The 107,444-nt window shown below is 68.7% G+C and carries 107 protein-coding genes, 1 other RNA gene and 1 pseudogene (1 of these 109 only partly in view); 48 read left to right on the top strand and 61 right to left on the bottom strand.

What is annotated here, in order from left to right:
- Positions 1–99: 99 nt before the first annotated feature.
- The 7 genes from rpsP to CEF10_RS08075 all read right to left on the bottom strand — a co-directional run bounded on the left by rpsP (position 100) and on the right by CEF10_RS08075 (position 4,815).
- Positions 100–468 carry a 30S ribosomal protein S16 gene (gene rpsP / locus CEF10_RS08105; RefSeq protein ID WP_101067623.1) on the bottom strand — a complete coding sequence of 123 codons (369 nt, stop codon included), beginning with the start codon at positions 466–468 and terminating at the stop codon, positions 100–102.
- 52 nt (positions 469–520) lie between these two features.
- Positions 521–817, bottom strand: a complete 297-nt coding sequence (locus tag CEF10_RS08100; RefSeq protein WP_101067622.1) for a chorismate mutase — start codon at positions 815–817, stop codon at positions 521–523.
- Entirely contained in the window at positions 810–1,415 is a 606-nt protein-coding gene (locus tag CEF10_RS08095; protein WP_101067621.1) for a GNAT family N-acetyltransferase, read from the bottom strand. Before CEF10_RS08095 ends, CEF10_RS08100 begins: the two co-directional genes overlap by 8 nt.
- A 78-nt stretch (positions 1,416–1,493) precedes the next feature.
- Positions 1,494–3,020 (bottom strand): signal recognition particle protein, encoded by a 1,527-nt coding sequence (ffh, locus tag CEF10_RS08090; RefSeq protein ID WP_101067620.1) that lies wholly within the window; start codon positions 3,018–3,020, stop codon positions 1,494–1,496.
- Between the two features lie 220 nt (positions 3,021–3,240).
- Entirely contained in the window at positions 3,241–3,714 is a 474-nt protein-coding gene (locus CEF10_RS08085; RefSeq protein WP_101067619.1) for a hypothetical protein, read from the bottom strand.
- A gap of 79 nt (positions 3,715–3,793) precedes the next feature.
- Positions 3,794–4,378: an FMN-dependent NADH-azoreductase gene (locus CEF10_RS08080; RefSeq protein ID WP_101067618.1), complete on the bottom strand. Its 585-nt coding sequence runs from the start codon at positions 4,376–4,378 to the stop codon at positions 3,794–3,796.
- 152 nt (positions 4,379–4,530) lie between these two features.
- Positions 4,531–4,815 (bottom strand): acylphosphatase, encoded by a 285-nt coding sequence (locus tag CEF10_RS08075; protein WP_101067617.1) that lies wholly within the window; start codon positions 4,813–4,815, stop codon positions 4,531–4,533.
- Between the two features lie 156 nt (positions 4,816–4,971).
- Here CEF10_RS08075 and CEF10_RS08070 point away from each other — a divergent pair, with 156 nt between their 5' ends.
- Complete coding sequence (locus CEF10_RS08070; RefSeq protein ID WP_101067616.1) at positions 4,972–5,853, top strand: LysR family transcriptional regulator; 882 nt, start codon at positions 4,972–4,974, stop codon at positions 5,851–5,853.
- 10 nt (positions 5,854–5,863) lie between these two features.
- On the opposite strand, the gene CEF10_RS08065 is transcribed toward CEF10_RS08070, so the two are convergent.
- Positions 5,864–6,217: an ArsR/SmtB family transcription factor gene (locus tag CEF10_RS08065; RefSeq protein WP_101067641.1), complete on the bottom strand. Its 354-nt coding sequence runs from the start codon at positions 6,215–6,217 to the stop codon at positions 5,864–5,866.
- Positions 6,218–6,446: 229 nt separating this feature from the next.
- Here CEF10_RS08065 and CEF10_RS08060 point away from each other — a divergent pair, with 229 nt between their 5' ends.
- The 5 genes from CEF10_RS08060 to CEF10_RS08040 all read left to right on the top strand — a co-directional run bounded on the left by CEF10_RS08060 (position 6,447) and on the right by CEF10_RS08040 (position 9,071).
- Positions 6,447–6,818: an AtpZ/AtpI family protein gene (locus tag CEF10_RS08060; RefSeq protein ID WP_101067615.1), complete on the top strand. Its 372-nt coding sequence runs from the start codon at positions 6,447–6,449 to the stop codon at positions 6,816–6,818.
- Positions 6,808–7,566 (top strand): F0F1 ATP synthase subunit A, encoded by a 759-nt coding sequence (locus CEF10_RS08055; RefSeq protein ID WP_101067614.1) that lies wholly within the window; start codon positions 6,808–6,810, stop codon positions 7,564–7,566. The genes CEF10_RS08060 and CEF10_RS08055 overlap by 11 nt, the downstream gene beginning before the upstream one ends.
- A gap of 53 nt (positions 7,567–7,619) precedes the next feature.
- Positions 7,620–7,856 (top strand): F0F1 ATP synthase subunit C, encoded by a 237-nt coding sequence (locus tag CEF10_RS08050; RefSeq protein WP_101067613.1) that lies wholly within the window; start codon positions 7,620–7,622, stop codon positions 7,854–7,856.
- A gap of 88 nt (positions 7,857–7,944) precedes the next feature.
- Positions 7,945–8,508: a F0F1 ATP synthase subunit B' gene (locus CEF10_RS08045; protein WP_101067612.1), complete on the top strand. Its 564-nt coding sequence runs from the start codon at positions 7,945–7,947 to the stop codon at positions 8,506–8,508.
- Between the two features lie 5 nt (positions 8,509–8,513).
- A complete protein-coding gene (locus CEF10_RS08040) occupies positions 8,514–9,071 on the top strand; it encodes a F0F1 ATP synthase subunit B (protein ID WP_101067611.1) in 558 nt (185 codons plus the stop codon).
- A gap of 97 nt (positions 9,072–9,168) precedes the next feature.
- Here the strand turns inward: CEF10_RS08040 and hemF are convergent, their stop codons facing one another.
- The 5 genes from hemF to CEF10_RS08015 all read right to left on the bottom strand — a co-directional run bounded on the left by hemF (position 9,169) and on the right by CEF10_RS08015 (position 12,867).
- Positions 9,169–10,065 (bottom strand): oxygen-dependent coproporphyrinogen oxidase, encoded by an 897-nt coding sequence (gene hemF / locus CEF10_RS08035; protein ID WP_408638434.1) that lies wholly within the window; start codon positions 10,063–10,065, stop codon positions 9,169–9,171.
- A 46-nt stretch (positions 10,066–10,111) separates the two neighbouring features.
- The gene (locus CEF10_RS08030) at positions 10,112–10,912 is read right to left on the bottom strand and encodes an SDR family NAD(P)-dependent oxidoreductase (protein WP_101067609.1); all 801 of its coding nucleotides are present in this window, start codon (positions 10,910–10,912) and stop codon (positions 10,112–10,114) included.
- 61 nt (positions 10,913–10,973) lie between these two features.
- The gene (locus CEF10_RS08025; RefSeq protein ID WP_101067608.1) at positions 10,974–11,981 is read right to left on the bottom strand and encodes a class I SAM-dependent methyltransferase; all 1,008 of its coding nucleotides are present in this window, start codon (positions 11,979–11,981) and stop codon (positions 10,974–10,976) included.
- A gap of 7 nt (positions 11,982–11,988) precedes the next feature.
- On the bottom strand, positions 11,989–12,327 hold the full coding sequence (gene clpS / locus CEF10_RS08020; protein ID WP_101067607.1) for an ATP-dependent Clp protease adapter ClpS: 339 nt from the start codon (positions 12,325–12,327) through the stop codon (positions 11,989–11,991).
- Between the two features lie 180 nt (positions 12,328–12,507).
- Positions 12,508–12,867, bottom strand: coding sequence for a hypothetical protein (locus CEF10_RS08015; RefSeq protein ID WP_101067606.1), 360 nt, complete (start codon positions 12,865–12,867; stop codon positions 12,508–12,510).
- Between the two features lie 459 nt (positions 12,868–13,326).
- On the opposite strand from CEF10_RS08015, the gene CEF10_RS08010 reads away from it, so the two are divergent.
- Positions 13,327–14,712 carry a D-alanyl-D-alanine carboxypeptidase family protein gene (locus CEF10_RS08010; protein WP_101067640.1) on the top strand — a complete coding sequence of 462 codons (1,386 nt, stop codon included), beginning with the start codon at positions 13,327–13,329 and terminating at the stop codon, positions 14,710–14,712.
- Between the two features lie 16 nt (positions 14,713–14,728).
- Here CEF10_RS08010 and ccoS read toward each other — a convergent pair whose 3' ends face one another.
- From ccoS to CEF10_RS07985, 5 genes are all read right to left on the bottom strand, one after another.
- On the bottom strand, positions 14,729–14,887 hold the full coding sequence (gene ccoS, locus CEF10_RS08005; RefSeq protein ID WP_101067605.1) for a cbb3-type cytochrome oxidase assembly protein CcoS: 159 nt from the start codon (positions 14,885–14,887) through the stop codon (positions 14,729–14,731).
- 4 nt (positions 14,888–14,891) lie between these two features.
- Positions 14,892–17,084, bottom strand: coding sequence for a heavy metal translocating P-type ATPase (locus CEF10_RS08000; protein WP_101067604.1), 2,193 nt, complete (start codon positions 17,082–17,084; stop codon positions 14,892–14,894).
- A gap of 6 nt (positions 17,085–17,090) precedes the next feature.
- Positions 17,091–17,546, bottom strand: coding sequence for a FixH family protein (locus CEF10_RS07995; RefSeq protein ID WP_198586162.1), 456 nt, complete (start codon positions 17,544–17,546; stop codon positions 17,091–17,093).
- Positions 17,546–19,027, bottom strand: coding sequence for a cytochrome c oxidase accessory protein CcoG (ccoG, locus tag CEF10_RS07990; RefSeq protein WP_101067638.1), 1,482 nt, complete (start codon positions 19,025–19,027; stop codon positions 17,546–17,548). Before ccoG ends, CEF10_RS07995 begins: the two co-directional genes overlap by 1 nt.
- Before the next feature lie 119 nt (positions 19,028–19,146).
- Positions 19,147–20,031 carry a LysR family transcriptional regulator gene (locus CEF10_RS07985; RefSeq protein ID WP_101067603.1) on the bottom strand — a complete coding sequence of 295 codons (885 nt, stop codon included), beginning with the start codon at positions 20,029–20,031 and terminating at the stop codon, positions 19,147–19,149.
- 124 nt (positions 20,032–20,155) lie between these two features.
- Here CEF10_RS07985 and CEF10_RS17330 point away from each other — a divergent pair, with 124 nt between their 5' ends.
- Complete coding sequence (locus tag CEF10_RS17330; RefSeq protein WP_269801316.1) at positions 20,156–20,284, top strand: hypothetical protein; 129 nt, start codon at positions 20,156–20,158, stop codon at positions 20,282–20,284.
- 229 nt (positions 20,285–20,513) lie between these two features.
- Here CEF10_RS17330 and ccoP read toward each other — a convergent pair whose 3' ends face one another.
- The 4 genes from ccoP to ccoN are packed head-to-tail and all read right to left on the bottom strand — an operon-like array spanning position 20,514 to position 23,948.
- A complete protein-coding gene (ccoP, locus tag CEF10_RS07980; RefSeq protein WP_101067602.1) occupies positions 20,514–21,383 on the bottom strand; it encodes a cytochrome-c oxidase, cbb3-type subunit III in 870 nt (289 codons plus the stop codon).
- Between the two features lie 5 nt (positions 21,384–21,388).
- Positions 21,389–21,589 carry a cbb3-type cytochrome oxidase subunit 3 gene (locus tag CEF10_RS07975; RefSeq protein WP_101067601.1) on the bottom strand — a complete coding sequence of 67 codons (201 nt, stop codon included), beginning with the start codon at positions 21,587–21,589 and terminating at the stop codon, positions 21,389–21,391.
- A gap of 18 nt (positions 21,590–21,607) precedes the next feature.
- Positions 21,608–22,333, bottom strand: a complete 726-nt coding sequence (gene ccoO / locus CEF10_RS07970; RefSeq protein WP_101067600.1) for a cytochrome-c oxidase, cbb3-type subunit II — start codon at positions 22,331–22,333, stop codon at positions 21,608–21,610.
- Positions 22,334–22,346: 13 nt separating this feature from the next.
- Complete coding sequence (gene ccoN / locus CEF10_RS07965) at positions 22,347–23,948, bottom strand: cytochrome-c oxidase, cbb3-type subunit I (protein ID WP_101067599.1); 1,602 nt, start codon at positions 23,946–23,948, stop codon at positions 22,347–22,349.
- Positions 23,949–24,149: 201 nt separating this feature from the next.
- Here ccoN and CEF10_RS07960 point away from each other — a divergent pair, with 201 nt between their 5' ends.
- Both CEF10_RS07960 and CEF10_RS07955 read left to right on the top strand, forming a co-directional pair.
- Positions 24,150–24,989 (top strand): universal stress protein, encoded by an 840-nt coding sequence (locus tag CEF10_RS07960; RefSeq protein WP_101067598.1) that lies wholly within the window; start codon positions 24,150–24,152, stop codon positions 24,987–24,989.
- Between the two features lie 341 nt (positions 24,990–25,330).
- Positions 25,331–27,148 (top strand): sensor histidine kinase, encoded by a 1,818-nt coding sequence (locus CEF10_RS07955; RefSeq protein ID WP_101067597.1) that lies wholly within the window; start codon positions 25,331–25,333, stop codon positions 27,146–27,148.
- A gap of 19 nt (positions 27,149–27,167) precedes the next feature.
- Here the strand turns inward: CEF10_RS07955 and fnrL are convergent, their stop codons facing one another.
- Positions 27,168–27,914: a transcriptional regulator FnrL gene (fnrL, locus tag CEF10_RS07950; protein ID WP_101067596.1), complete on the bottom strand. Its 747-nt coding sequence runs from the start codon at positions 27,912–27,914 to the stop codon at positions 27,168–27,170.
- Between the two features lie 68 nt (positions 27,915–27,982).
- Between fnrL and hemN the strand changes: the two genes are divergently transcribed.
- Complete coding sequence (gene hemN / locus CEF10_RS07945; RefSeq protein ID WP_101067595.1) at positions 27,983–29,338, top strand: oxygen-independent coproporphyrinogen III oxidase; 1,356 nt, start codon at positions 27,983–27,985, stop codon at positions 29,336–29,338.
- Between the two features lie 12 nt (positions 29,339–29,350).
- A complete protein-coding gene (locus tag CEF10_RS07940) occupies positions 29,351–30,271 on the top strand; it encodes an endonuclease/exonuclease/phosphatase family protein (protein WP_101067594.1) in 921 nt (306 codons plus the stop codon).
- 18 nt (positions 30,272–30,289) lie between these two features.
- Here CEF10_RS07940 and CEF10_RS07935 read toward each other — a convergent pair whose 3' ends face one another.
- The 6 genes and pseudogenes from CEF10_RS07935 to CEF10_RS17175 all read right to left on the bottom strand — a co-directional run.
- On the bottom strand, positions 30,290–31,879 hold the full coding sequence (locus CEF10_RS07935) for an ABC transporter ATP-binding protein (protein ID WP_101067593.1): 1,590 nt from the start codon (positions 31,877–31,879) through the stop codon (positions 30,290–30,292).
- On the bottom strand, positions 31,876–32,982 hold the full coding sequence (locus CEF10_RS07930; RefSeq protein WP_101067592.1) for an ABC transporter permease: 1,107 nt from the start codon (positions 32,980–32,982) through the stop codon (positions 31,876–31,878). Before CEF10_RS07930 ends, CEF10_RS07935 begins: the two co-directional genes overlap by 4 nt.
- A 4-nt stretch (positions 32,983–32,986) precedes the next feature.
- On the bottom strand, positions 32,987–34,075 hold the full coding sequence (locus CEF10_RS07925) for a microcin C ABC transporter permease YejB (RefSeq protein ID WP_101067591.1): 1,089 nt from the start codon (positions 34,073–34,075) through the stop codon (positions 32,987–32,989).
- A gap of 80 nt (positions 34,076–34,155) precedes the next feature.
- Positions 34,156–36,090, bottom strand: a complete 1,935-nt coding sequence (locus CEF10_RS07920) for an extracellular solute-binding protein (RefSeq protein WP_101067590.1) — start codon at positions 36,088–36,090, stop codon at positions 34,156–34,158.
- A gap of 175 nt (positions 36,091–36,265) precedes the next feature.
- The gene (locus CEF10_RS17180) at positions 36,266–37,144 is read right to left on the bottom strand and encodes a c-type cytochrome (protein ID WP_232796441.1); all 879 of its coding nucleotides are present in this window, start codon (positions 37,142–37,144) and stop codon (positions 36,266–36,268) included.
- A gap of 126 nt (positions 37,145–37,270) precedes the next feature.
- Positions 37,271–37,789: pseudogene (locus tag CEF10_RS17175) on the bottom strand (c-type cytochrome); the annotation flags it as partial.
- Between the two features lie 121 nt (positions 37,790–37,910).
- Here CEF10_RS17175 and CEF10_RS07905 point away from each other — a divergent pair.
- Both CEF10_RS07905 and CEF10_RS07900 read left to right on the top strand, forming a co-directional pair.
- The gene (locus CEF10_RS07905) at positions 37,911–38,744 is read left to right on the top strand and encodes a prephenate dehydratase (protein WP_101067589.1); all 834 of its coding nucleotides are present in this window, start codon (positions 37,911–37,913) and stop codon (positions 38,742–38,744) included.
- Positions 38,745–38,947: 203 nt separating this feature from the next.
- Positions 38,948–39,214 (top strand): hypothetical protein, encoded by a 267-nt coding sequence (locus CEF10_RS07900; protein ID WP_101067588.1) that lies wholly within the window; start codon positions 38,948–38,950, stop codon positions 39,212–39,214.
- A gap of 72 nt (positions 39,215–39,286) precedes the next feature.
- On the opposite strand, the gene CEF10_RS07895 is transcribed toward CEF10_RS07900, so the two are convergent.
- Together CEF10_RS07895 and nudC are read right to left on the bottom strand one after the other, a co-directional pair.
- Positions 39,287–39,754, bottom strand: coding sequence for an SRPBCC family protein (locus CEF10_RS07895; RefSeq protein ID WP_101067587.1), 468 nt, complete (start codon positions 39,752–39,754; stop codon positions 39,287–39,289).
- A 39-nt stretch (positions 39,755–39,793) separates the two neighbouring features.
- Positions 39,794–40,762 (bottom strand): NAD(+) diphosphatase, encoded by a 969-nt coding sequence (nudC, locus tag CEF10_RS07890; RefSeq protein ID WP_101067586.1) that lies wholly within the window; start codon positions 40,760–40,762, stop codon positions 39,794–39,796.
- A 212-nt stretch (positions 40,763–40,974) separates the two neighbouring features.
- On the opposite strand from nudC, the gene CEF10_RS07885 reads away from it, so the two are divergent.
- The 5 genes from CEF10_RS07885 (at position 40,975) to recR (ending at position 46,117) form a co-directional block, all read left to right on the top strand.
- Complete coding sequence (locus CEF10_RS07885) at positions 40,975–42,870, top strand: bifunctional 2',3'-cyclic-nucleotide 2'-phosphodiesterase/3'-nucleotidase (protein WP_157932976.1); 1,896 nt, start codon at positions 40,975–40,977, stop codon at positions 42,868–42,870.
- A gap of 51 nt (positions 42,871–42,921) precedes the next feature.
- Positions 42,922–43,018: signal recognition particle sRNA small type (gene ffs, locus CEF10_RS07880), an RNA gene on the top strand.
- A 210-nt stretch (positions 43,019–43,228) separates the two neighbouring features.
- Positions 43,229–45,010, top strand: a complete 1,782-nt coding sequence (locus tag CEF10_RS07875; protein ID WP_101067584.1) for a DNA polymerase III subunit gamma/tau — start codon at positions 43,229–43,231, stop codon at positions 45,008–45,010.
- Positions 45,011–45,102: 92 nt separating this feature from the next.
- Positions 45,103–45,447 (top strand): YbaB/EbfC family nucleoid-associated protein, encoded by a 345-nt coding sequence (locus CEF10_RS07870; RefSeq protein ID WP_101067583.1) that lies wholly within the window; start codon positions 45,103–45,105, stop codon positions 45,445–45,447.
- A gap of 76 nt (positions 45,448–45,523) precedes the next feature.
- The gene (recR, locus tag CEF10_RS07865; RefSeq protein WP_101067636.1) at positions 45,524–46,117 is read left to right on the top strand and encodes a recombination mediator RecR; all 594 of its coding nucleotides are present in this window, start codon (positions 45,524–45,526) and stop codon (positions 46,115–46,117) included.
- A gap of 4 nt (positions 46,118–46,121) precedes the next feature.
- On the opposite strand, the gene CEF10_RS07860 is transcribed toward recR, so the two are convergent.
- Both CEF10_RS07860 and rpsU read right to left on the bottom strand, forming a co-directional pair.
- Positions 46,122–47,252, bottom strand: coding sequence for an NAD(P)/FAD-dependent oxidoreductase (locus tag CEF10_RS07860; protein ID WP_101067582.1), 1,131 nt, complete (start codon positions 47,250–47,252; stop codon positions 46,122–46,124).
- A 106-nt stretch (positions 47,253–47,358) separates the two neighbouring features.
- Positions 47,359–47,565 carry a 30S ribosomal protein S21 gene (rpsU, locus tag CEF10_RS07855; protein WP_005614280.1) on the bottom strand — a complete coding sequence of 69 codons (207 nt, stop codon included), beginning with the start codon at positions 47,563–47,565 and terminating at the stop codon, positions 47,359–47,361.
- A 108-nt stretch (positions 47,566–47,673) separates the two neighbouring features.
- On the opposite strand from rpsU, the gene CEF10_RS07850 reads away from it, so the two are divergent.
- The 4 genes from CEF10_RS07850 (at position 47,674) to CEF10_RS07835 (ending at position 51,244) form a co-directional block, all read left to right on the top strand.
- The gene (locus CEF10_RS07850) at positions 47,674–48,369 is read left to right on the top strand and encodes a COQ9 family protein (protein ID WP_101067581.1); all 696 of its coding nucleotides are present in this window, start codon (positions 47,674–47,676) and stop codon (positions 48,367–48,369) included.
- A 10-nt stretch (positions 48,370–48,379) separates the two neighbouring features.
- Positions 48,380–49,372 (top strand): NAD(P)H-quinone oxidoreductase, encoded by a 993-nt coding sequence (locus CEF10_RS07845; RefSeq protein WP_101067580.1) that lies wholly within the window; start codon positions 48,380–48,382, stop codon positions 49,370–49,372.
- 142 nt (positions 49,373–49,514) lie between these two features.
- Positions 49,515–50,690, top strand: coding sequence for an exo-alpha-sialidase (locus tag CEF10_RS07840; RefSeq protein ID WP_157932975.1), 1,176 nt, complete (start codon positions 49,515–49,517; stop codon positions 50,688–50,690).
- On the top strand, positions 50,687–51,244 hold the full coding sequence (locus CEF10_RS07835) for a hypothetical protein (protein WP_101067578.1): 558 nt from the start codon (positions 50,687–50,689) through the stop codon (positions 51,242–51,244). Before CEF10_RS07840 ends, CEF10_RS07835 begins: the two co-directional genes overlap by 4 nt.
- 13 nt (positions 51,245–51,257) lie before the next feature.
- Here CEF10_RS07835 and CEF10_RS07830 read toward each other — a convergent pair whose 3' ends face one another.
- Complete coding sequence (locus CEF10_RS07830) at positions 51,258–51,914, bottom strand: ribonuclease T2 (protein ID WP_232796439.1); 657 nt, start codon at positions 51,912–51,914, stop codon at positions 51,258–51,260.
- A 131-nt stretch (positions 51,915–52,045) separates the two neighbouring features.
- On the opposite strand from CEF10_RS07830, the gene CEF10_RS07825 reads away from it, so the two are divergent.
- From CEF10_RS07825 to CEF10_RS07815, 3 genes are read left to right on the top strand one after another with little or no spacing between them, the layout of a single operon-like run.
- Complete coding sequence (locus CEF10_RS07825) at positions 52,046–52,819, top strand: DUF1013 domain-containing protein (RefSeq protein ID WP_101067576.1); 774 nt, start codon at positions 52,046–52,048, stop codon at positions 52,817–52,819.
- A gap of 33 nt (positions 52,820–52,852) precedes the next feature.
- Complete coding sequence (locus CEF10_RS07820; RefSeq protein ID WP_101067575.1) at positions 52,853–53,533, top strand: hypothetical protein; 681 nt, start codon at positions 52,853–52,855, stop codon at positions 53,531–53,533.
- Positions 53,534–53,588: 55 nt separating this feature from the next.
- Entirely contained in the window at positions 53,589–54,260 is a 672-nt protein-coding gene (locus CEF10_RS07815; protein ID WP_101067574.1) for a hypothetical protein, read from the top strand.
- Between the two features lie 42 nt (positions 54,261–54,302).
- Here CEF10_RS07815 and CEF10_RS07810 read toward each other — a convergent pair whose 3' ends face one another.
- Positions 54,303–55,337: a succinylglutamate desuccinylase/aspartoacylase family protein gene (locus CEF10_RS07810; RefSeq protein WP_101067635.1), complete on the bottom strand. Its 1,035-nt coding sequence runs from the start codon at positions 55,335–55,337 to the stop codon at positions 54,303–54,305.
- Positions 55,338–55,625: 288 nt separating this feature from the next.
- On the opposite strand from CEF10_RS07810, the gene CEF10_RS07805 reads away from it, so the two are divergent.
- Positions 55,626–56,750 carry a hypothetical protein gene (locus CEF10_RS07805; RefSeq protein ID WP_101067573.1) on the top strand — a complete coding sequence of 375 codons (1,125 nt, stop codon included), beginning with the start codon at positions 55,626–55,628 and terminating at the stop codon, positions 56,748–56,750.
- Positions 56,751–56,808: 58 nt separating this feature from the next.
- On the opposite strand, the gene CEF10_RS07800 is transcribed toward CEF10_RS07805, so the two are convergent.
- A complete protein-coding gene (locus CEF10_RS07800; RefSeq protein ID WP_101067572.1) occupies positions 56,809–57,462 on the bottom strand; it encodes a peroxiredoxin in 654 nt (217 codons plus the stop codon).
- Between the two features lie 184 nt (positions 57,463–57,646).
- Here CEF10_RS07800 and CEF10_RS07795 point away from each other — a divergent pair, with 184 nt between their 5' ends.
- Genes CEF10_RS07795 through CEF10_RS07780 form a run of 4 tightly spaced genes read left to right on the top strand, consistent with a single transcriptional unit; the run spans position 57,647 to position 61,803 of the window.
- Positions 57,647–59,089 carry an aldehyde dehydrogenase family protein gene (locus tag CEF10_RS07795; RefSeq protein WP_101067634.1) on the top strand — a complete coding sequence of 481 codons (1,443 nt, stop codon included), beginning with the start codon at positions 57,647–57,649 and terminating at the stop codon, positions 59,087–59,089.
- A 1-nt stretch (position 59,090) separates the two neighbouring features.
- Positions 59,091–59,858: a glycosyltransferase family 25 protein gene (locus tag CEF10_RS07790; protein ID WP_101067571.1), complete on the top strand. Its 768-nt coding sequence runs from the start codon at positions 59,091–59,093 to the stop codon at positions 59,856–59,858.
- Complete coding sequence (locus tag CEF10_RS07785; protein ID WP_101067570.1) at positions 59,855–60,703, top strand: alpha-1,2-fucosyltransferase; 849 nt, start codon at positions 59,855–59,857, stop codon at positions 60,701–60,703. The genes CEF10_RS07790 and CEF10_RS07785 overlap by 4 nt, the downstream gene beginning before the upstream one ends.
- Before the next feature lie 50 nt (positions 60,704–60,753).
- On the top strand, positions 60,754–61,803 hold the full coding sequence (locus tag CEF10_RS07780) for a serine/threonine protein kinase (protein WP_101067569.1): 1,050 nt from the start codon (positions 60,754–60,756) through the stop codon (positions 61,801–61,803).
- On the opposite strand, the gene CEF10_RS07775 is transcribed toward CEF10_RS07780, so the two are convergent.
- The 10 genes from CEF10_RS07775 to CEF10_RS07730 form a co-directional block, all read right to left on the bottom strand.
- A complete protein-coding gene (locus tag CEF10_RS07775) occupies positions 61,800–62,444 on the bottom strand; it encodes a pseudouridine synthase (protein WP_101067568.1) in 645 nt (214 codons plus the stop codon). The two genes, CEF10_RS07780 and CEF10_RS07775, sit on opposite strands and share 4 nt — an antisense overlap.
- Positions 62,445–62,597: 153 nt before the next feature.
- A complete protein-coding gene (locus CEF10_RS07770) occupies positions 62,598–65,045 on the bottom strand; it encodes a GcvT family protein (protein ID WP_101067567.1) in 2,448 nt (815 codons plus the stop codon).
- Between the two features lie 108 nt (positions 65,046–65,153).
- Entirely contained in the window at positions 65,154–66,050 is an 897-nt protein-coding gene (locus CEF10_RS07765) for a homocysteine S-methyltransferase family protein (RefSeq protein WP_101067566.1), read from the bottom strand.
- On the bottom strand, positions 66,047–66,505 hold the full coding sequence (locus tag CEF10_RS07760) for a pyridoxamine 5'-phosphate oxidase family protein (RefSeq protein ID WP_101067565.1): 459 nt from the start codon (positions 66,503–66,505) through the stop codon (positions 66,047–66,049). Before CEF10_RS07760 ends, CEF10_RS07765 begins: the two co-directional genes overlap by 4 nt.
- Positions 66,502–67,590, bottom strand: coding sequence for an alcohol dehydrogenase catalytic domain-containing protein (locus CEF10_RS07755; RefSeq protein WP_101067564.1), 1,089 nt, complete (start codon positions 67,588–67,590; stop codon positions 66,502–66,504). Before CEF10_RS07755 ends, CEF10_RS07760 begins: the two co-directional genes overlap by 4 nt.
- Entirely contained in the window at positions 67,587–70,031 is a 2,445-nt protein-coding gene (locus CEF10_RS07750) for a GcvT family protein (RefSeq protein ID WP_101067563.1), read from the bottom strand. The genes CEF10_RS07755 and CEF10_RS07750 overlap by 4 nt, the downstream gene beginning before the upstream one ends.
- 13 nt (positions 70,032–70,044) lie before the next feature.
- Complete coding sequence (locus CEF10_RS07745; protein WP_101067562.1) at positions 70,045–70,425, bottom strand: GFA family protein; 381 nt, start codon at positions 70,423–70,425, stop codon at positions 70,045–70,047.
- A gap of 13 nt (positions 70,426–70,438) precedes the next feature.
- Complete coding sequence (locus CEF10_RS07740) at positions 70,439–71,011, bottom strand: helix-turn-helix domain-containing protein (protein ID WP_101067561.1); 573 nt, start codon at positions 71,009–71,011, stop codon at positions 70,439–70,441.
- A 110-nt stretch (positions 71,012–71,121) separates the two neighbouring features.
- The gene (locus CEF10_RS07735) at positions 71,122–71,583 is read right to left on the bottom strand and encodes a GAF domain-containing protein (RefSeq protein WP_101067560.1); all 462 of its coding nucleotides are present in this window, start codon (positions 71,581–71,583) and stop codon (positions 71,122–71,124) included.
- An 82-nt stretch (positions 71,584–71,665) separates the two neighbouring features.
- Positions 71,666–72,838: a thiolase family protein gene (locus CEF10_RS07730; protein ID WP_101067559.1), complete on the bottom strand. Its 1,173-nt coding sequence runs from the start codon at positions 72,836–72,838 to the stop codon at positions 71,666–71,668.
- A gap of 97 nt (positions 72,839–72,935) precedes the next feature.
- Between CEF10_RS07730 and CEF10_RS07725 the strand changes: the two genes are divergently transcribed.
- From CEF10_RS07725 to CEF10_RS07715, 3 genes are all read left to right on the top strand, one after another.
- A complete protein-coding gene (locus CEF10_RS07725; RefSeq protein ID WP_101067558.1) occupies positions 72,936–73,274 on the top strand; it encodes an STAS domain-containing protein in 339 nt (112 codons plus the stop codon).
- An 8-nt stretch (positions 73,275–73,282) separates the two neighbouring features.
- Positions 73,283–73,771, top strand: a complete 489-nt coding sequence (locus tag CEF10_RS07720; RefSeq protein WP_101067557.1) for an ATP-binding protein — start codon at positions 73,283–73,285, stop codon at positions 73,769–73,771.
- 238 nt (positions 73,772–74,009) lie between these two features.
- On the top strand, positions 74,010–75,584 hold the full coding sequence (locus tag CEF10_RS07715; protein ID WP_101067556.1) for a gamma-glutamyltransferase family protein: 1,575 nt from the start codon (positions 74,010–74,012) through the stop codon (positions 75,582–75,584).
- A 20-nt stretch (positions 75,585–75,604) separates the two neighbouring features.
- Here the strand turns inward: CEF10_RS07715 and hspQ are convergent, their stop codons facing one another.
- Positions 75,605–75,931, bottom strand: a complete 327-nt coding sequence (gene hspQ / locus CEF10_RS07710) for a heat shock protein HspQ (RefSeq protein ID WP_101067555.1) — start codon at positions 75,929–75,931, stop codon at positions 75,605–75,607.
- A gap of 85 nt (positions 75,932–76,016) precedes the next feature.
- Between hspQ and CEF10_RS07705 the strand changes: the two genes are divergently transcribed.
- Together CEF10_RS07705 and CEF10_RS07700 are read left to right on the top strand one after the other, a co-directional pair.
- A complete protein-coding gene (locus CEF10_RS07705; protein ID WP_101067554.1) occupies positions 76,017–76,898 on the top strand; it encodes an AEC family transporter in 882 nt (293 codons plus the stop codon).
- 90 nt (positions 76,899–76,988) lie between these two features.
- Positions 76,989–77,591 carry a transglycosylase SLT domain-containing protein gene (locus CEF10_RS07700; protein WP_101067553.1) on the top strand — a complete coding sequence of 201 codons (603 nt, stop codon included), beginning with the start codon at positions 76,989–76,991 and terminating at the stop codon, positions 77,589–77,591.
- A 21-nt stretch (positions 77,592–77,612) separates the two neighbouring features.
- On the opposite strand, the gene CEF10_RS07695 is transcribed toward CEF10_RS07700, so the two are convergent.
- From CEF10_RS07695 to CEF10_RS07680, 4 genes are all read right to left on the bottom strand, one after another.
- On the bottom strand, positions 77,613–78,233 hold the full coding sequence (locus CEF10_RS07695) for a LolA family protein (protein ID WP_101067552.1): 621 nt from the start codon (positions 78,231–78,233) through the stop codon (positions 77,613–77,615).
- 246 nt (positions 78,234–78,479) lie between these two features.
- Positions 78,480–81,356 carry a DNA translocase FtsK gene (locus tag CEF10_RS07690; protein WP_101067551.1) on the bottom strand — a complete coding sequence of 959 codons (2,877 nt, stop codon included), beginning with the start codon at positions 81,354–81,356 and terminating at the stop codon, positions 78,480–78,482.
- Positions 81,357–81,375: 19 nt separating this feature from the next.
- Positions 81,376–82,554 (bottom strand): aminotransferase class I/II-fold pyridoxal phosphate-dependent enzyme, encoded by a 1,179-nt coding sequence (locus CEF10_RS07685; RefSeq protein WP_101067550.1) that lies wholly within the window; start codon positions 82,552–82,554, stop codon positions 81,376–81,378.
- Between the two features lie 156 nt (positions 82,555–82,710).
- Positions 82,711–84,039 carry an amidase gene (locus CEF10_RS07680; RefSeq protein ID WP_101067549.1) on the bottom strand — a complete coding sequence of 443 codons (1,329 nt, stop codon included), beginning with the start codon at positions 84,037–84,039 and terminating at the stop codon, positions 82,711–82,713.
- Between the two features lie 89 nt (positions 84,040–84,128).
- On the opposite strand from CEF10_RS07680, the gene CEF10_RS07675 reads away from it, so the two are divergent.
- Positions 84,129–85,349, top strand: coding sequence for an FAD-dependent monooxygenase (locus tag CEF10_RS07675; RefSeq protein WP_101067548.1), 1,221 nt, complete (start codon positions 84,129–84,131; stop codon positions 85,347–85,349).
- An 18-nt stretch (positions 85,350–85,367) separates the two neighbouring features.
- On the opposite strand, the gene CEF10_RS07670 is transcribed toward CEF10_RS07675, so the two are convergent.
- The 5 genes from CEF10_RS07670 to CEF10_RS07650 all read right to left on the bottom strand — a co-directional run bounded on the left by CEF10_RS07670 (position 85,368) and on the right by CEF10_RS07650 (position 88,877).
- The gene (locus CEF10_RS07670; RefSeq protein WP_108723457.1) at positions 85,368–85,523 is read right to left on the bottom strand and encodes a Trm112 family protein; all 156 of its coding nucleotides are present in this window, start codon (positions 85,521–85,523) and stop codon (positions 85,368–85,370) included.
- A gap of 38 nt (positions 85,524–85,561) precedes the next feature.
- Complete coding sequence (locus CEF10_RS07665) at positions 85,562–86,206, bottom strand: LON peptidase substrate-binding domain-containing protein (RefSeq protein ID WP_101067546.1); 645 nt, start codon at positions 86,204–86,206, stop codon at positions 85,562–85,564.
- Positions 86,207–86,232: 26 nt separating this feature from the next.
- Positions 86,233–87,150, bottom strand: a complete 918-nt coding sequence (trxA, locus tag CEF10_RS07660) for a thioredoxin (protein ID WP_101067545.1) — start codon at positions 87,148–87,150, stop codon at positions 86,233–86,235.
- 56 nt (positions 87,151–87,206) lie between these two features.
- The gene (locus CEF10_RS07655) at positions 87,207–87,995 is read right to left on the bottom strand and encodes an exodeoxyribonuclease III (RefSeq protein ID WP_101067544.1); all 789 of its coding nucleotides are present in this window, start codon (positions 87,993–87,995) and stop codon (positions 87,207–87,209) included.
- Between the two features lie 195 nt (positions 87,996–88,190).
- On the bottom strand, positions 88,191–88,877 hold the full coding sequence (locus CEF10_RS07650; protein WP_101067543.1) for a response regulator transcription factor: 687 nt from the start codon (positions 88,875–88,877) through the stop codon (positions 88,191–88,193).
- A 164-nt stretch (positions 88,878–89,041) separates the two neighbouring features.
- Here CEF10_RS07650 and ribA point away from each other — a divergent pair, with 164 nt between their 5' ends.
- The 3 genes from ribA (at position 89,042) to CEF10_RS07635 (ending at position 91,774) form a co-directional block, all read left to right on the top strand.
- Positions 89,042–90,133, top strand: coding sequence for a GTP cyclohydrolase II (ribA, locus tag CEF10_RS07645; RefSeq protein WP_101067542.1), 1,092 nt, complete (start codon positions 89,042–89,044; stop codon positions 90,131–90,133).
- 186 nt (positions 90,134–90,319) lie between these two features.
- A complete protein-coding gene (gene rlmN, locus CEF10_RS07640) occupies positions 90,320–91,495 on the top strand; it encodes a 23S rRNA (adenine(2503)-C(2))-methyltransferase RlmN (protein WP_101067541.1) in 1,176 nt (391 codons plus the stop codon).
- Between the two features lie 87 nt (positions 91,496–91,582).
- Positions 91,583–91,774 (top strand): hypothetical protein, encoded by a 192-nt coding sequence (locus tag CEF10_RS07635; protein ID WP_101067540.1) that lies wholly within the window; start codon positions 91,583–91,585, stop codon positions 91,772–91,774.
- Between the two features lie 37 nt (positions 91,775–91,811).
- Here the strand turns inward: CEF10_RS07635 and CEF10_RS07630 are convergent, their stop codons facing one another.
- Positions 91,812–92,309, bottom strand: coding sequence for a YHS domain-containing (seleno)protein (locus CEF10_RS07630; protein WP_232796437.1), 498 nt, complete (start codon positions 92,307–92,309; stop codon positions 91,812–91,814).
- Positions 92,310–92,443: 134 nt separating this feature from the next.
- Positions 92,444–93,265, bottom strand: a complete 822-nt coding sequence (locus CEF10_RS07625) for an LOG family protein (protein ID WP_101067539.1) — start codon at positions 93,263–93,265, stop codon at positions 92,444–92,446.
- 276 nt (positions 93,266–93,541) lie between these two features.
- Between CEF10_RS07625 and dapD the strand changes: the two genes are divergently transcribed.
- The 3 genes from dapD to CEF10_RS07610 all read left to right on the top strand — a co-directional run bounded on the left by dapD (position 93,542) and on the right by CEF10_RS07610 (position 96,277).
- Entirely contained in the window at positions 93,542–94,369 is an 828-nt protein-coding gene (gene dapD / locus CEF10_RS07620; protein ID WP_101067538.1) for a 2,3,4,5-tetrahydropyridine-2,6-dicarboxylate N-succinyltransferase, read from the top strand.
- Between the two features lie 100 nt (positions 94,370–94,469).
- A complete protein-coding gene (locus CEF10_RS07615; protein WP_101067537.1) occupies positions 94,470–95,951 on the top strand; it encodes an FAD/NAD(P)-binding protein in 1,482 nt (493 codons plus the stop codon).
- Complete coding sequence (locus tag CEF10_RS07610) at positions 95,948–96,277, top strand: hypothetical protein (RefSeq protein ID WP_101067536.1); 330 nt, start codon at positions 95,948–95,950, stop codon at positions 96,275–96,277. The genes CEF10_RS07615 and CEF10_RS07610 overlap by 4 nt, the downstream gene beginning before the upstream one ends.
- Positions 96,278–96,287: 10 nt before the next feature.
- Here CEF10_RS07610 and CEF10_RS07605 read toward each other — a convergent pair whose 3' ends face one another.
- On the bottom strand, positions 96,288–97,397 hold the full coding sequence (locus CEF10_RS07605; protein ID WP_101067535.1) for a Hint domain-containing protein: 1,110 nt from the start codon (positions 97,395–97,397) through the stop codon (positions 96,288–96,290).
- A gap of 321 nt (positions 97,398–97,718) precedes the next feature.
- On the opposite strand from CEF10_RS07605, the gene dapE reads away from it, so the two are divergent.
- The 5 genes from dapE (at position 97,719) to CEF10_RS07580 (ending at position 103,734) form a co-directional block, all read left to right on the top strand.
- Positions 97,719–98,873 (top strand): succinyl-diaminopimelate desuccinylase, encoded by a 1,155-nt coding sequence (dapE, locus tag CEF10_RS07600; RefSeq protein WP_101067632.1) that lies wholly within the window; start codon positions 97,719–97,721, stop codon positions 98,871–98,873.
- Positions 98,870–99,292 (top strand): GNAT family N-acetyltransferase, encoded by a 423-nt coding sequence (locus CEF10_RS07595; RefSeq protein ID WP_101067534.1) that lies wholly within the window; start codon positions 98,870–98,872, stop codon positions 99,290–99,292. Before dapE ends, CEF10_RS07595 begins: the two co-directional genes overlap by 4 nt.
- A gap of 23 nt (positions 99,293–99,315) precedes the next feature.
- Entirely contained in the window at positions 99,316–99,948 is a 633-nt protein-coding gene (locus tag CEF10_RS07590; RefSeq protein WP_101067631.1) for a TIGR04282 family arsenosugar biosynthesis glycosyltransferase, read from the top strand.
- A complete protein-coding gene (gene rnr / locus CEF10_RS07585; protein ID WP_101067533.1) occupies positions 99,945–102,227 on the top strand; it encodes a ribonuclease R in 2,283 nt (760 codons plus the stop codon). Before CEF10_RS07590 ends, rnr begins: the two co-directional genes overlap by 4 nt.
- Before the next feature lie 160 nt (positions 102,228–102,387).
- Entirely contained in the window at positions 102,388–103,734 is a 1,347-nt protein-coding gene (locus CEF10_RS07580; protein ID WP_101067532.1) for a lytic murein transglycosylase, read from the top strand.
- A 22-nt stretch (positions 103,735–103,756) separates the two neighbouring features.
- Here CEF10_RS07580 and CEF10_RS07575 read toward each other — a convergent pair whose 3' ends face one another.
- Positions 103,757–105,790 carry an NADH:flavin oxidoreductase gene (locus tag CEF10_RS07575; protein ID WP_101067531.1) on the bottom strand — a complete coding sequence of 678 codons (2,034 nt, stop codon included), beginning with the start codon at positions 105,788–105,790 and terminating at the stop codon, positions 103,757–103,759.
- A 180-nt stretch (positions 105,791–105,970) separates the two neighbouring features.
- Positions 105,971–107,444 carry the 3' portion of an error-prone DNA polymerase gene (locus CEF10_RS07570; RefSeq protein ID WP_101067530.1) on the bottom strand. 1,403 nt of this gene lie beyond the right edge of the window, so the window shows 1,474 of its 2,877 coding nt (coding positions 1,404–2,877); the start codon falls outside the window, past its right edge — the gene reads right to left on this strand; the stop codon is at positions 105,971–105,973.

Genomic DNA, 107,444 nt, shown 5'->3' with positions numbered 1-107,444 from the left:
TCACGCGCGCCCCCCGGGCGCCGGCCGCGCCGCGCGGCCGGCAGCGCCCGCCGGCGCGGCGTCCACTCGGGCGAGCATGGACATCCCGGCGCCTCCGGTTCAGTCCTCGCCGGCGGTCTCTGCGGAGGCGGCCGCGGCCTTCTCGGCCTTCTCGGCGGCGCGTTCCTGCGCCTTCTTGCCCGGCGTGCCCTTGTTGGGGTTGTTGCGCTGGGTCTTTTCGCGCAGGCCGGCGGCCTCGAGCATCCGCGCGATCCGCTCGGTGGGCTGCGCGCCCTGGTCCAGCCAGTACTGCACGCGCTCGGTGTTCATCTTCACGCGGTCCTCGCTGTCCTTGGGCAGCAGCGGGTTGTAGGTGCCGAGGCGCTCGATGAAGCGGCCGTCGCGGGGCATGCGCCCGTCGGCGGCGACGATCCGGTAGAAGGGGCGTTTCTTGGAGCCGCCGCGAGCGAGGCGGATTTTCATGGCCATTGTCGTTTCTCCTTTTTCGAATGGCGTGGGACGGTGCGTGGTGTCACGCAGCCTACGAGTGATGCCGTTTGTGGTGCTGAATGACCTCGGCGATGATGAAGTTCAGGAACTTCTTGGCGAACTCGGGGTCCAGGTCGGCCCGGTCCGCCAGGTCTTCGAGCCGCGCGATCTGGGCCGCCTCGCGGTCCGGATCGGACGGGGGAAGGTCGTGTTCGGCCTTGAGCCGGCCGACCGCCTGGGTGTGCTTGAAGCGCTCGCCCAGTGTATAGACGAGGATCGCGTCGAGCCGGTCGATGCTCTCGCGGTGCTCACTGAGCAACTGGGCGGCGCGGGCGGCGTGATCAGTCAACGGGAAACCCCTTCGGCCTGAAAAGCGGATCGCAGTAGTGGCTGATCTCCAGCTCGATGCCGTCGCGGAGCTGGCCGGATTTCAACTGCTCCGGCGCGGGGTGGCGGTAGACCGCGTCGTGGCCGTCGATGCTCTGGGCCTGCTTGTCCTTGACGCAGCCAAGCCGTTCGGCCAGCCGGATGGAATCGAGATCCTTGGGGTCAAGATAGCTGACCGCGCTTTCCCAGCCGAGCGTATCGTAAAGGTAGCCACGCACGGCGTGCGTGGCCTCCAGCGCATAGCCGTGGCCGGCCTTCTCGGGCCAGATGATCCAGGCGATCTCGCGCTCCGGCCAGGCGGCGGGGAACCAGCCGCCGGCCATGCCGTAGGTTTCGTCGGTGTCCTTGTCGTGGATCATCCACATGCCGAAGCCGCGGATATGCCAGTGACCGATCTCGGCGGCGTAGAGCATCCAGGTCTCGTACTTGTTCAGCGGCCCGCCCATGAACCGCGAGCGGTATGAGGCGAAGGTCGCCTTGAAGTTGGGATAGTCCTCGGGCTCGGGGCCCCGCAGGCGCAGGCGTCGCGTTTCGAGGACGGGGATGTTGCGGGCGGGCATGTCAGGCGGCCTCCGGTGCAAGCCGCGGGGCCAGGGGCCCCCGGCGGGAATATTTCGGGCAGGATGACCCCATGTCGATCACTTCTTCTTGCGGCCCAGTCCCGACAGGCCGGACGGGATCTGCGATCCGCCGCCCAGGCCCGGCAGGCCGCCGCCGGGCGCCTTGCCGGCGCCGGCGCCCATCTGCTTGGCCGCCTGCTCCAGCGCCTTGGGATCCATTTGCGACGGGTCCATGCCGGCGGGCATGCCGCCGCCCTTGCCGAACATGCCGGCCATGGCCTGCTTGAGCATGCCGCCCTTGCCCTGCTTGCCCATCTTCTTCATCACGTCGGCCATCTGCCGGTGCATCTTGAGCAGCTTGTTGAGGTCGCTGACCTCCTGCCCCGCGCCCTTGGCGATGCGCTTCTTGCGGCTGGCCTGCAGGATCTTGGGGTTCGCGCGCTCCTTCTTCGTCATCGACTGGATCAGCGCGATCTGGTGGGTGATGACACGGTCGTCGAAGCCCGCCTCCTGCACCTGCTTGGCCATCTTGCCCATGCCGGGCATCATGCCCATGAGCCCTTCCATGCCGCCCATCTTCTGCATCTGCTCGAGCTGCATGCGCAGGTCGTTCATGTTGAACTGACCCTTGGTCATGCGCCGCATCATGCGCTCGGCCTGCTCGGCCTCGATCGTCTCCTGCGCCTTCTCGACCAGCGCCACGATGTCGCCCATCCCGAGGATCCGGCCGGCGATGCGCTCGGGCTCGAAGGTTTCCAGCGCGTCCATCTTCTCGCCCAGGCCGACGAACTTGATGGGCTTGCCGGTGATCGCGCGCATCGACAGCGCCGCGCCGCCGCGGCCGTCGCCGTCCATCCGGGTCAGCACGACGCCGGTCACGCCGATCTTGTCGTCGAATTCCTGCGCGACGTTCACGGCGTCCTGCCCTGTGAGCCCGTCGACCACCAGCAGCGTTTCACGCGGCTGCACCGCGTCGCGCACCTCCGCCGCCTGCCGGATCAGTTCCTGGTCGATGTGCAGGCGGCCCGCGGTATCGAGCATGTAGACGTCGTAGCCGCCGAGGCTGGCCTGTGTCCTGGCGCGCTTGGCGATGGTCACCGGGTCCTCGCCCTTCACGATGGGCAGGGTGTCCACGCCGATCTGTGTGCCCAGCACCTGCAACTGTTCCATCGCCGCGGGGCGGTTCACGTCGAGCGAGGCCATCAGCACGCGCTTGCCATCACGGTCCTTGAGGCGCTTGGCCAGCTTGGCGGTGGTCGTCGTCTTGCCCGACCCCTGCAGGCCCACCATAAGCACCGGCGCCGGCGCGTTGTCGATCTTCAGCTCGCCCGGCTCGCCCTCGCCCGAGAGCGTCTCGACCAGCGCGTCGTGGACGATCTTGACCACCTGCTGGCCCGGCGTCACGGACTTCGTCACGGCCTGGCCGGTGGCCTCCTTCTGGACCTTCTTGACGAAATCGCGGGCCACGGGCAGCGACACGTCGGCCTCCAGCAGGGCGGTGCGTACCTCGCGCAGGGCGGTGCGCACGTCCTCCTCGCTCAGCGACCCCTGCTTGGTCAGCCGGTCGAGGACGCCGGAAAGACGCTCGGAGAGGTTTTCGAACATTCGGTCGGCCTCCTTCGTGCCGGTCGTTCGCCATCCTGCCCCACAGATGGGGCCGCCCGTTCAAACCACAAGCGCCCCGGAAGCGCCTCAAACGCCGCGCGCCCCCACGGGCGCAACGCGCTGGTGGGGGGCGATCCCGGGCCATGTGCCCATGGGACCGGAAGCGTGGTCGGACTTCCGGAAGAATTTGGATGCCAACTAGCCAGCCGCCGCGGCGGAGTCAAGCCTCGGTCGAGACGCCCAGCCAGCCGTTGACCAGCTCCGCGAGCCGCTCGGCACGCTCCCCGCTGGCATAGCTTTTCAGGAACGGCTTGGTCTCGTCGCCGAACCGCAGGACCATCCGGTGCGTCCGGTTGCTGCCGCCGTGGTCGGTCTCGACCTCCGCGCCTCGCAGGTCGTCCAGCGCATGTTCTTCCTGGCCGTACCCGAAGATGGTGCGCCGGCGGATCGTGACGGTGCCCGCCTGCCGGTCGAGAACCATCTGGGTGCGACGCACGAATCCCCAGAAGAACGGCAGCATGAACAGCCCGCCCGCGACGATCATGCCGATGCCGAAGCCGGTCAACGCGGTCTCGGTGATCACCTTGATGCCACCCCACACGGGCACCAGCAGGAACCCCAGCAGGATCACCGCGATCAGCCACGGCTTGTTGTCGACGACAAGCAGGTCGTCGGTATGATGCGTCACCTTCATGGCGACCGTTCTGCACGGGCGTGTGCCGGGTGTCAAAGCCCGGTGCGGGGCGGCCCGGGCCACCCGGGCCGCCCGCCGGTCAGGCGGCAAGTTCGTCGATGCGCGCCCCGGCGCGGGCCATCGCGGCCGCCTCGTCCACCATCAGCGCGTCGGCGGCGACGAAGCTGACATCCTCGATCCCCATGAACCCGAGGATGTGGCGAAGGTAGCCCGTCGCGTGGTCGATCGGCGCCCCCACCGGCGTGCCGCCCGAGGCCATGGCGACGATGGCGCGCTTGCCGGCCAGAAGCCCCTCCGGCCCCTCGGCAGTGTAGCGGAAGGTCACCCCGGCGCGGGCCACCTGGTCGATCCAGGCCTTCAGCGCGGCGGGCACCCCGAAATTGTAGACCGGCAACCCGATCACGACCGTATCGGCCGCCCGCAACTCCGCGACAAGGGCGTCGGACTCTCCGAGCGCCGCGCGCTGCGCCGCGGTGCGGTCGGCCTCCGGCGTGAAATTGGCCGCAACCCATGCTTCGGTGATCTGGGGCACCGGGCTTTCGGCCAGGTCTCGATGGATCACCCGCGCATCGGGCAGGGCCGCGACGATGCGGGTGGCAAGATCCCGGGTGACGGAGCCCTGGCGGCGGGCCGAGGCATCGATCCTGAGAACGGTCTGGGTCATCTGTGCATCTCCTGCTGGCTGGTCAGACGTATCGCCAGCCAAGATGAGATGTGCACCAAGAAACTCAATAAATTAAATCGAACACCTGTTGCGCCCTGGCGCACATTATCCGCGCACCAAACGCGCGCGCCGAAGCACACGACCACACTGTTTCACAGCCGGATCTCGAAACCCGGCGCCTCATCCACCGCCTCGACAGGATCGAGTTCCACCTGCGTCACGGCGGCGGCGGCCGGCCCCTCGTAGAGCAGGTCGGTCATCTGCTGCACGCGGTCGGAGGGGCCGCGGAACACCGCCTCGACGGCGCCGTCATCGGTGTTGCGCACCCAGCCGCCCAGCCCGAGCCCCTCGGCGGTGGCCTGCGTCCAGGCCCGGAAGGACACGCCCTGCACCTGGCCGGTCACCCGTGCATGCACGGCACTGGTCTGTTCACTCATGGCATCCTCCTTGCTCGTTACCCGGAAAGATAAGCACCGGCGCGTGCGGCTCAAGGCGTTCGCCGCGACACCGCGCCCCGACACGCGAATTGCCCTTGTCTCGGTGCGCCACATTTGCCCAACTGCGCGCATGCCGGAACGGAAGGGGCCGAGGCCATGGAAAACTGGGACGAGGTGCGCACCGCCTACCAGGTGGCGCGCGTGGGCACCGTCAGCGGAGCGGCCGAGGTGCTGGGCGTGCATCACGCCACCGTCATCCGGCACATCGACGCGCTCGAGGACCGGCTCGGCGTCAAGCTGTTCCAGCGTCACGCGCGCGGCTACACCCCGACCGAGGCCGGGCAGGACCTGCTGCGCGTGGCGCAGGCCACCGACGACCAGTTCCATCAGCTCGCCGGGCGCATCCGCGGGCGCGGCAACGCCGTCTCGGGCGAACTCGTGGTCACCTCGATCGCCGGGCTCAGCCACCTGCTGGTCCCGGCCCTGGCCGATTTCCAGGCCGATTACCCCGACATCATCGTGCGTTACCTGACGGGCGACCGGCTGTTTCGCCTCGAATACGGCGAAGCCCATGTCGCCGTGCGCGCCGGTCCTGCGCCCGAGCAACCCGACAACGTCGTGCAACCCTTCCTGACCCGGCGGATCGCGCTTTACGCGAGCGAAGGCTACGCCGCCCGGCACGGCATTCCGGGCGGTCCGGCAGACTACCCCGGCCACCGCTTCGTCGGCACCGACGACCAACAGTCGCGCGCGCCCTTCGCCCGCTGGATGCACGAGAACGTGCCCCGCGACCGTGTCGTGTTCCGCAGCAGCGACGGCCACGCCCGCCGCCGCGCCATCGCCGAGGGGGCGGGCATCGGCTTCGTCGCCACGCTGCAGGCGAACGCGATGGGCGGGCTGGTCGAGGTGCACCCCCCGCGCGAGGAATGGGGCGCGCCGCTCTGGCTGGTCACCCACATGGATCTGCATCGCACCTCGAAGGTGCAGGCATTCCTGTCATTCCTGAAGACACGGGCGAAGGACTGGGAGCCGGGCTGAGCGCGGCGCCCTACTCGGGCGGCGCCGGGCGTTCCTGCGCGGCCGGCCCCAGCTGTTCGGCCAGGAACCGCTCGAAGGCATCCAGGTGGACCGGCTCGAACTGGCCGAACCCCTGCATCCAGACGCTTGCCGCCCGCAGCGCCCCGGGGTCGAGCCTGCACCACTTCACGCGCCCGCGCTGTTCCTGCGTGATCAGCCCCGCACGCGTGAGGATGCCGAGATGCTTGGAAATGGCGGCCAGCGACATGTCGAATGGTTCGGCCACATCCGTCACGGCCATGTCGTCCTCCAGCAGCATCGACAGGATCGCCCGGCGGGTCGGATCGGCAAGTGCCGCGAAAACGGTGTCGAGGGCGTCGGCCATGCCCTGCGCATACGCGCGCCCCGCGCCACGGTCAACCGCGCGGTTGAACATGGGGCGCGGTCGCGTTGGCGCTAACGGCGCCCGCGACAAAAACAGGCGCGCGCCCGGCCGCGCCCGAAAACTGTTATATTTCATATGGTTGCAAGGCCCATCGCGCCGGCCGCGGCGCGCTTGACTCGAACCCCGCCTGCGCATAGCAAAACGGCAACCGTTTCTGGGGGCCAAAGGCGTGACCGATCCCGAAGACGACGATCGTCTCGCGCGGCTGGACGAAAGGATCGCCGCCGCCAAGGCGCAGCACGCCACGGCGGGCAAGGCCCACCAGGAAGAGCATTACAGCCAGGCGCAGCTTGCCTGGCGGATGGTGATCGAACTCGTGGCCGGTCTCTTGATCGGCTTCGGCATGGGGTACGGGCTGGACAGCCTGCTTGGCACGCTGCCGGTGTTCCTCGTGCTGTTCACGTTTCTGGGCTTCGCGGCGGGCATCAAGACGATGATGCGCAGCGCGCAGGAGATCCAGAAGCAGCAGGAAGCGGCCACCGCGGCCGAGGAAGACGCCCCCGGCGACGGGGAAGACGAAAGGGCAAGGAATGGCGACTGAAGCGCAGGGTGCCGAAGGCGGCGGGATGGAATTCCACCCCATGGACCAGTTCATCGTGACGCCCCTGTTCGGGGACGGTCCGGTGGGCATGTTCACGATCACCAACGTCACGCTCTGGATGGCGCTGACCGTGATCGCGGTCGTCGCACTTCTGGTGCTGGGCACCTCGAAGCGCGCGACGGTGCCGGGCCACATGCAATCGGTGGCCGAGCTCGCCTACGGCTTCGTCTACAAGATGGTCGAGGATGTCGCCGGCAAGGACGGCGTCAAGTTCTTCCCCTACATCATGACGCTGTTCCTGTTCATCGTCTTCGCCAACTTCCTCGGGCTCGTTCCGACGGCCTTCACCGTGACCAGCCACATCGCCGTGACCGGCGTGCTTGCGCTGATGGTCTTCCTGACCGTCACCGTTCTGGGCTTCGTCAAGAACGGCGCCAAGTTCCTCGAACTGTTCTGGGTGTCCAGCGCGCCGCTGGCACTGCGCCCGGTGCTGGCCGTGATCGAGCTGATCTCGTACTTCGTGCGGCCCGTCAGCCACTCCGTGCGTCTGATGGGCAACATGATGGCCGGCCATGCCGTGATGAAGGTGTTCGCCGGCTTCAGCCAGGTCGCCGTCATCGCGCCGGTGTCCATCCTGGCCGTCACGGCCATGTACGGGCTCGAGGTGCTCGTGGCCTTCATCCAGGCCTATGTCTTCACCATTCTGACCTGCGTGTACCTGAAGGACGCGCTGCACCCCTCGCACTGAGGCCGGTCGGAACCGCAAACCATCAGCCAGTTCCAACGTAAGGAGAAATCGAAATGGAAGGCGATATCGCACAACTGGGTCAATACATCGGTGCCGGCCTCGCGGGCATCGGTTCGGGTGCCGCGGCCATCGGTGTCGGCCACGTGGCCGGCAACTTCCTGGCAGGCGCGCTGCGCAACCCCTCGGCCGCCGGCGGCCAGACCGCGACCCTTTTCATCGGCATCGCATTCGCCGAAGCGCTCGGGATCTTCTCGTTCCTCGTCGCGCTTCTGCTGATGTTCGCCGTCTGAGCCTTTTCGGAACTTGATCCTTACGGCCGGGCGGGGGCATCATCGCACCCGCCCGGTGTAATCGGAAGTTCCCAAGGAGGACGCCGCAATGGCAGAAGAAACCAACGCCGCGACGGGCGGGGCCGCCGACGCGGCGCGAGGCGCGGCCGACGCGGCCCAGGGCCCGGGCATGCCCCAGCTCGATTTCTCGACCTACGCCAACCAGATCTTCTGGCTGCTGGTCACACTCGTCGTGCTGTACTTCGTGCTGTCGCGCATCGCGCTGCCGCGCATCGCGGCCATCCTGGCCGAGCGCAAGGGCACGATCACCAATGACCTGGCCGCGGCCGAAGACCTGAAGGCCAAGGCAGCCGAGGCCGAGGAGGCCTACAACAAGGCGCTGGCCGACGCCCGGGCCGAGGCGCACAAGATCATCGCCGACGCCAAGGCCGAGATCCAGGCCGATCTGGACGAGGCGACCGAGAAGGCCGATGCCGAGATCGCGGCCAAGGCAGCCGAATCCGAGAAGCGGATCGAGGAGATCCGCGCCAGCGCCATGGAAAGCGTCAAGGAAGTCGCGCGCGACACCGCTCAGGAGGTCGTTTCGGCGCTTGGCTTCAAGGCCGACGAGAAGGCCGTGACCGACGCCGTGGACAAGAGGCTGAAGGGATGACACCGATGCGCACACTCGCAACCCTGACGGCGACGGTCGCCGCCACGCCGGCGCTGGCGGCATCCGGTCCGTTCTTCTCTCTGGAGAACACGGATTTCGTCGTGCTTCTGGCCTTCATCCTGTTCATCGCCGTGCTTGTCTACTTCCGCGTGCCGACGCGTCTGGGCGGGATGCTCGACAAGCGCGCGCAGGGCATCCGGTCCGAGCTCGACGAGGCCCGCGCGCTGCGCGAGGAGGCCCAGAGCCTGCTGGCCAGTTACGAACGCAAGCAGAAGGACGTGCAGGCGCAGTCCGAACGCATCATCGCCCATGCCAAGGAGGAGGCCGCCGCCTCCGCCGAGCAGGCCAAGGAAGACCTCAAGCAGACCATCGCGCGACGGATGCAGGCCGCCGAGGAACAGATCGCCTCGGCCGAGGCGAACGCCGTGAAGGAAGTGCGCGACGAGGCAGTCAATGTCGCCGTGGCCGCGGCGCGCGACGTCATCGCCAAGCAGATGACCGCCACCGAGGGCAACAAGCTTATCGACGCGTCGATCGACGAAGTCGAGTCCAAGCTGCACTGACGCGGCACACGTTCCGCGTCCGTCGTGATACATGACCCCGGGCCGCGCGGCCCGGGGTCATTCATGCTTGCCGGGCCGCCTGCGCGCCGCGCAGGCCTCAGACCCACTTCGCCAAGGGTGGCAGGCTCATCAGAACCGCATTGGCGTCATGGCCGGTGGCCAGGCCGAATTTCGTGCCGCGGTCATAGACGAGGTTGTATTCGGCATAGAGGCCGCGGTGTATGAGCTGCGTGTCGCGGTCCGCGTCCGTCCAGCTCTGCCCCCGCCGTTTCTCGACCAGCGGCAGGAACGCGGGCAGGAACGCCCGGCCGATATCCTGCGTCAGCGCGAAGTCGGCCTCCCAGTCGCCGGTGTTGTGGTCGTCCATGAAGATGCCGCCGACGCCCCGGGCGCGGTGCCGGTGCGGGATATAGAAATACTCGTCCGCCCAGGCCTTCAGCCGCGGGTAGTGCTCGGTCCCGTGCGGGTCGAGGTGCGCCTTCTGCATCGCGTGGAAATGCGCGGTATCATCTTCGTATTCGATGCAGGGGTTCAGGTCGGACCCGCCGCCGAACCACCAGGCGTGCGGTGTCCAGAACATGCGCGTGTTCATGTGAACGGCCGGCACGTGGGGGTTCTGCATGTGCGCCACCAGGCTGATTCCGCTGGCCCAGAAGCTCGGGTCGCTGTCCATCCCCGGCACGCCGCGGGCGGCCATCGCCTGTTGCGCCGCGTCGCCAAGCTGGCCGTAGACCTCGGAGACGTTGACCCCGACCTTCTCGAACACGCGGCCGCCGCGCATCACGCTCATCAGCCCGCCCCCGGCGTCGCTGCCGTCGTCGCTTTGGCGCGTCGTCTCGCTGACCTCGAAGCGCCCTGGTGCCTGCTCCGACAGCGGGCCGGTCGCGTGGTCGTCCTCGACCCGCTCGAAGGCGGCCACGATCTCGTCCCGCAGGGCGCGGAACCAGGCCGCGGCGCGGCGTCTTTCCTCGACAAGCTGCTCGCTCACTCGCATCCTCCCTTGGCTGGCCATCCGCTTGGGCCGCGGGGCGGCACGGCCTTCAATGCGCCGGCGCCGCGACCGGGTCAAGCAGGGTGCGCCCCCCGTCCACCGTCATGATCTGGCCCGTCATGAACCCCGCGCTGTCGCACGACAGGTATTGCACCGCCTCCGCCAGTTCCGTGGGCGAGGCGATGCGCCCCAGCGGCGTGTGCTCCTCTATGTCGGACCGGTAGGAACGGTTGGTCTTGAGCGTGTCCTTGAGGCTGGCGGACATCACCGAGCCAAAGGCGACCGCGTTCACCCGGATCCGCCGGGGGGCCAGCGCGACCGCCAGGCTGCGCGTCATCTGGTCAAGCGCCGCCGACGACACCGAATAGGCCAGGAGATCGGGGTGGGTGCGCCGCGCCGCGATCGAGGACAGGTTGACGATCGTGCCCGCGCACGCCGTCTCGATCCCCTCGGCCTGCTTTATCATCCGCTTCGCGACCAACTGGCTCATGCGCAGGGAGGTGAGCAGGTTCTGCTGAAGCAGCATCTCCACGCCGTCGTCGTTCGGGCTGAGCGGATCTGAGGCGACGACCTGTCGCGAGCCGTTGACCAGGATGTCGACCTGGTCGAAGGCGTCGATGGTCGCGGACAGCAGGTTCGCCTGCGTCAGGTGCTCGCGCAGGTCTCCGGCGAAATAGCGGATGTTGGGGCCATCCACCTTGTCGCCCAGTTCCTTCTCGAGCCGCGCCTCGTCGATGTCCGCGAACATGACGTTGGCGCCCTGGTCCACGAAGTGCCGGCCGATGGCCAGCCCGATCCCGTTCGCGCCACCGGTCACGATGGCGGTCTTGCCGGATATGGAGAAAGGCATCTGTGGGTTCCTCGTGATGCGGCTGAGTTTCGATTCGGCCGACCCCGCAGACTAGGCCAATTCACCCGCGGGTGCGAGAGCGTCCGCGCGACGGACGCACACCCCGCAGGACCTTGAACCGCGAATTGCCGGCCGATTCCGTCGTGCCGGGAAACAGCGCGGTCATGGCGGCCTCATAGGGCAGGTGCCGGTTGGCGACGACCCAGAGCGTGCCGCCGGGCCGCAGCATCCCGGCCGCGGCGGCGATGAAGGTCTTGCCGATTTCGGGATCGGCCCCGCGCTGCTTGTGAAACGGGGGGTTCGTGATCACCGTGTCGAGCGGCGCGTCGGGACGCCAGCGCGTCGCATCCTCCCAATGGAAGCGCGCGCGCGCGTCCAGCACGTTGCGCCGGGCGCAGTCCAGCGCCGCGTGCTCCGCCTCGACCAGATGCAGCACCTCCACCTCCGGGCGGCCCTCCAGCACCCGTGACGAAAGATACCCCCAGCCGGCGCCAAGGTCCGCGATGCGCGCGCCCAGCCGCCTGGGCAGGCTGTCGGCCAGCAACCGCGACGCCGGATCGATCCCGTCGGCCGAGAAGACGCCGGGCCGGGTATGGAAGCCGTCCACGACCGTCCCGGCCTCGTCGGGCAACCAGTCAACGAACGCCCCGGCGTCGGCGGCAAACCAGAACAGCTTGCCATGCGCCTTCGAAACCGGCCCTTCGACATCCACGCGGCGGCGGCAGTCGCGCAGCACCGATTCGATCCCCAGCGTCTTGGGCCCGTCCACGATCACCGGCCCGTCCGTGTCGGCCGCGGCCCGCGCCACCAGCGCCCGCGCCTGATCCTTGGCGCGCGGCAGGCACACGAGCGCCGCAGCATACCGCCCCTCGGGCCGGACGCTGCAGGCATAGCCCAGCGCGGCGAAATGATCGTGATCCGGACGAAAGCCGCTGATCACGTGGCACAGTTCGCGGGGAAGCGGCGACAGATCGGTTTCGGTCGTCGGCGCGAAAACGGCAATGCGCCCGTCCTCGGGCAGCGCAGGACCGCCTTGGCCGAGCGCCTGGGCCAGGCGGGATCCGGTCACGGGCGGATTACTCTTTTTCCATGGTGCATTGCAGCGGGTGCTGGTGTTGCCGGGCGAAATCCATCACCTGCGCAACCTTGGTCTCGGCGATCTCGTGGCTGAACACGCCCACCACCGCGACACCCTTCTTGTGCACGGTCAGCATGATCTCGAAGGCCTGTGCGTGGCTCATGCCGAAGAAACGCTCCAGCACGGCGACGACGAACTCCATCGGCGTATAGTCGTCGTTCAGCATCAGCACCTTGTAGAGCGGGGGCCGCGCCGTTTTCTTCCGCGTCTCGAGAACGACGGAGGAATCCCCGTCGTCGTCGCTGTTACCGGCCAATTTCAATGGACGTTCAATCATGTCTGACAGGCGATCTCGGCGTGGAATTCCTTGAGGCCGTTATATAATCCCGGAGGGGGTGGAGAAAAGGGGGCATCGGACCCCGCGTCGGGAATACACGCAGCCAAGAACGATCGCGGCGGCCGAAAACGAACGGGCACCCCACAGGGTGCCCGTTTGGGATCGTCCGACGTTGCGGCGTCAGGCAATCATGTTCATGGTGTCACGGTCGTTCGGATCCAGACGCGCGATCATGTTCATCGTGTCGCGGTCGTTGGGATCCAGACGCGCGATCATGTTCATCGTGTCGCGGTCGTTCGGGTCCAGACGCGCGATCATGTTCATGGTGTCGCGGTCATTCGGATCCAGACGCGCGATCATGTTCATCGTGTCACGGTCATTCGGATCCAGACGCGCGATCATGTTCATGGTGTCGCGGTCATTCGGATCCAGCCGCGCGATCATGTTCATGGTGTCGCGGTCGTTGGTGTCCAGGTCGCCTGCGAATGCAGGGGCTGTGGTTGCGGCAACAAGTGCCAGAATGCTGAGTGCGGTACGCATGGTGGACCTCCTTTCGGGTGTCACGAGTTTCCTGTTTTCGGGGCGCGGTGCATGGCGTTTGGCGCCCGTCTGCTAATCACATGGAGCGCGCACGCCGCCTTGAAAACAGCAGTCGCCACGACGTGAAAAGCGCGTCACCGGCGCGCAAGCTGCCGTGACCGGGGGGCAATCCGGCGTGCGCGGCCCCGGGCGGCGCGGCGCCACATTCGCGCCACATTGGCCGGTCTTGCGTGCGCCTGCGCGCGCGTCGCAACATATGGGGAAACAACCTTGCCGTTCGCCACAAAATCGTGCAAATTGAGCGCTTTATTGGACGCGATTGATGTGCTACCGTTCGATGTGTAACCGATAAGCCAGCCAAGAAACCGGCGGCACGAGGCAGGAAAAGGCAGGACACCCGTGAAGGTTCGGCGCAGGCACCCGGCCCGTTGGGCTCCGTTCATCATCGCCGCGGTCTGGATGCTGGTGATCGTACCGCTCAGCGCGGGCGCGGCCCCGTATGCCGCGATGGTGATCGATGCGCGCAACGGCAAGGTCCTGCACGCAGAGAACGCCGACACCCGTCTGCACCCCGCATCCCTGACCAAGATGATGACGCTCTACGTGGTCTTCGAGGCCGTGGAGAACGGCGAGATCGACCTCGACACGCCGGTGACCGTTTCCCGCCACGCGGCGAGTGAACCGCCCAGCAAGCTGGGACTGCGCACCGGGCAGAAGATCCGGCTGCGGTATCTCATCCGGGCCGCTGCGGTGAAATCGGCCAATGACGCGGCCACCGCGCTGGCCGAGGCGATCGAGGGTTCGGAGGCCCGCTTCGCCCGGCGGATGAACCGCACGGCCAAGGCCATGGGCATGACCCGCACCCACTTCAAGAACGCCCACGGGCTGACCGAGGACGGCCACCTGTCCACCGCCCGAGACATGACCGTGCTGGGCCGGCACCTGTTCTACGACTACCCCGACTACTACAACCTGTTCTCGCGCATCTCGACGCATGCCGGCGTTCGCAAGGTCTATCACACGAACCGGCGCCTGCTGCGCAGCTACCGCGGGGCGGATGGCATCAAGACGGGCTATACCCGCGCGGCGGGCTTCAACCTCGTGGCCAGCGCGCGGCGCGGCCGCGAACGCGTGATCGCCACCGTCTTCGGCGGGCGCTCCACCCGCACGCGCAACGCCAAGGTGGCCGAGTTGCTCGATCTCGGGTTCCGCAAGGCGGCGACCCGGGTGGCGGTGCACGCCCCCAAGCGCCCGCCCTACATGGGCCAGGTCAACGACGGCACGCCCGGCGGCGTCGGCAAGGTGGTGCGCCTTCCCGCCGCGGCCGCCGTGCGCAAGAGCCTGCGGCCCGTGGCCCGGCCGCGGCCGGACACACCGCCGGTGGCGATCGCCTCCCGCGAGGATATCGACAAGGTCGTAAAACAGGTGGCAAAGGCCGAGGCCGCGCCGGCGGGGGTCACCCCGGTCGCCCGCCCCGAGACCCTGCACCTGGCCAAGGCCGAGCCCGCCGCACCGGCCGACACGGCGGAGCCTGCCACGGGATCGACCGATGGCAGCACGGAGTCGCGCGTGGTCGAACGGGTCTCGACGTCGAGCGGCCGGCACTGGGGCATCAACATCGGGCGCTACCCCAGCCGCTACAAGGCGCGCCGCGTGCTTCTCGCCACGGCGTTGAGCGAAATGAGCACGCTCGACGGGGCACTGCGCAAGGTCACCGAAAGCGAAGGCGGCTTCGATGCCAATTTCATGGGGCTGACGCGGCAGACCGCCGACCTCGCCTGCAGGCGGCTTCAGGCCAAGCAGGTCACGTGCTTCATGATCGGCCCCGGCGACGACGGCGCCTGACGCCACCCGCGCTCGCTCACGGTTTGGGGTGGTCGTCGTATTCGTCGCTCAGGATACGGCGCGCGTCCCCTTCCGGGTCGTCGTACTGGTTGGATTTCACCGTGTAGACGAAAAAGACAAGGCCCAACCCCCCAAGCAGAAGCGAGATCGGGATCAGATAGGCCAGAACGTTCATGGGGTCACCTCAACCTCAGCGCGTTGAGCGACACGGTAATGGAACTGGCGGACATGGCCAAGGCCGCGATCAGCGGCGTGGCCAGCCCCGCCACCGCGAGCGGCACGGCCACGATGTTGTAGACGGTCGCGATGCGGAAATTCTCACGGATGCGCCGGGTCGCGGCGCGCGCCGTATCACAGGCGGCGGCGATGGGCGACAGATCCCCGCCCAGCAGGACGATGTCGCTGGCCACACGCGCGGCATCCAGCGCGGTCGCGGGCGAGATCGAGACATGCGCCGCCGCCAGCGCCGCCGTGTCGTTCAGCCCGTCGCCCACCATCAGCACGCGGCGGCCCGCGTCCGCCATCTGCTGCACGCGCTTGGCCTTGTCCTCGGGCAGCGCCTCGGCCGCCCACTGGTCGATGCCCAGCTTGCCGGCCAGCGCGCGCACCGCCGGGACCGTGTCGCCCGACATAAGCCAGACGTCCTTGCCCGCGTCGCGCAGCGCCGCGACCGACTCGGCCGCACCATCGCGCAACCGGTCGGTGAAGGTGAAGGGCACCGGCGCGGCGTCACCGAGCTTCAGCCAGGCGGTGGTGTCCGCGCGCGCATCGGCCCCCACCCAGGCGGCGCGTCCAAGCCGCACCTCGCGGCCCTGCCAGGTGCCGCGCGTGCCGTAGCCCGGGACCTCGGTCACGTCCTCGACCCGTGCTGCCACGATGCCCGTGGCGCGCGCGGCTTCGGCCAGCGCGCGACTCAGCGGGTGCGACGACCCTTCGGCCAGCGCGCGGGCGACCGATGCGGCCTCCTGCGGGACCTCGTCCAGGTTCGAGAGTTCGGGCGTGCCGGCCGTCAGCGTCCCGGTCTTGTCGAACACCACGGTGTCCACCTGCGCCAGCCGCTCCAGCGCGGTTTCGTGCTTGATGAGCATGCCGCGACGGAACAGCCGGCCCGAGGCGGCCGTCGTCACCGCCGGCACGGCCAGCCCCAGCGCGCAGGGGCAGGTGATGATCAGAACGGCCGCCGCGATATTGAGGGCCGTGCGCATGTCCCACGTGTAAAGATACCAGCCAACGAAGGCGAGCCCGGCCAGGATATGCACGCCCGGCGCATAGAGCTTGGCCGCCGCGTCAGCAAGCGAGGTGTAGCGCGAGCGCCCCGACTCCGCGATCGCGACCAGGTCGGCCATGCGGTGCAGCGAAGTGTCCGCGCCTACCGCCGTGGCCCGGATCGTCAGCGGGCCTGTCAGGTTGACCTCGCCCGCGCTGACCGCCTGCCCCGGCGCGGCGAAGGCCGGCACGGTCTCGCCCGTCAGCAACGAGCGGTCGATCTCCGAGGTTCCCTCGGTGATTTCGCCGTCAACGGGCATGCGCCCGCCGGGCCGCACGCGCACCAAATCACCCAAAGCCAGGTCGGCCGCGGCGACCTCCCGGGTTTCGCCGTCGTCGGTCACGCGCAGGGCGCGCGGCACCTCGAGCGCGGTCAGTTCCTCGGCCGCCGACCGGGCGATCGCGCGCGTCCGGTGATCGAGGTAGCGCCCCGCCAGCAAAAAGAACGTGAGCGCAAGCGCGGCGTCGAAATACGCGTGCCTGCCCGACAGCGCGGTTTCCCACAGCGAGGTGACGATCGCCAGCACGATGGCCAAGGTGATCGGCACGTCCATGTTGAGCTGCCGGTTCGCCAGCGCCGCCCAGGCGTTGCGGAAGAACGGCTGGCCGGAAAAGGCGATGGCCGGCAACGCGATCGCCGCCGAGATCCAGTGGAACAGGTCGCGCGTCGGCCCCTCGGCCCCCGACCAGACCGAGATCGACAGCAGCATGACGTTCATCGCCGCGAAGCCGGCCACGGCCAGCCGCATCAGCAGATCGCGGCCCGCCGTGTCGGTGGCCGTCGCGTTCAGCGTGCCGGCGTCGAGTTCATGCGCCTCGTAGCCCAGCCCCTCGACAAGCTCTTTCATCTCGCGGGCGGTAACGTGGGGCGCGGCCTCGATGCTGGCGCGCTTGAGCGTCAGGTTCACCCGCGCCGAGGTGACATCGGGGTGGGCGTTCAGCGCCTTCTCGATCCTGGTGATGCAGGCCGAACAGTGGATCGTGGGCAGCGAAAGCGCGATCCGCGCGTCCTGTGCCGCGCGGGCGCTTTCTGCCAATCGCTCGGCCGCAGGGGCGGCGGCGCACGCGGGACAGGCTGACGCGGCGGGACGCGAGGCAACGGTCATCGCGGCCTACTCCTTGATCAGTTCCAGCCTCTTGCGGAACTCGGTCCCGTCGGCCGCGGTGGCCACCATCCGCACGTCCCAGTTGCCGTCTCCCAGTTCCAGCGGCGCGACGAAGGCCTCGCCGTCGAAGGTGAGGTCGGGTTCCACGTCCTCGGCGACATGGGTGGCGCGGCCGACCGTCGCTTTGAGCGTCTCCACCCGCGCGGGCAGGCCCGTGTCGTCGGTGATCGACAGCCGCAGCATGCCGTCGCTGTGCCGGGCCTCGACCGTCCAGCCCAGCGCTTCCTGCGCGGCGCGGCGGTCGTCGAACGTCTGGCTGGCGACGTAACTGTTCTTCACCTCCAGACCCGGGAAGGTCTGCACCGCGCTCCAGGCGAGATAGCCGTTGACGGCGATGATGACGCCGAAGGCCGCGGCGAAGCCGATGAACACGTGCCGCCCTGTGATCCGCCGTTCTCCCATCAGTTCGCTCTCCCGTTGAAGAAGGTGTCCTTGTAGGCGCGCTCGCCGCTCGAAATGTCCTCGACCCACAGGCGCACGTCGGTGCGTTCCGCCTTCGCCGGATCGGACCCCGGCGGCGCCTGCAGATAGACGCGCTGGTTGAGCATGCTGTCGGCGGGCACCTTGACCGTCTGGTACGGCGTGCCCTCCAGCTGGATACGGACCGCCGGATGGCCCTTGACCGTCAGCCGGAAGGGGCGCTCCTCGCCGTGCTTGTTGCGCAGGCGCACCTCGTAGGTGTTGCGGATGGTGCCGTCGGCGAGGGTGATGTAGGTGGGATTGCGCACCGCCGCGACCGTCATGTCGATCTCGGGCCGGATGAACAGGGCGACAACCAGCGCCACGCCGACCAGCGCCCAGAGCGCCGTGTAGAGGATCGTGCGCGGGCGCAGGATGTGCTTGATGACCGGCTTGGGCTCTTCGCCGGCACGCTCGCGTTCCTCGTCGGTCAGCGCCATGTAGTCGATCAGCCCGCGCGGCTTGCCGACCTTTTCCATCATCTCGTCGCAGGCGTCGATGCACAGCCCGCAGGTGATGCACTCGAGTTGCTGGCCATCCCGGATGTCGATGCCCATGGGGCAGACGTTCACGCAGGCGTGGCAGTCGATGCAGTCCCCGAGTTCCTCGGCGCCCTCGGCCTTGCGGTGCTTGCCGCGCGGTTCCCCCCGCCATTCGCGGTAGCCGATGGTGATCGTGTCCTCGTCCATCATCGCCGCCTGGATGCGCGGCCATGGGCAGGCGTAGATGCAGATCTGTTCGCGCGCGAAGCCGCCGAAGAAGAAGGTCGTGCCCGTCAGGATCGCGATCGTGGTGTAGGCGATCGGGTGTGCCTGAAGCGTGAAGAGATCCACCAGCAGCGTTGGCGCGTCGGTGAAATAGAACACCCAGGCCCCGCCGGTCGCCACCGCGATCAGCAGCCAGGCCGTCCACTTCGTGACGCGCAGGCGCGCCTTGCGGAAATCCAGTTTCTTTTGCCGGTGCAGGCGCAGGCGGGCGTTGCGGTCCCCCTCGATCCAGCGCTCGACGGCGAGGAACAGGTCGGTCCAGACGGTCTGCGGGCAGGCATAGCCGCACCAGACCCGCCCCAGGGCGGAGGTGAACAGGAACAGGCCCAGCCCCGCCATCACCAGCAGCCCGGCCACGAAATAGAATTCGTGCGGCCAGATCTCGATCCAGAAGAAGAAGAAGCGCCGGCTGCCCAGGTCGAGCAAGACCGCCTGGTCGGGCAGGTTCGGGCCGCGGTCCCAGCGGATCCACGGCGTGATGTAATAGATGCCAAGCGTGATCGCCATGATGATCCACTTGAGCGAGCGGAAATTCCCCGTCACGCGCTTGGGAAAGATCGGCTCGCGCGCGGCGTAAAGGCTTTCGGGGGCCTGGGGTTCGGTGCTTGTCACGGAATCACTCCGGCATCTTCCTGGGTTGCTTCGCGCTTGTCGCATCATGGGTGCCGCGCGGGCCTTGACCTGCATCAAATGTTTAGTCCGAGATGGACCTATTTGTCGCGAGGCCCCGCCACCAGAGGCCCGCAGCGCGGCCTCTCGCCGCAGTTGGCGCGCGGTCAGCCCGGCTGCGCGCGTGCCTCGCGGCGCAGCCAGCCGGTGAAGGCCCGCGCCGGCGGGCGCATCGGGCCAGGGCGGGTGACGACGTAGTACCCGGTATCCGCGTCGTCCTCGAACAGCTTCAGCAGTCGGCCCGCCTCGACGTCGGCGCGCACCCATTCCAGCACGGTGACCGCCACGCCCTGGCCCTCGCGCAGCGCCTCGAGCAGCATGTGCCCCGGCATTTGCGTGAGGCCAGCGGCACGGTCCTTGGTGACCCCGCGCCGGCGCAGCCAGTCACTTGATTCATTGGTTCCGAACTCCTGAAGCCACGGCAGGTCGGTGAGGTCGGCGGGTTCCTCGATCGCTCGATCACCCACCAACCGGGGCGCGGCCACCGCGATCAGCGGCGTCTTGAAAAGCAGGCTCGACTCGAGGCCCGGCCACTGCCCCTGGCCGAAGCGCAGCGCGACGTCCGTGCCGCCCGGCTCCAGGCTCACGAGTTGCGGCGTCGGGTCGATCATCAGGTCCACCTCGGGGTGCGCCTGACGGAAGGGCGCCAGCCGCGGCATCAGCCACTGCGCCGCGAAGGTGGGCGTGCAGGACACATGCACCGGCCGGCCCGCGTCGGCGGCCGAGAGCGCCTCGACCGTCCGCGAGATGGCGCCGAATCCCACGCGCAGCGCCTCGGCGAGCTCGTGCCCCTCCGGCGTAAGCGACAGGCCGCGGCCCGAGCGATCCACCAGGCCAAGCCCCATGTGGTTTTCCAGCGCGCGGATCTGCTGGCTGACGGCAGCATGGCTGACGTTCAGGGCCGCACCGGCGGCACTGGCCGACCCGGTTTCAGCCAGAGCGTCGAACGCCCGAAGGGCGGTCAGGGGGGGCATCGAACGCCAGTCCGTCATGTAAGCCAATCTTACAGTTTCGAATAATTGCTGCCTCGCATCATGTCGCATTTTCGCTGATATTCAAGGGACCACGTCAAACGGGAAAGGAAACGCCATGTTCGAAATATTCGCAAAATCTTTCATGACCGCCAGCCGGACAAACCGTGCCTACCGCTGGGACAGCACCGGGCACTGGCGCGATGACGGCCGGTTCGACACCCGCCGTGCCGCGGAACTGGAAGCCCACACCACCGGACGGCGCCGTGACTGACCCGTACCGGACCGACCGTCATCCGGCACGGCGCTGGCCCCGGCGCAGCCGGCAGTGGTTGCCGGTGGACACACGCGAAAATCGGCGCAAAACGCGCGCCGGTTTGCCAATCGGTCGGGAAAGAGTATAAGTGGCACCGGCCATTCCAGGAAACGCGCGAACAGGACGGAAGGGCCGGTGCCGGACCCGCGGGCGAGAACGCCCGCGGGTATTCTTGTGACCGGTCGGCTTACTGACCGCCGCCCAGCTGGTGAACGTAAGTCGCCACGGCGCGGATCTCGTATTCCTCGAGACGGTCCTGCCAGGGCGGCATGACACCGTAGCGCGAGTTCATCACCGTGTCCTTCACCGCCGCGTAGTCGCCGCCATAGAGCCAGATCGCGTCCGTCAGGTTGGGCGCGCCCATCGACTCCATGCCCTTGCCCTCGGGTCCGTGGCAGGCCGCGCAGTTGATGTCGTAGACCTCGGCGCCCGCCTCGACCAGGGATGCGTCCTTCGGCTCGTACGCTGGCGACATCGACATCACGTAGTTGACGACCTGCTCAATTTGATCCTCGGGCAGGATCTCGCCGAAGGCCGGCATCTCGGAGAACCGCGCGTCAGCGTCGTCCTCGTTGCGGATGCCGTGGCTGATCGTGTAGTGGATGTCCTCGAGCGTGCCGCCCCAGAGCCAGGCATTGTCCAGCAGGTTGGGATACCCCTTGAACCCGGCCGCGCCGGACCCGTGGCACTGCGCGCACCAGGTTTCGAACACGGCCTCGCCCGCCGACCGGCTGTAGGCCATCAATTCCGGATCCTGCGGAATCTTCGACAATTCGGCGTTGACCAGCTTGGCGTTGATCTCGGCGTTGGCCTCCTCGGCGGCCTTGATCTCCTGGGCGACATTGGCGCGGGTCGACCAGCCCTTGTAGCCCGACGTCGCCTCCTCGATCATCGGCCAGGCCGGATAGGCGATGGTGTACCAGATGCCCCAGACGATGGTGGCGTAGAAGATCCACACCCACCAGCGCGGCAACGGGTTGTTGTATTCCTGGATCCCGTCCCACTCGTGCCCGGTGGTGCTGGGCTCCTGCTTTTGTTGCTTGGGTTGCTTTGCCATGTCAGTCACGCCTCCTTGGCGTCTGCCGCGGAGTCGTCGTCATCCGCGGGTTTGTCTTCGTGCCGGAAGGGAATGCCCGCCGGTTCCTCGTACACCTTCCGGGCACCGGGGCGGAGAACCCAGATCACCACCCCGATGAAGAAGGCGAAAAGGAACAGCAGCATCCAGCTGTCGGCGAACTGGCGCAGAAGCGAATAGGTTTCCATGACGCTTCTCCTTTCCCCTTACCGGCTGGCCACGGGCGTGAAGGTCGAGAAATCGACCAGCGTGCCCAGCATCTGCATGTACGCGATCAGCGCGTCGGCCTCGGAAATGCCCGGCTGGCCGTCGAAGTTGCGGGCCTGTGCCTTGGGATACCGCTTGAGAAGCCCCTCGGTGTCCGCGTCGGGATCGGCCTGCGCGACGAAGTCTGCCTTGGCGTTCTCGATCATCTCGTCGGTGTAGGGCACGCCGACGAAGCGATGCGTCTCCAGCAGATCCTCGATGTATTCCGGCTCGATCAGACGGTCCTCGAGGTAGCCGTACTTCGGCATGACCGACTCCGGCACCACCGATTGCGGATCGCGCAGGTGATCGACGTGCCATTCGTCGGAGTAGCGGCCACCGACGCGGGCCAGGTCCGGCCCGGTCCGCTTGGAGCCCCACTGGAACGGGTGGTCGTACTGCGATTCCGCCGCCAGGCTGTAATGGCCGTAGCGCTCCACCTCGTCGCGCATGGGCCTCACCATCTGGCTGTGGCAGACGTAGCAACCCTCGCGGATGTAGATGTCGCGCCCGGTCAGTTCGAGAGGCGAGTAGGGGCGCATGCCCTCCACGTCCTCGATGGTGTTTTCCAGCCAGAACAGCGGGGCGATCTGGACGATGCCGCCGATGGTCACGACGAGGAAGGCGAAGATCGTGAGAAGGGTGATGTTCTTCTCGAGGATCGAGTGCTTGTCGATGATAGACATTGATCGGCCTCCCTTATTCGGCCGGGACCACGGAGTGGCGGCTTTCGACGGCCGGGCTCCGCTTGACGGTCATCCAGAGGTTGTAGCACATGATGAGTGCACCGGCGATGTAGAGCACACCCCCGAAGCCGCGCACCACGTACATCGGGAACTTGGCAGCCACGGTATCGGCGAACGAGTTCACCAGGAAGCCGTTGGCGTCCACCTCGCGCCACATCAGGCCTTCCATGATGCCGGTCACCCACATCGAGGCGGCATAGAGGATGATGCCGATGGTGGCGAGCCAGAAGTGCCAGCTGACCATGCGCAGGCTGTAGAGGCTTTCACGGTTCCACAGGCGCGGCACCAGGAAGTAGAGCGCGCCGAAGGTGATCATGCCGTTCCAGCCCAGCGCGCCGGAGTGCACGTGCCCGATCGTCCAGTCGGTGTAGTGCGACAGCGAGTTGACCGCGCGGATCGACATCATCGGCCCCTCGAAGGTGGACATGCCGTAGAAGCCCACCGAGATCACCATCATGCGGATGATCGGGTCGGTTCGCAGCTTGTCCCAGGCGCCCGACAGCGTCATCAGGCCGTTGATCATCCCGCCCCAAGACGGCATCCAGAGAACGACCGAGAACACCATGCCCAGCGTCGAGGCCCAGTCGGGCAGCGCCGTGTAGTGCAGGTGGTGCGGACCGGCCCAGATGTAGATGAAGATCAGCGCCCAGAAGTGCACGATCGACAGCTTGTAGCTGTAGATCGGCCGCTCGGCCTGCTTGGGCACGAAGTAGTACATCATGCCCAGGAAGCCCGCCGTCAGGAAGAAGCCCACGGCGTTGTGGCCGTACCACCACTGCGTCATCGCGTCCTGCACGCCCGAGAACACCTGCACCGACTTCGAGCCGAACATCGAGACCGGGATCGACAGGTTGTTGACGATGTGCAGCATCGCCACGGTGATGATGAAGCTCAGGTAGAACCAGTTGGCCACGTAGATGTGCCGTTCTTTCCGCTTCACGATCGTGCCAAGGAACACGGCAAGGTAGGCCACCCAGACGATCGTCAGCCACCAGTCGACGTACCACTCGGGCTCGGCGTATTCCTTCGACTGCGTCGCGCCCAGCAGGTAGCCGGTCGCGGCCAGCACGATCACGAGCTGGTAGCCCCAGAAGACGAACCACGCCAGGTTGCCGCCCCACATGCGCGCGGCCGAGGTCCGCTGGACCACGTAGAACGAGGTCGCGATCAGCGCGTTGCCGCCGAAGGCGAAGATCACCGCGGAGGTGTGCAGCGGCCGCAGCCGCCCGAAGTTCATGTAGCCCTGCGCCCAGTCGAAATTGAGATAGGGGAAGGCCAGCTGGAAGGCGATGAAGGTGCCCGCCAGGAACCCGACCACGCCCCAGAAGGCCGTGGCGATCACGCCGGCGCGCACGACGCCGTCCATGTATTCGTTCTGCGGCGCAGGCTGCACCGGCTCGTCGGTGTTGCGCAGCACCCAGATAAAGGCGACCGCGGCGAATACGGCAACCGTCAGCGCATTCACGAGATAGGCCACGTCACGCGCGTAGTTGGCCGCGATCAACGCCAGAAGCGTCGCCACACCCAGCGCGATCAGCTTGAAGTAGTTCGTCATTTTGCGTCCCTTCGTCTGTCGCCGACCGAGTCGCTGCCCGGGCGGACGGTATTAGACTGATCGTGTTAATGCTGAGGTCAGGGGTAAACCGCCTTGATCTGCATCAAAAGAGGGCACGGCGCCAATTGACCCTTGTCAATGCGGGACAGTCTGCCGCATGCCACATCAGACGGCAAAACGACCTGATCGAAGGAACGCGACATGGCCTACAACACACTGTTCTCGGTGCTGACAGACGAGGATCTGACCGACGATGTCATCGCCCACGCGACGGCCCTGGCCGAAACGCAAGACGCGCACCTCGACGTGCTGTGCCTCGGCGTCGACCGCAGCCAGACCGGGTATTACTACGCCGGCGCCAGCGCGGTGGTCCTGCAGGAGACGATCACACGCGCCCACGAGGAAGCCGAAAGCGTCCAGAAACAGGTTCGCAAGCGTCTCGACGGCACCGCCATCCGATGGGCCACCGAAAGCGGGGTTTCGCAATTGGCCGATCTCGGCCGGCACGTGGCGGCGCGCGCGCGATTCTCGGACCTTGTCGTGCTGCCCATTCCCTATGGCGAGGGCCGTGGCGCGGAACTGGAGCCGGTGGCCGAGGCCACGCTTTTCGACGGGCGCACGCCCGCCCTGTTCGTGCCGGCCGGTTGCGCGCCCACGCCGCGGCCGAACCGGATCATGATCGGCTGGAACGAAAGCCTCGAGGCACTTGCAGCCGTGCGCGCGGCAATGCCGATGCTGCAGGAAGCCGATGTCGTCCACGTCGTCATCATCGATCCGCCGACGCATGGCCCCAACCGCTCGGATCCCGGCGGCCTGCTGTCGCAGTTCCTCGCGCGGCACGGCGTGAAGGTGGAAATCGACGTGCTGTCCAAGACGCTGCCGCGGGTCTGCGACGTGCTCAAGCGTCACGCCGGCGACATGGATGCCGATATGATGGTGATGGGCGCCTACGGCCACTCCCGCTTCCGCGAAGCGATCTTCGGCGGCGCCACACGCGACATGCTCGAAGGGGCCGAGATACCGGTGTTCATGGCGCATTGAACACTGCGCGGTGCGCGTTCGCCGCACGCACGGGTTTCCGCGCGGCCTTTGCGACGCGCCCCGGCCCGGGCCAGGGCGCGCCGCATGTCAACGAGCAGCACATCGCGACGACCGCGCAATCGCCACGGTGCGCCGCGGCGGCGCCGGTCGCCCGCCGCCCCGGGCGACCGGCCCTTGTGCCTTGTTTGCAACAACTTCGCACGCTACCGTTCCCGCGGGCGATCTGACGACATCAGGATGCCGTTCTTTCGAAGTGGGAAACGTCCGGTGCAAGACCGAAGAAACCTCGATACGCGCCTCGAATGTGACCGACGGGCCGCTTCGGGTCTTCCGAACAGCGCATGACCTGCCTGACGAACCTGGAATTCACCGTCGGATCCGCCTCTGCCGCCGCACTGTTCGCGGTGTGCGTCATGGTGCTGGTGTCGGTCACCCGCAACACGCGCTTCGCGGGCAAGTCCGCCTTCGTCCTGACGCTGGCGGCGATGCTGTGGTGGCTTTTCACGGTCGCATTCGACCTGGCGTCACAGGGTGAGAGTTGCAAGATCGGCTGGTCGCTGGCCGCGTGGCCCGGGATAACACTGCTTCCGATCGCCTGGGCGTTCTTCGTGTTCGACTACACGATGAACAGGCAACCCGGCCGGCAACCGGTCCGGCAGCTGCTTTACGTCGGCCTGCCGGGCCTTGTCACGCTCATCGCCCTCACGAACAGCCGGACGCACCTGCTTTACGGCACCGACACCCGGCTCGTGACGCAAGGGGGCGACGCCTTCGTCGTTTTCGATCACGGGCCGCTGTTCTTCGCTGTCGCCGCGGGCCTGTACATCTTCGTCACGGGCGCCCTGGGCGTGCTCGCCTACGCCTTTTTCAAGGCAAAACCGGTGATCCGGCCTTTCCTGGCCCTCCTGATCCTGATCACGGCCGCGCCACTGGCCGCCAACGTCGCCTATGTCGGCTGGGGCTTCACCGTTTTCGGGTTCGATCCGACCCCGTTCATGTTCGCCGTCGTGCTCATCATATTCGGCTGGCTGCTTCTGAACAACTCGATGATGGACACCGCGGTCCAGGGGCGGGCGCTGCTGTTCTACGCCACGCGGGATCCGGTGATCATCGTCGATACGGATGCCCGCCTCGCAACCGCGAACCCCGCCGCGCACACCATGTTCGGCCAGCAGATGCCGCCGCCCGGTGAGACGCTCTATCACCTGGAGAAGATCGGCCCGAAACTGAAATCCTTCATGCAAACCGGTGAGTTCGACAGCGCGGACCCCATCCGGCTGAGGGAACGCGTCTTCGAACCGCGCGTTCTGCCGATCGAAAGCCCGATCCGGACCAGGCGGTCGCTTCTGGGCTGGTCTGTCTCGATGGTCGACATCACCGAAAGGGAACTCTCGGCCGAGGCCTTGTCCGAGGCACTGGCGCGGGCGGAGGCGGCCAACCACGCGAAATCCCAGTTTCTCGCCATGATCAGCCACGAATTGCGCACCCCCATGACCTCCGTGAAAGGCGGGCTGGAACTGGCGTTGCACGGGGCCGCGGGCGAGGTGAGCGAGCCGCTCCGTGACGTTCTGACCATCGCGCAAAGAAACAGCCGCAGGCTGCTGAAACTCGTGGACGACGTTCTCGATCTCCAGAAACTCGACCTGAATACGATCAAGCTGGAGCTGCAGGATCTGGATGCCGACGCATTCCTGCGGGACATCATAGAGGAATACGAGAGTTACGCCGCGAATGCCAAGGTCACGCTGGCCAACACGTCGGACGGCGTAAACCGCCAGCTCCACGCCGACCCTTACCGGCTCAAACAGGTCGTCGGAAACGTGATTTCAAATGCGGTCAAGTTCTCCCCCGAGGGCGGGCGTGTCGAATGCGCGACGCGGTTGATTGGCGCGAAACTGCGAATCTCGATCCGGGACAGCGGCATCGGCATCGCCGAGGAAAACGAGGACAAGGTCTTTGGGCGGTTCAATCAGGTCGAGGGAAGTTCCGCCACGGCCTCGGGCGGTTCCGGTCTGGGCATGCATATCGCCAAGATGCTGATCGAGCGCATGGGCGGCGCCATTTCATACGAAAGCGAGGTCGGCGTGGGCACCACGTTCCGAATCGACGTGCCCCTTTCCTCTCGGAGAACCGCGGCGCACGCGCCACTGGACGCCTGAGGCTCGGGCCCCCGCGCGATCAGGCCAGCATGCCACCGTCGGTGTCGTCGCCGGCCTCTTCCATCAACCGGGTGAAATCCGGGACCGTGACGTGGCGCTTGCCCTCGAGCTGGATCACCCCGTCCTTCTTGAGCGCCGACATCTGGCGGCTGACGGTTTCCAGCGTGAGCCCGAGGTAATCGGCCATCGCCTCGCGCGTCAGCGGCAGGTCGAACACCATCGGCCCGTCCGACCCCGCCAGCTTGAGCGAGGCGTCACGCCGCGCGATGATCGACAGCAGCGACGCGATCTTCTCGCGCGCGGTCTTGCGGCCAAGCACGAGCATCCACTCGCGGGCCGCGTCCAGTTCGTCCAGCGTCATTTCCAGAAGACGCTGGGCGATGTGGGGCGTGCGGCCCATCATTTCCTCGAAGGGCTTCTTGCGGAAACAGCACATCACCAGATCCGTGGTCGCCACCACGTCGTAGGCCGCGCCGTCGCGTCCGGGGCGCCCCACGAAATCGCTGGGCAGCAACAGGCCCACCATCTGGGTGCGCCCATCCTCCATCGTCTGGGTCAACGTCGCGATCCCGCTGACCACCGAACCGACGAAATCCATCTTGTCGCCGGACCAGATGACCGTCTGCCCCGCCTCGAAGTTGCGATAGTATTTCATGTCCTCGAGGCGTTCGAGCTCATCGCTTTCGCAGCGGGCGCACACGGCCCTGTGGCGGATCGGGCAATCGGCACAGTTCTGCGATATCGAGAGGGTGTCCTCGTTGAGCATTCTGGATCACTTCGCGCGCTTGATCTGGGTCAAGGATCATCCGTCCTAGTGCCCTTAAGGCTAAGTGCATGGTAGCCAAAACACAACTGCGAAAGCTGGGTCTCTTTGACGCGAAAGTGCCGCGTTACACCAGCTATCCGACCGCGCCGCATTTCTCCAACGACGTCGGCGCACCCGATTTTTCCCGCTGGATCGGGGCGATTCCCCCCGGCTCGGACATATCGCTTTACGTGCATGTGCCATTTTGTCGCCGGCTGTGCTGGTTCTGTGCCTGCCGGACACAGGGCACCCAGAGCGATGCGCCGGTCCTCGCTTACCTGGAGACCCTGAAAACGGAGCTCCGCATGCTCGCGGGGCACCTGCCCGAAGGGGTGCATCTGTCGCGCCTGCACTGGGGCGGCGGCACGCCCACCCTCTTGAGCCCCGCGATGATCGAGGAGCTGGCCGGCACGATTCGCGAGATCGCGCCGTTCACCGGGGAAACCGAGTTCTCGGTCGAGATCGACCCGAACGAGATCGACGAGGGCCGGCTCGACGCGCTCGCGGCCGCGGGGATGAACCGCGCCTCGATCGGCGTGCAGGATTTCAACGAGGAAATCCAGCAGAGCATCGGGCGCATGCAGGGTTACGAGGTCACCCGTGACACCGTGGAAGCGATCCGCGCCCGCGGGATCAGCAGCCTGAACGCCGACATCCTGTACGGCCTGCCCCACCAGAGCCGGGCGCGGATCACCGAGAGCGTCCAGAAGCTGTTGTCGCTCGAACCCGACCGGGTCTCGCTTTACGGCTACGCCCATGTGCCCTGGATGGCCAAGCGCCAGCAGCTCATCCCGTCGGACGCGCTGCCGACCCCCGAGGAACGGCTCGCACTGTTCGAGACCGCGCGCAAGCTGTTCGTGTGGGACAACTACGCCGAGATCGGGATCGACCACTTCGCCAAGCCCGATGACGGCCTCGCCGTCGCGCTGGACGACGGCCGGCTGCGCCGCAATTTCCAGGGCTACACCGACGACCAGGCTGAGGTTCTCATCGGCGTCGGCGCCTCGTCTATCTCGCGGTTCCCGCAGGGCTACGCGCAGAACGCACCGGCCACCGGCGCGCACACCGCGGCCATCCGCGAGGGGCGATTTTCGACCAGCCGCGGGCACACCTTCAGCGACGAGGACCGCATGCGCGGCCGCATGATCGAGGCGCTGATGTGTGATTTCCGGATCGACGCGGCCGAGATTGCCGAACGTTTCGGCGTCGCGCCGCAGCGGTTGCACAGGATGCTCGACGACGTGGCAGAGCAGTTCGAGGGGCTGCCGCAAGTCTCCGAACGCGGGCTTTGGCTGCCGCCCGAGGCCCGGCCGCTGACACGGATGGTCGCGCGCGCGCTGGATGCCTACGAACTCAGCACGGCCGGGCACAGTTCCGCCATCTGATACGGTCGGGCCGTGCGGATCGGCACCTTCAACCTTCAGAACCTGCGGCTGCGCAGCGCGGGTGGCGTGCCACATCTCGACGGCGCGCGCGACCGCGACACGCCCGAGGAAGCCGACCCCGAGACCGATCTGCGCGACCGGAAGCTGACCGCGCGGATCATTGCACGCATGCGCGCGGACGTGCTGGCCTTGCAGGAGGTGTTCGACGCCGCCACGCTCGATCATTTCCATGACACCCTTCTCGCCGAGGCGCAGGTGCCGCCCTATCCGTGGCGACAGTGTCCGCCGGGCAACGACGGGCGCGGTCTCGACCTCGCGCTGATGAGCCGCGTTGCGCCCCTGTCGGTGACAAGCCACGCCGCGCTGCGCCCGCGCGACCTTGGGCTTGCCGTCCCCGACGGCGTGCCCGCGGACACGCCCGTGTTCCGCCGCGACTGCCTGCAAGCGGAGTTCCCGGGCCTGACGCTGTTCCTGTGCCACTTCAAGGCGCCCTACCCCGACCCGGCCGCCGCCTACCCGGTTCGCCGGCTGGAGGCCGAGGCCGTGCGCCGGCTGATCGAGGCGCGCTTCGCGGGCCCTGCGGCGGCGAACTGGCTGGTCCTCGGGGATCTCAACGACCCCTGGGAGCCCGCCGATCCGCCGGCGACCGCCCCGCTGCTGCCACCCTTTTGCGCCGACCTGATGGCGCGGGTGCCCGAGGGCACCCGCTGGACATACCACGACGCGTGGTCGGGCCATTACGGCCGGCCCGACCGGATGCTGGCAAGCCCGGCGCTGGCCGCGGCGTTCCCCGACGCCGTGCCCGAGATCCTGCGCGAAGGCATGGGACGCGAGGCCGGCAGGTACCGTGGCCGCCACCTGCCGGGCGTCGGACACCACCGCCCCCACGCGAGCGATCACGCCGCCGTCGTCGTGGAATTCGCGGGTCTGTAGGCGCCATGCCGCCGCCCGTCAGGCGGACAGGTCGAGCGCGGCCTCCAGCAGCGTTTTCGCGTAATCGGTCTGCGGGGCCTCGAACAGATCGCGGGCCGTGCCGGCCTCGACGATGTCACCGTCCTTCATCACCACGATCTTGTGGCTCATGGCGCGCACCACGCCCAGGTCATGGCTGATGAACAGGTACGCCAGCCCGTATTTCACCTGAAGCCGCCGAAGCAGGTCCACGATCTGCACCTGAACCGTCATGTCCAGCGCGCTGGTGGGTTCGTCCAGCACGAGCAGCCTGGGCCGCAGGATCATCGCTCGGGCGATCGCGATGCGCTGGCGCTGCCCACCCGAGAACTCGTGCGGATAACGGTCCATCATCGCCGGGTTCAGGTCGACCTCTTCCATCACCTCGGCGACAAGCTCGCGCTCCGACCGGCCATCGGGCTTGCCGTGCACGCCAAGCCCCTCGGCAATGATCTGTTCGCAGGTCATGCGCGGGCTGAGGCTGCCGTAGGGGTCCTGGAAAACGATCTGCATGTCGCGGCGCCGCTTGCGCAGCTTGCGGGTGGACCAGCGGTCAACGTCCTCGCCCGCGAAGGTGATGCGCCCGTCCGACCCGATCAGCCGCATGATCGCCAGCGCCAGCGTCGTCTTGCCCGACCCCGATTCGCCGACAAGTCCCAGCGTCTCGCCCGCCCTGACGGTGATCGAGGCGTCGTTGACCGCCCGGACGTGATCGACGGTCCGCCGCAGGAAGCCCTTCTGGATCGGGAACCAGACGCGCAGGCGTTCGGTCTCGACCAGCGTGGGCGAATCCGCCGGGACCGGGGCCGGGTCCCCGGTCGCCTGCGCGGCCAGAAGCTTGCGGGTGTAGGCATGGGTCGGCTTGGCGAAGATGTGCTCGGTGGCGCCCGATTCGACGATCTCGCCGTCCTTCATCACGCAGACCTTGTCGGCGATGCGCCGCACGATCGACAGGTCGTGCGTGATGAACAGCAGGCCCATGCCCTCCTCGCGCTTGAGCTCGGCCAGAAGCTCCAGGATCTGCGCCTGGATCGTGACGTCCAGCGCGGTGGTGGGCTCGTCCGCTATCAGGATGTCGGGCTTGTTGGCCAGCGCCATGGCGATCATCACCCTCTGGCGCTGCCCCCCCGACAACTGGTGCGGATATGCCTTGAGCCGCTGTTCGGCCTGCGTGATGCCGACCCGCTTGAGCAGCGCGACGATGCGGTCACGCGCCGCGTCGCCCGTGAGGCCCTGGTGCAGTTCCAGTGACTCGCGGATCTGCTTTTCCAGCGTGTGTAGCGGGTTGAGCGATGTCATCGGCTCCTGGAAGATGAAGCTGATGTCGTTGCCCCGCACTTGCCGCAGCGTCTTGTTGGAGGCGCCGATCATCTGCCGCCCGTCGAAGGTGACGCTGCCCGAGACATCGGCGCTCGGACCGAGCAGCGAAACCGTAGACAAAGCCGTCACGGACTTGCCCGAGCCGGATTCGCCCACCAGGGCGACCGTCTCGCCGCGGTTCACCGTGAACGACACGCCGTGAACGGCGGCCACGGTCTGCCCGTCCTGCCGGAAGCTGACCCGCAGGTCCTGAACGTCGAGAAGGCTCATTCGAAGGTCTTCCGGGGATCGAAGGCATCGCGCACGCCCTCGAAGATGAAGACGAGCAGCGACAACATGATGGCGAAGGCGAAGAAGGCGGTGAAGGCCAGCCACGGCGCTTGCAGGTTCTGCTTGGCCTGCAACGTCAGCTCGCCCAGGCTGGGCGCCGACGACGGCAACCCGAAGCCCAGGAAGTCGAGCCCGGCCAGCAGCGAGATCGTGCCGGTGATGACGAAGGGCAGCATGGTCAGCGTGGCCACCATCGCGTTGGGCAGCATGTGGCGGAACATGATGCGGATGTTGGACACGCCCAGCGCCTTTGCGGCGCGCACGTACTCGAGGTTGCGCGCGCGCAGGAACTCGGCCCGCACCACGCCCACCAGTGCCATCCAGCCGAAGAGCACGGTGATGACCACCAGAAGCCAGAAACTGCGCGGCAGGATCGCGAACAGGATGATGATGACATAGATCTGCGGCGTCGCCGCCCAGATCTCGATGATGCGCTGGAAGATCAGATCGAGCTTGCCGCCGAAATAGCCCTGGATCGCGCCGGCGAAGATTCCGATCACGCTCGACAGCGTGGTGACGATCAGCGTGAACAGCACCGACAGGCGGAAGCCGTAGATCACCCGCGCCAGCACGTCGCGCTTGGTGTCGTCGGTGCCCAGCCAGTTGTGTTCATTGGGCGGCAACGGCGCCGCGCCGGGCCGGTCCACCGGCGTGTCGTAGCTGTAGGGGATGGGCGGCCAGAGCGTCCAGCCCGTCTGGATCGCGCTGCCGTCCACCACGCCGTCCTGCGCATCGGCGATGATGCCCGCGGGATCGTCGAAGCATTCCCCGAGCCCGCCCGAGACGATCAGGCACTCGACCTCGGGGTCGCGATAGATCGCCTCGGTGGCGAAGTCGCCGCCGAAGGCCGTTTCCGGGTAGAACTTGAAGATCGGTGCATAAAGCTCGCCGCGGTACTGAACCAGGATCGGACGGTCGTTGGCCACGAACTCGGCCATCAGGGAAATCCCGAAGAGGATGCCGAAGATGATGAGCGACCAGTAGGCCCGCTTGTTCCGGCGGAAGTTGCGCCAGCGGCGCCGGTTGAGCGGCGAAAGCGCCATCGCCTCACCCCTCCCGCTTCTCGAAGTCGATCCGGGGGTCGACCATCACGTACATCAGGTCGCTGAGGATGTTCACCACCAGCCCGACAAGCCCGAACAGGAACAGCGTGCCGAACATCACCGGGTAGTCGCGCCCCACCGCGGCCTCGAAGCCCAGCCGCCCCAGCCCGTCGAGCGAGAAGATCGTCTCGATCAGCACGCTGCCGCCGAAGAAGATGCCGATGAACACCGCCGGGAAGCCCGCGATCACGATCAGCATGGCGTTGCGGAACACGTGGCCATAGAGCACCTTGCGTTCGCCCAGCCCCTTGGCCCGGGCCGTCATGACATAGGCCTTCTTGATCTCGTCGAGGAAGCTGTTCTTGGTCAGCAGTGTCAGTGTCGCGAAGGCCGCGATCGTCGAGGCCAGCACCGGCAGCGTGATGTGCCAGAAGTAATCCACGATCTTGCCGAAGACCGTGAGCTGCTCCCAGTTGTCCGAGGTCAGGCCCCTGAGCGGGAAAAGCTGGAAATAGCTGCCCCCGGCGAACAGCACCAGCAGCATGATGGCGAACAGGAACGAGGGGATCGCGTAGGCGACGATGATCGCCCCGCTTGTCCAGGTGTCGAAGGGCGTGCCGTCATTGACGGCCTTGCGGATGCCGAGCGGAATCGACACGAGATAGGCGATCAGCGTGGACCAAAGCCCGAGGCTGATCGAAACGGGCATCTTTTCAAGCACCAGCTGCGTGACGTCGATCTTGCGGAAATAGCTTTCTCCGAAATCGAAGCGGATGTAGTTCCACATCATGTCGATGAACCGCTCGAGCGGCGGCTTGTTCAGCCCGAACTGTTCCTCCAGTTCCTCGATCAACTCGGGCGGCAACCCGCGCGCGCCGAGGTACTTGTCGCCGCCGCTGTCGCCCATGTCGCGCCCGGCGTCCTCGCCGCCGCCGGCGAAACCGGCGGTCACGTCGCCCTGGCCCTGCATGTTCGCGATGACCTGCTCAACCGGCCCGCCGGGCACGAACTGCACCAGCAGGAAGTTGATGACCATGATCCCGAACAGCGTCGGGATGATCAGGGCCAGGCGGCGAAGGATGTAGGCGCCCATTCAGACGTGCTCCGCCGCTGCGGTGCGCAATCCCCGCGAGCCGCGCGCGCCGCACGCGCGGTATCCTTCCGCCACCGCGATCACAGGGCGCCGGCCTCTTCCAGCGCACGGGCCTCTTCGGCGTCGTACCACCAGAAATCCAGCACGCCGAGGGCGTATGGCGGCAGGGACTCGGGGTGTTCGTACATGTCCCAGTAGGCGACCCAGTTGCTGTCGTTGTACCACACGGGGATCATGAACCTCTCGTAGCGCAGTGCACGGTCCAGCGCCGTGAGCGCGACGTTCTGCGCCTCGCGCGTCTTGGTGTTGAGCGCGGCCTCTATGATCGCATCCACCATCGGGCTGGCCAGCCCGGCGGGGTTGAAAAGGCTGAACTCGGCCTCTTCCGAGCCGTAGCGCTGCATCAGCCCGGTGCCCGCCTCGAGGAAGGCGGCGTAGCTGTCGAAGACCATGTCGTAGTCACGCTCGCGGTTGCGCAGCGTGTATTGCGACGGGTCGATCTTCTCGTAGCTGGCATCGATCCCCATGAGTTGCAGGTTGTTCACGAAGCCTTCCACGACCGCGCCCAACGTGGCCGACGACGATGACGCGATCGGGATGTCCACCGTCAGACGCTCGCCCTGTGCATTGCGCCTCTTGCCGTCGTCGCCAACCTTCCACCCGGCCGCATCCAGCAGGCGCATCGCCTTGCGCAGGTTGCGGCGGTCGTTCTGGCGGTCCGGGTCGGAGCTGTGCGCCCTGACGACCGGTTCGGTCAGCATCTCTTCCGGCACCACGTCGCCCAGCGACTTCAGGAATGCCAGCTCGTCGCCCTCCGGCACGCCCTCGGCCTGAAGGTGGGTGTCCTGCACGAAGGAATGGCGCTGTTCGAACAACCCGTATTGCAGGGACTGGTTGGTCCACTCGAAATTGTAGGCCAGCGCGATCGCCTTGCGCACGCGCGCGTCCTGGAACTTCTCTCGGCCAAGGTTGAAGACGAAGCCCGTGGGCGTGGGCGGGGTGCCGTCGGGCAGTTCATCGAGCGTGACGTGCCCTTCCTTGACGGCCGGGAATTCATACCCCGTCGCCCATTTCTTGGAGTTCGTTTCCGACCGGAAGGTGTATTCGCCGGCCTTGAAGGCCTCGAAGGCCGCGTTGTCGTCGGCGAAGTATTCCACCCGGATGGTGTCGAAGTTGTGCCGCCCCTGGTTGATCGGCAGATGCCAGCCCCAGTAATCCGGGTTGCGCTTGTAGACGATGCGGCGGTTCACCTCGTAATCGTGCAGCTGGTACGGGCCGGACCCGGGCGCCGCATCGAGCCGTGGCTCGTCCAGCCGCGCCCCCGTCTTTTCGAACCAGTGTTCGGGCCAGACGGGCACGCTGCCCACCTGGTCGATCAGTGACCGCCGGGAAATGCCCTTGGTAAAGGTGAATTTGACGGTGTGATCGTCGATCACCTCCGAGGACTTGACCCGACGCTTGACCGCCTGCGCGTAGGAGGGCAGCCCCTGCTCCAGCAGCAGCTCGTGCGAAAAAACCACGTCGTGCGCTGTCACCGGGTGCCCGTCGGCGAAACGCGCCTCCGGGCGCATGTGGAAGATCACCCAGGTCTTGCCCTCGTCGTATTCCAGGCTTTCGGCCAGCAGGCCATACATCTCGCCCACCTGATCGGCCGGCAGCGGGCCGCCGCTGGCCGGCATCTCGCCCAGCAGGCTTTCGTAGACCATCCATGAAAACGTCCCCGCCCGGCCCTTGCGCGAGTAGGGGTTCATCGAATCGAACGTACCCGGGGAATACAGGGAAATCTCCCCGCCCTTCGGTGCATCCGGGTTGACGTAATCGAAGTGCTCGTAGTCCGGGGGGTAACTGAGTTCCCCGAAGAAGTTGTAGCCGTGGGAACGGATCACCTTTTCCTCGGCCGGCACAGCGGTCGCCACGAGCGCCGCGATGGTCAGCCCCGCCAGGGCGGCGTGGACGATCCGCCTTGCGTCAAGGCGCAGGTCCCGGGCTTTGGCGCGGGCGGTGGGTCGGGTCATCTGGCTATCCTCCTGACGACGGACGATCTGGGGCGCCGCCCGCCTGCGGCAAGCTAAAGGAGGGCAGGCGCCGGTTTCAAGCATGCAAAGGCGGGCGCCGCGCGAATTGAACGGCGGGCAAGCGAAGGGCCGCCGCCCCGGCGGGGGCGGCGGCCCTGTCACGCTGCGGCACCGATCACTCGGCGACGCTTTGCATGTAGGCGATGACGGCCGCCCGGTCCTCGGCGTCGCGCAGGCCGGCGAAAGACATCTTGTTGCCGGGCGCGAAATCGCGCGGATTCTCGAGCCACGCGTCCATGCGCTCCGGCGTCCACTTGCCGCCCAGGTCCTCAAGCGCGCTGGAATACCGGAAGTCCTCGACGCTGGCCACATCGCTGCCGACGACGCCGTAGAGATGCGGGCCGACGCCGTTCTGGCCTTCCTCGAGCTTGTGGCAGGCGCGACAGCGGTTGAACACGTTCTTGCCGTCGGCCGGGTCGGCGGCGGCAACCATCGCCGCGATTTCCGACTGCGCCGCACCGCCGGTGTCCGACGCGGCCTCCTCGGTGGACGCACCGTCGGTCATGGCCTCGTCGTCCGCCGCGGCGCCGTCCTCCGCGGCGCCTTGCTCTGCCGCGCCATCATCGCCGGCGGCGTCCTCCTGCGTGGCTTCCCCCCCGGCGGCGCCGTCCTCGTCCGCGGGCTGCGCGTCGGCGGCCGCATCGGCGTCGCTCGACGACGCCGCCGCGATGTCATGCGTGCCGTCCGCGGCGTCCATGTAGGCGATCACCGCGGCCCGATCCTCCGCGTCGGCCAGCCCGGCATAGCCCATGGTGGTCCCGGAGGCGAAGTCCTGCGGGTTCTCCAGCCAGGCGCTCAGACGCTCGGCCGTCCATTCGCCGCCCTTGTCCTTGAGCGCGTTGGAGTACCGGAAGTCCTCGACCGAGGCCACCTTCTCACCCACGACGTCGTAGAGCGAGGGGCCGACACCGTGCTGGCCCTCCTCCAGCTTGTGGCAGGCCTGGCACTGGCGGAACACGCCCTCGCCATCCGCCGGATCCGCGGCGGCGACCATCGCGGCGAAATCCTGTCCACCGCCGTCTGCGTCGGCCGCGGCATCGCCGTCAGCCGGTTCCCCGGCCGTTTCGGATTCCTCTGCGGCCGGCTCCTCCGCGGGCGCTTCCATCTCGACCATGTCGCCATCGGTCTGGTCCAGATAGGCGATCACGTTCACGCGGTCCTCGGGATCGGACAGCCCGGCAAAGCCCATCGTCGTGCCCGGCGCATACCCGCTGGGGTTTTCGAGGAAGGCGTCGAGCTCGGCCACCGTCCAGACATCGGCCGCCTCGGCCAGGCTGCCCGAATACGAGAAATCGGCGACGGCCTGCACCTCGCGGCCGACGACGCCGTAGAGATGCGGGCCGACGCCGTTCTGGCCCTCTTCGACCTGGTGGCAGGCGCGGCACTGGTTGAAGACGTTCGCACCCTTGTCCGGGTCGGCCTCGGCCCAGAGCGCGGCGAGGGACGGGCCTTCGTCGACCTCTTCCTCGGCGGCGGCGTCCTCCTCGCCGGTATCGATCACGTAGGCCTGTTCGTGTTCACCGCCGTGCCCGCCTCCGACGGCGTACAGGGTGTCGGCCGCCCACTTGCCGAGGAGGAATACGAGCAGCGCCCCACAGAAGGCGCCGACGGTCTTTGTCAGTGTCATCGTATCGAACATGAGGCCCGTTTCCCGTTTGCATCCACTCGCGCGGTATCTATCCGCTTCACCTAGCGTGGTGCAAGGTATAGTTTGCGCGACCAAACGCCCGACCGGGCCAGCAAGGGATCGATCCGCAGACATGACCAACCGCATTGCCTTCCAGGGCGAACCGGGCGCGTATTCCCACCAGGCCTGCCACGAAACCCACCCGGAGATGGAGGCGATGCCCTGCCGCACCTTCGAGGACGCGATCGAGGCGGTGCGCGGCGGTGACGCGAACCTTGCCATGCTGCCGGTGGAGAACTCGACCTTCGGCCGCGTCGCAGACATTCACCACCTTCTGCCCGACTCGGGCCTGCACATCGTCGGCGAGGCGTTCGTGCGCGTGCACATCAACCTGCTGGCTGTGCCCGGCACGCGGCTCGGCCAGGTCGAGACCGCGATGAGCCATCGCATGCTTCTGGGCCAATGCCGCGCCTTCCTGAAGGAGCACGGCATCCACCGTCGCCCGGCGGCGGACACCGCCGGGTCGGCCAAGATGGTGGCCGAGGCGGGCGACCCGACCTGCGCCGCGCTGGCCAGCGAGCTGGCCGGCGAGATCTACGGGCTCGAGGTGCTCGCGCGGCACATCGAGGACGAGGGCAACAACCGCACCCGGTTCCTGATCATGTCGCGCACACCTGACCATTCGCGCCGCGGCGACGACGGCATGATGACCAGCTTCGTCTTCCAGGTGCGCAATATCCCCGCTGCGCTCTACAAGGCGATGGGCGGCTTCGCCACGAACGGCGTGAACATGACCAAGCTGGAAAGCTACATGATCGGCGGCTCCTTCAAGGCCACCCAGTTCCATGCCGACATCGAGGGCCACCCCGACGACCCGCCGGTGCGCCGCGCGCTGGAGGAACTGGAATACTTCACCTCGCGGCTGGAAATCCTCGGCGTCTACCCGGCCGACCCGCGGCGGCACTGACCGCGCGCGCCGGGCGGTCTCCCTTCACCGGTCATCACCGGGCGATCACGCCGCCGCGGGTGGCGGTGAGCGGGTTTTCACGTCGCGGCGACAGGCGGTTACAAGCACGGCGGCGCGCCCCAAATGGTGTCTCACAAGGGGCGACGGACCACAGCCCGCCCCCGGACCCGAAACACCAGACGGACGCCAAAAGGAGAGACACCATGCGCACCGCACTCAGCATCTTCGCCATCATCGCCACCACCGCCACCGCATCGCTGGCCGCCCCCGCCGCCGAGCGGATCGCCGGCGACCTCGACGTCAACGACCGCAAGACCATGAACCAGATCGCCGGTGACCTCGACGTCAACGACCGCAAGACCATGAACCAGATCGCCGGTGACCTCGACGTCAACGATCGCAAGACCATGAACCAGATCGCGGGCGACCTGGACGTCAACGACCGCAAGGATCTGCCGATCCTCGGCTGACCGGGCGACAGCGGCCTGAACGCAAAAAAGGCGGGCGTTCCGAAACCGGAGCGCCCGCCTTGCTTTCCGGGTTCAGGCCTTCTTCTGGTAACGCGTCTCGACCCCCGCTGCGAATTCCGCCACCCGGTCACGGAACTGCTGGGTCAGCCTTGTCCTGGCCAGCTTCATCGATTGTTCGAGCAGCCGCGCCGAAATGGTTCTCGGTTTCGTCTCGATCTCGATGCTCAGGCGGGTGCGATTTCGCGACAGCGCCATCAGGTCGATTTTTCCCGCGCCCTCCAGCGCGGCCGACTGCGAGGCGAGGAACATCCAGTTGGGGGGATCGAATTCCTTGAGCGTAAGCTCCACGTCGCGCTGTTTTCCGCGCAGCTTGAACGACGTCTGCCACTGCATCCCCGGCCCGGGCGTCTTCAGCTTGTCGATGCGCTGCACCTCTGCGCCCCGGCGCAGGGCCGCCCGTTCGAAATAGTCGAAATCGGACAGCGCGGCGAACAGGAAGTCAACCGGCACCGCCACGTCTTCCCGCGTGGAAAACTTCATCAGCCTGCCTCGTTTGCTCTGCTACGCGGTATTGTCGCGTCAATCGAGCGTGTCCGCAAGCCAGTTGCGCAGCAGAAAATGCGCGATCGCGCCCTCGCGGGCCGCCTTGAGCATCGGGTGCGTTCCGGCCAGCGAGGCCAGAACCTGCTCGCGCGAAACCCACATCGCATCCTCGAGTTCCTCCGGGTCGAGCGTGATCTCGCGCGACAGCGCCTCCCCGTGGCAGCCGATCATGAGCGACGAGGGAAACGCCCAGGGTTGGCTGGCCAGGTAACGCACCCTCCCCACGTCGATGCCCGCCTCCTCCATGACCTCGCGACGCACCGCTGCCTCGGGCGTCTCACCGGGTTCCACGAAGCCGGCCAGCAGGGAATACATGCCTTCGGGCCACGGCGGCGAGCGACCGAGCAGAACCGCGTTGCCCCGGGTGATCAGCATGATGACAACCGGGTCCGTGCGGGGGAAGTGACGGCCGCCGCAGGCATCGCAAAGGCGCTGCCAACCGGCCTCGACCATCCGGCTTTCGGCCCCGCAACGCGCACAGAACCGGTGGCTGGAATGCCAGCCCAGGATCGCCTTGGCCGTCGCCGCAAGCTCGGCATCGCGTGCATCGAGGCCGGTCATGATGTGGCGCAAGTCCACGAACGCGGTGTCCGGGGGCAATTCGGGGTGGCGTTGTTCGCTCGGGTCGGCGAAACGGCGCAGCAGCGCCGGGTCGAGTCCCTCGGGTTCCCAGGCCGAGATGTCGTGGGCGAAACACAGCGTGCCGTCCGCCTCGCGGCCCAGCAAGACCGGCGCGCCGGCCAGTTGCCGCGCGACGGGATGCTCCATCGGCAGCCGGGCCACGCGGCCCCGGTTCGCACCGGCGGCCAGCAGCTTTCCGCGCCACACGAGAAGGGTCTTCGCACCACCGCTGACGGCGACCTGCAGGGCGTCCGGATCACCCCGCAATTCGGCGGCCCGGTCCAGCCCCGATCCTCCGAATGTCACAGCTTCGGCCTGCCGCATCCGTTCCACCCCTGTTGCCTGCGCGATGCCGTGCCACGGCCCGGGGCAGGTTACAAGCCGCCGGCCGGCAGCCAGGCATCTGGATTGCGTCACGATTTTTCTTGCAACTCAAACGCGAATGGATATTCATTTCATTAGGATGATTTCTGATCGGGCTGAAATCCGGTCCTGTTCACGTTTTTCGGCGACCACGCATTCAGAGACCAAAGAGATTGACCCTCCCTGGCGTTTCAAACGACATTCTCACCGGCACGACGCTGACCGTGCGCCTTCTCGAGACGACGGATGTCCACGCCAACCTTCTGCCCTACGACTACTACGCCGACCGGGCGGACGCGCCGGGCGCCCTGACACGGCTGGCCACGCTGATCGCCGCCGCGCGCGACGAGGCGCCGAACTGCCTGCTTTTCGACAACGGCGATTTCCTGCAGGGCGCGCCGATCGGCGACCTGCCCGCCGACCCGGATGCGGGCTGGACGGGCCCGCACCCCGCGATCACAGCGATGAACGCGCTGGGCTACGACGCCGCCGGGCTGGGCAACCACGAGTTCAACTTCGGGCTGGAGCCGCTGGAAAACGCGCTGGCCGACGCGGCGTTCCCGGTGACCTGCGCCAACGCGCTGACCCGGCGCGGCGCGACCGCGGGTGACGACGAAACCATGGTGGCGCCCTTCCTCCTGCTCGACCGCCGCGTCACGGACGACGCGGGCGAGGCCCACGAGTTGCGCATCGGCGTGGTCGCGGTGGTCCCCCCGCAGATCACCACCTGGGACAGCCACCACCTGTCGGGCCGCGTGACGAGCCGCGACATGGTCGATGCCGTGCGCGCCCGGCTGCCACAGATGCGCGCGGCCGGCGCGCAACTTGTCGTGGCGCTGGCGCATACCGGGATCGGCGACGGGAAAACCCGTGACAGCGCCGAGCACGCGGCGCTGCAACTGGCCGGCCTGCCCGGCATCGATGCAGTAATGGGCGGCCACAGCCATGAGGTCTTCCCGTCCGAGACCGCCCCGGTGGCAGCGGGCGTGGATGCGGCCGCGGGCACGCTGCACGGGACACCGGCGGTGCTTGCAGGTTTCGGCGGACGGCACCTGGGCGTGATCGACCTTCGGCTGCGGCGCAACCACCGCGGCTGGCAAGTCGCCGGGCACCGCAGCGAGGTCCGCCCGACCCGGCCCGCCGCGGCAACGCGGCCCGTGCCCAGCGACCGCGCCGTCACGCGGGTTCTCGCGCCGGCGCACCGGCGCACGCTGCAACTGATGCGACGGCCGCTGGGTGAAACGCAGGCTCCGCTGCACACGTTTCTCACCCGCGTCACCGACTGCGCCGCCACGCGGCTCGTCACACGGGCGAAACGCGCGGCCCTGGAACACGCCCTCCGCGGCACCCCCGAGGCGGCCCTGCCGGTGCTGTCGGTTTCAACTGCCTTCCGTGCAGGCGGGCGGGCCGGGCCGCGACACTTCACCGACATCCCGGCCGGCCCCCTCAGCCGACGGCACGTCGCGGACCTCTACGAGTTCCCCAACACGCTCTGCGGGCTGCGCGTGACCGGCGCGGACCTTCGCGACTGGCTCGAGCGATCCGCCAGCGGCTTCGCCATGGTCGCGCAGGGGCGCGCGGACCAGCCGCTTTTCGATCCGGCCTTCCCGGGGCACACCTTCGACGTCGTCGACGGGCTGACCTACCGCCTCGACCTGTCGCAACCGGCGAGATACGACGTGCACGGTCGCCTCGTGGCGCCGCGCGCCCGGCGCATTCGCGACCTGCGGTTCAACGGGCGGCCACTTCGGGGCGACGCGGAATTCGTCGTGGCGACGAACAGTTACCGGGCGGCCGGCGGCGGGCCCTATCCCGCGTGGCCCGGGCGGGCCTTTCTTCACAGGGGCCGGACACTGATCCGCGATCACCTGGCCGACTACATCCGCGCGGCCGGGACAATCCGCGCGCCGGACCCGCCCGCCTGGTCCTTCGCGCCCATGCCCGGGGCGAGTGTGGTTTTCGACACCGGCCCGGGCATTCGCGGCCACGCCGAAGAGCTTCGCAGGCTGTCCCTGGAAGACCTTGGCGACACCGAAAACGGGTTCGCCCGCCTTCGTCTCCGGCTTTGATGCCTTTCGCCGCCCTTGCGAATCCAGCCGCGACCGACTATCTGCGCCGATGAGAGGTTGGCGCGGGCAAGCGCCTTGCCAACCCGGTCAGGTCCGGAAGGAAGCAGCCGTAGCGAGCCCCGCTTGGGTCGCTGTCCAACCTCTCACCCTTTCCCGGAACATGCACGACGCAGCGTGGCGGCGATTCCTCCGGGTGTTTCGGTGTGAACGCGCCGCGCACCGCGTTCACCTGCCTTGCCTCGGCCTTCGCACGGCCTGATGCCCAGCCCATACCGCCGACGCGGGCACGGCCGACCCGCTGGACGCGCCCGCGGGCCGGGCCTAGTCTGCCCCCAGACGCGAATCCGAAGGCCCCACAATGAGCGACCCCCACGACAGCGGCTACCAGGTACTCGCCCGCAAGTACCGGCCCGAGACATTCGCCGACCTCGTGGGCCAGGACGCGATGGTGCGCACGCTCAAGAACGCGTTCAAGGCCGACCGCATCGCGCAGGCCTTCATGATGACGGGCATCCGCGGCACCGGCAAGACGACGACCGCGCGCATCATCGCCAAGGGCATGAACTGCGTCGGCGCCGACGGCGCGGGCGGCCCGACCACCACGCCGTGCGGGCAATGCGAACACTGCGTCGCGATCAGCGAGGGCCGCCACGTCGACGTGATCGAGATGGACGCGGCCTCGAACACCGGCGTGGACAACATCCGCGACGCGATCATCAACACGGTCGCCTACGCCCCGGCCAGCGCGCGCTACAAGATCTTCGTCATCGACGAGGTCCACATGTTGTCGAAAAGCGCGTTCAACGCGCTTCTCAAGACGCTGGAGGAACCGCCACCGCACGTGAAGTTCATCTTCGCCACCACCGAGATCCGCAAGGTCCCGGTCACCGTGCTGTCGCGCTGCCAGCGGTTCGACCTGCGCCGCATCGAGCCCGAGGAAATGGTCGGGATGCTGCGGCGTATCGCCGACGCCGAGGACGCGCGGATCACCGACGACGCGCTGGCGCTGATCACCCGCGCGGCCGAAGGCTCGGCACGCGACGCGACCTCGCTGCTCGACCAGGCGATCAGCCACGGGGCGGGCGAAACCGGGGCCGAACAGGTGCGCGCCATGCTGGGCCTCGCCGATCACGGCCGCGTGCTCGACCTGTTCGACATGGTCATGAAGGGCGATGCCCAGGGCGCGCTGGCCGAACTGGCCGCGCAATACGCCGAGGGCGCCGATCCCATGGCCGTCCTGCGCGACCTGTCCGAGATCACGCACTGGATCTCGGTGGTGCAGATCACGCCGGAAGCGGCGGATGACCCCACCATCGCCCCCGACGAACGTGCGCGCGGCCGGCAGATGGCACAGGCGCTGCCGATGCGGGTGCTCACACGGACATGGCAGATGCTGCTCAAGGCGCTCGACGAGGTGGCCGAGGCCCCCAATGCCATGATGGCCGCCGAGATGGCGATCATCCGGCTCACCCATGTGGCCGAGCTGCCGGCGCCCGAGGAACTGGTGCGCCGGTTGCAGGACAGCCCGCCGCCTGGTCCCGGCGGACCGCCCAACGGGGGCGGCGCGGCCGACACCACCTCCTCGGGCGCCGCCGGCGGCCCGGCACCGTCCGGGCAGAGCGGCGCTTCCTCCGAAGGCCCGCCCGGGCCCGGCGCCCCCGGCCCGGCAACGGCGCAGGCCCCGCAGCACGCGGCGGCGCTGGCACAGTATCCCGGTTTCGATCATGTCGTGGAACTGATCCGGGCCAACCGTGACGTGAAACTGCTGGTGGAGGTCGAGACCTGCCTGAGACTGGCGGCCTACCAGCCCGGCCGGATCGAGTTCACGCCGACCGCGGACGCCCCGGCGGATCTCGCGAGCCGTCTTGGCGCGGCGCTGCAGCGCTGGACGGGCGCGCGCTGGGCCGTCACCGTCGTCCCCGACGCGCAGGAACCAACCATCGCCGAGGCGCGCGAGGCGTCCCAGACGGCCCTGAAGGACCAGGCGCGCGACCATCCACTCGTGCAGGCGGTGATCGCCGCCTTCCCGCGTGCCGAGATCACCCGCGTCGAGACGCGCGAAACCCGCACCGCCCAAGCCGAGGCCGACGCCCTGCCGGACGCCGAGGACGACGACTGGGACCCGTTCGAGGAAGAGTGACCGCGGACGCCCCCGCCGCGCCTTGTCGCGGCGGCCGCCCGCCCGTATCTAGGGGGCAAGGCAACCGAAACCTGCGCAAAGCGAGAGAGATCATGTTCAAGGGACTGGGCCAGATGGGCGACATGGGCAAGATGATGAAGGCCGCCCAGGAAATGCAGGAGAAGATGTCCGCCCTGCAGGAGGAGATGCACAACATCATCGTCGAGGGCGAATCCGGCGCCGGCATGGTCAAGGCGACCTGCACCGCCAAGGGCGAGCTCAAGAGCCTCGACATCGACCCGTCGATCTTCAATTCCGAAGACAAGGAAGTGGCGGAGGACCTGATCCTCGCCGCCATCAAGGACGCTCAGGAAAAGGCCAGCGAACGCGCGCAGGAGGAGATGGGCAAGATCACCGAGGGCATGGGCCTGCCCAAAGACATGAAGATGCCGTTCTGACGCGCCCTCTTTCATCTTGCTCCAGATACTCCCGCCGGAGGCACCCGACGGCGCCGCCGGCCCGGACGCCGCAGCCATGAGCGCAAATCGCGACATCGACGCCCTGATCGACATGATGGCCAAGCTCCCGGGCCTGGGCCCCCGCTCGGCCCGCCGTACCGTGCTGCACCTGATCGCAAAGCGCGAACTGCAACTGGCGCCTCTGGCCGAGTTGATGGCCCGCGTGGGGCAGACCGCGCGCGAATGCGCGAACTGCGGCAACATCGGCACATCCGAGATCTGCGACATCTGCGCCGACGAGGGCCGCGCCCAGGGCCAGATCTGCGTGGTCGAGGACGTGGCCGACCTCTGGGCGATGGAACGCGGGCAGGCGTTCAAGGGGCGCTACCATGTACTGGGCGGCACGCTGTCGGCGCTCGACCAGGTGGGCCCGGAGGACCTGCGCATCCCCCAGCTGGTCGACCGCGTGGCCACCGAGGGCGTCACCGAGGTGATCCTGGCGCTGAACGCCACGGTCGACGGGCAGACCACCGCCCATTACATCGCCGACCAGCTGGAAGGGCGCGTCGCGCTCAGTTCGCTGGCACAGGGCGTGCCCATCGGCGGCGAACTCGATTACCTCGACGACGGGACGATCACCGCGGCGCTGGCCGCGCGCAAACAGGTCTGAGAACTCAGGCCCGCGCCCAATCCGGCAGGCCCCGCCCGAGCACGACCTCCGCGCCGAGCCGGCCCAGCTCGTCGCTGCATTTCGCGCCGCGTCCGCAGGCGCCCGCGGCCACGGCGATACGGTCGCCGACCATTTCCAGGTGCGGCCGCCCCGACGGGGTGTAGGCGGTCACGCATGGTTCGATCCGTGTCGCGCGCACGCGCAGACCGGGCATCCGCTGGTGCAGCATGTCTTCCAGCATGCGCCCGGCGGCCGCATCGCCGCCCGACCGGAACCAGTCGCCGATCGCCGCCGAGTCGGGCAGGGTCGGGTCGCCGGGGTTTCCGCCCAGCTTGAGGTAGATCCGCCCATCCGGGTAACGGATCGGCGGCAGCAGGTAGGGATTGGCCGCCGCGCCCGTCAGATAGACCAGCGTTGGCATTTCGGCCAGCCGCGTGGCCTCCTCAGCGTCGATCTCGAAAAAGCAGACGGTGCGGGCAAAGACCTCGAGCGGCACCGCCCCGGGCAAGAGGCCGCCGGTGAAGGCGCCCGCGGCGACGAGCGCGCGATCGGCCGTCACCACGCCCGCGTCCGTGCGCACGGTGACCGCGCCCTGGTCCTCGTGCACCCCGTCCACCGTCGCGCGCAGCATCCTCGCCCCCGCGCGTTCGGCCGCGATCCCCTGGGCTTGCACCAGGCGGCGCGGGCTGACATGGCCCGCCCCCGCCCGCTCGTGCAGGGCCAGCGTCTCGTCGGGGAAATCGAAGAACGGGAAGGCCGCACGCAGCGCGTCTCCGCGCAGTTCGCGGTGCGCGATACCCTCTTGCGCGGCCAGCGCGGCCGTCCGCGCCATGCCCTCTCCCGTCGCCGGCCCGGCGATCAGCGCGCCCGTCTCCGTGAAAAACGCCACCCCGCTGTCGGTCGCGATGCGGGCGTAGCGGGCGATGCTTTCGCGACTGGCGCGGCTCCAGAACGGCACGGGGTCGAGCGCGCGGGTGATCCGCCCCTCGTCGTAGTGACTGGCGAACACGCCGTCGTGCGCGCGCTTGTTGCCGGGTTCGTCCGGGCCGATGGCGACCACCTCGTGCCCCCGGAGCGCCAGGTGGCGGGACGCGGCGGCCCCGATCAGCCCCCGGCCGATCACCGCGATGCGCATGCGACCCTCCCCGTGTCGGAGCAGCCCGGCCCACGGATACGACAAACCCCCGAAGCGTGTCGCCCGGGGGTCGTCAGTGTCCTGGTGCCGAAGGCTGCGTGGATCTTCAGAGAAGACCTTCGCGCTGGGCTTTCTTCCGCGCCAGCTTGCGCGCGCGCCGAATCGCCTCGGCCTTTTCGCGCGCCTTCTTCTCCGAGGGTTTCTCGAAGTGCTGCTTGAGCTTCATCTCGCGGAAAACGCCTTCGCGCTGCAGCTTCTTCTTCAGGGCGCGGAGCGCCTGATCGACATTGTTGTCGCGAACACTAACCTGCATGTGGTGTCACCACCTTCCTGAGTTAAAGTTGCATGATGTTGCAGGAAGCGTTGGTATAGCAAAGGCCGCCGATCCTGTCTAGGGTCGCGGACCGAAAGGAAAGGGGCCATGAGCGATCAGGACATCAGGACGGAAATGCTCGAGGCGGCGAAGATGCACGTGCCATTCGACGGCTGGAGCGACGCGGCCCTCGCTGCCGCGGCGCGCGACGCGGGCGTCGACATCGCGCTGGCGCGCGCCGTGTTCCCGCGGGGCGGCGTGGACCTTGCGCTGGCCTATCACGAAGCGGGCGACCGGGCGATGCTGGACCGGCTGGAGGCCGAGGCCGACACGCTGGCCGCAATGCGGTTCCGCGATCGCATCGCGGCGGCGGTTCGGTTCCGCATCGAGGCCATCGACGACCGCGAACTGGCGCGTCGGGGGGCGACCCTTTTCGCCCTGCCGCAGCATGCGCCCGACGGCGCCCGCGCGATCTGGCGCACCTGCGACCGGATCTGGACGGCGCTGGGCGACACCGCGGACGACGTGAACTGGTACACCAAGCGCGCGACGCTTTCGGGGGTCTATTCGTCGACGCTGCTCTACTGGCTGGGCGACAACAGCCCCGAGTATGCCGCGACATGGGATTTCCTCGATCGCCGGATCGAGGACGTGATGCAGTTCGAGAAGGTCAAGGCGCAGGTGCGCGACAACCGCGTGCTCGGCGGCCTGCTGGCCGGGCCGATGGCCGTTCTGGGCAAGATACGTCCGCCGCGGCGGGGCGTGGCCGACATGCCGGGCCGCCACGGCGGCGACCATCATTGAGGGGGCAAGGATGACCGAAACGATGCGCGCGGTCGAGATCACGCAACCCGGCGGGCCGGAGGTGCTGCAACCGGTCGAGCGCCCGGTGCCGCAGCCGGCCCCCGACCAGGTGGTCATCCGGGTCGCCTACGCAGGCGTGAATCGCCCCGACGCGCTGCAACGCGCGGGCGCCTACGCCCCGCCGCCGGATGCCAGCGACCTGCCGGGGCTGGAGGCCGCGGGCGAGATCGTTGCAGTGGGCGCCACCGTCGCCGACTGGCAGGTCGGCGACCGCGTCTGCGCGCTGCTGCCCGGCGGCGGCTACGCCGAATACGTGGCCACCCCGGCCGCTCACTGCCTGCCCGTGCCGCAGGGCATGCCCCTGCGCGAGGCCGCCTGCCTGCCCGAGACCTTCTTCACCGTCTGGACCAACGTGTTCATGCGCGGCCGCCTTCAGGCCGGCGAACGGTTCCTGGTGCACGGCGGCAGTTCCGGCATTGGCACGACGGCGATCCAGCTTGCCCACATCTTCGGGGCGCGGGTCTACGCCACCGCCGGATCGGACCAGAAGTGCAAGGTCTGCACCGACCTTGGCGCGGATCGCGCGATCAACTACCGCGAGGAGGACTTCGTCGAGGTTCTGCGCGGCGACGGCGGCGCCAACCTGATCCTCGACATGGTGGGCGGCGACTACATCCCCCGCAACGTCAAGGCCCTGGCCGACGACGGGCGGCTGGTTCACATCGCCTTCCTGTCGGGTCCCAAGGCAGAACTGAATTTCGCGCAGGTGATGGCACGGCGGTTGACGATCACCGGCTCCACCCTGCGGCCGCAAGGCGACCTGGCCAAGGCCGAGATCGCCGAGGCGCTGCGCGCCCATGTCTGGCCGCTGCTCGACGCCGGGCGCGTGGCCCCGGTGATGGATTCCGAGTTCGACCTGGCCCAGGCGGCCGCGGCGCACGAGCGGATCGAAAGCAGCGGCCACATCGGCAAGATCGTCCTGAAGGTGCACGGCGGCGACTGACGGCCGCCGGGCCCGGGGTGGCGGATGACAATCGCCCGGGCCGGTGTCATAACCGCGACATACGGCAATCTGACGACGGGGCGAATCGGGTGAAGGGCTTGGGTGTGCGGCATGATCGGCGCGGCGGGCCGGGGTGGCGGCCTTGATCGAGGCGCTGATCGATCCCCTGCTCGCGCAGCTCTCGCCCGTGGTCTGGGGCGGCGCGCTGGCGGTGGTCAGCCTCGGGTTGAGCGCCGTCGCGATCCGGCGTGACAGGCCGTTGGACTGGCGGTTCGCCCTCCCGGTCGAACACCCCGCCGACGGGCCGCCGCTGTTCGAGACGGTGTTCGATCACCGGCCTGCCGAGGGGCAGGCGCATTCCCCCGCGATCGCGGTGAAGGATGACGGCTTCACGCTCGTCTGGTTCGAAGGCTCGGCAGAGGCGCAGGCGGATGTCGACATCCATCACGCCCGATTTTCCCGCGACGCGGGGGGCGGCTGGCATCACGACACGCCCGCACCGCTGATCACGCGCCGCGCGCTCAGCGCCTGTTTCGAGCCGCGCCAGGCGGTGATCACGCTGGGCAACACCATCCAGAACGAAATCGCGCCCGACGCCTTCTACGCCACCGTGGTCTCGGTGGGCGGCTGGGCCATGGCCTCGGTCGCCGACGTGCGCATCGACCCCGATCGCCGCGTCCCGGTGCGGGCGCACAAGCTGAACCTGTCGCCGCTGCTCAACCGCTCGCACCTCGTGAAATCACCGATGGTCGCCTACGCCGACGGCAGCCACGGTCTGCCCGCCTATTTCGAGATGAAGCACGGCTACAGCGAACTGGTCCGCCTCGATGCCGAGGGGCGGGTGCGCGACGTGCGCCGCATCCCGGAGGGGCGCAACGCGATCCAGCCGATGATCGTGCCGCTGGACGAGCGCCACGCCATCGCCTTCCTGCGCAACTTCGGCACCGGGTCGCGCAGGCTGCTGGTCAGCGAAACCGCCGACGGCGGGCGCCACTGGTCGGCCGTCCACGACAGCGACCTGCCCAATCCCGACGCGCCGGTGGCGGCGCTGGCGCTGGGCGGTGACAGGATCCTGATGGCGCTCAACGACGACGCGCAGCGCAGCGACCTGCTGCGGCTCTTGCTTTCGCAGGATCGCGGCCGGAGCTGGCGGCGCATCGCCACGCTGGAGGACGGCGGCGGCGACGCGGACCGCGCGGTGCGTTACCCGATGCTGCGCCGTCTGCGCGACGGCAGCATCGTCCTGGCTTATTCGCAGCGCGGCAAGCACGGCATCCGCGCGCATGTGTTCAACGACGCCTGGGTGAACGCGCAATGACGGGTGTTCTGACAACACTCTGGCTGGCCGTCCTTCTGGCATGGGTCCTGGCCGGGGTGGGCGGGCTGGTGCTGCCCCCGCCGCAGGCGGTGGCGGCGGGCCTTGCCGCGGGGGCCGTGGCCGCCGTGCTGTTCCGTGACACGATCGTGCTGCGGGGGCTGGTTGCGCTGCTGGGCAGTTTCCGCGCCGTGCTGCCGGTGCTGGCGCTGCGGCACCTCGCAGGCATGGCCGGCATCGACATCCTGCCCTTCACGACGGTCGAGCTGGCCGCCTTCCTCGTGGCCTATGTCTTTTTCCTGGCCGCCGCCACCACCGCCCTGCCCGCGAACGTCTACCGGCTGGGCTACGCGCCGTGGCCGGTGGCCGGGATGGTCCTGGCGGTCTGTGCCTATGGCATGGCGCAGGGCAGCCTGTTCATACCCCTCGTGGCCGTGGCCGGGCAGGCCTTCTGGGTCGCGGGGATCGGCAGCAGCAACTGGTTCGACCACGTGCTGCACGCCGCCCTGGTGCCGGTGACCGCCGTGGTGCTGCTGGAACGGCTGCTGTCCCTCTAGAAAAGGTCGCGCCTCAGCGCAGGGGCGCCAGCAAGGCACCCTCCAGCCGGCAATCAGTGACCACGTCGCGACCGCATGGCACCGGCGAAAGCCCGCGTGACAGGCAGATCCGCGCCTCGTGGATCCGCCCGCCCCGGCAGGTGATGGTCACCGCGTCGCGCGCCAGGTCCGGGTTGGCCTTCAGGAACGCGGCCTCGATAACCTGTGCGGGCAGCCTCACCGGGCGATCCAGCTTGCGCAGGACCTCGGGGCGGGTGACGGCGCGGTAGGCCCGCCGCGACAGCGCGAAATACTCCGCCGGCGGCAACCCGCTGCACGTGCCATGTTTCTTCCACTGGTGCCATGCCAGCCCGGCGCTGCCCATGATGTCGGCCATTGCGCGCGTCATCGCGCGCGACGGCGGGCGGCGGGCGCTGTCGCAATAGGCGGGCCAGCCGCGGTGATACTGCGGCCACAGCCCGTGCAGAAGCCAGCCGTGCCCGGTGCCGCGCGCGCAAGCGGGCGCATCGCGGTCATCGCCCTCCAGCGCGCACCAGCTCGGCTGCCAGCTCAGGGCCAGCACGTAATAGTCGAACGCGCCCGGCGTGTCTTGTGCGTCTGCGGGCCGCACGGCCAGAACAAGCAGCAGCGCAAGGGCGAGGGTCAGGCGAGGAAGGGGGGATGACGGCATACTTCGCTCTTTCATTTCCGCGCGGAAGCGACTATATCGCGGCCAAGTTTCCCGACAACGGTAACCCGCACCCGCCAGGGTGCCGCCGATTCAGGCGACGGGAAAGATTTGTTCAAAGGAGGTCACGCGGGATGGCGAAACCGATCATGGCAAAGGCCACGGCCGTCTGGCTGGTGGACAACACGACGATCACGTTCAAGCAGATCGGCGATTTCTGCGGGCTGCACGAACTGGAGGTTCAGGGCATCGCCGACGGCGACGTTGCCGCCGGCGTGAAGGGCTTCGACCCGATCGCCAACAACCAGCTCACCCAGGAAGAGATCGACAGGGCCGAGGCCGATCCGCTGCACAAGCTCCGGCTGAAGCACAACCCCGCCGCCGAGGGCGAGGAAAAACGCCGCGGCCCGCGCTATACCCCCTTGTCCAAGCGGCAGGACCGGCCCAACGCGATCCTGTGGCTGGTGAAGTTCCACCCCGAACTGGCCGACGCCCAGATCGCCCGCCTCGTCGGCACGACCAAGCCCACGATCCAGTCGATCCGCGAGCGCACGCACTGGAACATCGCCAACATGCAGCCCGTCGATCCGGTCGCGCTGGGCCTGTGCAAGCAGTCGGAACTGGACGAGGCAGTGCAGAAGGCCGCTGCCAAGAAGGCCAAGGAGGGCGAGACGATCGGCGACGACGAACGCCGCCGCCTGCTCGATACAGAGCAGAGCCTCGAGATGGAGGCCGAACCCAAGATGCCCACCGCCATCGAGGGGCTGGAAACCTTCAGCCTGGGCGGTGACGATACGGCACAGTCCGGGTCGGGCGACGACGAGGAGGAAATGCCCGACGCCGACAGCTTCTTCAACCTGCCGGACGACGACGAGACCGAGGACGACGACGACACGGGCCGCGGCTGACGCCGTGCCCGCCCGCGACTGCCCGAGGTGCCGATGCCCCCGAGAACGCTGATCGATCGAACGCTGCTCGCGCTGGCGCTGGCCGTGCTCGCGGCCTCGCCCGTGCTGGCATTCCTTGTGCCCGGCTATTTCAGCACCACCTTCGCGGCCGAGGACGGGCCTGTCGAATCCGGCACCGCGCTCATGCTGTTCGCGGCCGGGGCGCTGCTGGCGGCGCGCGCGCCGGGTTTCGCGCGCGCAGGGCGGCGCGGGGCAGCGGCCCTGACGGTTCTTTACGCCGCGCTGTTCGTGTTTGCCGCCGGCGAGGAGATTTCCTGGGGCCAGCGGATCTTCGGCTGGGGCACGCCGGAATTCTTCGCGGCCAACAACTACCAGAAGGAAACGAACCTTCACAATCTGACGATTGGCGGGCACCGGCTGGGCCGGACGCTGTTCGGCAGCGTGCTGACCACGGTTCTGCTGCTCTACCTCGTCGTTCTGCCGCTGCTCTACGGCCGCGTGCGGTTGATCAGGCGGCTGGCCGACGGGCTTGCCGTGCCGGTGCCATGGCCGCATCATGGGCTGCTCGCCGTCGGCGCGAGCGTCGTGGTCGCCGCCATCGACGTGCCGCGCAACTGGGAGGTCTACGAGCTGGTGTTCGCGCTGCTGGCGGCCTCGATATTCCTGCGCCCGCAAAACCGCGCGGCCGAGCCGGACCAAAAGGCGCCCTTGTGACAACTCGGCCCATGGCTTATGCCACCCCGACCCTTGAATGAAAAACCTTCCTCCGATGCCGCGTTTCACCCTCAGCCCCGCCGACACGTTCCTTTTCGGCCTCGCCAATGCGACGCTGCTGTTCACCTTGGGCTACTGGCTGACCGGGATGGGCGAGGCCTACAGGGGCGGTTTCGGCACCGAGGACGGGCCGATCGAATGGGGCACGGCGATCCTGCTTTTCATCGCCGCCCTCGTCCTGCTGCGCAACGCCGTGCGCCTGGGGGCACGGGGCCACGGGTTCGGCGCCGCCCTGACGTGGCTTTACGCGCTCGCCTTCGTGTTCGGCTCGGGCGAGGAGATTTCCTGGGGCCAGCGTGTCTTCGGTTGGGAGTCAGGCGAATTCTTCCGCGAACACAACGCGCAGACCGAAACCAACTTCCACAACCTCGTCGTCGGTGACACGCACCTGGTGAACACGGTCTTCGGCCCGGCGCTCACGCTGGTGATCCTGCTCTACCTCGTCGTCCTGCCGCTGGCCTGCGCGCGACTGGGCTGGCTGCGACGGCTGGCCGACCGGCTGGCCATCCCGCTGCCCGCGCAACGCCACGTCATCCTGACGCTGATCGCCACGCTCGTGATCGGCGTGATCCCGATGGGCGCGAAGTGGGAAAGCTACGAATTCGTGTTCGGGGTGCTGGTGGTGTCGATCTTTCTTGCGCCGCGCAACTCGGAGGCGACCACCTGAGGCGACCATGCCGCCGCCAGACAGCCCGTGTCTTGCCGGCCGTCAGATGATCTCGTCCTCGTCGAACAGCGGCGCGGCCTGCAGGTGCGCATCGACCCCACGCGCGGCCACGTCGCCGCTCGCTGTCTCGGCGACATGGAACAGCGCGTCGCCCTCGTAGACGACCGGCATGTTGGTCCGCCCGATGACGATCCCGCGGGTCTGCGTGGCGACGTCGGTTTCCACCTCGCCGAACGGGTCCGAGATGGCGCCGAGCACGGTGCCGGGTTCGACCGTGTCACCCGTACCCACGTAACCGCGCAGCAGCCCGCCCGCCGGCGCGCGATACCAGTCCGAATCGCGGCACAGCACCGGGGTGTTGCGTGGCTGCGGCACACCCTTGCGCCCGATCATGCCAAGGTGATGCATGACCCGCAGGATGCCGGTGACACCGGCGCGCGCCGCCAGTTCATCGAACCGCAGCGCCTCGCCGCCCTCGTAGAGCAGGACGTCGACGCCGGCCTCCTCGGCCGCCATGCGCAGGGACCCCTCGCGCAACCGCGATTCCATCATCACCGGGGCCCCGAAAACGCGCCCGAGTTCCGACAGCCGGTCGTTGCCCGGGGTCAGCCGAAGCTGCGGCATGTTGGTGCGGTGGATCGCCGCCGAATGCAGGTCGATGCCGAGGTCGGCGCGCGCCACGACCTCCGTCATGAAGATATGCGCCAGACGCGACGCCATGGACCCCTGCGCAAGCCCCGGGAAACAGCGGTTCAGGTCGCGCCGGTCCGGCAGGTAGCGGGCGTGGTTGAGAAATCCGAAGGTGTTGACGATGGGCACCGCCAGCAGGGTGCCGGCAACCGATTTCAGCGGGCGCGCGCGCAGCAGCCGGCGGACGATTTCCACGCCGATGACCTCGTCGCCATGAACGGCCGCGGACACGAACAGGACCGGGCCGGGTTTCCTGCCGTGAACGACATGCACCGAGAGATGCACCGGGGTGTGATCCGACAGCCGGCTGACCGGCACGTCGATCGTCGCCCGCGTGCCCGGCGCAACGGTCTGTCCGCCGATATCGAACGGCTTGCGTCTTGCCATGTTTCGCATCCCCGGAAGTCTTCCGGGCCGGATAGGCGAAAACCGCAAGGCTGTCCATGGCCCCCTCGGGATTGCGATTCCCGCACGCGGGCTCTTAACGAACGGACGTCGAAGCGCCATATTCGTCGCATGCCCGGTGCCGTTCTCCGTCTCGCGGCCGTCCTGATGGCCGCCTGTCTCGCCCCTGCGGTGGCGGCCGCGGGAACGCCCGTGCCCCCTGCATCGCCGGTGTCTCTGTCTCCGCGCCTCCCGGACGGCGCGGAGACGCGGGCATGCCCCGGCGGCGGCGTGCCCTGCACCTGGGAACGCGTGTTCGGCACCAGCGAGGACGACAAGGCCCAGGGCGCCACCGCGCATCCCGACGGCGGCTTTGTCGCGGTGGGCAACTCGCGCTTGCGCAACGGCCACGATTACGACGCTTGGATCCTGCACTTTTCCGACGCCGGCCACCTGCTTTGGAACAGGTCCCTCGGCGGCGCCGGCGCTGACCAGCTCTACGACGTGGCGCGTGGCGCCGACGGCGGGTTCATGGCGGTCGGCCACACCCGGTCGCGGGGCAACGGCGAAAGCGATGCCTGGCTCGTCAAGGTGGCCCTCGACGGCGATCCCGTTTTCGACGGCGCCATCGGCGGCCCCGGCAACGATCGCGCCCGTGCCGTTGCGGCCCTGCCCGGCGGCGGTTTCGCCGTCGCGGGGTTCAGCGCCTCGACGGGCGAAGGGGACCGCGACCTCTGGGTGCTGCGGCTGGATGCGGCGGGCCGGGTCGTCTGGCAACGGACCTACGGCGGCCCCGGCCACGACGCGGCCTACGACGTGGCGGCGCTGGCCAATGGCGACATCGCCGTCGCCGGGGTATCCCGTGGAGGCGCGGCGCATGGTCACGACGCCTGGGTTCTACGCCTCGACCCGCAGGGTGAGATCACCTGGCAGCGCAGGTTCGATTCAGCACGGTTCGAGGCCGCCACCGCGCTGGCGGCCCTGCCCGGCGGCGGCCTGGCCGTGGCCGGGGCCGTCGGCGTCAACGGCACCCTCAGCGACGACCTCTGGATCGCGCGCCTCGACGCTGACGGAACGACCGCGTGGCATGACCGGCTGGGCGGCGCGGGGCGCGACACCCCCTGGGGCCTCGCCCGCGCGGCCGACGGCAGCCTGCTGGTGGCGGCCGTCACCTGGACGGACGACGCGGGCGCCGGCGATCTCTGGCTTCTCGGCATCGATTCCGATGGCGCCGTCGCCTGGGAACGCAGGTTCGGCGGCCGCTACTGGGACAAGCCCACCGGGCTTCTTTCCCTGCCCGACGGCATGCTGATGGTCGGGCACACCTCCAGCCAGGGGTTCGGGTTCGAGGACGGCTGGCTCCTGCGGCTCGACGGCCGCGGGGAGCTCCGGGCGCGGCGCCCCGAGGCCCGTTGAAACGCGAAAGGCCCCGCGCGGCGGCGGGGCCTTGTCATGCGTGATGCGGCCGAAGCCCTCAGGCCGGCGCCTTGGTCCAGCGCAGGTAGGGCAGCTCGGCGTCGAACTCGCCGAATTGTGCCTTCGCATCCGCGTCGCTGACCGACGGCGGGATGATCACGTCCTGCCCGGCGGTCCAGTCCGCGGGCGTCGCAACGCCCTTGCCGTCGGCCATTTGCAGGGCATCCAGCGCGCGCAGCACCTCGGCGAAGTTGCGGCCCACGTTCATCGGGTAGGTCATCGACAGGCGCAGCTTCTTCTGCGGGTCCATGATGAACACGCTGCGCACGGTGGCGCTGTCGGCGGGCGTGCGGCCGTCGGGCAGATAGGCCTCGGCAGGCAGCATGTCGAAGGCCTTGGACACCTCGAGGCCCACGTCGGCAATGATCGGGAACCCGGCCTGGGTGTTGGCGGTCTTCTCGATGTCGCCCTTCCATTTCTTGTGGTCCTCGGCGCTGTCGACCGAAACGCCGATCACCTTGCAGCCGCGCTTGTCCCACTCGGCGGCCAGCTTGGCCACGGCGCCGAACTCGGTCGTGCAGACGGGCGTGAAATCCTTGGGATGCGAGAACAGGATCGCCCAGCTGTCGCCGATCCAGTCATGAAGGTCGAAGGTGCCCTGATCGGTTTCCACGGTCAGGTTCGGAATCGTGTCGTTGATGCGCAGTCCCATGTCTTCGGTCCTTTCCGGGTTGGGTTGGCTCATATTCCGGTGCCGAGATAAAACCTTCTCGGGCGTTTTGCACCCCCTCCCTTGAAGCCCCGTGGGCCGGATGACAATGTGTCGCCTGTCGGGCATGGGCGTGCCGGACCGCCGGCACGCGCCGGGCAGTCTCACGGGCAAGGGAGTTTTGAGCATGATCGAGAAGCGGCAGTTCTACGTCAACGGCGCATGGGTCGACCCGGTGGCACCGTCGGACCACAAGGTGATCGACCCCTCGACCGAGGACCCCTGCGCCGTGATCTCGCTGGGCGGGCAGGCCGACACCGACGCCGCCGTCGCAGCGGCGCGCGCCGCCTTCCCCGGCTGGATGGCCACGCCGCCGGCCGAGCGCCTGGCGCTGCTGGAAAAGCTCTACGGAATCTACAAGGCGCGCGCCGAGGACATGGCGCAGGCCATCAGCCGCGAGATGGGCGCGCCCATCGACCTGTCCCGGCAGGCGCAGGTCGGCGCCGGGCTCGGCAACATGAAGGGGTTCCTGAAGGCCGGCGAGAATTTCGATTTCATCCGCCCGCTGGGCGAGCACGCGCCGAATGACCGAATCATCCTGGAACCGGTGGGCGTGGTGGGCATGATCACGCCGTGGAACTGGCCGATGAACCAGATCACGCTGAAGGTCGGCGCCGCGATGGTCGCCGGCTGCACCATGGTGCTCAAGCCGTCCGAGGAGTCGCCGCTGTCGGCAATGCTGTTCGCCGAGATGATCGACGAGGCCGGCTTCCCGCCGGGCGTGTTCAACCTTGTCAACGGCGACGGCGCGGGCGTGGGCAGCCAGATGTCCGCGCACGGAGACATCGACATGATCTCGTTCACCGGCTCCAGCCGGGCGGGGCGGCTGATCTCGAGGACGGCCGCCGACTCGCTCAAACGCGTAAGCCTCGAACTGGGCGGCAAGGGCGCCAACCTGATCTTCGCGGACGCCGACGAGAAGGCGGTCAAGCGCGGCGTGCTGCACTGCATGAACAACTCCGGGCAGTCCTGCAACGCGCCCACGCGGATGCTGGTGGAACGGTCGATCTACGACGAAACGGTCGAGGCCGCCGCCGAGATGGCCGGCAAGATCGCCGTGGGCCCCAGCAACGAGGAAGGCCGCCACATCGGCCCCGTGGTCAACGAAACCCAGTTCGACAAGATCCAGGACCTCATCCAGACGGGCATCGACGAGGGCGCCCGGCTGGTGGCCGGCGGCACCGGTCGGCCCGAGGGGTTCAACCGCGGCTATTTCGTCAAGCCCACGGTCTTTGCCGATGTCAGCAATGACATGACCATCGCGCGCGAGGAAATCTTCGGCCCGGTCCTGTCGATCATCCCCTTCGACGGCGAGGCCGACGGCATCGAGATCGCCAACGACACGCCCTACGGGCTGACGAACTACGTTCAGACGCAGGACGGCGCGCGCGCCAACCGCGTGGCACGCGCCCTGCGGTCGGGCATGGTCGAGATGAACGGCCAGCCGCGCGGGCTGGGCGCGCCCTTCGGCGGCATGAAGCAATCGGGCCACGGCCGCGAAGGCGGCGCCTGGGGCATCGAGGATTTCCTCGAGGTCAAGGCCGTGTCGGGGTGGACCGAAGGCGCCTGACGTGCGTCTTCACGCGTTCATCCTGCACCTGAGCCGGGCGACGGCGCGGCGCGAGAACGCGCACCGGCTGTTGCAGGACTGCGGCGTGCCGGGCGAGATCTGGCCGGCCGTGGACGGTGCCGCGCTGAGTGCGGAGGAGGCGGCCGAGGAACGCGCGCGCGACCTGTTCGCGCCGCGCTATCCCTTCGTGCTGAAAACGGGTGAGCTGGGCTGCTCGCTCAGCCACAAGCGGATCTGGACCGAAATGCAGGACCGCGATCTCGACGCCGCGCTGATCATCGAGGACGACGCGACGCTCGACCGGCCTAGCTTCGACACCGCGCTTGCGCTGTCAACCGACCACCTGCCGACGCTGGGCTACATCCAGTTGCAGACCCGCCCCCACCGCGGCCCGGCCCGCCACGTCGAGACGCGCGGCGACTGCACTCTCGTCATCCCGCAGGTGCCGGGCCTGCGGACCACGGCGCAGCTCCTCACGCGCGGGGCCGCGGGCCGGCTGCTGGCAGCGGCACCCGGGTTCGACCGGCCCGTGGACACGCTCGTGCAAAGCCACTGGCACACCGGGCTGAGGCCGGGCGCGGTCTTCCCCTCCGGCGTGCGCGATATCGCGGGCGAACTGGACGGTTCCACGATCCAGGGCGACACGCGCCCGGTCTGGCAGAAACTGGGGCGCGAATGCGCGCGCCTGCGTTATCGCGCGGCGGTGAAGCGCTTCGCCCGCGCCAGCCGCGCGCCCCATCCCGCCGGCATGCCACGGGGACACGCATGATCATCGCACGGCTTTTCGGACGCGCGGGCAACCAGTTGTTCCAGTACGCGGCCGGGCGCGCGCTGGCCGATCACCTGGGCGTCGAGCTCGCGCTCGACGACCGCTACGTCACGCTGCTCCACGACTGGGGCAACTGCTTCGAACATTTCGCCAACGCCCGCACCGTGCCGCCGCCCACCCTTCCCCCGGCGAAATTCCAGGCGCCCGTGCGCTACGCCCTCTGGCGCGCCGCTGGCCGGCGGCCGCGATTCCGGCGCGAACGCGAGCTGGGATTCGATCCGGCCTTCTTCGACATCCCCGACGGCAGCTACCTGCACGGCTACTGGCAGTCCGAGAAATATTTCGCCCCCATCGCCGAGCAACTGCGCCGCGATCTCCAGTTCACCACGCCGCTCGACCCGGCCAATGCCGCGATGGCCGAGCGGATCGCGCGCACCGAGCAGCCCGTGGCGGTGCATGTCCGACGCGGCGATTACATCGCCTCGGGCGGGCACGGCACCTGTTCGCCGGCCTACTATCGCGCCGCGGTCGAGGCGATCGCCGCCCGTGTGAACGGGCCGCTGACCTGTTTCGTCTTTTCCAATGACCCGGGCTGGGCGCGCGCCAACCTCGAGCTCGGCGCGGAAACGGTGGTCGTCGACATCAACGACGAAAGCCGCGGCCACTTCGACCTTCACCTGATGTCGCTGTGCGCGCACAACGTGATCGCCAACTCCTCGTTCTCGTGGTGGGGGGCGTGGCTCAACCCGTCGGAGACCAAGCACGTCGTCGCCCCCAGGGCGTGGTTCGGGGACGCGGCGCTGTCCAACCCCGACATATGCCCCGACGCGTGGCTGCGCCTGTGACGCGCCCCCGCCGGGTTTTCCCGGCCGCGCAAAGCGCCTATGACAGCCCCATGGCCACCCTGCCCGACGATATCGCCCAGGCCCCCTTCGTTCCCGAGACGGTGCACAAGCGTGACGTGTTCTCGGAAACCGTTTCCGGCCACCTCGAGGGCGTGGCGGATTTCCCCGTCGTCCTGCGCCGGCTGGACGGCGTGCCGTCTTACGCGCGCCCGCTCGCCTGGGCGCTGGCGCGGCGCGAGATCCGGGGCCTGCGCGCCGTGCAGGAGATCGAGGGCTGCCCTGTTCTCGTGAGGGTGGACCGCACGGGCCTGCTGCGCAGCTGGACGCGCGGCACCCCGCTGCACCTGGCCCGGCCGGAGGATCCCGCATGGTATCGCGACGCGCGCCGCCTGCTGCGCCAGATGCGACGCGCGGGCGTGACGCACAACGACATCGCCAAACCGCAGAACTGGCTGATGACGCCGGAGGGCCGCGCCGCGGTGATCGACTTCCAGCTGGCCTCGGTGCACCGCCGCCGCGGGCGGCTTTTCCGCACCATGGCGCGCGAGGATCTGCGCCACCTTCTCAAGCAGAAGCGCGCCTTCGCGCCTCACCTCCTGACCCCGGCGGAGAAGCGGATGCTCGCGCGCAAGGCGCTGCCGTCGCGCATCTGGATGGCCACCGGCAAGAAACTCTACAACTTCGTCACGCGCCGGCTGATGAACTGGCGCGACAGCGAAGGCACGGGCGACCGGATGACCGCCGAGGCACCCGCGCTGCGCGCCGCGCTCACCGCCCACCCGCGCATCGGCGAGGTCGCCGTCTGCCCCTTCGCCCTGCCCGCCAAGGGCGTGGGCCTTTACGCCTTCGTCGAGACCGGCCTTGCGCCCGGTGAGATCACCGCGCTCGCCCCCGCACCGGGGCCCGAGCTGGTCCAGCCCGTGGCGCGCCTGCCCCGCCACCGCGACGGCAGCGTGCGGCTTGATGCGCTGCACCTCGTGGCGGCCAACCGCCTCGACGAGCTCGCTCAACTGCAGGCGGGCGACCCGGAGCTGGCCGAGGCGCTCGCGCCCATCGTCGCCGGCCGACTGAACCTCACCGACCGCGTGCTGAAATCCTAGAACGGCGGCGGCGCGCGGAACCGCACCCCGGCGCCGCCATCGGGGTGGCGCAGGCGCAGCTCCTCGGAATGCAGCATCAGCCGCGGATGATCCGCCAACGCCCCCTCGGCATAAAGCGGATCGCCGAGTATCGGGTGCCCCAGCGCCAGCATGTGCACCCGCAACTGGTGGCTCCGCCCGGTCTTCGGCATCAGCCTGACCCGCGTCTCGCCGTCGCCGTGGCGCTGCACGCGCCAGTCGGTCACCGCGGCACGGCCCGTCTCGTGACAGACGGTCTGGCGCGGCCGGTTCGGCCAGTCCACGACCAACGGCAGATCCACCGTGCCGGTCCTGGGTTCAAGCCGCCCCGCGACCCGCGCGACATAGGTCTTCTTCGCCTGCCGCTTCTCGAACTGCAGGCCCAGATGCCGCTGCGCGTGCGGCGTGAGCGCGAAGACCATCACCCCCGAGGTGTCCCGGTCCAGCCGGTGCACCAGCAGCGCCTCGGGGTGCACGGCCTGCACGCGCGCCAGCAGGCAGTCGGCAAGATGCGCATCCTTGCCGGGCACCGACAGCAGCCCGGCGGGCTTGTCGACCACCAGAAGCTCGTGGTCGGCGTGCAGCACCTCCGGTGGCGCGTCGGGCGGGGCGTAATCCTCCATGCCGCCCCTCTACACGAGGACGGCGCGCCATGCCACGCCCCCGGCCATTCACCTTGGCCGAAATACTCCCGCCGGAGGCGCCCCGAGGACGCGGCCGCAGGCCGCGGACGAGACATCGCGCGCGCGGCGCAGCCGCGCACCGCCCGGACGGGGTCACGCCTTCATGCGGGCCGCGCGGGGGTCGTGCATCGGCTTCAGGCTGGCCTCGGCCGGAACCCGCCGGCCGGCCACATCGATCTCGTAGGACGAGGCCAACACCTCCTCGGCCGTTTCGCCCGCACAGGGCACGTATCCAAGACCCACGGCGCCCCCCAGGAAATGCCCGTAGTTGCCCGAGGTCAGGTAGCCCACGATCCGGCCGTCGCGGATCAGCGGCTCGTTGTGATAGAGCAGCGGCTCCGGCTCGGTCAGGCGAAACTGCACCATGCGGTGGCGCAGCCCCTCCTCGCGCTTGCGCAGCACCGCGTCGCGGCCGATGAAATCGGGCTTGCCGGTCTTGACGGCAAAGCCGAGGCCGGCCTCGAGAACGTGGTCCTCGCAGGTGATGTCGTGGCCGAAGTGCCGGAAACCCTTCTCGATGCGGCAGCTGTCCATGGCATGCAGGCCGCACGGCTTGAGCCCGTGGTCCGGCCCCGCCGCCATCAGGGTTTCGAAGACGTGCGGGGCCATGTCCGCGCCAACGTAGACCTCCCAGCCCAGCTCGCCGACGTAGCTCACGCGATGCACCCGCGCCAGCCCCATGCCGATCTCGATCTCCCGCGCGGTACCGAAAGGGTTGGCCGCGTTCGAGAAATCCGCGGGCGAAACCGCCTGCATCACCTCCCGCGCACGCGGCCCCATCACCGCCAGCACGCCCTCGGCGGCCGTCACGTCGGTGATCACCGCCCGGGAATCGCCCAGGTGCCGGCGCAGCCATGTCTGGTCGGCCACCCGCGTGGCCGCGGGCGTCACCACCAGATAGGCCGTTTCCGACAGCCGCGTGACCGTCACGTCGGCCTCGATCCCGCCCGCGGGATTGAGGAACTGGGTATAGACGATCCTGCCCGCCGGCACGGCCATGTCACCGCCGCAGACGTGGTCGAGGAAGGCCTCGGCGTCCGGCCCCTCCACGCGGATCTTGCCGAAGCTCGACATGTCGTAAAGCCCCGCACCCTCGCGGATCGCGCGATGCTCGGCCGCGGCGTTGCCGAACCAGTTCTGCCGCACCCACGAATAGCGGTACTCGGGCACCTGCCCGGCGTCGGCGAACCAGTTGGCGCGCTCCCAGCCGGCCGCCTCGCCCATCACCGCGCCGTGCTCCAGCAGCTGCGCGTGCACCGGTGAGCGGCGCACGCCCCGCGCCGTTTCCTTCTGCCGGTAGGGGTAGTGGTCGGCGTAGAGCAGGCCCGGCACCTCGGTCGCGCGGGCGCGCAGGTAGCGCGCGTTGCCCTGGAAGGGCTGCATGCGCGCGATGTCCACGTCGCCCAGGTCGAAAGGGCGCGCGCCCGCGTCCATCCACCTGGCCAGCGCCATGCCCGCACCGCCCGCGGACTGGATGCCGATCGAGTTGAACCCGGCAGCGACCCAGACGTTGTCCATTTCCGGGCACAGCCCGAGGTGGTAGGCGTCGTCGGGCGTAAAGCTCTCGGGCCCGTTGAAGAAGGTGTGGATGCCCGCCTCGGCCAGCATCGGCACGCGGTTTACCGCCTTCTCGAGAATGGGCTCGAAATGGTCCAGGTCCTCGGGCAACTGGTCGAACTCGAAATCGTCGGGGATGCCGTCCATGCCCCAGGGCTTTGCCTCGGGTTCGAAAGCACCCAGAAGGATCTTGCCCGCGTCCTCCTTGTAGTAGGCGCATTCGTCCGGCACCCGCAGCACCGGCAACGCCCCCAGCCCCTCGATGGCTTCCGAGACGATGTAGAAATGCTCGCATGCGTGCAGCGGCACATTGGTGCCGGCCATGCGCCCCACCTCGCGGCCCCACATGCCGGCGCAGTTGACGACGTGATCGGTGGCGACGTGGCCGGCGGTGCCGTCCGCGGCCTGCCACTCCACGCCGGTGGCGCGGCGGCCGTCGCGGGTGATGCCGGTGACCTTCACGCGCTCGCGGATCAGCGCGCCGCTGGCGCGTGCCCCCTTGGCCAGAGCCAGCGCGATGCCGGTGGGGTCGCCCTGCCCATCCTTCGGCAGCCAGACCGCGCCGGTCATGCCGTCAGTGTTAACGTGCGGATACATCCGCGCGACATCGTCGGTGCCGATCTCCTCGACCTCGACGCCGAAGGCGCGCGCCATGGCCGCCTGCCGGTGTATCTCCTCGCGCCGCGATTCGGTCAGCGCCACCATGACGGACCCCACGCGCCGGAACCCCGTGGCGACGCCGGTCTCGTCCTCCAGGCTGCCGTAAAGCTCCTGGCTGTACTTCGCCAGCCGGGTCATGTTGGCCGTGGCCCGAAGTTGCGCGATCAATCCGGCGGCATGCCACGTCGTGCCGCTGGTCAGCTGCTTGCGCTCGAGCAGCACCACGTCCTGCCAGCCCTGCCGCGCCAGGTGATAGGCGACGGAGCAACCGATCACGCCGCCGCCGATGATGACGGCGCGGGCCTTCCGGGGGATATCAGTCATTGGCGACCTCTTGTTTCATGGTGAGCCGTCCGCGGCATTGCCCCCGCCGGCGAAAGGAAACACGTCCAGCGCCCGTGGATATTGCCGCCAAGGAGAGGAAAAGCCGCATCACGCGATCTCGTGCCCGGTCGCGGCAAGGCGCCGCGCCAGTTCGGCAATGTGGTCCGGGCCGACCTCGCAGCAGCCGCCGACGATGGTGGCGCCCTGCGCGACCCAGACCATGGCGAAATCGGCGTAGCGCGCCGGGTCAAGGTCGGTGCGTGCCTCCAGTGCGTCGACGGTGGGCCGGTCTTCAAGGAAGTCTTCGCTGATGCGGGTGAACCCGTTGGCGTAGCCGCCGAACGGTTTGCCGAAGGAGGCGATCACCGGCATCGCGGCGTCCAGCGCCTCGGGCCGCGAACAGTTGACGAGCACCGCGTCTGGCGCGTGGCGTGCCACAAGCGGGGCGAGGTCGGCCACCGGCTCGCCCGAGCGCAGGCGGTGGCCGTTGTCGTCGTCGACCGTGACCGCCAGCCAGACGGGGCGCCCGGCGCGCGCGGTGCCCCCGAGCGCGCCGGCGGCCTGGTCGATCGAGGCGGCCGTCTCGACCAGAAAGAGATCCACCCGGTCGTGCATCAACCCGACCAGCTCGGCGTAAAGGGGCGCGGCGGCGTCGGGCGGCGGGCAGATGTCAGGGCGATAGGACGCCCCCAGCGGCCCCAGAGCGCCGGCGATACGGCCCGATCCGTGGGCGTCGCGTGCCGCCTCGGCCTCGCCCAGCGCGGCGTCCACCAGCGCCTCGAACCGATCTTCGAGGCCCGCCGGCGAAAGGCGGTCGCGATGGATTGCATAGGTGTTGGCGGTGGCGATGGTGGCGCCGGCCGCGAAATAGGCCGCATGCACCGCACGGACCACGCCGGGGGCGTCCATCATCACCTGCGTGGACCACAACGGCGTGGGAGCGCCGCCCGAACGCGCGACGGCCTCCTGCCCGATCGCGCCATCGAGAAGGGTGATGCGGCTCACGGGTATATCTCCGCGAATTTGGCCTTGTAGAGCGCGATCATCTCGTCCTCGGTCACGCCGTCGTCGTAGGGCGGCGTGGTCAGCGGCCTGGCCTCCGTCACCGGCACCTTGACGATCATGTTGATCCGGTGGGCCAGATCCGGCCAGATCGCCGCCCAGCGCGGCTCGAGATCGGCAAAGCCCTCGGTGCCGCGCCGCACGAAGGTGGCACCGCCGCGCAGCCGCACGCCCTTGCGCGCGAAGGGATCGACGAAATTGATCTCCATCTCCGGGCGATGGGTGAGGTTGGTGACCGTCTGCGGCGAACGGATTTCGCCGAAGGCCACGGTTTCGTCGTCGAGCACCACGAAGGTGCCCTTGGGTGAAACGCTCGGGCTGCCGCCCGGTGTCACCGTGGCCACGAACCCCAAGCGGAATGTCTCGATCAGCCGTTGTGCGTTCCCGGGCAGTTTCATTGCTTTCCCTCCTCGTTGTCCGCCGCATCCCACGGCAAGAGCACCAGCTTGCCCGCCGTGTCCTTGGCCTGGAAATCCGCCTGGGCCTGTTCGATCATCGACAACGGGTAGGTCCGGGCGATCCGCGGTCGGATGCGCCCGGCGTTCACCATGGCGATCAACGCGGCGAAGACCTTTGGCGGCTGGTAGGTGCAGCCGTGCAGCGTGATGTCGCGCAGGTAGATCCGGCGCAGGTCCGCCTGCACGATCGGCCCGGCGATGGCGCCGGAAACCGCGTAGTGCCCACCGGGGCGCAGCGCGTCGATCAGTCCCGGCCACGCCGGCCCGGCGACCAGGTCGATCACGGCGTGGAAGGTATCCGCCGGCAGGGTGGCGTCGCGCCGCCAGACCGTCGCAGCGCCCGCCTCGCGCACCGCGGCGGCCTTGTGCGGCGCCGCAAGGCCCGTGACCCGCGCACCCGTCTGCGCGGCAAGTTGCACCGCCGCCAGCCCGACGCCGCCCGAGGCGCCCGTGACAAGCACCTCGGCACCGCTCTCAACCCCCGCGCGGTGCAACAGCCCCGCCGCGGTGCCGAAATTGCAGGGGATCGCCGCGATCTCGGTGTCCGACAGCGGCGCTTGGCTCACATCATGCAGGTCACGTGCCTGAAGCAGGCAGTATTGCGCGAAGGCCCCGTTGTATTCCGAGCCCAGCGCGACAAAACCCACCGGGTTGTCCGCGGTCGGGCGAGGCTGGTTGATCGGGCAGGTCACGCGGCGGCCGATGGCCGGCGACTCGACACCGGGCCCCGCCGCCACCACCCTGCCGCACAGGTCACCGCCCTGAATTAGCGGGAAATCCAACGCCCCGGACCAGCCCCCGGCCTCGACCCCTTCACCTGTCTCGCCCGTGGCCCCCGTCACCTCCGCCGAATACCAGCCCACGCGCGTGTTGATGTCGGTGTTGTTCACGCCCGCCGCCAGCACCTTGACCAGCACTTCGCCGGGCCCGGGCTCCGGCACCGGGATATCCTCGCGCCGTTCCAGCATCTCCGGCCCGCCGTGTCCGGTCAGGCAGACGCCGGACATCACGTCGGGCAGGGTCATGCGCGCAGCCTTTCGTTGCCGGGGTCCCACACCGGACCCTCGGATTGCACCACCGCCGGGCGTCGTTCGCCGTAGATCTCGACCTCCACCTCGGTGCCGGCGACGGCAAGCTCGGCGCGGATCATCGCCAGCGCCAACGAGGCCCCGACCCGGTAGCCCCAGGCACCGGAGGTGACCGTGCCAACGATGGCGCCCCCATGCCGCACCGGCGCCATGCAGGGCGCATCCGCCGCGCCCGCCTCGACCACCAGCGGGACAAGGGCCTTTTCCCTGCCCCGGGCGCGCTCGGCCAGGAGCGCGGCCTTGCCGGGGTAATCCTGCGGCTTGTCGAAATCCACGAAACGCTCCAGTCCCGCCTCGAGCATCGTGTAGTCGGTGGACAGGTCACCCTTCCACGTCCGGTATCCCTTCTCGAGCCGCAGGCTGTTCAGCGCGTACATCCCGAAGGGTCGTGCACCCGCCCCGAGGACCGCCTCATGGATCGCCGGGATGGCGGCGTTTTCGGCATGCACCTCCCATCCCAGTTCCCCGGCGAAACTGACCCGGATCAGGAAGGCCTTCTGGCCGGCCACCTTGGCGTGCTGATGCGACAGCCACGGCAAGGACAGATCGGCATCCGTCAACCCTGACAGGACCGCGCGCGACTGCGGGCCGGTCACCAGAAGCGCGTCGCGCTCCGCCGTGGTCTCGTGCACGGTGACGCCGTCGGGCACCGCGCCCCTGACCAGCGCACCGTCGTGCCACTGCGCCGCGGCGGCGGTGATGAGGATGAAACTGTCCTCGGCCAGCCGAACGCAGGAGAACTCGGTCAGGACACGTCCCCGCGCGTCGGCAACGTAGACGAGGCCGATCCGCCCCACGGCGGGCAGTTTGCCGGTGACGAAACCGCGCAGCCAGTCGTCGGCGCCGGCACCCGAGACCCAAAGCCGGGTGAACCCGGGCAGATCGAGCACGCCGCAACCGTCCCGCACAGCCGCGCATTCCGCGCGGATGCGCGGCTCCCACGGCCCGGAGCGCGCCCAGGTCTGCGTGGCCGCCGCGCCGGTGTCGTCGCCGGGCTGCGCGAACCAGTTGGCGCGCTCCCAGCCGTTGTAGGCCCCCATCACACCGCCCAGTTGCCTGACGCGGTCATGCACCGGCGACAGCTTCCTGTCGCGTCCTGCTGGCCATTCGTGCCACGGAAAATGCATGGCATACTCAAAGCCGTAGACCTCCATCCCCTTGGCGATGCAGTAGGCCCGGTCGGCGTGGTCGGTGAAGCGTCGCGGATCGGTGGCCCACATGTCCCACTCGGTCGCACCCTCCGTCACCCATTCGGCCAGCACCTTGCCGGCGCCGCCTGCCTGCGCGATGCCGAAGGTGAAAACGCAGGCCTCGAAGGCGTTGGGCACGCCCGGCATCGGGCCGATCAGCGGCATCCCGTCCGGGGCATAGGGGATCGGCCCGTTGATGACCTTGCTCACCCCGCCTTGCCCAAGGATCGGCACGCGCGCGACCGCGTCCGAGACATGCCATTCCAGCCGGTCAAGGTCGTCGGGGTAGAGCTGGAAGCTGAAGTCCTCGGGCATCGGGTCGGCGGGGTCCACCCAGTGCGCACGGCAGTCGCGTTCGTAGGGACCGAGGTTCAGGCCGTGCTTTTCCTGACGCAGGTAATAGGAGCTGTCGACGTCGCGCAGCAGCGGCAGCTTGCGGCCCGCATCGCGCGACCATGCCTCGAGTTCGGGGATCTCTTCGGTCAGAAGGTACTGGTGGCTCATGACCATCATCGGCACCGTGCGCCCGCCGTAGGGCTTGAAGCATTCGCCCACCCGCCGGGCGTAGTAGCCGGCGGCGTTCACCACGCAGTCGCACCGGATCTCTCCCTTGGCGGTTTCCACGATCCATTCGTCACCGGCACGGCGCACGCCGAGGGCAGGACAGAACCGGACGATCCGCGCACCCATCCCGCGCGCGCCCTTCGCCAGCGCCTGAGTCAGCTGCGCCGGGTCGATATCGCCGTCGTTCGGGTCGTACAGCGCCCCTTTCAGGTCATGCGTTTCGGTGAAGGGGTGACACGCCCTGATCTCTTCGGGCGTGAGGATTTCCAGATCCATGCCCTGCGCGCGCCCCATGCTCCGGGCGTGCGCGAATTCCTGCATCCGTTCGTCCGAATGCGCCAGCCGGACCGACCCGGTCTGGTGATAGTTCATGGGATAGTCGACCTCGCCGGCCAACCGCGCGTAAAGCTCGGTGGAATAGCGCTGCATGTTCATGACGGACCAGCTGGTCGAGAAGGTTGGCACGTTGCCCGCGGCATGCCACGTCGAACCGGCGGTCAACTCGTTGCGCTCCAGCAGCACGGCATCCCGCCAGCCGGCCTGCGCAAGGTGGTAAAGGCACGAGGCGCCGACCGCCCCTCCGCCGATGATGACGACGCGTGCCGTCGCCGGAATGTCCGTCATTGCCCCCGCTCCACTAGTGTTCGTCCTGCGGCAGACCGTCCGCGATCTCGTAGTAGTCGCCCTTGTCCCCCACCCAGACGTGGCGGGTGAGCCCGAGACCGGTGGGGTCATCCAGCGCGCCAAGGGCAACCCCGATCTCTGGGCCGTCGTCCGCGCGCCAGAAAAGCGTCGACCCGCAGGTGCCGCAGAAACCCCGCGTGGCCTTTTCACTGGCCCGGTACCACGCAAGGCCATCCTCCCGGATCATCCTGACGGCTTCTTTCGGCACGTGGCCGGCGGCGAAGACATGGCCCGACTGCCGGCGGCATTGCTTGCAATGGCAGGCGATCGGGGCGCGCGGCGTCTCGTCCAGCTCGAAGGCCACGGCGCCGCAAAGGCATGATCCCTTGTGCATCGGATTCCTCCCCTCAATACACGGGCGGGGCGATCACCCAGATCGCCACCGCGGGCGCGTCATACGGATTGGCCCAGGCATAGGTCTCGCCGCGCAAGCGGAAACTGTCGCCGGGACCGAGCGTGAAATCATGGTCACCGATGCGCAGGTCGAGCCGGCCCGAGATGATGTAGCCGACCTCCTGCGTGGGCCGCCGCGCGGGCGCGGCCATGCGCGACCCGGGCCGGAAGGTGGAATGGATCACCTCGAAATCATCGGTCAGGTCCGGCGAAAGCAGCTCCTCGATCAGCCCGTCGTCGCGCGACCCCATCGGCCGCCGTGCGCCGGCGCGCACGACATGGCCCTGTTCCTCGGCAGGCGCGCTGGCATGGCCGAACAGCATCGACATCGGCACTCCCAGCGCCTCGGCGATCTGGCGCAGGTCGGAAATCGACGGATCGGAAAGGTCGCGCTCCACCTGGCTGAGCCAGCCCACCGAGCGGCCCAGCCGACCGGCGAGCGCCGAAAGCGTATGGCCCCGTGCCTTGCGCAACGTGCGCAGGTCGGCACCAAGGGTACGGGGCCGGTCCGGGTCGCGATGCAGCATGGCGCACCTCGTGAAATTCTTTGCGCAAATTTCACGCTGCACCGATTCCATGAAATTTGAAAGGGGTTTTTCACGCCGCGGCGCGGCATGGCGCCGCGCTGGGCCGCGAATCAGCCATGCAGGCCGCCGAACACCCGGTCGAGAATCGTCTGAAGCCCCGCCGCGTCGTCGACGCCGAAGGCCGCGGGGCGATCGCTGTCGATGTCGAGCACGCCGATCAGCGCGCCGGCGGCGTCGCGCACCGGCAGCACGATCTCGGAGCGCGTCGAACCGGAACAGGCGATGTGGCCGGGGAAGGCCTCGACGTCGTCGACGCGCTGCACCTCGCCGGTGCGCGCCGCCGCGCCGCAGACCCCGCGCGAAAACGGGATGACGAGACAGCCGTGCCCACCCTGATAGGGCCCGATCTTGAGCAGCTCGGGGCCCACGACGCGGTAAAAGCCCGTCCAGTCGAACCGGTCGTCGGCGTGGTGAAGCTCGCAGGCCACGGTGGCCATGAGCGCGACTTGATCGGTCTCGCCCTCGGTCAGGGCGGCGATGGTCCTGCCGGTGCTGTCGTAATCGATGCGCATGTCGTGTCTCCGGGCCGGGCCCTCCGGCGCCGGGGGCTGTCTGCCGACGGACCCCCGGGGATGTTTCGGGCAACAAGAAGGGTCAGGCGCGCTCGATCGCGATCGCCGTGCCCTCGCCGCCACCGATGCAAATCGCCGCGACCCCGCGCTTGAGCCCACGGGTTTCCAGGGCGTTGAGCAGCGTGACCATGATGCGGGCGCCGCTGGCCCCGATCGGGTGGCCCAGCGCGCAGGCGCCGCCGTTCACGTTGACGATCTCTCGTGGCAGGTTCATCTCCCGCATGAAGGCCATCGGCACCACGGCGAAGGCCTCGTTGACCTCCCAGAGGTCCACGTCCTCCGTCGTCCAGCCGATGCGCTCCAGCAGCTTCCGCGCGGCCGGGACGGGCGCCGTGGTAAACCAGCCCGGGGCCTGCGCGTGGCTCGCGTGGCCAAGGATGCGCGCGCGCACGGTCAGCCCCTGCGCCCCGGCGACATCGTCGGACGCCAGGACCAGCGCCGCCGCCCCGTCCGAGATCGAGCTGGAATTCGCCGGCGTCACGGTGCCGTCCTTGCGGAAGGCCGGCTTGAGATGCGGGATCTTGTCGGGGCGGGCCTTGGCGGGCTGTTCGTCGGCCTCGACCACCGTTTGCCCCTTGCGGGTTGTCAGCGTGACCGGCGCGATCTCTCGCGCGAAGGCGCCGGAGTCCTGCGCGGCGAGCGCCCCTTCGAGCGACCCGATGGCATATTCGTCCTGCGCCTCGCGGGTGAACTGGTATTTCTCGGCACAGTCCTCCGCGAAGGTTCCCATCAGGCGCCCCTTGTCGTAGGCATCCTCGAGCCCGTCGAGGAACATGTGGTCCTTGACCTCGGCGTGGCCGATGCGCGCACCGCCGCGCATGCCGGGCAACAGGTAGGGGGCCATCGACATGCTTTCCATGCCGCCCGCCACGACCGTGCCGACCTGGCCCAGCGCGATCTGGTCGTGAGCGGCCATTGCGGCTTTCATGCCCGAGCCGCACATCTTGTTGAGCGTCGTCGCCGGCACCGATTCGTCGAGCCCCGCGTTGAACCCGGCCTGCCGGGCGGGCGCCTGGCCCTGCCCGGCGGGCAGAACGCAGCCCATCACGAGTTCGTCCACCGTCCCGGCCCCGGCGCCGTCGAGCGCCGCGCGAATCGCCGCACCACCAAGGGTGGCGGCCGGAACACCGTCGAAATCGCCCTGGAAACCGCCCATCGGCGTGCGGGACGCGCCCGCGATGACAACCTGTTTCACCTGTCCGGTCCTCCTCGTTCTGTCGGGGCATCCATACCGGATGGTAAGGAATGGCGTCTAGCCTGCGCGGTGACAGCATGCAGCCGGGGCAGCAAAGATGAACCTGACCAGCACGTACCGCGACGGCGTCAACGTGATCACCGTCAACGACTCCCGCATCGATGCCATGGTCGCGATCCAGTTCAAGGACACCATGCGCAGCATCACCGAAACGGGTCCGCAAGACGTGTTGCTGGACCTTTCCCGGGTGGATTTCATCGATTCCAGCGGGCTGGGCGCGATCGTGGCGGCGCTGAAACAACTGGGCGAAGGGCGCCAGATGCGCCTCGCGGGGCTGACCGGGAACGTGGCAAAGGTGTTCCGCCTCACGCGCATGGACAAGGTGTTCGAAATCGTCGAGGGGCCGGCGGACACCTCCGGCCGCGCCGCCGGCTGAGACGCGCCGTGCCTCCTGACAGCGCTCCGCCACGCGCATGCGCCGCCGAAGGACACCGCGGCGCGCTCTTCCGGGCCACCGCCACCGAGGCGGAGGTGCGCCGCGTGCTCCGCGCGGTCGATGCCTGGTTGCAAGCGCGCGCCGTGCCGGCCGCGCAGCGCGGGACGGTGACGCTTTCACTGGCCGAGGCCCTGAACAACATCGTGGAACATGCCTGTGCCGCATGCCCGGACGCCGGTTTGACCGTCCGGTGCCGGCTGTCCGAAACGGAGATCCGCATCGAGTTGGTCGACCAAGGCCGCCCGATGACGGGCGGCTGCGTTCCCCGCGCGCGCAAGCCGGCCGTCACCGTGCCACGGCCGGACCTGCCCGAGGGCGGCTTCGGCTGGTTCCTGATCCAGGACCTGGCCGAAACGATCAGCTACGCGCGGCGCGGCGGCGAGAACCACCTTCACATGACGTTTCCGCGGGGCACCGACGGATCTCCGCAGGAGTGACGCCAGTATGGCGCGCCGCCACTTCACCGACAGAACACGACGCGAAATTGCCCGGCTGCGTGCCAAATTGCGCCGCATTGGAGCGCCATACAGGAGCCGTAGCTGAAAATGGCTTCTCTCGGCGCCGCGTTTCAATAGCCCCCACCCAGTGCGCGGCGTCGAGATCCTTTTCCTTCCCTGTTTGGCAAAACCCGCGCATACGTCTAGGCTCCGCCGCGAACACCACAAGACGAGACCAATGCGCGACTTTCATTTTCCCGGACGCTCGCCCGTCCTCGCCACCGGCGGGATGTGCGCCACCTCCCACCCGCTGGCTGCCAAGGCTGCCGTCACCACGCTGGAACAGGGCGGCAACGCCGTCGACGCCGCGATCGCCGGGGCCGTGCTGCTGGGCATCTGCGAACCACACATGACGGGGCTGGGCGGCGACGCGTTCGCGCTGATCGGCCATGCGGGCGGCGATGTGACGGCCTACAACGGGTCGGGACGGGCGCCGGCCGCGACCGACGCCGCCGCCCTGCGGGCGCAGGGGTTTGACGCCGTGCCGGCGAATGACGCCGCGGCCGTCACCATCCCCGGCGCGATCGAGGCGTTCTGCCGGCTGTCGTCCGACCACGGCAAACTGGGCCTTGATACAGTGCTGGCCCCCGCGATTCACTATGCCGAGGCCGGCGTGCCCGTCGCGCCGCGCGTCGCCTTCGACTGGCCCACGGCCGGCAAGGCGCTGCAGGGTCACGGACGCACCCATTTCCTGCCGGGCGGGAAAGCGCCGGAGGTGGGCACGCTGTTTCGGGCACCGGGCCAGGCGGATGTCCTGCGCCGCGTTGCCGCGCATGGGGCTGCCGGGTTCTACGAAGGCGAGGTCGCCGAGGACATCTGCGCCGCGCTGCGGGCCTTGGGCGGTGTTCACACACCGGAGGATTTCGCGGCACACCGCGGGAATTACACGACCCCTGTTGGCGGCACCTACGGAGAAACGGAACTTCTGGAGCACCCGCCCAACGGCCAGGGCGCCACGGCTGTCCTGTTGCTGAACATCCTCAAGCACTTCGATATCGCGCTGATGGACCCGTGGGGCGCGCAGCGCGCGCACATCGAGGCCGAGGCCACGAAGCTGGCCTATGACGCGCGCAACCGCTTCATCGCGGACCCGGACCACACCGCGCGGCTGGACCACATGCTGGCGCCCGAGACGGCCGAACGTCTGGCGGCGCTGATCGACCCGCAGAGCGCCATGCCGTCCGCGGCACCGCTGACCGAGGAGGTCCATCGCGACACCGTCTACATCACCGTGGTGGACAGGGACCGCATGGCCGTTTCGCTGATCTACTCGCTGTTCCACGGCTTCGGGTCGGGCATCGCGTCCGAAAGGTTCGGGGTACTGATGCATAACCGGGGCGCGGGGTTCTCGCTGGTGCCCGGCCACCCCAACGAGATGGCGGCCGGCAAGCGGCCGATGCACACGATCATCCCCGGGATCCTGCGCGAGGGTGGCGAGGTGACCATGCCCTTCGGCGTGATGGGCGGCGCCTACCAGTCGACGGGGCACGCGCGCTTCGTATCGAACCTGCGGGATTTCGGCCTTGACCCGCAGGCGGCCATCGACGCGCCGCGCTGCTTCGCGGACGCCGGAAAGCTGAAGGTCGAACGCGGCTATGGCGAGGACGTCCGTGCCGCGCTGGCCGAGATGGGGCACGACGTCATCGTCCCCCAAGAGGCGATCGGCGGCGCGCAGGCCATCTCGATACGGCCCGACGGCGTGCTCGAAGGCGGCAGCGACCCGCGCAAGGATGGCTGCGCGCTGGGTTACTGACAACGCCGCGCGGCGTGTCCTCAGTTCAGCTGGAAATGCAGCGGGTAATGGCCATCCTCGAAGGGGCCGAACAGGTCCGGGATATCGGGGTGGTCCACCGGTTCGCCGGAGTAGTCGGCCACGAGGTTCTGTTCGCTGACATAGGCCACGTAGTAGCTTTGGTCGTTCTCGGCCAGCAGGTGATAGAAGGGTTGTTCCCGCTCCGGGCGGCTGTCCTCGGGGATCGAGGCGTACCATTCCTCGGTATTGGAAAATTCGGGGTCGACATCGAACACCACACCGCGGAACGGGTGCTTCTTGTGGCGCACGACCTGGCCCAGGTGATATTTCGCCCGTGTCTTCATCATCGCGTTGCAGCCCCTAACTGCGCAGCCTAAAGCTTTCAAGGCCGGTTTGTCCAATTGCCGGCGGAAAATTTCCGGGAAACAGACTGTGGAACTCGCCCTGACAGTGCTCGAGATCGTGGCGCCGGTGTTCCTTCTGGCCGGCGTGGGCTTCGTCTGGGTGCGGCTCGGCTTCGAGTACCGCATGCAGTTCGTGACCCGGTTGGCGATGACACTTGCGGTGCCCTGCCTGATCTTCACGGCGCTGATGAAGACCGAGATCGCCCCGGCCGCGCTGACCACGCTCTCGGTGGCCGCGCTGGCGGCTTACGGCGCGGTCACGCTGGCGGCCGGGGCCTTGGTGAAACTGCTGGGGCTGGAAATTCGCACCTACCTCGCGCCGCTGATCTTCGGCAACACCGGCAACCTCGGGCTGCCGCTGGCGCTGTTCGCCTTCGGCCAGACGGGGCTGGAATACGCCGTGGTGGTCTTTGCGATCATGGCGGTGTGGTCGTTCACTTTCGGCATCTGGGTGGTGGCCGGCGGAGGCTCGCCCCTGATGGTCCTGCGCGAACCGCTGGTCGGCGCCACGCTGCTGGGCGGGCTGTTCCTGTGGCAGGGCTGGCGCACGCCCGATTTCCTGACCAACGCGCTGGAACTGATCGGGCAGCTGGCGATCCCGCTGATGCTGATCACGCTCGGCGTGGCCGTTGCCCGGCTCAGCCCGGGGCGAATCCGGCAGGCGCTGTGGCTGTCCCTGGCCAAGCTCGTCCTGTGCACGGGCGTGGCCTGGGCCGTTGGCCGCTGGTTCGCGCTGGGCGATACGGCCTTCGCGGTGCTGGTCCTGCAGATCGCCACGCCGGTCGCGGTCACCTCCTACCTGCTGGCCGAGAAATACGGCGCCGATTCGGATGCCGTTGCCGGCCTCGTCGTGGTCTCCACGCTGGTCTCCGTGGCGGCCCTGCCGGTGATTCTGGCCGTCCTGCTGTAGGTCGCGCGGAATTCGGCATTCCCCCGCCGCGCCCTTTGCGCTAGACTGCATGCAAAAAGCACAAGAAAAACGACAAGAGGCGAGAGGCAGATGAGCAGAAGCCTTTTCGCGGTTCTGACCGTCCTGTTGCTGGGATCCTGTGGCGGGGCCGGATACGACACCGCGCCGCGGAATCTCGACGACGCGTGCGCCATTCTGGACGAACGCCCGACCTATCGGCGTGCCTTCCGCGCGACCGAGCGGCGCTGGGGCGTGCCCGTGCACGTGCAGATGGCCACGATCTACCAGGAGAGCAAGTTCATTTCCGACGCGCGGACGCCGTTCCGCTACGCCCTGGGCGTGATCCCGATGGGCCGGCAGAGTTCGGCCTTCGGCTACAGCCAGGCGCTGGACGGCACATGGGACGACTACCGCGCCGCCACCGGACGGTATCGCGCAAGGCGCGACGACATCCACGACGCCACGGACTTCATGGGCTGGTACATGTCGGAATCGCAGCGCAGCCTGGGCATCTCGCTCGACGACGCGCGCAAGCAGTATCTTGCCTACCACGAAGGCCGTGCCGGATATGCACGCGCGAACTACCGGCGCAAGCCGTGGCTGATGCGCGTGGCCGCCGAGGTGGACGAGCGGGCGGAGACCTACGAACGCCAGCTTGCACGCTGCGGATTCGGCCGGCGCGGGCTGTTCTGAGCCGCCGCCCGGTTGCCGGCTTCAGCGGTCCTGCCGTTCGGTGGGGCCGACGCCGGGGATCTCGAACTTGTCCGAGGCGATCCGCACGCCGCGCTCCATGTCCCCCAGGATGACGGTGGTGCGCATGCCGCTGCTGTCGTTGATGACCCACTGGCGCAATTCCACGGGCGGGCCGGTGAACACCAGTTCGATGCTGCCGTAATCCGGGTTCTCGGGGTCCTGGGCGGTCACGGTCGTCGTCTTGCCGTCGCTTTCGTGGCCGATGACCATCCGCTCGCGCGTGAGATCGACATCGCGGGCCAGGATGATCGACAGCGGCGTGCGATGCAGCGGGTAGGCCTGCGGCCCCTCGTTGGACTTGCCGTCGATCACGCCGACACGGTTGCCGTCTGCCACCACCAGGGTCTGATCCGGCGGATCGTACTCGAACCGCACCCGCCCCGGGCGCCTGATGTAGACCTCGCCGGTGCTGATCGTGCCATCATCGTTGATCTGGGTGAATTCGCCCCGCACGGTCTGCAGGTCGTTCAGGTAATCCGAAATGGCCCCCAGCGAGAGTTTCTCCGCGGATGCGGGGGCAACCGCGGCGGCCAATACCCCAATGGCCAGCCCCGCGGCCGCGAGGAAACGTGTCTGGATCATTCTGGCTGCGCTCCTTGCTGCGATAAAATGCCTGCTGGCCCGCCCGCTGCGGCAGCGACGACCAGCCGCCCTGCCATCCCGATATCAGCACCTTCGCGCCCGTTATCAAGGCCGCATCGACCGGGCGAAGCCGGCCGGCATCGACATGCCGCGACCGGTCGCCAGACCAGCGGGACCGCCGCGATGCCCCGGCATGAAACGTCACCCGCCGGTCAAGGCCCGGCGGCAGGCATGCCGCCCCACGGATCACTGCGGTTCGGGCACCAGGACCTCGCGCTTTCCGACGTGGTTGGCCGGGCTGACGACGCCCTGCTCCTCCATCTGTTCCACCAGCCGGGCGGCCTTGTTGTAGCCGATGGCCAGCTTGCGCTGGATGTAGGAGGTGGAGCATTTGCGGTCCTTGATGGCGATCTGCACCGCCTGGTCATAGAGCGCGTCCTCTCCGTCCGTGTTGCCGCCGGTGGACAGCCCCAGAACCTGGTCGATCTCGCTGCTCTTTTCCTCGGCCGGGCCGTCGACGACACCGCTGACGTAGTCCGGCGGGCCATAGGCCTTGAGGTTGTTCACGACCTCCTCGACCTCCTCGTCGGAGACGAAGGGCCCGTGGCAGCGCGTGATCCGCGCGCCGCCGGCCATGTAGAGCATGTCGCCCATGCCCAAAAGCTGCTCCGCCCCCATCTCGCCAAGGATGGTGCGGCTGTCCACCTTGCTGGTCACCTGGAAGCTGATGCGCGTGGGGAAGTTCGCCTTGATCGTGCCGGTGATGACGTCGACAGAGGGGCGCTGCGTGGCCATGATCAGGTGGATCCCGCTCGCGCGGGCCATCTGGGCCAGGCGCTGGATGCAGGCCTCGATCTCTTTGCCGGCGACCATCATCAGGTCGGCCATCTCGTCCACGATGACGACGATGTAGGGCATCTTCTCGGGCGCGAATTCCTCGGTCTCGAACACCGGTTCGCCGGTCTCCTCGTCGAAGCCGGTCTGCACCGTGCGCGAGAACATCTCGCCCTTCGACAGCGCCTCGGCCACGCGGCTGTTGTAGCCGTCGATGTTGCGCACCCCCATCTTCGACATCTTGCGGTAACGTTCCTCCATCTCGGCGACGACCCACTTGAGCGCGACAACCGCCTTCTTGGGGTCCGTGACCACCGGCGACAGAAGATGCGGGATGCCGTCGTAGACGGAAAGCTCCAACATCTTCGGGTCGATCATGATGAGCCGGCACTCCTCGGGCGAAAGCTTGTAGAGCAGCGACAGGATCATCGTGTTGATCGCCACCGACTTGCCCGAGCCGGTGGTGCCCGCGATCAGCAGGTGGGGCATCTTGGCGAGGTTGGCGACGATCGGGTCGCCACCGATGTCCTTGCCCAGCGCCAGCGGCAGGCGCTGGTTGCCGTCGCCGAAGTCGCGGCTCGCGAGGATCTCGCGCAGCACCACCATTTCGCGGCTGTCGTTGGGAAGCTCGATGCCGATCACGCTGCGGCCCGGCACGGTGGAGACGCGTGCCGACAGCGCGCTCATCGACCGCGCGATGTCGTCGGCCAGCCCGATCACGCGGCTGGCCTTCAGCCCCGGCGCCGGCTCGAGTTCATACATGGTGACGACGGGGCCGGGGCGGACGCTGACGATCTCGCCCTTCACGCCGTAGTCGTCGAGCACGCTTTCGAGCATGCGCGCGTTTTCCTCGAGCGCGGCATCGCTCAGATGGTGGCGCTCGATCGTTTCGGGGTTGGTCAGCAGGCTCAGCGGCGGAAGTTCGAATTCCGCCTCGGGCGCATCGCCGAACTGAAGGGCGGGCTGCGCCTCGGCTTGCGCGCGGGCCGAGGGTTGCGGTGTCTTGCGTGGCGTGTGCTGAACCACCTTTCGCGGCTCCGCGGTCGGGATCCTCGGCGCGGCCTCGGCCTGTCCGGCGGTGTCGGGCGTTGCCGGGGCCGCATCCTCCCGGTTGCCCGCAGCGCGGGCAACGTCCGGGCTGGCGTGGCCGGGCGCGGCACCCTGCGCGGCGGCGGCCTGCCCGGGCCGCGCGCCGTCGCCGGAGGTCAGTGGCGGTTCCGGTGGAAGGCCGTCTTCCGTCGATGCGGTATCGAGCACCAGCTTGTCGGGGCCGCGCCCGAGGCCGCGCGTCAACGGCGCCTGGCCGCCAACACCCTGCCGGACGCGGGATTTCACCGCTTGCGAGATCTTTGCGCGGATGCGGTCATCACCCGGCATGTCGTCGACTTCGGCCGGGCTTTCGGGCTGCACCAGCTCCGGTTCGGGCATCGGCTCGGGACGACGGATGAGCGACGGCATGCGCGCCAGCAACCCGCCGCCGGTCTCGGGCGCCTCTGCAGGTTCGGCCGCCTCCGGGGCGCGGGGCCGCATACTCAGGGGCGGCTCGGCCGGCGTACCGTCATCCGGCTCGTCCGCACTGGCGCGGACCGCCTGGCGCCGCGTCTGCACCTGCCGGGCCGCCCCGGCGGCGCCCGCCGCGCCACGACCGAGCAGCGCCACGACCGCAGCGTAGGATCCCACCAGCCCAAGGACCAGGAAGCGCAGGATGCGCGCGGCCTCGTCCCGCGTGAAACCCAGAACGAAGCCGCCCAGCACGACAAGAAGGGCGCCGAGCCCCAGAGACAACAGTTTCAGGCCGAAACTGGCCGAGATCGGCAACAGCCCCAGCAGTGTCCCAAGGACCATGTCCCCGAAAAGACCGCCCAGCCCGAAGCTGTGCGCGGCCGACCAGTCGTCGCCCGGTGCAAGGGAGGAGGCATAGAGCGCGAGCGCGACCAGCCAGAGGGGCGCAAAGACCGCCCGGCGCAGTGCGCGATCGTCGCCCGCGTGAAGCAACAGGCGCACCCCCCAGGCCGCCGGAACGATGGCCAGGCCCAGGCTTCCCCAGCCGAGGATCATGAACACCGGCGCGGCGATGCCCGCGCCAACGCGGCCCGTCCAGTTGCGCACCGGCGCGTCGGTCGCTGACAGCCAGCTGGGATCGGCGGGATGGTAGGTAAGGACCATTGCCGCCGCGAGGCCACCGAGCACGAGAAGGCCGAGGCCAAGCAGCTCCTTGCCGCGCCGCTCGATCACGCCGGCCATGTTGCTGTCGAGAAGCGGGTCGCGCCCGCGTGCCTGATAAGCCATCTCCGTCCCTCTTTGTCGTTCACGTGTAGAGGCAGTCGCGCAACCGCGTGAGGCCGCGCGTCATTTCCTCGAGCGGGGCCACCATGGCGGCCCGTATGTATCCCGTCCCGGGGTTTTCTCCCCCGACCTGCCGGCCGAGGTAGGCGCCCGGCAGCACCCGCACACCCGTTTCCGTCCAGAGCTTCAGCGCCGCCGCCTCGCCGTCGTCGACGGGCAGCCACAGGAAGAACCCCGCTTGCGGCCCCGCGTAGCCCGGCACCTCTGCGAGTATCTCGTCGGCCTTCGCGAATTTCTCGGCGTAGAGCGCACGGTTCTCGACCACATGCGTTTCGTCGGCCCAGACCTTCTCGGCCGCGCGTTGCAGCGGCAGGGGCAAAGGCGCACCGGCGTAGGCGCGCAGCTGTTTCATCCGCGCGATGCTCTCGGGGCCGCCCGCAACGAAACCGCTGCGCAGACCCGGCAGGTTGGACCGCTTCGACAGGCTGTGGAAAACCACGACCCGCTCGGGGTGCGCGCCCATCTCGGCGGCGACCTCCAGCGCGCCGGGTGGCGGGGTGTCACGGTAGATCTCGCTGTAACATTCGTCGGCCAGGATCTGGAAATCGTGGCGTTCGGCCAGCCCGATCAGGTCGCGCCAGTAGTCTTGCCCGGCCACGGCGCCCTGCGGGTTGGCCGGCGAACAAATGTAGGCCAGCGCGGCCCTGTCCAGCGTGTCGGCCGGCAGCGCGGTGTAATCCGGCAGGTGCCCGGTGTCGCGGGTGGCGGGCACGAACACCGGTTCGGCATCCACCGATAGCGCCGCGACCATGTAGACCTGATAGAACGGGTTGGGCAGAAGGATCGCCGGCGCCCCCCCGCCCTTGCGTTCCGGGCAAAGCGCCATGGCCGCGTTGTAAAGCCCCTCGCGGGTGCCGTTGAGCGGCATCAACTGCGTGTCGGCATCCACCTCAACGCCGTAACGCCGCGCCAGCCAGCCCGCGAAGGCCGCGCGCAGCTCCGGCGTGCCGTCGTTCGGCGGGTAGCGGCCAAAACCCGCGGCGTGCTCCGCGATGATCCCGCTGACCCACGGCGGAAACGCGTGCTGTGGCTCGCCGATGGTCATATGCAGCACTTCGCCGCCCGGCGCGTGGCCGTCCAGCAACCGCCGCAGGCGCGGGAACGCGTAAGCCGGTAGGTTCGAAAACCGCTCGGGAAACATGCCGATACTGCCTCAAGGTCCGGGGTCATTGACCGCCCCGTTTGGCCGAAGACTACCCAACAGCCGGCCTCGGGTCCAGAAAAACAATGGTCTTGACCGGCACCGTGGCAATTCTGGCACCGCCCAAGACGCCCGGCGCGGCTCAGGGTCCGCGCCTCACGCCAGCGCCGCCTCTGCCGCCGCGGCGAGCCGCAGCAGCCTTGCTTCGCCCCCCGGGGCACCGCACAGCATGATCCCGCAACTCGGAACGCCGGTCGGCAGGCTGACGGCGCACGATCCCATCAGGTTTCCCACGCGGGTGTTGCGCAGGGTCAACAGGTTCTCGGTGACGTAGTAGTCGTCGTCATGCATCAGACGATCGGCCTGCGGCGGCATGTTGGGGGCCGTGGGCATCAGGACCGCGTCATAACCCGCCACCCGCGCCTGCCAGCCGGCGCGCAGCACCTCCAGCCGTTGCCACGCGGCGACGTAGTCGGCGGCCAGCACGTCCTTGCCGCCGCGGAACCGCTCGCGGATCGGGCCGAACATCGCGTCAGGGTCGGCCTCGATCACCTTGCCCCAGGTGCCGTAGGCCTCGGAGGTATAGAGCACGCCCGACATCGGCATCGCCTCGGCGACCTCGGGCGCGTGCAGCCGTTCCACCACGGCGCCCGCCGCTTGCAGCCGCTCGACCGACGCCTCGAAGGCCACGCGCGGGGCCTCGCGGATGTCGTCCATCACCACGGTTTCCAGCATCGCCAGCCGCCGCCCCTCCAGCGTGGCGCCGTCGAGGTCCGGTGCCGGCGTGCCGGCCAACACCGCGAACAAGAGGGCGGCATCCTCGACACTGCGCGCCAGCGGCCCGACGGTATCGAACCTGGGCGCAAGCGGCACCACGCCGTCAAGGGGCAGGCATCCCGCGCTGGTCTTGAACCCCACGAGGTCGTTCCACGCCGCCGGGATCCGCACCGAGCCGCCGGTGTCGCTGCCGATCGCCCCGGCGGCGAGACCGAAGGCCAGCGTGGCTGCCGCGCCCGAGGAGGACCCACCGGGCACCGCGCCTGGATCGTTCACGCACGGCGGCGTCGCCGTCACCGGGTTGAGCCCCAGCCCCGAAAACGCGAATTCGCTCATGTGGGTCTTGCCCAGGCAGACAAGCCCGGCCGCATTGGCATTGCGCAGAACGCGTGCGTCGCGCGCGGGCACCCTGCCCTTCAGCAATGCCGTGCCCGCCTCCGTCGCCGTGCCGGCGGTGTCGAACAGGTCCTTCCAGCTGACCGGCACACCGTCCAGCAGACCGCGCCGCCGCCCGGCCCTGGCCCGTTGCGCGGCGGCCGCGGCCTCGGCACGGGCGCGGTCGGGCATGACGGCGGAATAGATGCGGTCGCGGTCGTCATGCGCCGCGATCGCCTCGAGATACGCCTCGGTCAGCGCCTCCGGGTCGATCTCGCGCGCGGCGATTGCGCGCCCCAGCGCTGCCGCCGTCATCCCCAGCCACTCCTGCATCTCGCCCCCCGCTGTCCGTTTCCGCGGAAAACAGTCGTAGCGGCGCCCGGGCGCATGGACAATCCCGCGCGCACAGTCATATTTGGCGCATGGAGCACGACAGCGATATCCTCATCGTCGGCGGGGGCCTCAACGGTCCGGCGCTGGCACTGGCCCTCGCCCGGTCCGGGCTGCGGGTCACGGTCATCGACGCGCTCGCCGAAACCGTGCGCCGCGACGCGGGATTCGACGGGCGCGCCTATGCGCTCGCGCTGGCCTCGGTTCGGCTGCTGCACGCCATCGGCATCTGGGATCGGGTTGCGGACAAGGCCCAGCCGATGCTTGAAATCAAGGTGAGCGACGGGCGCGCGGGTGAAGGCCCGCTTTCGCCCTTCTTGCTGCATTTCGACCACGGCGAGATCGAGGAAGGCCCGATGGGCCACATGGTCGAGGACCGGTTCCTGCGCCGCGCTTTCCTTGACGCGATGAAGGAAACGGGCGGCATCACCCGCGTCTCGGGCAAGGCGGTCACGGCACAGTCGACCGGCCCCGCGGGGGCGGAGGTGACGCTCGACTCCGGCCGAAAGGTATCGGGCAAGCTGCTCGTGGGCTGTGACGGGCGCAATTCCGGCACCGCCGCCCGCGCGGGCATCCGGCGTACCGGCTGGGGCTACGGGCAGACGGCGCTTGTCGCGGCGATCGAGCATGCCCTGCCGCATCACGGCGTGGCGCACCAGTTCTTCATGCCCGCGGGGCCGCTGGCGATACTGCCGCTGCCGGGCAACGTCAGTTCCATCGTCTGGAGCGAGACCGATGAAACCGCGGCGCGGTTCATGGCCTTGTCCGACACCGAGTTCCTCGAGGTTCTGCGCCCCCGCTTCGGCGACTTCCTCGGCGAGATCAAGCTCAAGGGCAAGCGGTTCAGCTACCCGCTGGGGCTGAGCCTGGCCAACAGCTTCGTGGCCGAGCGGCTGGCACTGGTGGGCGACGCCGCCCACGGCATGCACCCGATCGCCGGACAGGGGCTGAACGCCGGGCTGCGCGACGTGGCCGCGATGGAACAGGTGCTCTCGGAGGCCGCCCAACGTGGCGAGGATATCGGCAAAGAGGATGTGCTGGCGCGATACCAGCAGTGGCGGCGCTTCGACACCGCGACGCTGGCCGTCGCCACTGACGTGACCAACCGACTGTTTTCCAATGACAACCCGATCCTGCGACTGGGGCGCGACATCGGGATGGGCGCGATCAACGCGTTGCCGCGCCTGCGGCGCGGCATGATCCGTGAAGCCGCCGGGCTGACCGGGGAGCTGCCGCGGCTGATGCGGGGCTAGCCGGGCTTCGCCCAGCCGTCAGTCGTCCAGGACCCGCGCCTCGTCTTCCAGCATGACCGGGATGCCGCCCCGGATCGGGTAGGCAAGGTTGGCCGCCTTGCTGACCAGTTCCTGCCGCTCGGCATCGTACCGCAGCACGGTCTGCGTCTTGGGGCAGATCAGCGCCTCGAGCATCCGGCGATCGAAGGCCGGGTGGGCCGGGGGCTGTGCGGTCACTGGATGATCTCCTCGTCGTCGCCGCCGCGCAGGGCGTATTCGATCAGCGTCACCAGCGTTTCACGCCGCGTGCTCAGCGACGGCGCCTCGAGAAGCGCCTGCTTGTCCTCCGGCTCGAAACCCAGAAGCATCGACAGCGAGTTGATCAGCAGTTCGTCGTCGGCCTCCTTGAGTGTCTCCCAGTCCGTGCGCAGTTCGCGCGCCTCGAAGTACCGGGACAGCAGCCGCATGAAGGCCGCGCGATCGAACCCCGGGTCGCTGTCCGCCGGCCCGAGGTCACGCTCGAACCCCGCCCAGTCGACCCGCGCGCGACGGTACGGGGTGAAGCCGTCGACCTCCTCGCAGACGCGGAACCGCGACAGACCGGTGAGCGTGATCATGTAGCGGCCGTCCTCGGTTTCCGAGAACTGCGTGACGCGGCCGACGCAGCCGATGGTCTGCAGCCCCGTGCCGCCGCGCCCGGGCACCTCGTTGGGCTGCACCATGCCGATCAGCCGCTCGGGCGTTTTCAGCGCGTCCTCGAGCATCGCAAGGTAGCGCGGCTCGAACAGGTGCAGCGGCAGGCGCGACCGCGGCAGCAGCAGCGCACCGGGCAGCGGGAAGACCGGCACGGTATCGGGCAGATCGGCTTGGTTGATCATGCCGCTAACCTAGGCCGCGGGCCGGTTCAGGCAAATATCATCGAGCTCAGGCGGCGGCGCCCGCGCTGCACGACCGGGTCGTCGGGCTTGAGCGCCTCGAAGATCTTGAAAAGCTGCTGCTTGGCCGCCTCGTCGTTCCATTCGCGATCGCGGCGGAACAGCTCCAGCAATTCCTCGACCGCCTCCTCGGTCTGGCCGCCGGCATAAAGCGCTTGCGCGAGGTCGAACCGCGCCTGGTGATCGTCGGGATCGGCCTCGACCTTCGCGCGCAGGTCGGCCACCGGCCCGGCCTCGGCGGCCTGCTTGGCCAGCTCGAGCTGAGCGTGGGCGGCTTCCAGTTCCGGCGCCTCGCTGATTTCGGCCGGCGCACCGTTGAGGATCGCCTCGGCCTGGTCGAGATCGTCCATCGCGAGATGCGCGCGCACCATGCCGGCATAGGCCTTGGCGTTCTTCGCGTCCTCTTGCAGGATCGCCGCGAAGGTCTGCGCGGCATCCGACGCCGCGCCTTCCTCGAGCATCTGCTCGGCAGCTTCGACGGCCTCGTCCAGCCCGCCGCCGGTCTCGCCGCCCGCGGCCTGGATCACGCGCTGAATGAAGGCATCGAGTTCCGACGCCGGCAAGGCGCCCTGGAAGCCGTCCACCGGCTGGCCCTGCCAGAAGGCATAGACCGTCGGGAGCGACTGGATGCGCAGCTGCCCGGCGATCATCTGGTTCTCGTCCACGTTGACCTTGGCCATCTTGACGGCGCCGCCCGCCTTCTTCACGGCCTCCTCCAGCGCCGGGCCCAGTGTCTTGCACGGGCCGCACCACGGCGCCCAGAAATCGACGATGACCGGCACGGTCTTGGAGGCCTCCACGACCTCGGCCATGAAGTCGGCCTCGCCCACATCCTTGATCAGATCGCCCGCTGCCGGCGCGTTTTGGTTCTGGCCCAGTTCCAGCATCGTTTCATCATCCTTTTGATCGATTGCCCCCTATATGAGGAAGCCAGACGGCGAATTCAAAGGTCGAATTCGGCAAAGACCGGCGCGTGATCGCTGGGCTTGTCCCAGCCGCGCGCGTCCCGCAGGATGCGGCTGCCGTGCGCCGCCCGTGCAATGTCCGGCGACGCCCAGACATGGTCGAGCCGCCGGCCGCGATCCGACGCCGCCCAATCCCGCGCACGGTAGGACCACCAGCTGTAGAGCCGGCCGTCGGGAATATCCGCGCGGGTGACGTCCACCCAGCGGCCGGCCTCCTGCGCATCGGTCAGGTGGTCCACCTCGACCGGCGTGTGGCTGACCACCTTGAGCATCTTCTTGTGGTCCCACACGTCGTCTTCGCGCGGGGCGATGTTCAGATCGCCCACGAGGATCGACCGTTCGGGCCGGTTGTCGCGCAGCCAGTCCCGGAGGCCGGCCACGTAATCGAGCTTCTGGCCGAACTTCTCGTTCACCGCGCGGTCGGGCTTGTCGCCGCCGGCGGGCACGTAGAAGTTGTGGATCAGCGTGCCGTCCTCCAGCCGCGCCGCCACATGGCGGGCCTGCCCCAGGGCGGCGAAATCCAGGTCGCCCGCATCCTGAAGCGGCAGGCGCGACAGGATGGCCACGCCGTTGTAGCCCTTCTCGCCGCGCGCAACCATGTGGCCGTAGCCCAGGTCCCGGAAGGCCTCGGTGGGAATCTTCTCGACCGGGCTCTTGCATTCCTGCAGGCACAGGATGTCGGGCGCCTCCTGTTCCAGCAGGCGCAGAACAAGGCCCTCGCGCAAGCGGACCGAGTTGATGTTCCAGGTGGCAAGGGTGAAGGGCATGGTCAGGCTCCGGCACGGGGATCGCGCGGCTCGGGGATGCCAGCCCGCCCGGGTGTGCGCAACAAAAAAGACCCCGGCAGAGCCGGGGCCAGTCCAACAGGGAGGTGCATGCGATAACCCGCGCATGCGACGGGATCGGAATGAAGCTAAAGGTGCCTGGCGGATTCCGCTTTGACTTCGATCAAGCCCGCGCGCTCAGGCCAGAAGGCGGTAGCCGCCGGATTCGGTCACGAGAAGCCGGGCGTTGGCCGGGTCGGGCTCGATCTTCTGGCGCAGACGATAGATGTGGGTTTCCAGCGTGTGTGTCGTCACGCCGGCGTTGTAGCCCCAGACCTCGTGCAGAAGCACGTCGCGCGGTACCACGCCTTCGGTGGAGCGGTAGAGGTACTTGAGGATGTTGGTTTCCTTCTCGGTCAGCCGGATCTTCTTGTCGGCTTCGTCGACGAGCATCTTCATCGCCGGCTTGAAGGTGTAGGGGCCGAGCTGGAACACCGCGTCCTCGGACTGTTCGTGCTGGCGCAACTGGGCACGGATCCGCGCCAGAAGCACGGGGAACTTGAACGGCTTGGTGATGTAGTCGTTGGCGCCCGCATCCAGGCCGAGAATCGTGTCGGCGTCGCCGTCGTGGCCGGTGAGCATCATGATCGGCGCCTTCACGCCCTGCTTGCGCATCAGCCGGCACAACTCGCGCCCGTCGGTGTCGGGCAGACCGACGTCGAGGATCACCAGATCGTAGATGCCGTCGCGGGCCTTGGTCATTGCCTCGGACCCGTTCGCCGCCTCGAAGACGTCGAAATCCTCGGTCATCACGAGCTGTTCGCTCAGGGCTTCGCGCAGGTCGTCATCGTCATCGACCAGCAGGATTTTCTTGAGCTGTCCCATGGCTGTCCTTTCCGTTTCTCTTTGGCCAACATGCGGCCGCGCACCGGAGCGGACAAGATGTGCTACAGCCCCCTCACGCCCACGTGTCACCGCGCGAGGGAATATTTCAATTTGCCGGCGGCACCTATATGTGTGGACGGATCGAAACCAGTGCCCGCCCGACCATGAGCCTCGCCCCGGACATATCCGAAACACTCGCCCGCGCGCGCGCCGACCTGCGCATGGGCGTGCCGGTGGTGATCACCGCCGGTGAAACCGCCGCGCTGGTGCTGGCGGCCGAGACGCTGGACGCGCGGCGCCTGTCGGCGCTGCACGCGCTGGGCGGGGGCGCGGTCCTTGCGATCAGCGGGCGCCGCGCGGCCACGCTCAAGGCACGGGCCTATGACGGCGACCTTGCCCGCGTGAGCGTGCCGGAGGACGCGACGCTGACGTGGATCCGCGGCGTGGCCGACCCGGCCGACGACCTCAAGACGCCGATGAAGGGCCCGCTGATCACCGAGCGCGGCGGCGATGCGAGCCTGCATCGCATGGCGCTCCGGCTGGTGAAATCCGCCCGGCTTCTGCCGGCGGTGCTGGTACAGGTCTTCGCCGGCGCCCAGCGCTTCGCCGAGGAGAACCGGCTGAGCGTCATCGCCGCCGAGCAGGCGCACGAGAGGCTGGCCGCCGGCAGCCCGCTGCACCCGGTCGTCAATGCGCGCCTGCCGCTGGAAGTGTCCGAGGCGGGGCGGCTGCATGTCTTCCGCCCCGAGGACGGCGGCGAGGAACATTATGCCGTCGAGATCGGCCAGCCCCGGCGCGACCTGCCCGTGCTCGCGCGGTTGCACTCGGCCTGTTTCACCGGGGACCTGATGGGCAGCCTGAAATGCGACTGCGGCCCGCAGCTGCGTGGCGCGCTGGCGCAGATGGGCGCGGAGGGAACCGGCGTCCTGCTCTACCTCAGCCAGGAGGGACGTGGCATCGGGCTGGCCAACAAGATGCGCGCCTATTCCCTGCAGGACCAGGGCTTCGACACCGTCGAGGCCAACCACCGGCTGGGCTTCGAGGACGACGAGCGCGATTTCCGCATCGGCGCGCAGATACTGAAATCCATGGGGTTCTCGGACGTCCGCCTGCTGACCAACAACCCCGGCAAGATCGCGATGATGGAGGCCAACGGCATCAACGTGACCGAGCGCGTGCCGCTGAAGGTGGGCGAGACGGATCACAACCGCGCCTACCTTGCGACCAAGGCGGCGAAATCCGGCCACCTGTTATGAAGCGGAGCGCCTGGCGGCGCGCATGTCCGTCAGGCGAGGGGCGCTGCCCCTCGCGCTCCCCGGAGTATTTTGCCCAAGGTGAAGAACGCTGCGCGCTGTGCACTGCCCGTCCGGGCAAAGAGGTTTTGGCATCGCTTGTCGAATCCTATATGTAGCCGCATCGCGCGAGACAGGAGCCCGGAGACGATGAGCGATACCGCCCCGATCACGCAGGACGTGGCCACGATCCCCCGCAAGCTGCCGGAGGGACCGGTCAACATCGTCGGGTTGACCCGGCCCGCGCTGCGCGCGGCCCTGGTCGCCATGGGCACGCCCGAGCGTCAGGCCAAGATGCGCGCCGGACAGATCTGGCAGTGGATATACCAGTGGGGCGTGCGCGACTTCGCGGCGATGACCAACCTGTCGAAGGCCTATCGCAAGGAACTCGCCGAGCATTTCGTCATCGAGATCCCGCAGATGGTCAGCCGCCAGGTCAGCGCCGACGGCACGCGCAAGTACCTCGCGCGCATCGCCGGCGGCCACGAGGTCGAGGTCGTCTACATCCCCGAGGCGGACCGTGGCACGCTGTGCATTTCCAGCCAAGTGGGGTGCACGCTGACCTGTTCGTTCTGCCACACCGGCACGCAGAAGCTGGTGCGCAACCTCACCGCCGGCGAGATCGTCGGCCAGATCATGATGGCACGCGACGACCTTGACGAATGGCCGGAGCGCGGCGTGCCGCGCGACGAAACGCGCCTGCTGTCGAACATCGTCCTGATGGGCATGGGCGAGCCGCTCTACAATTTCGAGAACGTCCGCGACGCGATGCAGATCGCGATGGACGGCGAGGGTATCTCTTTGTCGCGGCGGCGCATCACGCTGTCGACCAGCGGCGTTGTCCCCGAGATCGCGCGCGCGGGCGCCGAGATCGGCTGCCAGTTGGCGGTGAGCTTCCACGCCACCACGGACGAGGTGCGCGACCGGCTGGTGCCGATCAATCGCAAGTGGAACATCGAAACGCTGCTGGAGGCGTTGCGCGCCTATCCGCGGCTGTCCAACTCCGAACGGATCACCTTCGAATACGTGATGCTGCGGGATGTCAACGACAGCGACGCCGACGCGCGCCGGCTGGTCAAGCTTATCGAGGGAATTCCGGCCAAGATCAATCTGATCCCGTTCAACGAATGGCCCGGCGCGCCGCACGCGCGCAGCGACTGGGACCGGATCGAGGCCTTTGCCGACATCGTCTACAAGGCCGGCTACGCCAGCCCGATCCGCACGCCGCGCGGCGAGGACATCATGGCCGCCTGCGGGCAGCTTAAGTCGGACACCGAGCGCGGACGCAAATCGCGGCGCGAGATCATGGCCGACGCCAAATTATGACCCAGTGATCGCCGCAATCGGGAACGATTGTCGCCATCAGCGTTGATCACCTTCGATCTCGAAACAATCGTCGAAGGATGAGAAACGATGATGACTTCGAGCAGCACACGCCCCGACGACATCCGCGCCCTGGTGATGCGCGAACGCCGCATGGCCGTTTCCGAACGCGAATGGATGCACCGCCTGCGCGGCCACGGCTACGCCATCCGGGACACGGCCGAAGGGCGCGTCGTGACCTCGCTGGTTCGCGGCGCGGCCGTTTGCGACCTGCCGGCGTGACCGGCCAGCCGCGGCCGCCTGCAGGCGGGCCCGCGCCCTAGTTCGGCTCAAGCTCCGCCGCCGGGGTGTCGCGGATCTGCGTCCATTTCTCGTCGGCCCGCGCAATGTGGTCCGGCACGTCAGTCAGCCAGCGCGCCTGCGCGGGTTCGGACGTGTTGAGGTAGAGCCGATCGTCGACGACGCGGAACAGGGCCGGGTCGGTGTCGAGCTTGATGCCCATGACCGTGCCCATGGCGCAGAACCCGCCGTAGGCCGGGGCGAACTTGTCCGGGTTGGCGCGGAACATCTCGCGGTGCTCTGCGGACGCGAAATGATAGGTCACCCCGTCGTGCCGCGCCGCGATGTCCGGCGTGCCCTTCACGGCCGCGCCTCGCGTGAAATAGGCCACCGGGTCGTGACCCTTGAGCATGACCCCGTCGGGCCCTGCGTTCATGGCGGCCCCGCCCGCGGAGCCGGCCAGCAGCGCCGTGGGCACACCTGTGACCGTCATCGCGGACAGGCCCACGGCCAGAATGTTGCGTCTGGTGATGGTCATCGGAATTCCTCCTTTTCGACGTGGAGCGCGGTAGTGCACGCCACGCACGGGCAGGCTAGGCGCCCGCGTCGCGACGGGGAATTCAATTCGCCTCGCTTGCCATCACATGCGCGCAAGGCGCGCGTGAGCGGGCATCAGCCGTCCGGCGCGTACCAGGTCTCGATGGCCTCCATCGCCTCCTGGGCGGTTTCCACGAAACGGAACAGGTCGAGGTCCTCGTCAGAGATCGTGCCGGCCTCGGCCAGGGCCTCCCAATTGATGATCCGGCGCCAGAACGCCTCGCCGAACAGCAGGAAGGGCACGCGCGCCATGCGATCGGTCTGGATCAGGGTGAGCGCCTCGAACATCTCGTCGAGGGTGCCGAAGCCGCCGGGAAACACGCAGATCGCCTTGGCCCGCATCAGGAAATGCATCTTGCGGATGCCGAAGTAATGGAAATTGAAGCACAGCCCCGGCGTGACGTATTCGTTGGGGGCCTGCTCGTGCGGCAGCACGACGTTGTGGCCGATCGAGGATCCCCCCGCCTCGAACGCGCCGCGGTTGCCCGCCTCCATGACGCCGGGGCCGCCGCCTGTGGCGATGACGTATTCGCGGCCGTAGCTGGCCACGGATTTCTCGGTGATCATGCGGGCGAAGTCGCGCGCCTCGTCGTAGAAGCGCGACAGCTCGGCCAGTGTCTCGGTGCGCGCGGCGGCCTTGTCCTGCGGGCGGGGAATGCGCGCGCCGCCGAACAGGACGACGGTGCTGTCGATGCCGCGCTCGTCCTGGATCAGCTCCGGCTTGAGCAGTTCGAGCTGAAGGCGCACCGGGCGGAGCTCGTCACGGAGCATGAAATCGGGGTCGGCGAAGGCGAGCCGGTAGGCGGGCGCCCGCGTCTGCGGCGTGTCGGGCACCTTGTCGGCGACAGTGCGGTCGGTCTGCGCATCGCGAAAGCGGCTGTGGCGATCGTCGTTCATCTGGTGCTGTCCTCCTGGGCGTCGGTCCAGCCGTAAAGCGTCGGCGCAGCCTTGACCAGTGAGTGCATTCCCGTCGGCGCGCGCATGCCTTGGGGGCTGCATCGGCCGCGGCGCACGCGGCCCACGGCATGCCCCCGATGTCGGTCCTGCGCCATTGCGCGCGTCGGCAGGTCATTGTGCCGCGAACGCGCCCCGTCCCGTCGCATTGCGCCCCGCGTCCCGTGGCCTTATACGCCATGGCCAAGACACACTGATTGCACGAGGGGAGCCCGCACGATGTCCGACACCCAGCTCGAAGCCGCGATCGAGGCCGCCTGGGAGGCGCGCGACCAGATCACCCCCGCCACAACCGGCGAAGCCCGGGACGCCATCGAGGAAACGCTCGACGCGCTCGACGCCGGCCGCCTCCGCGTGGCCGAGCCGGGCGCCGACGGCAACTGGCACGTCAACCAGTGGGCCAAGAAGGCCGTGCTTCTGGGCTTTCGCATCAAGGACATGGAACACCAGTCGGGCGGTCCGCAGGGCGGCGGCTGGTGGGACAAGGTGGACAGCAAGTTCGCCGGCTGGGACGACGCGCAGTGGAAGGCCGCGGGGTTCCGCGCGGTGCCCAACTGCGTGGTGCGCCGCTCGGCGCACATCGCGCCGGGCGTGGTTCTGATGCCCAGCTTCGTCAACCTCGGCGCCCATGTCGACGAGGGCACGATGGTCGATACCTGGGCCACCGTCGGCAGCTGCGCGCAGATCGGCAAGAACGTTCACCTCTCGGGCGGCGTGGGCATCGGCGGCGTGCTGGAGCCGCTGCAGGCCGATCCCACGATCATCGAGGACGGCTGTTTCATCGGCGCGCGGTCAGAGGTCGTCGAGGGCTGCATCGTGCGCGAGGGCTCGGTTCTGGGCATGGGCGTCTACATCGGCAAGTCCACCAAGATCGTGGACCGCGAGACCGGCGAGGTGTTCATGGGCGAGGTCCCGCCGTACTCCGTCGTCGTCTCGGGCTCCATGCCCACCAAGAACGACCTCAACCTCTACTGCGCGGTGATCGTGAAGCGGGTCGACGAGCAGACCCGCCAAAAGACCGGCATCAACGAGTTGTTGCGCGACTGAGGACGATCGGCATGGCGGCGCCGGCTTTGCGCGGGCGTCCCGCCGTGATAGGCACGCAGACGCGCCGCACCCTCCGCGGCGCGCTGCATGATCGCGCCGCATGAAGCCTTCGGACGTGAACCCGGCCTTTTCCCCCTCTGCCGACAGCCCGGGCCGGCACCACGTCGTCGTCGGTGACGGGCTGAGCGGCGCGGCTTTCGCCGCGACAGTGCCGCTGGATCCCGGTGACCGGCTGACGATCGTCGGGCCGGAGGCCGCACACCCCGGCCGTGGACTGGCCTACCAGGACCATGCCGCCGACGCGCCCTGGCGCCACGCCTTTCTGTTGAACCAGCCGGCCGATGTCGTTGACCCCGAATTTCCCGCGTGGGTCCGCGAGAACTGGACCGAGATCCGCGCGACGATGACGGGTCGGCGGCCGGACTGGCTCCGGGTGGCGGAGCCGCGGGCAAGCCGGGGCGAGGTCGAATCGCTTTTCCTGCCACGCGCGATTTTCGGGGACTACTGGTGTGGCCGGGTCGAACGTGCCCTTGCCCTGCAGACCGCGACCGGCGTGACCGTCACGCGCCGCGCGATCCGCGCCACGGGGATCGAGGCGGCGGGCAATGCCTTCATCGTGACGCTTGCGGACGGCACCGCACTGCAGGCGGACAGCGTGGACCTCGCCCCCGGCGGCTGGCGGCCCCAGCGATTTCCGGGTGAGGCATGGCCGCACGCGGTGGGCCCCCTTTATGGCAACGAGGCCGCCGTCGCCGAAACGGCGCGGGCGGGCGGACGCATCGCCGTCATCGGCAGCGGGTCCGCGATGCTCGACGTACTCCGGCTGTTGCAGGCGGTGGTGCCCGAGGACCGCATCGACATGGTGGCAGTCGCCCCCTCGGGCCGGCCCCAGCCTGCCTACGAAACGGGTCCTTTGCCACCGACGCCGGCCCCGGCGATCTGCGGCCCCTACGCGACGGCCCACGCGTTTCTTGCGGCGTTCGACGCCGACATGGCAAACGCCGCCGCCAGGGGACCTGGCGCCGAGATGGCGCTGCGGAACCGTTACCTCGATCTGTTCGACCGCGTGCCGCTCAACCAGCTGATCGTGAACGATCATGAGGCACGCCGCGCCGGAACCCGCCTCGAGCGGCGCGTGACACGCGGCACGCCCGACAGCCTGCACGATCTCGCGCGACTTCGCGCAACCGGCCGGGTGCGCTTGCACGCCGCCGGGTTACGGTCCCTTTCCCCCGGGCCGGCGGGATGCCGGCTGCATATCGAGACGGCATCGGGCGCGTGCGCAACCATCGACGCGGCCCTTGCCGTGTCCTGCGCGGGACGTGGCACACCTCCGGCCTTCGACCCGCTGACCGATGCGCTGATCCGGCGCGGCTGGCTCGTGACATGCCCGGTCAGCGGCGGCATCGAGGTCGGCCCGGGGTTCGAGGCCGCACATGCACGCCTGCGCTACGCATCCCCCGCGGTCACCGTGATCGGCGGTGACGTGGAGGCCTATCCGCTTTACAACGGCATCCGCCTGCGGCACCTGATCGCCGCGGCCAACGCCGCCGTTCACGGGACCAGGGAGCATTCCGCATGAACACGAAGAACGGGCCCGGTCGGCAGCAGGTCTATACCCTTCTGGTGGAAATCGGCCGCAAGGCGGGCGACGGGCTGCCGGAGGACGCGACCGGCGCGGCGCTCATGGTCTATGCCTCTGGCGTCGACGAGGAGGAGGCGGTGCGCGAAACCGTCGCCGTGCTGAAGAAGGCCGACACCGCGCCGCTGGATGTCTCGGGCTACGGCACGCTGGCCGAGCGCGAGGCCGAGGGCCACGACATCAGCGACGAGGAACGCGCGCTGATGGACCGTGCGCTGGAGGAAAACGCGGTGATCGTGGCACAGGTCACCCCCTTCTTCGACTGAACCCGCCCGATCAGGCCGCGCGCGTTTCCGCGAGCGTGATCGCCTCGGTCGGCCGCAGCACCGGCCAGGCGGGCGCGGCGTGCTCGGGCAGATGGGCCCGTTCCGCCCCGGCCAGTATGCTGGCGGCCAGATCCTCGGGCCGGCGCCGGATGCGCCCGATGAACAGGCTTTCCAGGGCCGCACCGCCACCGCACGGCACCGGTTCGTGCGCGGGCAGCAGAAGATCGTGATACGTCACCAGCAACGGTCCGGTCGCGCGCAACGCGGACACGCCGTTGACCAGATGCCGCGCCGGCACGAGCACCGCCTCGCAACCGAACAGGTATTCCACGTCCGCGCCCCCCACGACGAGGCGCTTTTCCGGCGCAACCATGACATCGCACCGCAACCCGAAATAGGGTGCGCGCAGGCGCACGGGCCTGAGGCTGCCAAAGGCGGGAACGGTTCGGCGCACCGCGCGCAGCACCGGCACGGCGCCGCCGGCGGTGGCCGACAGCACGGTGTCGCCACGCCGCAACGCGCGGACCTCGCACAAGCCTCGGGGCGTGGCGACAGGCAACCGGCCGGTCATGCCGGGCATGGGGCCAACCGGTTCCACCCGGTCGGACAACGCGAAGAACGTCACCGGGCCGTTCGAAGCCCGCCCGGTGGGACGGGCGATCATTTCCTGAAGGTCGGCAAGGGGCAACGGCGGCGGGTTGCTCAGGGGGACCGTCACGACACGGTCGTTTTCCGGGCGCTCCAGCGTAAGCCGCCCGCTCCGGGCGGGCGCATCCCAGCTGTAGCTCAGCCGCACCGCGTCGCTCCGGCCGTCGGGATGATGCGGCAGGGTGGCATGGCGAACGTCGTCCCCCTGGGCCACGACCAGCACGAAACCGCCGCCGGGCAGGACCTTGACCGTCAGGCTGGCCCGCCACGGATGGCGTTTGTCGAAGCCCAGCAAGGTCTCGGGCCGTCCGTCCGGGGAAAGCCGCGTTTCCAGCAGCAGCGTGCCGCGCGGCAGCAGGCTGTCGGGGCGCACGTGCACATCGCCTGCCGGCTTGTGCTGCGCCGCGCCCAGCCCGGCCGGGTCGAAGGCCCCGCCATCGCGCGTGCACAGGCCGATCCAGCCCGCGCTCATCGGCCGCGGGCCCCGCGGCTGCGCCAAGGACCTTGCCTGACTGCCCGCATCGGTGCCTCTCTCGTTTTCCGAGGCCGGACAGGTCCGCGGCGCGGCCGCCACAGTCCTTGGACGTTGTCTGCTGCCCGCTCGATCGCGGCCATCGGTGCGGCCGCGCGGGTGTTGTCCTGCCTCGGGTGTTTTTTGCCTTGCTACAGTAAAATCTCCGTTCTGTTAAGCATTTTGGGCCTGTGACCCCTGCACGCGGGCCTTGCGGTTTGCGCGCGTGGGCGTGTCGGGCTAGGGCAAGAGATGATCGAACCGCAAGAAAGGACCAAAGGGATGCCCGATACCCCTGTCGATCCGGTGGACCTGACCCGGCAACTGGTGCGCTGCCCGTCGGTCACGCCCGAGGAAGGCGGCGCGTTGCACCTGCTGGAGACGATGCTGAGCGCGGCGGGCTTTGCCTGCACACGCGTGGACCGAGGCGGTGTGGCGAACCTGTTCGCGCGCTGGGGCCCGAAGGGGGCTGCGCGGACCTTCGGGTTCAACGGGCACACCGACGTGGTCCCCGTCGGAGACGCGAACGCGTGGACGGTGGACCCTTTCGGTGCCGAGATCCGCGACGGGCAGCTCTGGGGGCGCGGTGCGACCGACATGAAATCGGGCGTCGCCGCCTTTGCCGCCGCGGCGGTGGATTTCGTTTCGCAGGCTCCGCCCCGCGACGGCGCGGTCATCCTTGCGATCACCGGCGACGAGGAAGGCGATGCCGTGGACGGCACCTCGGCCCTGCTCGACTGGATGCAGCAGACGGGCGAGGCGATGGACGCCTGCCTGGTGGGTGAGCCCACCTGCCCGCACACCTTCGGCGAGATGATCAAGATCGGGCGGCGCGGCTCGCTGACCACGTGGATCGAGATCACCGGCGAACAGGGCCACTCGGCCTACCCGCACCGCGCACGCAACCCGCTGCCCGCGATGGCGCGGCTGGCCGATCGGCTGTCGTCTGCCACTCTTGACGAGGGCACGGAGCACTTCGACCCGTCCACTCTGGCGGTGGTGGGCATCGACACGGGCAACCCGGCGACCAACGTGATCCCGGCCAGCTGCCGGGCGGTGGTCAACATCCGGTTCAATGACCTGCACAGCGGTGCGGGCCTGACAGACTGGCTGCAACGGGAACTTGACGCAGTCGCGTCGGACTTCGGCGTGGCCGGCCGGCTGGAGGTCAAGGTGTCGGGCGAAAGCTTCCTGACGCCGCCGGGGCCATTGTCCGAACTGGTGTCGCGCGCCGTGGTGGCCGAAACCGGCGTCACCCCGGTGCTGTCGACGACAGGCGGCACGTCCGACGCGCGCTTCGTCAAGGACCATTGCCCGGTGGTGGAATTCGGGCTGGTGGGCAAGACCATGCACCAGGTGGACGAACGGGTGGACGTGGACCAGATCGGACGGCTCAAGGCGGTCTACGCCCGCATCCTGTGGGAGTACTTCGCGTGACCGTGGCGATCGGCCCGACGCACGACATCGACGCCTGCCTCGCGCTGCGGCGGCGCGTGTTCATCGAGGAACAGGGCGTTTCGCCCGACGAGGAGCGCGACGGCCGCGACGACGCGGCCCACCACCTGCTGGCCACGCTCGACGGGCGGCCGGTGGGCTGCGCCCGCATCCTGATCAAGGGCGATACGGGCAAGATCGGGCGCGTCTGCGTTCTGCCCGAGCATCGGGGCACTGGGTTGGGCGCGGCGCTGATTCGCGCCTGCCTCGACCACCTGAGGAAGCTCGGGGGCGTGAGCCGCGCCGCGCTCGGCGCACAGACCCACGCACTGGCGTTCTACGAAAACCTCGGGTTCACCGCGCACGGACCCGTCTTTGACGACGCGGGCATTCCGCACCGCGCGATGGAGCGCGCGCTGTGACGCACGCGCGCCAGCTGGTCGTCATGCTCAAGGAGCCGCGACCGGGCCGGGTCAAGACCCGGCTGGCGCGCGACATCGGCCGGATCGAGGCCACATGGTGGGTACGCCACCAGACGGCGCGGCTGCTGCGCCGGTTGCACGATCCCCGGTGGCGGCTGGTGCTGGCCGTGGCCCCCGACCGCGCCGCGCGCGCATCCCGCGCGTGGCCCGCCCACCTGCCGCGCATCGCGCAGGGCGGCGGCGACCTGGGCGACCGCATGGGCCGCATCCTGCGCGGCATGCCGCCCGGGCCGGTCTGCATCGTCGGCGGCGATATCCCGGGTGTGCGGCGCACCCACGTCGCCCGGGCCTTCGCCGCGCTGGGCCAGAACGACGCCGTCTTCGGCCCCGCGACCGATGGCGGTTTCTGGCTGGTCGGCCTCAAGCGGACGGCGCCGCCGCCCGCCACGCTGTTCGAGGGCGTGCGCTGGTCGAGCGCCCACACGCTGGCCGACAGCGTCGCGAGCCTTGGCGGGGCGCGCATCGCCTTCGCGGACACGCTGGCCGACGTGGACACCGCCGCGGACCTGCGCCGGAACCGGCCCCCGCCCGCAGTACCGTTGGCGCATGTTTCGCGGATGCACGCCTCGCGCAGGCATGGTAGGCCCACGACATGAGCAAGATGCCCTCGAAGGACGAGATCCTGCAATGGATCTCGGACAACCCGACCCTCACCTCCAAGCGCGAGATCGCCAAGGCGTTCGGGATCAAGGGGGCTGCGCGCGTCGATCTCAAGCGGATGCTCAAGGAGCTCGAGGAGGAAGGTCACCTCGAGAAGCGCAAGAAGACCTACCGCGACCCCGGGAAACTGCCCCCCGTGAGCGTGCTGCAGGTGTCCGGCCAGACCGACGACGGCGACCTTCTGGCCAAGCCGCTGGAATGGCACGGTGACGGGGTGGAGCCGGTCGTTCTCATGGTTCAGCGGGCCTCCGACCCGGCCCTGGGCGAAGGTGATCGCATCCTCGCCCGCCTGCAGGAGGTGAGGGGCGAGGATCACCACTACGAGGCGCGGCTGATCCGGCGTATCGGCACCAACCCTCGCAAGGTTCTCGGCGTGTTCCGCAAGGGCGACGAAGGCGGGCGCATCGTTCCCATCGACAAGGGCGACAGCAAGGAATGGGCGGTGGCCGCCGATGCAACGGGCGGCGCACGGGACGGTGAACTGGTCGAGGCCGAGCAGGCCGGGCCCAAGGGGCGGCTGGGCCTGCCCAGGGCGCGCGTCCTGGAGCGCCTCGGCGACCCCTCGGCGCCCAAGGCGGTGTCGCTGATCGCCATCCACCAGCACGGCATTCCGTCGGAATTCCCCGACGCGGTGATCGAGGCCGCCGACCGTATGAAGCCCGCGGGGCTTTCGGGCCGCGAGGATCTTCGCGACATGCCGCTGGTGACGATCGACCCGGCGGACGCGCGCGACCACGACGACGCCGTCTGGGCCCATGCCGACGACGACCCGAAGAACGAGGGCGGCCACGTCATCTGGGTCGCCATCGCGGACGTGGCATGTTACGTGACCCCCGGCAGCCCGATCGACGCCGAGGCGCGCAAGCGCGGCAACTCCAGCTATTTCCCCGACCGGGTGGTGCCCATGCTGCCCGACCGGCTGTCGGGAGACCTGTGTTCGCTGCACGAGGGGGTGCCGCGCGCCTGCATCGCGGTGCGCATGCAGATCGACGCCCATGGCGAGAAGATCGGCCACCGGTTCGTGCGCGGGCTGATGCGCTCGGCGGCCTCGCTGACCTACAAACAGGTGCAGCAGGCGCGCGACGGCGATCCCGACGAGACCTGCGCACCGCTGATGGACGAGGTGATCGATCCGCTGTTCGACGCCTACGCGGCCCTGGACGAAGCGCGGCGCAGGCGCCAGCCCCTCGACCTGGACCTGCCCGAGCGCAAGGTGGAACTCAGCGAGGCCGGCGAGGTCCTCTCGGTCAATTTCACCGAGCGGCTGGACGCGCACAAGCTCATCGAGGAATTCATGGTGCTGGCCAACGTGGCCGCCGCGGAAACCCTGATCGCGGCGAAATCGCCGCTTCTGTTCCGCGTGCACGAGGAACCGGCGCCGGAAAAGCTTGAGTCGCTGCGCGAGGTCGCCGATTCCGCCGGGCTGACGCTGGCCAAGGGGCAGGTGCTCAGGACATCGCACCTCAACGCGCTGCTGCACGCCGCCGAGGACACGGACCACGCCGAGCTGATCAACATGTCGACGCTGCGGGCGATGACGCAGGCCTATTACGCCCCGTCGAACTTCGGCCACTTCGGGCTGGCCCTTCAGGCCTATGCGCATTTCACCTCGCCCATCCGGCGCTATGCCGACCTCGTGGTGCATCGCGCGCTGATCTCGGCCCACGGCTGGGGCGACGACGGGTTGAGCCCCCAGGAAATCGAGCGGCTGGATTCAACCGCCCAGCACATTTCCGAGACCGAGCGCCGCTCCATGACCGCTGAGCGCGACACCAACGACCGTTACCTCGCCGCCTTCCTGTCGGAACGCGTCGGCGAAGAGTTCACCGGCCGCGTCAGCGGCGTGGCCAGGTTCGGCGTCTTCGTGCGGCTGGACGAAACGGGCGCCGACGGGCTGATCCCGGTGCGCAGCCTGGGCCGCGAATTCTTCCACTTCGACCGCGAGGCAGGCACGCTGATGGGCGCCGACACGGGGCTGACCATCGAGGTCGGCCAGCGCGTCACCGTCCGGCTTTCCGAAGCCGCGCCGGTCACCGGCGGGCTCGCGCTGGAGCTGGTCAGCCTCGAGGGCAAGTCGCTGCCCGAGGGGCCGGCGCGCGGCAAGGCCCGGCCACCACGCGGCACCGCGAAGGGCAAGCCACCCAAGCGCAAGCTCGCACGCGCGAAGAAGCAGGACGAAAAGACCAGGCGCAAGGTCAAGCGCAGCCGCCGCTGACAGGCGACCGTGTCGTTTGCGCTGACCGCGACGACGCGGGCTGACGCGCCGGCGCGGCACCGGATCGGCGAAACCCCGCACCGGTCGCGGTGCATGCTTCCGATTCCGGCGCAATCGGGCTACCATTTCACGACAGGCAAGACCAACAAAGGGCCGGGCAATGGGCATCCGTATTATCTTGACCGCGCTCGCGGGCCTCTTCATCGCGCAATCGGCGCAGGCGCGTCCCGTGGAGTCGTCGTTGCGGCCGCAGATGCGCCCCGCGCAGACCGTCGCGCGCGCCGCCGCCACCGCCATCGACGTGCCGGTGCGCAGCCTGCGCCCGGTGCTGCGCCCCGAAAGCCTCGAGAAGAAGGCCGCGGCGTTGGCCCCTGCCCCCGCCAACCGGGGCTTCCGCCGCTGGATCGAGGGGTTCCACCCGCGCGCCCGGGCCGCCGGCATCAGCGATGGCGTGTTCCGCCGCGCCTTCCGCGGCGTGCAATACAACACCTCCGTGGTCCAGAAGGATCGCAACCAGTCGGAATTCACCAAGCAGATCTGGGATTACCTCGACAGCGCCGCCTCGCCCGTGCGCGTCCGCAACGGCAAGAAAATGCTGCGGCGCCATCGCCGCACGCTCGCCCGGATCGAGGCGCACTACGGCGTCGACAAGGAGGTCGTCGCCGCCATCTGGGGCCTGGAAAGCGCCTATGGCTCGCGAAAGGGCGACATCCCGCTGATCGAGGCGCTCGCCACCCTGGCCTATGACGGCCGTCGCGGCCGCTTTTTCGAGAAGCAACTGATCGCGGCCCTGCGAATCCTGCAATCCGGCGACGTGCGTCCCGAGAACATGAAGGGCTCGTGGGCCGGGGCCATGGGCCACACGCAGTTCATCCCGACCTCCTACCAGGCCTACGCGGTGGATTTCACCGGCGACGGCAAACGCGACATCTGGTCAGACGACCCGACCGACGCGCTCGCATCCACCGCCGCCTACCTGTCGCGTTTCGGCTGGAACACGGGCCAGCCGTGGGGGGTTGAGGTGCGCCTGCCCGATGGCTTCAACCACGCGCTGGCCAGCCGCTCGATCCGCAAGTCACCGCGCCAATGGGCGCGTCTGGGCGTGCGGGGCGTCGACGGCAAGCCCGTGCCCAACCACGGGCGCGCGTCCATCCTCCTGCCCGCCGGCGCGGCCGGCGCCGCCTTCATGATCTTCGACAACTTCGCGGTGATCGAGCGCTACAACAAGGCCGACGCCTACGTCATCGGCGTGGGCCATCTGGCCGACCGCCTGAAGGGCGGCCCAACCATCCAGGCAAGCTGGCCGCGCGGCTATGAACCGCTGTCCTTCGTCCAGAAGAAGGAAATGCAACGCCGCCTCACGCGCAAGGGCTTCGCGCTGGAAAAGATCGACGGGATCATCGGCCCGAACACGATCAACGCCATCCGCGCCTACCAGAAGTCCGTGGGCGTGACGCCCGACGGCTACCCCAGCCAGACACTGCTGCGGCGCCTGCGCGGGGGCTGACCCCGTTCGGCGACCCTTGGTTTCAGATATCCTTCATCAGGCGCAGCGCGTCGTAGACCGCGGCGTGCGTGTTGCGCGACGACACCGCGTCGCCGATGCGGAACAGTTGGAACCCGTCCGGCCCGCCCGTCATCGCCTGCCGCCGCCCGGCGACCAGCGCCTCGTAATCCACCGCGCCCAGGTTCTGCGACTCGGGCTTGAGGTCGAAATAGAGCTCATCAAGCGGCGCCGTGCCGTAATTGACCACGACCTGGTCGACGGCACGTTCCTGCCGCAGGTCCATGTAATCCGACCCCACGATCGCCTTGAGGCGGTTGCCGTCGCGCTCCACCGCCTGCAACCGGTAGGTGACGGTGAATGTCACCGCCTTGTCCTGCAGCGCGCGCATGAAGGGGACGAGGTTGATTCCCGGCACCTCGGATGAAAACGCCTGGTAGGGCGTCATCACCTCGACCTCGGCCCCCGCGTCCGCCAGCACCTGCGCGGCTTGCAGCGCGGCGAAATCGCCGGCCTCGTCGAACAGCAGGACACGGCCGCCCGGCTTCGCGTCGCCCGACAGGATGTCCCAGCTGGTCACCGTCGCGTCGCTGCCCGCCGCCAGGTCGCCGGGGCGCGCCAGCCCGCCCGTGGCCACGATGACGACATCCGGCTCCAGCGCGCGCACTTCCGCCGCCTCGGCCCAGGCATTGAAGCGGAATTCGACGCCGGCCGCCGCGCATCGCGCCATGCGCCAGTCGATGATCCCCATCATCTCCGACCGCGCCACCTGCTGCGCGCACAGCCGGACCTGCCCGCCCGGCGCGTCCGCGGCCTCGAACACCGTCACCGCGTGGCCGCGCGCCCCGGCCACCCGCGCGGCCTCCAGCCCCGCGGGCCCCGCCCCCACGACGACGACGCGCTTGCGCGCCTCGGCCGGGGCGATCTCGTGGGGCATGGTGGCCTCGCGCCCGGTGGCCGCGTTGTGGATGCACAGCGCCGCACCCCCCTGGTAGATGCGTCCAAGGCAGTAAGTGGCGCCGACGCAGGGGCGGATCTCCTCTTCGCGCCCTTCCTCGATCTTGCGCACGATGTGCGGCTCGGCGATGTGGGCGCGCGTCATCCCCACCATGTCCAGCAGCCCCGCCTGCACCGCGTGCCGGGCGGTGGCCACGTCCTGTATGCGCGCGGCATGGAACACGGGCATCCCGAGCTCGGCGCGCACACGCCCCGCGAAATCCAGGTGCGGGGCCGAGCGCATCCCCTGCACCGGGATCACGTCGGCCAGCGCCGCGTCTGTGTGGATGCGCCCGCGGATCACGTTGAGGAAATCGACCAGACCGGCCGCCTGCAGCTGCCGGGCGAACGCCATGCCCTCCTCGGCGGGGATGCCGCCCGCCGCGTCCTCGTCGGCCACCAGCCGCAGCCCGAGGATGAAATCCGGGCCGACGCGCTCGCGACACGCCGCCAGGACATCCGTCGCGAACCGGGTCCGGTTCTCGAACCCGCCGCCGTAGGGCGCGTCCAGCGTGTTGGTCAGCGGGCTGATGAACTGGTCGGGCAGATGGCCGTAGCACTCGATCTCCACGCCATCGAGACCCGCGGCCTTCATCCGCTCCGCCGCGTCGGCGTAATCCGCGATGATGCGCGCGATGTCCCAGTCCTCGATGACCTTGGGCGCGCCACGATGCGCGGGCTCGCGCGCGGGCCCCGCGCCCAGCGAAGGCAGCCAGTCGCCCGCATCCCAGCGCGTGCGCCGGCCCAGATGCGTGAGCTGGATCATCACGGCGCAGCCGTGCGCGTGGCAGTCGTCGGCCAGCTTCCTCATCCAGCCCACGACCTCGTCGCGCCAGGCCAGGATGTTCTCGAAGGCCGGCGGGCTGTCGCGCGACACCACCGCCGAGCCGGCGGTCATGGTCAGCGCGAGCCCGCCCTTCGCCCGCTCGAGGTGATACAGGCGATAGCGGTCCTTGGGCATCCCGTCCTCGGTATAGGCCGGCTCGTGCGCCGTGCTCACCAGACGGTTCTTCAGGTCCAGGTGCCTGAGGCGAAAGGGCTGCAACAGCGGGTCGTGCGACATCGGTGGCGCTCCCGGTAACGTCGTGGCTGCGCGGCAGCCTCGCCCACGGCCGGCCTGAACGCAAGCGCCCTTCACCTTGGACCAAATACTCCCGCCGGAGGCTCCCGAGGACGCGGCCGCAGGCCGCGGACGAGAGATCCTGCGCGCGGCGCAGCCGCGCACCGCCCGGCAATGGCCGGCTCAGGGCGGGGTCAGCCGGTCGCGCAGCAACGCCAGCGGATGCGCCCGCAGCGACAGGCGCATGGCGGCGTAATCCTCCACCACCGCCTCGCCCAGCGTCGCCTCGGGCAGGTGGGCGGCCGGTTCCGCGATGGCCTCGCCGTCGAGATCGCCGGCAAAGAGCGGCAGTTCGCGCCCCGGCGCCAGCGCCCGCGCCGCCCAGAGGGCGGCACGGCGCGACAGCCCCAGCCCCGCGAAGGCGTCCGCCTCGGCCAGGCGCTCCACCGCGGCCGGGGCCACGCCCGCGCGGCGCCAGACATCCTCGACCGTCCGGTAGCCGTTGCCGCGCGCCGCGGTGATCCAGGTGGCGTCCTCCTCGCCCAGCCCCCTGACCTGCCGGAACCCCAGCCGCAGCGCCAGCCCGCCGCGCCCGTCGGGTTCCATGACGTTGTCGCGGTAGCTTGCGTTGATGCACACCGGGCGCACCGTCACGCCGTGGTCGCGCGCGTCGCGGATGATCTGCGCGGGCGCGTAGAAGCCCATGGGCTGCGCGTTCAGCAGCGCGCAGGCGAAGATGCCGGGATGGTGGCACTTGACCCAGGCGCTGGCATAGACCAGCAGCGCGAAGCTCGCCGCGTGGCTTTCGGGAAAGCCGTAGCTGCCGAACCCCTCGATCTGGCTGAAACAGCGTGCCGCGAAGTCCGCGTCGTAGCCGTTGGCGCGCATGCCCCGCAGGAAACGCTCGCGGAAGGCCGAAACGTCGCCATGCTTCTTGAAGGTCGCCAGCGACCGGCGCAGGCGGTCGGCCTCCTCGGCCGAGAACCCCGCGCCGGTGATGGCGATCTGCATCGCCTGTTCCTGGAACAGCGGCACGCCCAGCGTCTTGCCCAGCACCGCGCCCAGCGCGTCGGAGGGAAATTCGACCGGCTCCTCGCCGTTGCGGCGGCGGATGTAGGGGTGAACCATGTCACCCTGGATCGGGCCGGGGCGGATGATCGCCACCTCGATCACCAGGTCGTAGAACGACCGCGGCCGCATCCGCGGCAGGAAGTTCATCTGCGCGCGGCTTTCCACCTGGAACACGCCCAGCGAATCGGCGCGGCACAACATGTCGTAGACGCGGCCATCCTCGGGCGGCAGGTCGGCCAGCGTGTGACGCACCCCTTGGTGCTGCTCCAACAGGTCGAAGGCCTTGCGCAGGCAGGTCAGCATGCCGAGGCTCAGCACGTCGACCTTCAGGATGCCCAGCGCGTCGATGTCGTCCTTGTCCCAGCATATGACCGTGCGGTCCTCCATGCTGGCGTTTTCCACCGGCACCAGCTCGTCCAGCCGCCCCTCGGTCATCACGAAGCCGCCGACGTGCTGGCTCAGGTGGCGGGGGAAGCCCTCGATCTCGCGCACCAGCTCGAGCGTCTGGCGCAGCCGCCGGTCGGCGGGGTCCAGCCCGATCTCGCGCAGGCGCGCATCCAGCAGCGCGCCTTCCGCGCCCATCCCC

The organism is Roseovarius salinarum (assembly GCF_002834145.1).
GTDB lineage: Bacteria > Pseudomonadota > Alphaproteobacteria > Rhodobacterales > Rhodobacteraceae > Roseovarius > Roseovarius salinarum.
The sequence above is the reverse complement of the archived record's forward strand: the minus strand, read 5'-3'. Positions and strand labels throughout refer to the sequence as shown.

Bases quoted from the DNA above. Each gene is read 5' to 3' on its own strand.
- rpsP (WP_101067623.1), bottom strand. From the start codon at position 468: ATGGCCATGAAAATCCGCCTCGCTCGCGGCGGCTCCAAGAAACGCCCC.
- CEF10_RS08095 (WP_101067621.1), bottom strand. From the start codon at position 1,415: ATGCCCGCCCGCAACATCCCCGTCCTCGAAACGCGACGCCTGCGCCTG.
- ffh (WP_101067620.1), bottom strand. From the start codon at position 3,020: ATGTTCGAAAACCTCTCCGAGCGTCTTTCCGGCGTCCTCGACCGGCTG.
- CEF10_RS08085 (WP_101067619.1), bottom strand. From the start codon at position 3,714: ATGAAGGTGACGCATCATACCGACGACCTGCTTGTCGTCGACAACAAG.
- CEF10_RS08080 (WP_101067618.1), bottom strand. From the start codon at position 4,378: ATGACCCAGACCGTTCTCAGGATCGATGCCTCGGCCCGCCGCCAGGGC.
- CEF10_RS08075 (WP_101067617.1), bottom strand. From the start codon at position 4,815: ATGAGTGAACAGACCAGTGCCGTGCATGCACGGGTGACCGGCCAGGTG.
- CEF10_RS08070 (WP_101067616.1), top strand. From the start codon at position 4,972: ATGGAAAACTGGGACGAGGTGCGCACCGCCTACCAGGTGGCGCGCGTG.
- CEF10_RS08065 (WP_101067641.1), bottom strand. From the start codon at position 6,217: ATGGCCGACGCCCTCGACACCGTTTTCGCGGCACTTGCCGATCCGACC.
- CEF10_RS08055 (WP_101067614.1), top strand. From the start codon at position 6,808: ATGGCGACTGAAGCGCAGGGTGCCGAAGGCGGCGGGATGGAATTCCAC.
- CEF10_RS08050 (WP_101067613.1), top strand. From the start codon at position 7,620: ATGGAAGGCGATATCGCACAACTGGGTCAATACATCGGTGCCGGCCTC.
- CEF10_RS08045 (WP_101067612.1), top strand. From the start codon at position 7,945: ATGGCAGAAGAAACCAACGCCGCGACGGGCGGGGCCGCCGACGCGGCG.
- CEF10_RS08040 (WP_101067611.1), top strand. From the start codon at position 8,514: ATGCGCACACTCGCAACCCTGACGGCGACGGTCGCCGCCACGCCGGCG.
- hemF (WP_408638434.1), bottom strand. From the start codon at position 10,065: ATGCGAGTGAGCGAGCAGCTTGTCGAGGAAAGACGCCGCGCCGCGGCC.
- CEF10_RS08030 (WP_101067609.1), bottom strand. From the start codon at position 10,912: ATGCCTTTCTCCATATCCGGCAAGACCGCCATCGTGACCGGTGGCGCG.
- clpS (WP_101067607.1), bottom strand. From the start codon at position 12,327: ATGATTGAACGTCCATTGAAATTGGCCGGTAACAGCGACGACGACGGG.
- CEF10_RS08015 (WP_101067606.1), bottom strand. From the start codon at position 12,867: ATGCGTACCGCACTCAGCATTCTGGCACTTGTTGCCGCAACCACAGCC.
- CEF10_RS08010 (WP_101067640.1), top strand. From the start codon at position 13,327: ATGCTGGTGATCGTACCGCTCAGCGCGGGCGCGGCCCCGTATGCCGCG.
- ccoS (WP_101067605.1), bottom strand. From the start codon at position 14,887: ATGAACGTTCTGGCCTATCTGATCCCGATCTCGCTTCTGCTTGGGGGG.
- CEF10_RS08000 (WP_101067604.1), bottom strand. From the start codon at position 17,084: ATGACCGTTGCCTCGCGTCCCGCCGCGTCAGCCTGTCCCGCGTGCGCC.
- CEF10_RS07995 (WP_198586162.1), bottom strand. From the start codon at position 17,546: ATGGGAGAACGGCGGATCACAGGGCGGCACGTGTTCATCGGCTTCGCC.
- ccoG (WP_101067638.1), bottom strand. From the start codon at position 19,027: ATGCGACAAGCGCGAAGCAACCCAGGAAGATGCCGGAGTGATTCCGTG.
- CEF10_RS07985 (WP_101067603.1), bottom strand. From the start codon at position 20,031: ATGACGGACTGGCGTTCGATGCCCCCCCTGACCGCCCTTCGGGCGTTC.
- CEF10_RS17330 (WP_269801316.1), top strand. From the start codon at position 20,156: ATGACCGCCAGCCGGACAAACCGTGCCTACCGCTGGGACAGCACCGGG.
- ccoP (WP_101067602.1), bottom strand. From the start codon at position 21,383: ATGGCAAAGCAACCCAAGCAACAAAAGCAGGAGCCCAGCACCACCGGG.
- CEF10_RS07975 (WP_101067601.1), bottom strand. From the start codon at position 21,589: ATGGAAACCTATTCGCTTCTGCGCCAGTTCGCCGACAGCTGGATGCTG.
- ccoO (WP_101067600.1), bottom strand. From the start codon at position 22,333: ATGTCTATCATCGACAAGCACTCGATCCTCGAGAAGAACATCACCCTT.
- ccoN (WP_101067599.1), bottom strand. From the start codon at position 23,948: ATGACGAACTACTTCAAGCTGATCGCGCTGGGTGTGGCGACGCTTCTG.
- CEF10_RS07960 (WP_101067598.1), top strand. From the start codon at position 24,150: ATGGCCTACAACACACTGTTCTCGGTGCTGACAGACGAGGATCTGACC.
- CEF10_RS07955 (WP_101067597.1), top strand. From the start codon at position 25,331: ATGACCTGCCTGACGAACCTGGAATTCACCGTCGGATCCGCCTCTGCC.
- fnrL (WP_101067596.1), bottom strand. From the start codon at position 27,914: ATGCTCAACGAGGACACCCTCTCGATATCGCAGAACTGTGCCGATTGC.
- hemN (WP_101067595.1), top strand. From the start codon at position 27,983: ATGGTAGCCAAAACACAACTGCGAAAGCTGGGTCTCTTTGACGCGAAA.
- CEF10_RS07935 (WP_101067593.1), bottom strand. From the start codon at position 31,879: ATGAGCCTTCTCGACGTTCAGGACCTGCGGGTCAGCTTCCGGCAGGAC.
- CEF10_RS07930 (WP_101067592.1), bottom strand. From the start codon at position 32,982: ATGGCGCTTTCGCCGCTCAACCGGCGCCGCTGGCGCAACTTCCGCCGG.
- CEF10_RS07925 (WP_101067591.1), bottom strand. From the start codon at position 34,075: ATGGGCGCCTACATCCTTCGCCGCCTGGCCCTGATCATCCCGACGCTG.
- CEF10_RS07920 (WP_101067590.1), bottom strand. From the start codon at position 36,090: ATGACCCGACCCACCGCCCGCGCCAAAGCCCGGGACCTGCGCCTTGAC.
- CEF10_RS17180 (WP_232796441.1), bottom strand. From the start codon at position 37,144: ATGGTCGCCGCCGCGGATCCGGCGGATGGCGAGGGCGTGTTCCGCCAG.
- CEF10_RS07905 (WP_101067589.1), top strand. From the start codon at position 37,911: ATGACCAACCGCATTGCCTTCCAGGGCGAACCGGGCGCGTATTCCCAC.
- CEF10_RS07900 (WP_101067588.1), top strand. From the start codon at position 38,948: ATGCGCACCGCACTCAGCATCTTCGCCATCATCGCCACCACCGCCACC.
- CEF10_RS07895 (WP_101067587.1), bottom strand. From the start codon at position 39,754: ATGAAGTTTTCCACGCGGGAAGACGTGGCGGTGCCGGTTGACTTCCTG.
- nudC (WP_101067586.1), bottom strand. From the start codon at position 40,762: ATGCGGCAGGCCGAAGCTGTGACATTCGGAGGATCGGGGCTGGACCGG.
- CEF10_RS07875 (WP_101067584.1), top strand. From the start codon at position 43,229: ATGAGCGACCCCCACGACAGCGGCTACCAGGTACTCGCCCGCAAGTAC.
- CEF10_RS07870 (WP_101067583.1), top strand. From the start codon at position 45,103: ATGTTCAAGGGACTGGGCCAGATGGGCGACATGGGCAAGATGATGAAG.
- recR (WP_101067636.1), top strand. From the start codon at position 45,524: ATGAGCGCAAATCGCGACATCGACGCCCTGATCGACATGATGGCCAAG.
- CEF10_RS07860 (WP_101067582.1), bottom strand. From the start codon at position 47,252: ATGCGCATCGCGGTGATCGGCCGGGGGCTGATCGGGGCCGCCGCGTCC.
- rpsU (WP_005614280.1), bottom strand. From the start codon at position 47,565: ATGCAGGTTAGTGTTCGCGACAACAATGTCGATCAGGCGCTCCGCGCC.
- CEF10_RS07850 (WP_101067581.1), top strand. From the start codon at position 47,674: ATGAGCGATCAGGACATCAGGACGGAAATGCTCGAGGCGGCGAAGATG.
- CEF10_RS07845 (WP_101067580.1), top strand. From the start codon at position 48,380: ATGACCGAAACGATGCGCGCGGTCGAGATCACGCAACCCGGCGGGCCG.
- CEF10_RS07835 (WP_101067578.1), top strand. From the start codon at position 50,687: ATGACGGGTGTTCTGACAACACTCTGGCTGGCCGTCCTTCTGGCATGG.
- CEF10_RS07830 (WP_232796439.1), bottom strand. From the start codon at position 51,914: ATGCCGTCATCCCCCCTTCCTCGCCTGACCCTCGCCCTTGCGCTGCTG.
- CEF10_RS07825 (WP_101067576.1), top strand. From the start codon at position 52,046: ATGGCGAAACCGATCATGGCAAAGGCCACGGCCGTCTGGCTGGTGGAC.
- CEF10_RS07820 (WP_101067575.1), top strand. From the start codon at position 52,853: ATGCCCCCGAGAACGCTGATCGATCGAACGCTGCTCGCGCTGGCGCTG.
- CEF10_RS07815 (WP_101067574.1), top strand. From the start codon at position 53,589: ATGCCGCGTTTCACCCTCAGCCCCGCCGACACGTTCCTTTTCGGCCTC.
- CEF10_RS07810 (WP_101067635.1), bottom strand. From the start codon at position 55,337: ATGGCAAGACGCAAGCCGTTCGATATCGGCGGACAGACCGTTGCGCCG.
- CEF10_RS07800 (WP_101067572.1), bottom strand. From the start codon at position 57,462: ATGGGACTGCGCATCAACGACACGATTCCGAACCTGACCGTGGAAACC.
- CEF10_RS07795 (WP_101067634.1), top strand. From the start codon at position 57,647: ATGATCGAGAAGCGGCAGTTCTACGTCAACGGCGCATGGGTCGACCCG.
- CEF10_RS07785 (WP_101067570.1), top strand. From the start codon at position 59,855: ATGATCATCGCACGGCTTTTCGGACGCGCGGGCAACCAGTTGTTCCAG.
- CEF10_RS07780 (WP_101067569.1), top strand. From the start codon at position 60,754: ATGGCCACCCTGCCCGACGATATCGCCCAGGCCCCCTTCGTTCCCGAG.
- CEF10_RS07775 (WP_101067568.1), bottom strand. From the start codon at position 62,444: ATGGAGGATTACGCCCCGCCCGACGCGCCACCGGAGGTGCTGCACGCC.
- CEF10_RS07770 (WP_101067567.1), bottom strand. From the start codon at position 65,045: ATGACTGATATCCCCCGGAAGGCCCGCGCCGTCATCATCGGCGGCGGC.
- CEF10_RS07760 (WP_101067565.1), bottom strand. From the start codon at position 66,505: ATGAAACTGCCCGGGAACGCACAACGGCTGATCGAGACATTCCGCTTG.
- CEF10_RS07755 (WP_101067564.1), bottom strand. From the start codon at position 67,590: ATGACCCTGCCCGACGTGATGTCCGGCGTCTGCCTGACCGGACACGGC.
- CEF10_RS07750 (WP_101067563.1), bottom strand. From the start codon at position 70,031: ATGACGGACATTCCGGCGACGGCACGCGTCGTCATCATCGGCGGAGGG.
- CEF10_RS07745 (WP_101067562.1), bottom strand. From the start codon at position 70,425: ATGCACAAGGGATCATGCCTTTGCGGCGCCGTGGCCTTCGAGCTGGAC.
- CEF10_RS07740 (WP_101067561.1), bottom strand. From the start codon at position 71,011: ATGCTGCATCGCGACCCGGACCGGCCCCGTACCCTTGGTGCCGACCTG.
- CEF10_RS07735 (WP_101067560.1), bottom strand. From the start codon at position 71,583: ATGCGCATCGATTACGACAGCACCGGCAGGACCATCGCCGCCCTGACC.
- CEF10_RS07725 (WP_101067558.1), top strand. From the start codon at position 72,936: ATGAACCTGACCAGCACGTACCGCGACGGCGTCAACGTGATCACCGTC.
- CEF10_RS07715 (WP_101067556.1), top strand. From the start codon at position 74,010: ATGCGCGACTTTCATTTTCCCGGACGCTCGCCCGTCCTCGCCACCGGC.
- hspQ (WP_101067555.1), bottom strand. From the start codon at position 75,931: ATGATGAAGACACGGGCGAAATATCACCTGGGCCAGGTCGTGCGCCAC.
- CEF10_RS07700 (WP_101067553.1), top strand. From the start codon at position 76,989: ATGAGCAGAAGCCTTTTCGCGGTTCTGACCGTCCTGTTGCTGGGATCC.
- CEF10_RS07695 (WP_101067552.1), bottom strand. From the start codon at position 78,233: ATGATCCAGACACGTTTCCTCGCGGCCGCGGGGCTGGCCATTGGGGTA.
- CEF10_RS07690 (WP_101067551.1), bottom strand. From the start codon at position 81,356: ATGGCTTATCAGGCACGCGGGCGCGACCCGCTTCTCGACAGCAACATG.
- CEF10_RS07685 (WP_101067550.1), bottom strand. From the start codon at position 82,554: ATGTTTCCCGAGCGGTTTTCGAACCTACCGGCTTACGCGTTCCCGCGC.
- CEF10_RS07680 (WP_101067549.1), bottom strand. From the start codon at position 84,039: ATGCAGGAGTGGCTGGGGATGACGGCGGCAGCGCTGGGGCGCGCAATC.
- CEF10_RS07675 (WP_101067548.1), top strand. From the start codon at position 84,129: ATGGAGCACGACAGCGATATCCTCATCGTCGGCGGGGGCCTCAACGGT.
- CEF10_RS07670 (WP_108723457.1), bottom strand. From the start codon at position 85,523: ATGCTCGAGGCGCTGATCTGCCCCAAGACGCAGACCGTGCTGCGGTAC.
- CEF10_RS07665 (WP_101067546.1), bottom strand. From the start codon at position 86,206: ATGATCAACCAAGCCGATCTGCCCGATACCGTGCCGGTCTTCCCGCTG.
- trxA (WP_101067545.1), bottom strand. From the start codon at position 87,150: ATGCTGGAACTGGGCCAGAACCAAAACGCGCCGGCAGCGGGCGATCTG.
- CEF10_RS07655 (WP_101067544.1), bottom strand. From the start codon at position 87,995: ATGCCCTTCACCCTTGCCACCTGGAACATCAACTCGGTCCGCTTGCGC.
- CEF10_RS07650 (WP_101067543.1), bottom strand. From the start codon at position 88,877: ATGGGACAGCTCAAGAAAATCCTGCTGGTCGATGACGATGACGACCTG.
- ribA (WP_101067542.1), top strand. From the start codon at position 89,042: ATGAGCCTCGCCCCGGACATATCCGAAACACTCGCCCGCGCGCGCGCC.
- rlmN (WP_101067541.1), top strand. From the start codon at position 90,320: ATGAGCGATACCGCCCCGATCACGCAGGACGTGGCCACGATCCCCCGC.
- CEF10_RS07635 (WP_101067540.1), top strand. From the start codon at position 91,583: ATGATGACTTCGAGCAGCACACGCCCCGACGACATCCGCGCCCTGGTG.
- CEF10_RS07630 (WP_232796437.1), bottom strand. From the start codon at position 92,309: ATGACCATCACCAGACGCAACATTCTGGCCGTGGGCCTGTCCGCGATG.
- CEF10_RS07625 (WP_101067539.1), bottom strand. From the start codon at position 93,265: ATGAACGACGATCGCCACAGCCGCTTTCGCGATGCGCAGACCGACCGC.
- dapD (WP_101067538.1), top strand. From the start codon at position 93,542: ATGTCCGACACCCAGCTCGAAGCCGCGATCGAGGCCGCCTGGGAGGCG.
- CEF10_RS07615 (WP_101067537.1), top strand. From the start codon at position 94,470: ATGAAGCCTTCGGACGTGAACCCGGCCTTTTCCCCCTCTGCCGACAGC.
- CEF10_RS07610 (WP_101067536.1), top strand. From the start codon at position 95,948: ATGAACACGAAGAACGGGCCCGGTCGGCAGCAGGTCTATACCCTTCTG.
- CEF10_RS07605 (WP_101067535.1), bottom strand. From the start codon at position 97,397: ATGAGCGCGGGCTGGATCGGCCTGTGCACGCGCGATGGCGGGGCCTTC.
- dapE (WP_101067632.1), top strand. From the start codon at position 97,719: ATGCCCGATACCCCTGTCGATCCGGTGGACCTGACCCGGCAACTGGTG.
- CEF10_RS07590 (WP_101067631.1), top strand. From the start codon at position 99,316: ATGCTCAAGGAGCCGCGACCGGGCCGGGTCAAGACCCGGCTGGCGCGC.
- rnr (WP_101067533.1), top strand. From the start codon at position 99,945: ATGAGCAAGATGCCCTCGAAGGACGAGATCCTGCAATGGATCTCGGAC.
- CEF10_RS07580 (WP_101067532.1), top strand. From the start codon at position 102,388: ATGGGCATCCGTATTATCTTGACCGCGCTCGCGGGCCTCTTCATCGCG.
- CEF10_RS07575 (WP_101067531.1), bottom strand. From the start codon at position 105,790: ATGTCGCACGACCCGCTGTTGCAGCCCTTTCGCCTCAGGCACCTGGAC.